The sequence below is a fragment of the Profundicola chukchiensis genome (assembly GCF_029664245.1).
Classification (GTDB): domain Bacteria; phylum Bacteroidota; class Bacteroidia; order Flavobacteriales; family Weeksellaceae; genus Profundicola; species Profundicola chukchiensis.
On sequence record NZ_JANAIE010000003.1, the window covers coordinates 230,687 to 346,029 of the forward strand.

At 33.5% G+C, this 115,343-nt stretch carries 120 protein-coding genes (2 of these 120 running past the window's edge); 66 read left to right on the plus strand and 54 right to left on the minus strand.

All coding sequences use genetic code 11. From position 1 onward, the window contains the following. From NLM59_RS05425 to aat, 3 genes are all read left to right on the plus strand, one after another. On the plus strand, positions 1–2,123 hold the 3' portion of the coding sequence (locus NLM59_RS05425; protein ID WP_304416734.1) for an outer membrane beta-barrel protein. Its footprint begins 190 nt before the window's first position; 2,123 of the gene's 2,313 nt are visible here — the last part of the coding sequence; its start codon lies beyond the left edge, outside the window; it ends in the stop codon at positions 2,121–2,123. A 16-nt stretch (positions 2,124–2,139) separates the two neighbouring features. Continuing rightward, a complete protein-coding gene (locus tag NLM59_RS05430) occupies positions 2,140–3,135 on the plus strand; it encodes an OmpA family protein (protein ID WP_304416735.1) in 996 nt (331 codons plus the stop codon). A gap of 141 nt (positions 3,136–3,276) precedes the next feature. Next, the gene (gene aat, locus NLM59_RS05435; protein WP_304416736.1) at positions 3,277–3,921 is read left to right on the plus strand and encodes a leucyl/phenylalanyl-tRNA--protein transferase; all 645 of its coding nucleotides are present in this window, start codon (positions 3,277–3,279) and stop codon (positions 3,919–3,921) included. Here aat and NLM59_RS05440 read toward each other — a convergent pair. From NLM59_RS05440 to NLM59_RS05480, 10 genes are all read right to left on the minus strand, one after another. Next, positions 3,918–4,574 (minus strand): hypothetical protein, encoded by a 657-nt coding sequence (locus NLM59_RS05440; RefSeq protein WP_304416737.1) that lies wholly within the window; start codon positions 4,572–4,574, stop codon positions 3,918–3,920. The two genes, aat and NLM59_RS05440, sit on opposite strands and share 4 nt — an antisense overlap. Positions 4,575–4,673: 99 nt before the next feature. Next, complete coding sequence (locus NLM59_RS05445) at positions 4,674–7,109, minus strand: TonB-dependent siderophore receptor (protein WP_304416738.1); 2,436 nt, start codon at positions 7,107–7,109, stop codon at positions 4,674–4,676. Positions 7,110–7,457: 348 nt separating this feature from the next. Continuing rightward, positions 7,458–8,027, minus strand: coding sequence for a phosphoribosylglycinamide formyltransferase (gene purN, locus NLM59_RS05450; RefSeq protein WP_304416739.1), 570 nt, complete (start codon positions 8,025–8,027; stop codon positions 7,458–7,460). Positions 8,028–8,088: 61 nt separating this feature from the next. Further along, positions 8,089–8,346, minus strand: a complete 258-nt coding sequence (locus NLM59_RS11865) for a DUF4870 domain-containing protein (RefSeq protein ID WP_369426771.1) — start codon at positions 8,344–8,346, stop codon at positions 8,089–8,091. Beyond that, positions 8,343–8,642 carry a helix-turn-helix domain-containing protein gene (locus tag NLM59_RS05455; protein ID WP_304416740.1) on the minus strand — a complete coding sequence of 100 codons (300 nt, stop codon included), beginning with the start codon at positions 8,640–8,642 and terminating at the stop codon, positions 8,343–8,345. The genes NLM59_RS11865 and NLM59_RS05455 overlap by 4 nt, the downstream gene beginning before the upstream one ends. Positions 8,643–8,941: 299 nt before the next feature. Then, complete coding sequence (gene leuS / locus NLM59_RS05460) at positions 8,942–11,782, minus strand: leucine--tRNA ligase (RefSeq protein WP_304416741.1); 2,841 nt, start codon at positions 11,780–11,782, stop codon at positions 8,942–8,944. 99 nt (positions 11,783–11,881) lie between these two features. Beyond that, a complete protein-coding gene (locus tag NLM59_RS05465) occupies positions 11,882–12,346 on the minus strand; it encodes a hypothetical protein (RefSeq protein ID WP_304416742.1) in 465 nt (154 codons plus the stop codon). A gap of 125 nt (positions 12,347–12,471) precedes the next feature. Next, positions 12,472–13,128, minus strand: a complete 657-nt coding sequence (locus NLM59_RS05470; RefSeq protein ID WP_304416743.1) for an alpha/beta hydrolase — start codon at positions 13,126–13,128, stop codon at positions 12,472–12,474. A gap of 81 nt (positions 13,129–13,209) precedes the next feature. Then, the gene (locus tag NLM59_RS05475) at positions 13,210–15,336 is read right to left on the minus strand and encodes a prolyl oligopeptidase family serine peptidase (RefSeq protein ID WP_304416744.1); all 2,127 of its coding nucleotides are present in this window, start codon (positions 15,334–15,336) and stop codon (positions 13,210–13,212) included. Between the two features lie 195 nt (positions 15,337–15,531). Continuing rightward, positions 15,532–16,140: a superoxide dismutase gene (locus tag NLM59_RS05480; RefSeq protein ID WP_304416745.1), complete on the minus strand. Its 609-nt coding sequence runs from the start codon at positions 16,138–16,140 to the stop codon at positions 15,532–15,534. Positions 16,141–16,381: 241 nt separating this feature from the next. Here NLM59_RS05480 and NLM59_RS05485 point away from each other — a divergent pair, with 241 nt between their 5' ends. From NLM59_RS05485 to NLM59_RS05500, 4 genes are all read left to right on the plus strand, one after another. Continuing rightward, on the plus strand, positions 16,382–17,098 hold the full coding sequence (locus NLM59_RS05485) for a 3'-5' exonuclease (protein ID WP_304416746.1): 717 nt from the start codon (positions 16,382–16,384) through the stop codon (positions 17,096–17,098). Then, positions 17,088–17,576 carry a YkgJ family cysteine cluster protein gene (locus tag NLM59_RS05490; protein ID WP_304416747.1) on the plus strand — a complete coding sequence of 163 codons (489 nt, stop codon included), beginning with the start codon at positions 17,088–17,090 and terminating at the stop codon, positions 17,574–17,576. The genes NLM59_RS05485 and NLM59_RS05490 overlap by 11 nt, the downstream gene beginning before the upstream one ends. A gap of 236 nt (positions 17,577–17,812) precedes the next feature. Further along, positions 17,813–18,211 (plus strand): Gmad2 immunoglobulin-like domain-containing protein, encoded by a 399-nt coding sequence (locus tag NLM59_RS05495; RefSeq protein ID WP_304416748.1) that lies wholly within the window; start codon positions 17,813–17,815, stop codon positions 18,209–18,211. Then, positions 18,211–18,885, plus strand: a complete 675-nt coding sequence (locus NLM59_RS05500) for a VOC family protein (protein WP_304416749.1) — start codon at positions 18,211–18,213, stop codon at positions 18,883–18,885. Before NLM59_RS05495 ends, NLM59_RS05500 begins: the two co-directional genes overlap by 1 nt. On the opposite strand, the gene rsmI is transcribed toward NLM59_RS05500, so the two are convergent. The 4 genes from rsmI to NLM59_RS05520 form a co-directional block, all read right to left on the minus strand. Beyond that, positions 18,882–19,559 (minus strand): 16S rRNA (cytidine(1402)-2'-O)-methyltransferase, encoded by a 678-nt coding sequence (rsmI, locus tag NLM59_RS05505; RefSeq protein WP_304416750.1) that lies wholly within the window; start codon positions 19,557–19,559, stop codon positions 18,882–18,884. The genes NLM59_RS05500 and rsmI overlap by 4 nt on opposite strands. Before the next feature lie 3 nt (positions 19,560–19,562). After that, the gene (locus tag NLM59_RS05510; RefSeq protein WP_304416751.1) at positions 19,563–20,405 is read right to left on the minus strand and encodes a hypothetical protein; all 843 of its coding nucleotides are present in this window, start codon (positions 20,403–20,405) and stop codon (positions 19,563–19,565) included. A 141-nt stretch (positions 20,406–20,546) separates the two neighbouring features. Next, positions 20,547–21,071 (minus strand): DUF4136 domain-containing protein, encoded by a 525-nt coding sequence (locus NLM59_RS05515; RefSeq protein ID WP_304416752.1) that lies wholly within the window; start codon positions 21,069–21,071, stop codon positions 20,547–20,549. A 117-nt stretch (positions 21,072–21,188) separates the two neighbouring features. Next, a complete protein-coding gene (locus NLM59_RS05520; RefSeq protein ID WP_304416753.1) occupies positions 21,189–21,356 on the minus strand; it encodes a DUF5522 domain-containing protein in 168 nt (55 codons plus the stop codon). 89 nt (positions 21,357–21,445) lie between these two features. On the opposite strand from NLM59_RS05520, the gene NLM59_RS05525 reads away from it, so the two are divergent. Next, the gene (locus NLM59_RS05525; RefSeq protein WP_304416754.1) at positions 21,446–21,769 is read left to right on the plus strand and encodes a hypothetical protein; all 324 of its coding nucleotides are present in this window, start codon (positions 21,446–21,448) and stop codon (positions 21,767–21,769) included. A 488-nt stretch (positions 21,770–22,257) separates the two neighbouring features. Here NLM59_RS05525 and recA read toward each other — a convergent pair whose 3' ends face one another. The 12 genes from recA to NLM59_RS05585 all read right to left on the minus strand — a co-directional run bounded on the left by recA (position 22,258) and on the right by NLM59_RS05585 (position 32,714). After that, a complete protein-coding gene (gene recA, locus NLM59_RS05530; protein ID WP_304416755.1) occupies positions 22,258–23,265 on the minus strand; it encodes a recombinase RecA in 1,008 nt (335 codons plus the stop codon). A 12-nt stretch (positions 23,266–23,277) separates the two neighbouring features. Further along, the gene (bcp, locus tag NLM59_RS05535) at positions 23,278–23,733 is read right to left on the minus strand and encodes a thioredoxin-dependent thiol peroxidase (RefSeq protein WP_304416934.1); all 456 of its coding nucleotides are present in this window, start codon (positions 23,731–23,733) and stop codon (positions 23,278–23,280) included. Positions 23,734–23,781: 48 nt separating this feature from the next. Beyond that, complete coding sequence (aroA, locus tag NLM59_RS05540; protein ID WP_304416756.1) at positions 23,782–25,032, minus strand: 3-phosphoshikimate 1-carboxyvinyltransferase; 1,251 nt, start codon at positions 25,030–25,032, stop codon at positions 23,782–23,784. Between the two features lie 81 nt (positions 25,033–25,113). Continuing rightward, complete coding sequence (locus tag NLM59_RS05545) at positions 25,114–25,440, minus strand: nucleotide pyrophosphohydrolase (protein WP_304416757.1); 327 nt, start codon at positions 25,438–25,440, stop codon at positions 25,114–25,116. A gap of 144 nt (positions 25,441–25,584) precedes the next feature. Beyond that, a complete protein-coding gene (locus tag NLM59_RS05550) occupies positions 25,585–26,187 on the minus strand; it encodes a DUF4254 domain-containing protein (RefSeq protein WP_304416758.1) in 603 nt (200 codons plus the stop codon). Beyond that, positions 26,184–27,341: a DUF4837 family protein gene (locus NLM59_RS05555; RefSeq protein ID WP_304416759.1), complete on the minus strand. Its 1,158-nt coding sequence runs from the start codon at positions 27,339–27,341 to the stop codon at positions 26,184–26,186. Before NLM59_RS05555 ends, NLM59_RS05550 begins: the two co-directional genes overlap by 4 nt. Before the next feature lie 22 nt (positions 27,342–27,363). Next, entirely contained in the window at positions 27,364–27,555 is a 192-nt protein-coding gene (gene tatA, locus NLM59_RS05560; RefSeq protein WP_304416760.1) for a twin-arginine translocase TatA/TatE family subunit, read from the minus strand. Between the two features lie 33 nt (positions 27,556–27,588). Beyond that, entirely contained in the window at positions 27,589–28,995 is a 1,407-nt protein-coding gene (locus tag NLM59_RS05565) for a murein hydrolase activator EnvC family protein (protein WP_304416761.1), read from the minus strand. 10 nt (positions 28,996–29,005) lie between these two features. Next, positions 29,006–29,785, minus strand: a complete 780-nt coding sequence (locus tag NLM59_RS05570) for a DUF4292 domain-containing protein (protein ID WP_304416762.1) — start codon at positions 29,783–29,785, stop codon at positions 29,006–29,008. Positions 29,786–29,802: 17 nt separating this feature from the next. Beyond that, positions 29,803–30,822: a sugar phosphate nucleotidyltransferase gene (locus NLM59_RS05575; RefSeq protein WP_304416763.1), complete on the minus strand. Its 1,020-nt coding sequence runs from the start codon at positions 30,820–30,822 to the stop codon at positions 29,803–29,805. Positions 30,823–30,865: 43 nt separating this feature from the next. Then, positions 30,866–31,303: a dUTP diphosphatase gene (gene dut / locus NLM59_RS05580; protein ID WP_304416764.1), complete on the minus strand. Its 438-nt coding sequence runs from the start codon at positions 31,301–31,303 to the stop codon at positions 30,866–30,868. Beyond that, a complete protein-coding gene (locus tag NLM59_RS05585) occupies positions 31,293–32,714 on the minus strand; it encodes a lipopolysaccharide biosynthesis protein (protein WP_304416765.1) in 1,422 nt (473 codons plus the stop codon). Before NLM59_RS05585 ends, dut begins: the two co-directional genes overlap by 11 nt. A 196-nt stretch (positions 32,715–32,910) precedes the next feature. Between NLM59_RS05585 and NLM59_RS05590 the strand changes: the two genes are divergently transcribed. From NLM59_RS05590 to deoC, 13 genes are all read left to right on the plus strand, one after another. Then, positions 32,911–33,936 carry an NAD(P)H-dependent glycerol-3-phosphate dehydrogenase gene (locus NLM59_RS05590; protein WP_304416766.1) on the plus strand — a complete coding sequence of 342 codons (1,026 nt, stop codon included), beginning with the start codon at positions 32,911–32,913 and terminating at the stop codon, positions 33,934–33,936. A 106-nt stretch (positions 33,937–34,042) separates the two neighbouring features. Beyond that, a complete protein-coding gene (locus NLM59_RS05595) occupies positions 34,043–34,651 on the plus strand; it encodes a LemA family protein (protein ID WP_304416767.1) in 609 nt (202 codons plus the stop codon). 2 nt (positions 34,652–34,653) lie between these two features. Next, entirely contained in the window at positions 34,654–35,094 is a 441-nt protein-coding gene (locus NLM59_RS05600; RefSeq protein WP_304416768.1) for a TPM domain-containing protein, read from the plus strand. Continuing rightward, positions 35,087–35,941 carry a TPM domain-containing protein gene (locus tag NLM59_RS05605; RefSeq protein ID WP_304416769.1) on the plus strand — a complete coding sequence of 285 codons (855 nt, stop codon included), beginning with the start codon at positions 35,087–35,089 and terminating at the stop codon, positions 35,939–35,941. The genes NLM59_RS05600 and NLM59_RS05605 overlap by 8 nt, the downstream gene beginning before the upstream one ends. Before the next feature lie 82 nt (positions 35,942–36,023). Beyond that, positions 36,024–36,884, plus strand: coding sequence for a hypothetical protein (locus tag NLM59_RS05610; protein ID WP_304416770.1), 861 nt, complete (start codon positions 36,024–36,026; stop codon positions 36,882–36,884). A 63-nt stretch (positions 36,885–36,947) separates the two neighbouring features. Beyond that, complete coding sequence (locus tag NLM59_RS05615) at positions 36,948–37,763, plus strand: DUF4349 domain-containing protein (protein ID WP_304416771.1); 816 nt, start codon at positions 36,948–36,950, stop codon at positions 37,761–37,763. 61 nt (positions 37,764–37,824) lie between these two features. Continuing rightward, positions 37,825–38,487: a hypothetical protein gene (locus NLM59_RS05620; RefSeq protein ID WP_304416772.1), complete on the plus strand. Its 663-nt coding sequence runs from the start codon at positions 37,825–37,827 to the stop codon at positions 38,485–38,487. Beyond that, positions 38,487–38,873: a diacylglycerol kinase family protein gene (locus tag NLM59_RS05625; protein ID WP_304416773.1), complete on the plus strand. Its 387-nt coding sequence runs from the start codon at positions 38,487–38,489 to the stop codon at positions 38,871–38,873. Before NLM59_RS05620 ends, NLM59_RS05625 begins: the two co-directional genes overlap by 1 nt. Before the next feature lie 91 nt (positions 38,874–38,964). After that, complete coding sequence (locus NLM59_RS05630) at positions 38,965–39,189, plus strand: hypothetical protein (protein WP_304416774.1); 225 nt, start codon at positions 38,965–38,967, stop codon at positions 39,187–39,189. Between the two features lie 77 nt (positions 39,190–39,266). Continuing rightward, positions 39,267–39,740 (plus strand): acyl-CoA thioesterase, encoded by a 474-nt coding sequence (locus tag NLM59_RS05635; RefSeq protein WP_304416775.1) that lies wholly within the window; start codon positions 39,267–39,269, stop codon positions 39,738–39,740. Positions 39,741–39,767: 27 nt separating this feature from the next. Beyond that, positions 39,768–41,048: a replication-associated recombination protein A gene (locus NLM59_RS05640; protein ID WP_304416776.1), complete on the plus strand. Its 1,281-nt coding sequence runs from the start codon at positions 39,768–39,770 to the stop codon at positions 41,046–41,048. A 21-nt stretch (positions 41,049–41,069) separates the two neighbouring features. Then, positions 41,070–42,029, plus strand: a complete 960-nt coding sequence (locus NLM59_RS05645; protein WP_304416777.1) for an endonuclease/exonuclease/phosphatase family protein — start codon at positions 41,070–41,072, stop codon at positions 42,027–42,029. 3 nt (positions 42,030–42,032) lie between these two features. After that, a complete protein-coding gene (deoC, locus tag NLM59_RS05650) occupies positions 42,033–42,773 on the plus strand; it encodes a deoxyribose-phosphate aldolase (protein WP_304416778.1) in 741 nt (246 codons plus the stop codon). A gap of 72 nt (positions 42,774–42,845) precedes the next feature. Here the strand turns inward: deoC and NLM59_RS05655 are convergent, their stop codons facing one another. From NLM59_RS05655 to fumC, 6 genes are all read right to left on the minus strand, one after another. Continuing rightward, positions 42,846–44,399, minus strand: a complete 1,554-nt coding sequence (locus tag NLM59_RS05655) for an SGNH/GDSL hydrolase family protein (RefSeq protein WP_304416779.1) — start codon at positions 44,397–44,399, stop codon at positions 42,846–42,848. A 12-nt stretch (positions 44,400–44,411) separates the two neighbouring features. Further along, the gene (locus NLM59_RS05660; RefSeq protein WP_304416780.1) at positions 44,412–45,638 is read right to left on the minus strand and encodes an OmpP1/FadL family transporter; all 1,227 of its coding nucleotides are present in this window, start codon (positions 45,636–45,638) and stop codon (positions 44,412–44,414) included. 107 nt (positions 45,639–45,745) lie between these two features. Then, positions 45,746–46,945, minus strand: a complete 1,200-nt coding sequence (locus NLM59_RS05665) for a BaiN/RdsA family NAD(P)/FAD-dependent oxidoreductase (protein WP_304416781.1) — start codon at positions 46,943–46,945, stop codon at positions 45,746–45,748. A gap of 17 nt (positions 46,946–46,962) precedes the next feature. Further along, positions 46,963–47,400, minus strand: coding sequence for a DUF6646 family protein (locus tag NLM59_RS05670; RefSeq protein ID WP_304416782.1), 438 nt, complete (start codon positions 47,398–47,400; stop codon positions 46,963–46,965). Between the two features lie 18 nt (positions 47,401–47,418). Then, positions 47,419–48,489, minus strand: coding sequence for a biotin synthase BioB (bioB, locus tag NLM59_RS05675; RefSeq protein WP_304416783.1), 1,071 nt, complete (start codon positions 48,487–48,489; stop codon positions 47,419–47,421). 121 nt (positions 48,490–48,610) lie between these two features. After that, on the minus strand, positions 48,611–49,996 hold the full coding sequence (gene fumC / locus NLM59_RS05680; protein ID WP_304416784.1) for a class II fumarate hydratase: 1,386 nt from the start codon (positions 49,994–49,996) through the stop codon (positions 48,611–48,613). Positions 49,997–50,224: 228 nt separating this feature from the next. Here fumC and rseP point away from each other — a divergent pair, with 228 nt between their 5' ends. The 3 genes from rseP (at position 50,225) to NLM59_RS05695 (ending at position 52,846) form a co-directional block, all read left to right on the plus strand. Beyond that, positions 50,225–51,535, plus strand: a complete 1,311-nt coding sequence (rseP, locus tag NLM59_RS05685; protein ID WP_304416785.1) for an RIP metalloprotease RseP — start codon at positions 50,225–50,227, stop codon at positions 51,533–51,535. Positions 51,536–51,673: 138 nt separating this feature from the next. Next, positions 51,674–52,273, plus strand: a complete 600-nt coding sequence (gene pncA / locus NLM59_RS05690; protein ID WP_304416786.1) for a bifunctional nicotinamidase/pyrazinamidase — start codon at positions 51,674–51,676, stop codon at positions 52,271–52,273. A 54-nt stretch (positions 52,274–52,327) separates the two neighbouring features. After that, positions 52,328–52,846 carry a DUF4199 domain-containing protein gene (locus tag NLM59_RS05695; RefSeq protein ID WP_304416787.1) on the plus strand — a complete coding sequence of 173 codons (519 nt, stop codon included), beginning with the start codon at positions 52,328–52,330 and terminating at the stop codon, positions 52,844–52,846. Here the strand turns inward: NLM59_RS05695 and dtd are convergent, their stop codons facing one another. The 3 genes from dtd to NLM59_RS05710 are packed head-to-tail and all read right to left on the minus strand — an operon-like array spanning position 52,847 to position 55,276. Further along, entirely contained in the window at positions 52,847–53,302 is a 456-nt protein-coding gene (gene dtd / locus NLM59_RS05700) for a D-aminoacyl-tRNA deacylase (RefSeq protein WP_304416788.1), read from the minus strand. It lies immediately after the preceding gene. Next, positions 53,277–54,206: a ribosome small subunit-dependent GTPase A gene (rsgA, locus tag NLM59_RS05705; protein ID WP_304416789.1), complete on the minus strand. Its 930-nt coding sequence runs from the start codon at positions 54,204–54,206 to the stop codon at positions 53,277–53,279. The genes dtd and rsgA overlap by 26 nt, the downstream gene beginning before the upstream one ends. Then, positions 54,203–55,276: a chorismate mutase gene (locus NLM59_RS05710; RefSeq protein WP_304416790.1), complete on the minus strand. Its 1,074-nt coding sequence runs from the start codon at positions 55,274–55,276 to the stop codon at positions 54,203–54,205. Before NLM59_RS05710 ends, rsgA begins: the two co-directional genes overlap by 4 nt. A 169-nt stretch (positions 55,277–55,445) precedes the next feature. Here NLM59_RS05710 and NLM59_RS05715 point away from each other — a divergent pair, with 169 nt between their 5' ends. From NLM59_RS05715 to murI, 3 genes are read left to right on the plus strand one after another with little or no spacing between them, the layout of a single operon-like run. Then, a complete protein-coding gene (locus tag NLM59_RS05715; protein ID WP_304416791.1) occupies positions 55,446–56,093 on the plus strand; it encodes an endonuclease III domain-containing protein in 648 nt (215 codons plus the stop codon). After that, entirely contained in the window at positions 56,093–57,214 is a 1,122-nt protein-coding gene (gene hemW, locus NLM59_RS05720; RefSeq protein WP_369426772.1) for a radical SAM family heme chaperone HemW, read from the plus strand. Before NLM59_RS05715 ends, hemW begins: the two co-directional genes overlap by 1 nt. A 9-nt stretch (positions 57,215–57,223) precedes the next feature. Next, a complete protein-coding gene (gene murI, locus NLM59_RS05725; RefSeq protein ID WP_304416792.1) occupies positions 57,224–58,027 on the plus strand; it encodes a glutamate racemase in 804 nt (267 codons plus the stop codon). 18 nt (positions 58,028–58,045) lie between these two features. Here murI and NLM59_RS05730 read toward each other — a convergent pair whose 3' ends face one another. Both NLM59_RS05730 and NLM59_RS05735 read right to left on the minus strand, forming a co-directional pair. Continuing rightward, the gene (locus NLM59_RS05730; protein ID WP_304416793.1) at positions 58,046–58,867 is read right to left on the minus strand and encodes a 3'(2'),5'-bisphosphate nucleotidase CysQ family protein; all 822 of its coding nucleotides are present in this window, start codon (positions 58,865–58,867) and stop codon (positions 58,046–58,048) included. A 52-nt stretch (positions 58,868–58,919) separates the two neighbouring features. Further along, complete coding sequence (locus NLM59_RS05735; protein ID WP_304416794.1) at positions 58,920–59,432, minus strand: DUF456 domain-containing protein; 513 nt, start codon at positions 59,430–59,432, stop codon at positions 58,920–58,922. A 65-nt stretch (positions 59,433–59,497) separates the two neighbouring features. Here NLM59_RS05735 and NLM59_RS05740 point away from each other — a divergent pair, with 65 nt between their 5' ends. The 5 genes from NLM59_RS05740 to ruvC all read left to right on the plus strand — a co-directional run bounded on the left by NLM59_RS05740 (position 59,498) and on the right by ruvC (position 63,568). Beyond that, complete coding sequence (locus tag NLM59_RS05740; RefSeq protein WP_304416795.1) at positions 59,498–60,757, plus strand: mechanosensitive ion channel family protein; 1,260 nt, start codon at positions 59,498–59,500, stop codon at positions 60,755–60,757. Between the two features lie 15 nt (positions 60,758–60,772). Next, positions 60,773–61,498, plus strand: a complete 726-nt coding sequence (locus tag NLM59_RS05745) for a pyridoxine 5'-phosphate synthase (protein WP_304416796.1) — start codon at positions 60,773–60,775, stop codon at positions 61,496–61,498. Between the two features lie 33 nt (positions 61,499–61,531). After that, complete coding sequence (locus NLM59_RS05750; protein WP_304416797.1) at positions 61,532–62,302, plus strand: alpha/beta fold hydrolase; 771 nt, start codon at positions 61,532–61,534, stop codon at positions 62,300–62,302. A 75-nt stretch (positions 62,303–62,377) separates the two neighbouring features. After that, positions 62,378–62,944 carry a DUF2892 domain-containing protein gene (locus NLM59_RS05755; RefSeq protein ID WP_304416798.1) on the plus strand — a complete coding sequence of 189 codons (567 nt, stop codon included), beginning with the start codon at positions 62,378–62,380 and terminating at the stop codon, positions 62,942–62,944. Between the two features lie 60 nt (positions 62,945–63,004). Next, positions 63,005–63,568, plus strand: coding sequence for a crossover junction endodeoxyribonuclease RuvC (gene ruvC / locus NLM59_RS05760; protein ID WP_304416799.1), 564 nt, complete (start codon positions 63,005–63,007; stop codon positions 63,566–63,568). A gap of 20 nt (positions 63,569–63,588) precedes the next feature. Here the strand turns inward: ruvC and purF are convergent, their stop codons facing one another. Further along, on the minus strand, positions 63,589–65,037 hold the full coding sequence (purF, locus tag NLM59_RS05765) for an amidophosphoribosyltransferase (protein WP_304419992.1): 1,449 nt from the start codon (positions 65,035–65,037) through the stop codon (positions 63,589–63,591). Between the two features lie 268 nt (positions 65,038–65,305). Between purF and NLM59_RS05770 the strand changes: the two genes are divergently transcribed. From NLM59_RS05770 to NLM59_RS05790, 5 genes are all read left to right on the plus strand, one after another. Beyond that, positions 65,306–66,856: a bifunctional metallophosphatase/5'-nucleotidase gene (locus NLM59_RS05770; protein ID WP_304416800.1), complete on the plus strand. Its 1,551-nt coding sequence runs from the start codon at positions 65,306–65,308 to the stop codon at positions 66,854–66,856. 101 nt (positions 66,857–66,957) lie between these two features. Then, the gene (locus NLM59_RS05775) at positions 66,958–67,233 is read left to right on the plus strand and encodes a hypothetical protein (protein WP_304416801.1); all 276 of its coding nucleotides are present in this window, start codon (positions 66,958–66,960) and stop codon (positions 67,231–67,233) included. 68 nt (positions 67,234–67,301) lie between these two features. Continuing rightward, on the plus strand, positions 67,302–68,414 hold the full coding sequence (gene prfB, locus NLM59_RS05780) for a peptide chain release factor 2 (RefSeq protein ID WP_304416802.1): 1,113 nt from the start codon (positions 67,302–67,304) through the stop codon (positions 68,412–68,414). A 120-nt stretch (positions 68,415–68,534) separates the two neighbouring features. Further along, positions 68,535–69,896, plus strand: a complete 1,362-nt coding sequence (gene trkA / locus NLM59_RS05785) for a Trk system potassium transporter TrkA (protein ID WP_304416803.1) — start codon at positions 68,535–68,537, stop codon at positions 69,894–69,896. A gap of 3 nt (positions 69,897–69,899) precedes the next feature. Further along, entirely contained in the window at positions 69,900–71,477 is a 1,578-nt protein-coding gene (locus tag NLM59_RS05790; RefSeq protein WP_304416804.1) for a TrkH family potassium uptake protein, read from the plus strand. Between the two features lie 20 nt (positions 71,478–71,497). Here the strand turns inward: NLM59_RS05790 and NLM59_RS05795 are convergent, their stop codons facing one another. Then, entirely contained in the window at positions 71,498–71,935 is a 438-nt protein-coding gene (locus tag NLM59_RS05795) for a type II 3-dehydroquinate dehydratase (protein ID WP_304416805.1), read from the minus strand. Positions 71,936–72,045: 110 nt separating this feature from the next. On the opposite strand from NLM59_RS05795, the gene fbp reads away from it, so the two are divergent. Beyond that, the gene (gene fbp / locus NLM59_RS05800; protein ID WP_304416806.1) at positions 72,046–73,110 is read left to right on the plus strand and encodes a class 1 fructose-bisphosphatase; all 1,065 of its coding nucleotides are present in this window, start codon (positions 72,046–72,048) and stop codon (positions 73,108–73,110) included. Between the two features lie 70 nt (positions 73,111–73,180). Here fbp and aroC read toward each other — a convergent pair whose 3' ends face one another. Continuing rightward, positions 73,181–74,239, minus strand: coding sequence for a chorismate synthase (aroC, locus tag NLM59_RS05805; protein WP_304416807.1), 1,059 nt, complete (start codon positions 74,237–74,239; stop codon positions 73,181–73,183). A gap of 90 nt (positions 74,240–74,329) precedes the next feature. On the opposite strand from aroC, the gene NLM59_RS05810 reads away from it, so the two are divergent. From NLM59_RS05810 to purM, 3 genes are all read left to right on the plus strand, one after another. Beyond that, positions 74,330–75,148, plus strand: coding sequence for a hypothetical protein (locus tag NLM59_RS05810; protein ID WP_304416808.1), 819 nt, complete (start codon positions 74,330–74,332; stop codon positions 75,146–75,148). A 55-nt stretch (positions 75,149–75,203) separates the two neighbouring features. Then, positions 75,204–77,408 (plus strand): FUSC family protein, encoded by a 2,205-nt coding sequence (locus NLM59_RS05815; RefSeq protein WP_304416809.1) that lies wholly within the window; start codon positions 75,204–75,206, stop codon positions 77,406–77,408. A gap of 111 nt (positions 77,409–77,519) precedes the next feature. Beyond that, the gene (purM, locus tag NLM59_RS05820) at positions 77,520–78,515 is read left to right on the plus strand and encodes a phosphoribosylformylglycinamidine cyclo-ligase (protein ID WP_304416810.1); all 996 of its coding nucleotides are present in this window, start codon (positions 77,520–77,522) and stop codon (positions 78,513–78,515) included. Between the two features lie 76 nt (positions 78,516–78,591). Here the strand turns inward: purM and NLM59_RS05825 are convergent, their stop codons facing one another. After that, positions 78,592–78,987 carry a DUF6146 family protein gene (locus tag NLM59_RS05825; protein ID WP_304416811.1) on the minus strand — a complete coding sequence of 132 codons (396 nt, stop codon included), beginning with the start codon at positions 78,985–78,987 and terminating at the stop codon, positions 78,592–78,594. Between the two features lie 58 nt (positions 78,988–79,045). After that, positions 79,046–79,255: a hypothetical protein gene (locus NLM59_RS05830; RefSeq protein ID WP_304416812.1), complete on the minus strand. Its 210-nt coding sequence runs from the start codon at positions 79,253–79,255 to the stop codon at positions 79,046–79,048. A gap of 135 nt (positions 79,256–79,390) precedes the next feature. On the opposite strand from NLM59_RS05830, the gene rimK reads away from it, so the two are divergent. Both rimK and NLM59_RS05840 read left to right on the plus strand, forming a co-directional pair. Beyond that, on the plus strand, positions 79,391–80,308 hold the full coding sequence (gene rimK / locus NLM59_RS05835) for a 30S ribosomal protein S6--L-glutamate ligase (protein WP_304416813.1): 918 nt from the start codon (positions 79,391–79,393) through the stop codon (positions 80,306–80,308). Positions 80,309–80,310: 2 nt separating this feature from the next. Beyond that, positions 80,311–81,276, plus strand: a complete 966-nt coding sequence (locus tag NLM59_RS05840) for a succinylglutamate desuccinylase/aspartoacylase family protein (protein ID WP_304416814.1) — start codon at positions 80,311–80,313, stop codon at positions 81,274–81,276. Positions 81,277–81,305: 29 nt separating this feature from the next. Here NLM59_RS05840 and recJ read toward each other — a convergent pair whose 3' ends face one another. After that, complete coding sequence (recJ, locus tag NLM59_RS05845) at positions 81,306–83,012, minus strand: single-stranded-DNA-specific exonuclease RecJ (protein WP_304416815.1); 1,707 nt, start codon at positions 83,010–83,012, stop codon at positions 81,306–81,308. A gap of 238 nt (positions 83,013–83,250) precedes the next feature. On the opposite strand from recJ, the gene NLM59_RS05850 reads away from it, so the two are divergent. Together NLM59_RS05850 and NLM59_RS05855 are read left to right on the plus strand one after the other, a co-directional pair. Next, positions 83,251–84,186 (plus strand): alpha/beta hydrolase, encoded by a 936-nt coding sequence (locus tag NLM59_RS05850; protein ID WP_304416816.1) that lies wholly within the window; start codon positions 83,251–83,253, stop codon positions 84,184–84,186. 104 nt (positions 84,187–84,290) lie between these two features. Continuing rightward, positions 84,291–85,628, plus strand: coding sequence for a PQQ-dependent sugar dehydrogenase (locus NLM59_RS05855; protein ID WP_304416817.1), 1,338 nt, complete (start codon positions 84,291–84,293; stop codon positions 85,626–85,628). Between the two features lie 89 nt (positions 85,629–85,717). On the opposite strand, the gene NLM59_RS05860 is transcribed toward NLM59_RS05855, so the two are convergent. The 10 genes from NLM59_RS05860 to rpiB all read right to left on the minus strand — a co-directional run bounded on the left by NLM59_RS05860 (position 85,718) and on the right by rpiB (position 93,956). Further along, on the minus strand, positions 85,718–86,647 hold the full coding sequence (locus NLM59_RS05860) for a UDP-3-O-(3-hydroxymyristoyl)glucosamine N-acyltransferase (RefSeq protein WP_304416818.1): 930 nt from the start codon (positions 86,645–86,647) through the stop codon (positions 85,718–85,720). Positions 86,648–86,693: 46 nt separating this feature from the next. Continuing rightward, positions 86,694–87,884, minus strand: a complete 1,191-nt coding sequence (locus tag NLM59_RS05865) for a hypothetical protein (protein WP_304416819.1) — start codon at positions 87,882–87,884, stop codon at positions 86,694–86,696. Continuing rightward, on the minus strand, positions 87,868–88,323 hold the full coding sequence (locus NLM59_RS05870; RefSeq protein WP_304416820.1) for a hemerythrin domain-containing protein: 456 nt from the start codon (positions 88,321–88,323) through the stop codon (positions 87,868–87,870). Before NLM59_RS05870 ends, NLM59_RS05865 begins: the two co-directional genes overlap by 17 nt. 54 nt (positions 88,324–88,377) lie before the next feature. Continuing rightward, positions 88,378–89,106: an iron-sulfur cluster repair di-iron protein gene (gene ric, locus NLM59_RS05875; RefSeq protein ID WP_304416821.1), complete on the minus strand. Its 729-nt coding sequence runs from the start codon at positions 89,104–89,106 to the stop codon at positions 88,378–88,380. Positions 89,107–89,178: 72 nt separating this feature from the next. Further along, the gene (locus tag NLM59_RS05880; protein WP_304416822.1) at positions 89,179–89,523 is read right to left on the minus strand and encodes a cupin domain-containing protein; all 345 of its coding nucleotides are present in this window, start codon (positions 89,521–89,523) and stop codon (positions 89,179–89,181) included. A gap of 18 nt (positions 89,524–89,541) precedes the next feature. Next, on the minus strand, positions 89,542–89,919 hold the full coding sequence (locus tag NLM59_RS05885; RefSeq protein WP_304416823.1) for a group III truncated hemoglobin: 378 nt from the start codon (positions 89,917–89,919) through the stop codon (positions 89,542–89,544). A 57-nt stretch (positions 89,920–89,976) separates the two neighbouring features. Beyond that, entirely contained in the window at positions 89,977–90,417 is a 441-nt protein-coding gene (locus NLM59_RS05890) for an RrF2 family transcriptional regulator (protein ID WP_304416824.1), read from the minus strand. A gap of 176 nt (positions 90,418–90,593) precedes the next feature. Then, positions 90,594–90,851 carry a superinfection immunity protein gene (locus tag NLM59_RS05895; protein ID WP_304416825.1) on the minus strand — a complete coding sequence of 86 codons (258 nt, stop codon included), beginning with the start codon at positions 90,849–90,851 and terminating at the stop codon, positions 90,594–90,596. Positions 90,852–90,999: 148 nt separating this feature from the next. After that, positions 91,000–93,150 (minus strand): ribonuclease R, encoded by a 2,151-nt coding sequence (rnr, locus tag NLM59_RS05900; protein WP_304416826.1) that lies wholly within the window; start codon positions 93,148–93,150, stop codon positions 91,000–91,002. 374 nt (positions 93,151–93,524) lie between these two features. Beyond that, positions 93,525–93,956 (minus strand): ribose 5-phosphate isomerase B, encoded by a 432-nt coding sequence (gene rpiB, locus NLM59_RS05905; protein ID WP_304416827.1) that lies wholly within the window; start codon positions 93,954–93,956, stop codon positions 93,525–93,527. 527 nt (positions 93,957–94,483) lie between these two features. Between rpiB and NLM59_RS05910 the strand changes: the two genes are divergently transcribed. Next, entirely contained in the window at positions 94,484–95,677 is a 1,194-nt protein-coding gene (locus tag NLM59_RS05910) for a phosphoglycerate kinase (protein WP_304416828.1), read from the plus strand. 156 nt (positions 95,678–95,833) lie between these two features. On the opposite strand, the gene NLM59_RS05915 is transcribed toward NLM59_RS05910, so the two are convergent. Next, complete coding sequence (locus tag NLM59_RS05915) at positions 95,834–96,082, minus strand: hypothetical protein (protein WP_304416829.1); 249 nt, start codon at positions 96,080–96,082, stop codon at positions 95,834–95,836. 195 nt (positions 96,083–96,277) lie between these two features. On the opposite strand from NLM59_RS05915, the gene NLM59_RS05920 reads away from it, so the two are divergent. The 20 genes from NLM59_RS05920 to NLM59_RS06015 form a co-directional block, all read left to right on the plus strand. Next, a complete protein-coding gene (locus NLM59_RS05920) occupies positions 96,278–97,708 on the plus strand; it encodes a T9SS type A sorting domain-containing protein (RefSeq protein ID WP_304416830.1) in 1,431 nt (476 codons plus the stop codon). Between the two features lie 394 nt (positions 97,709–98,102). Next, positions 98,103–98,348: a hypothetical protein gene (locus NLM59_RS05925; RefSeq protein WP_304416831.1), complete on the plus strand. Its 246-nt coding sequence runs from the start codon at positions 98,103–98,105 to the stop codon at positions 98,346–98,348. Between the two features lie 37 nt (positions 98,349–98,385). Further along, on the plus strand, positions 98,386–99,171 hold the full coding sequence (locus NLM59_RS05930) for a GLPGLI family protein (protein ID WP_304416832.1): 786 nt from the start codon (positions 98,386–98,388) through the stop codon (positions 99,169–99,171). A gap of 332 nt (positions 99,172–99,503) precedes the next feature. Next, positions 99,504–99,761 carry a hypothetical protein gene (locus NLM59_RS05935; RefSeq protein WP_304416833.1) on the plus strand — a complete coding sequence of 86 codons (258 nt, stop codon included), beginning with the start codon at positions 99,504–99,506 and terminating at the stop codon, positions 99,759–99,761. Between the two features lie 60 nt (positions 99,762–99,821). Further along, the gene (locus tag NLM59_RS05940) at positions 99,822–100,496 is read left to right on the plus strand and encodes a GLPGLI family protein (protein WP_304416834.1); all 675 of its coding nucleotides are present in this window, start codon (positions 99,822–99,824) and stop codon (positions 100,494–100,496) included. Then, the gene (locus NLM59_RS05945) at positions 100,484–101,353 is read left to right on the plus strand and encodes a GLPGLI family protein (RefSeq protein WP_304416835.1); all 870 of its coding nucleotides are present in this window, start codon (positions 100,484–100,486) and stop codon (positions 101,351–101,353) included. The genes NLM59_RS05940 and NLM59_RS05945 overlap by 13 nt, the downstream gene beginning before the upstream one ends. Before the next feature lie 441 nt (positions 101,354–101,794). Next, positions 101,795–102,064, plus strand: a complete 270-nt coding sequence (locus NLM59_RS05950) for a hypothetical protein (protein ID WP_304416836.1) — start codon at positions 101,795–101,797, stop codon at positions 102,062–102,064. 64 nt (positions 102,065–102,128) lie between these two features. After that, complete coding sequence (locus tag NLM59_RS05955; RefSeq protein WP_304416837.1) at positions 102,129–102,863, plus strand: GLPGLI family protein; 735 nt, start codon at positions 102,129–102,131, stop codon at positions 102,861–102,863. Positions 102,864–102,911: 48 nt separating this feature from the next. Further along, entirely contained in the window at positions 102,912–103,778 is an 867-nt protein-coding gene (locus NLM59_RS05960) for a GLPGLI family protein (RefSeq protein ID WP_304416838.1), read from the plus strand. A gap of 426 nt (positions 103,779–104,204) precedes the next feature. After that, the gene (locus NLM59_RS05965) at positions 104,205–104,630 is read left to right on the plus strand and encodes a hypothetical protein (protein ID WP_304416839.1); all 426 of its coding nucleotides are present in this window, start codon (positions 104,205–104,207) and stop codon (positions 104,628–104,630) included. A 53-nt stretch (positions 104,631–104,683) separates the two neighbouring features. Further along, a complete protein-coding gene (locus NLM59_RS05970) occupies positions 104,684–105,271 on the plus strand; it encodes an ATP-binding cassette domain-containing protein (protein ID WP_304416840.1) in 588 nt (195 codons plus the stop codon). A gap of 99 nt (positions 105,272–105,370) precedes the next feature. After that, positions 105,371–105,931, plus strand: coding sequence for a hypothetical protein (locus tag NLM59_RS05975; RefSeq protein ID WP_304416841.1), 561 nt, complete (start codon positions 105,371–105,373; stop codon positions 105,929–105,931). Next, positions 105,921–106,712: a GLPGLI family protein gene (locus tag NLM59_RS05980; protein WP_304416842.1), complete on the plus strand. Its 792-nt coding sequence runs from the start codon at positions 105,921–105,923 to the stop codon at positions 106,710–106,712. Before NLM59_RS05975 ends, NLM59_RS05980 begins: the two co-directional genes overlap by 11 nt. Before the next feature lie 218 nt (positions 106,713–106,930). After that, positions 106,931–109,564 (plus strand): peptidase associated/transthyretin-like domain-containing protein, encoded by a 2,634-nt coding sequence (locus NLM59_RS05985; protein WP_304416843.1) that lies wholly within the window; start codon positions 106,931–106,933, stop codon positions 109,562–109,564. Between the two features lie 442 nt (positions 109,565–110,006). Next, positions 110,007–110,684, plus strand: coding sequence for a GLPGLI family protein (locus NLM59_RS05990; RefSeq protein ID WP_304416844.1), 678 nt, complete (start codon positions 110,007–110,009; stop codon positions 110,682–110,684). Between the two features lie 421 nt (positions 110,685–111,105). Then, positions 111,106–111,882 (plus strand): GLPGLI family protein, encoded by a 777-nt coding sequence (locus tag NLM59_RS05995; protein ID WP_304416845.1) that lies wholly within the window; start codon positions 111,106–111,108, stop codon positions 111,880–111,882. 215 nt (positions 111,883–112,097) lie between these two features. Then, a complete protein-coding gene (locus NLM59_RS06000; protein WP_304416846.1) occupies positions 112,098–113,096 on the plus strand; it encodes an AAA family ATPase in 999 nt (332 codons plus the stop codon). Between the two features lie 239 nt (positions 113,097–113,335). Continuing rightward, entirely contained in the window at positions 113,336–113,686 is a 351-nt protein-coding gene (locus tag NLM59_RS06005) for a four helix bundle protein (protein ID WP_304416847.1), read from the plus strand. Between the two features lie 57 nt (positions 113,687–113,743). Then, on the plus strand, positions 113,744–114,610 hold the full coding sequence (locus tag NLM59_RS06010) for a DUF58 domain-containing protein (protein ID WP_304416848.1): 867 nt from the start codon (positions 113,744–113,746) through the stop codon (positions 114,608–114,610). Then, positions 114,607–115,343 carry the 5' portion of a hypothetical protein gene (locus tag NLM59_RS06015; protein WP_304416849.1) on the plus strand. Its footprint extends 295 nt past the window's final position, so only the first 737 of its 1,032 coding nucleotides appear in the window; its start codon is at positions 114,607–114,609; the stop codon falls past the right edge of the window. Before NLM59_RS06010 ends, NLM59_RS06015 begins: the two co-directional genes overlap by 4 nt.

Sequence of the window (115,343 nt, forward strand, 5' to 3'; positions counted from 1 at the left end):
GTGCTTTGTACGAGAAATCGGTAGATTTAAAGAACACAGCTGAAGGCCTAGATTGGGCAAGTGATAGTTTTGTCGACAACTTCAATAGCAGAGATGTAGATGTTGAAAGAATCGGTGGAGAATTTAAAGCAAATATCCCAACAAGGGGTGCATTTGTTCCTTATTTAACTTTAGGAGCAGGAGTACAAAAATTAAAAGTAAATGTTGCGGAAGAAGGTCTTCCAGAGGTGGAAAGAAAATCTGAGCAAATTTATGCTAACTTAGGTTTAGGTACTCAATTAAAGTTATCTGACAGAATCTTCTTGAATTTAGAAGCAAAGAATACTGTATTTAACATGGATCCTGCTGATGTTTTATTCCAAGAGGGTAACCAATCAGAAATTGAGGATTTATTAGGTGACGATAGAGATGATAGAATGTACAACTGGTCTGTATTGGCTGGATTGCAGTTTTATTTAGGAGGTCGTGAGCCAGGTTCTATGACTGATTTAGACAGAGCATACTACAGAAAATTCTCTGGAGGATTAGGCGGATTAAAATTAATCCTTGAGCCAGGTGGATCTTACATTAACTTTAATGATGGTTCAAACTTGAGAAATACCTATTTAATGGGTGGTAAAGTTGGATTTGATTTAAACCAATTTATTGGCTTAAGAGGTTTCTACTACCAAGCTACACAAGACGAGGAAATTTCTACAAAATGGGATGATTTAGCTATCTATGGTGGTGATATTATCGCAAAGTTAAACGTTGCTAGAGGTATCGTACCTTACTTAGAGTTAGGTGGTGGTTACTTAAACGTATATGATGGATACCAAGGTGAAAATGCCTTATTACCAGTTCAAGCTTCTGGATACTTCGCTAAAGGTGGTGCAGGTATTACTGTTCCAGTTTCTAAAAACTTAGAGTTATTTGGATCTGCTTCTTTAATGTATACTTCTCAAAGAGAAGCTGATGATTTACAAAATACTATCAGCCCTAATGAGTTGACACAACACAATATGTATAACGCTGGTATCAGATTCCAAATTGGAAAAACTGCTGATACAGATGATGTTTTAACAAGCAGAATTGATGCAAGAGTTAAAGAAAGAACTGACGTTTACGAAGATAGAATTAAGCAATTAGAGAAAGAATTACAAAGAGCTTATGACGAAAATGATACGGCTAAAGCTGTAGAAATTATCGAAGAGAAAAAATCTATCGAAGACAGAAAAGAGAAAATTGTTGCTGAAGAAACAGCTAAAGAAAACAAAAAAGCTGAAACTGTAGAGAAAACTATGGAACCTAGCGAGTCTAGAGTAAAACTTACTCCTGCTGAACTAGAAAACTTAGTTGAGAAAGTTATTCAAGGTGTTGATGAAGAATCAAATAGACCTCAAACTACAGAAGATAGAATTGATAGATTAGAGAGACTTTTATTAGAAGTTAATACAGGTGCTAGAAGTGGAAACATTACTCCAGTTCAATCTGAAATCGCTTCTGAGAGAATTATCAATAAATTAGATCAATTAAACTCTAAAATTGATAATAACACGAATAACATCAACCGTTTAGCTCAGTACCAAAATCAAGGTCAAGATAGAACTGTTGTAGTTACACAAGGTGGTGGAACACAACCACAAGTTGCTACTCCTTTAGCTCCTACAGTTGCTCCTAACAATGTTGTTACAACAACTGACGAGAAAGGAAATGTTAAGAAGAAAAATGAAGGTGTTGCAACTGGATTTTTCGTGAATGAAGGTATGTCTTTATTTGGAGGTTATGCTTTTGGTGAGGATGATGGTGCTGGTTTAATTGGTATTAGAGGTCACTACTCTATCACAAACTCTCCAATTAAATTTATGCCAGACTTATATGTTGCTCCAGGGAGCAGCACTGGTTTTGGTGTAAACGCTAATGCTTTATTATCATTTGATGATATTTCTAACAATGTAGTTGTTGCTCCTTATATCGGTTTAGGTTTAGGATACAACAGCATTGAGAATTTCGATAAATTCGGAACTAACTTAATCATTGGTACATCATTTAATGTATTAGGAGGAAATATCTACGCAGATTATACAGCTAGAAACTTCATCGATATCCACCAATTTTCTGTTGGATATAAATTCGGATTTTAATCCAAAAATTTAAAACATGAACAAATTAAAACTCATCGGTTTAACTTTTGTTATGCTATTCTCTACGACTGCTTTGGCACAAGAGAAGAGTGAGATTGTTATGACCCAATCTGAGTTAGAATCATTTTTAAATAAAGTTGCAGACGCTAGACGTGCGCAATTGAAAGCTAGAAATGAAGCCAAGAACAAAAGAGAATTGGCCGAACTTAGATATCAATACAACAATCAAACAGATGGACGTAGTGTAACGAGAGAAATCTCGAATTACGAAATTCTGAGAGAGATAGATCGATTAAATGCAAGACTAGATTATGTAACTGGACGCAGTAATGACGGATTCACTTCGGGAAGACAAGGTAGCAACTCTACCATCGTAGTACCAGGTGGTTCTAACACTACTGGATATGTTCCAACACAAGGTCAGACGCAATATGTACCAGCAGATACATCTAATAAGCAAGACTTAGAAACAGCTAAGGCTATTTGGGAATTAGAAAGAAGATTGGATTCTTTGAAAGCAGTTCAAGCTCAATCTAATTTAGTTCCACAAGATAAGCCAGTGAACCAACAACAGACTCCAAGTCAAGAGTTGGCAGATTTGAAAAGTCAATTTCAAACATTAGAGCAAAGATTAGAAAATGCAGAAACTCCAGTAGAGAGAAGATCTCTATTAGAGGAGCTTTTAGCGAAGTTTAAAAACTTCAAAAAGCAAGTATTTTTCGCTAATGACTCTGAAGAGTTGAGTCCTAATGACTATGCTTATATTCAAGATGTAACCGAAGTCCTTAAACAATACCCAGAATTATCTGTTGTATTAGAAGGATGGGCTAGTACAAGAGGTAACGCTAACTACAACAAACAACTTTCTATGCGTAGAGCAGAAAGCGTAGAGCGTGCCTTGTTAAGCAATGGCATTTCTCCAGCGAGAATTGTTTCATCTTTCAGAGGGGAAGATAAAACCTCATCTGAAGCTATGGCTAGACGTGTTGACATGTCGATCATATTGAAATAAGTAATTTATTTTAAATACTATAACTGCCTTGTTCTGCAAGGCAGTTTTTTTTGTTTTAAACTTTTGGGCTTAAATTTATTAGCATCATTAAACCCATTGATAATTAGCAGATTTAAATATTCATTTTAACTTTGTACTCATATGATATTTCTACAGGATCATCAAGCATTTCCACCGGTTGACCAAGCCAATAAAGAAGGTATATTGGCTGTAAGCATGAATTTATCTATTGTGCGCTTACTTGAGGCTTACCACAAGGGGATTTTTCCGTGGTATAACGCAGACGAGCCTGTTCTGTGGTGGACACCCGACCCAAGAATGGTTTTGTTTCCAGAGGAGCTTAAAATTAGCAAGTCTATGCGCAAAGTTTTACGCGATGAAATATTTAAGGTAACCTACAACCAGGATTTTAAAGCTGTCATCGAAAGTTGTAGGGATATTCCACGTGCAGGACAAGACGGAACATGGATTTCAGATGAGATAATAGCTTATTATACGCACCTATTTAATTTAGGATGGGTGCAATCTATAGAAGTATGGAATCAAGAAGATGATTTAGTTGGCGGACTATATGGTGTTTTGGTCGATCGTGTTTTTTGTGGAGAAAGCATGTTTGCTAAAGAAAGTAATGCTTCTAAAGCTGGATTTATATCATTCATTCAAGAATTTAAAAATGAATTGGATTTAATCGACTGTCAAATATATACCAAGCATTTAGCCTCTTTAGGCGCTAGATTAATTCCTAGAAAAGAATACTTAACCTACCTTCCTAAATTTGAGATTTAAGATCCAAAGAACTCTATCATTTTGTCTCGTATTGTAGATTCAGTATACTCTTCATAATTTATATAATATTCTCCCGATGGCTTCATTAAAATAAAGCAACCATAGGGAACATCAACAATAGAAAATATATTTCTTAGGTTACCATCCTTATCTTCTATCCAATGAATTTCTGCGTTTGATGTAGTGATGTTTGGATTAAAATTCGGAGCATTTACACTAAATTGAGAAATGCTTGGTGCTTGTTTAATACTTGAAATAAAAGGTTCGCTTAACAAGCGCCAATCATCGTTTAGAAGGTATATTTTATATCTTTGGCTAGCCTTTTGATTTTTAAATAATGATAAATAGTTTATCACCAAATATTGATCAGAAGACACCATTCTACCTTGCATTTTACTCAAACTAGCATATACAGTTTTTACCTGTTGAGGAGAAATATTTGACTTATAATTTAGTGGTAAGAGTTGCTGAATAGTTCCTGAATCTGTCTTATGTTTATTTACAATAAGTCTTTGGCATGAATTTAATTTTTCCTGAAATGTATTAAAGCTAATTCTCTCTTTGTTCTTACCATATACGTAATAATCCGCTTTATATTTATTGGAGCTGCATCCTAAAATTAAAACAATTGCGAAGGCATAAATAATCTTCATAAAAAGTAAATTTCTTTAAAAATACTAAATAATTAAATTAAAAAAGCGCCTAATTAAAATTTAACTAGACGCTTATATTAATACATGAGGAGTATGTTCTTAAAACTTATACATTAGTTTAACAGCAAAATTTCTAGGATCAATTCTATTGATATACTTGTTTCTATAAGCATTATAACCAATCTCATCGAAGATATTGTTAACTAGAAATTGAATTCCATAATTGTTTTTATAATATGCAATCTGTGCATTTACAGTTGTATAAGCATCATTATCCCATGGTTCTAAATCAGGTGTGATCCCATGGAATGCTGTAAACACATGGTCGTTGTAGGGTCTTGCTCCTAAATAATAAACTCCTGCTCCTAATGATAGCCCATTTAAAGCTCCTTTTTCTATCATATAGTTAGTCCAAAAATTCGCCACATATTCTGGTGTATTGTTAGGCTTACTTCCATCTACAAATCGTGTACTATTATTGTATTCAGCATCTAAGTAAGAAAAACCAGCCATCACTTCCCAATTCTTTTGAATTCTACCTATTGCTTCTACTTCAATCCCTTGACGAACATCGTTTCCGCCTTTAAAATAATATGGCAAGAACTCTAACACCCCATCTTCATTCGTAGTGATATCTTGCATAATCATGTTATTATTCTCCACACGATAGAATGTTGCATTTAAGCGCAAACGACGTTGGAATAATTCAGATTTTACTCCAAGTTCAAATTGATTAGATGTCTCTAAGCCTAATTCATTTCCATTTTTATCAAGTTTATTTGAACTTCTTGGGTTGGAATTCGTTGTGTAGGATGCAAATAATGCAAGTGGTTTAATTGGGTAAATCATTACACCTACTAAAGGATTCCATGTATTTCCGGAATTTTCAGATCTTGTAATATTATATGCTTGCTGGTCGTTGTCCCAAACTGCATTGTCAATTTCTGTATTAAAATTAGAATATCTAATCGCACCAAAGAATCGAACCAAGTCTTTATATTCAACCACATATTGACCTAGCACACCAAATTCATTTGATTTATCATCGTTAAACCCTGTCATAGTAAAATCAACAGGCGAGTTCAACGTATTCGAAATCTCATCAAAAATGTCAATTTGGTCAATACTTACAGATTTAAAATTAGTACCGTGAACTTTACTTTGTCTAATGTCCGTACCAACTTGCACTAAATGGCTAAAATTGCCTGTCTTCAATTCTTTTGCTACCAAGTCAATTTGTAAAACTTGATTATCATCTTCGCGAGTGTTTGATTTAGCAATTCCTCTCTTTAAAATATTAGGTTGCTCAATAACTCCATCGTCATTTTGAATTTGGCTTAAGGAAGTCATTTCAGCATCCGTATCCAATTTTGAAGCATAATACCCAGCACGTAAGTATAATTTGTCACTGAAATCATATTTAGCTGTCAGGGCATAAGACAAGTTTTTAAAATCATTGTAATCAGATTCAAAACCTAAGAATTTATGCTTAGGTAAATCATAGATTTCGTTTTCGGTGTTATCGCGTGAAAAGTTGACAGTTCCCGGATCTGGCGTTCTGCTATCATCTAAGTAATCCATTTCAGCGGTGAATGAAAATTTATCTGAAGGCTGCCATTTTACTGATGGGTTAATATAAGTACGGTTCATTTTATTACCATCGCGCCAACCTTCTCCATATTCATAAGCACCATTAATACGAACAGCAATGGTTTGATTTTTATCCAATACATGATTAATATCTAAGGTTGGACGATATTGGTTCCAGCTGCCTGCTCTAAATGTAGCATGTCCAAAATTCTCGAATTTAGGAGTCTTTGTTACTAGATTTACTACTCCACCCGGAGAGCCTAAGTCATTTCCAAAACCCTGAGTTATGGTAGCTGCACCTTTTAAAACTTGAACAGATTCAACACCCTGCATATCCATTAAAAACCCACTTCCTCTGAAATCAGAATGTACACGAACTCCATTTTTTAAGATAGGAATTCCTCTAAACCCTCTCGACCCCAAACTTTCTCTAGTGTTGCCATAGGTGGCGTAGGTATATAAACCAGGAGCATTTCGAGTAGCGTCCGAAATAGTTAATATCCCTTGTCGCTCAATTACCTTTTCCGATATCGTAGTAATAGTTTGAATATTCTCATTAGGCTTAAGAGGCAGACGTGTAATCTGATCTAATTTTTCTGGCTGCTTATTTACGCTACCAAAAAGCTGAATACTAGATAATTGAACAATATCTTCTAGTAGAAAATCTTGTGTGATTTTTTCATCAGCTCCTACTTGAATATGTGCTGTTTGCAAAATCAATCCATTATTCCCCACAAATAAATCATACTCACCAGGACTTAGTTCTAAACTATACTTCCCATCGGATTCCGTGATTACTGTTTCAGAAATAGGTTCCGTCCAAATATTATATAATTTAGGAGTTTCACTTTCTAAGTTTGCTACTGTTCCTGTAACCGTACCTTCTTGTGCAAAAGAAGGAATTGAGGCTAAAATTAAAATTCCTACTAAAATTATCTGCTTCATTATTTTAATTTATTCTAAATAAAAAGCAAATGTAAGTTTATGAATTAAAATATTAAATAAATTGGGCGGTTTATTTAGAACTTTTCTAATTAAAGAAGTTAAAAAGTTGATTTAGAGAAATTTAAGCGTTTATGATTTTAATCATAAAGCTAAAAACCTTTAATTCAAATATTACTTAATGCTGAACTCAAATCGCCTGTATTATTATGGTAACCAATGCTTAAGATAAATAAAAAGATATGGTAAAGGATGTTAATTGGGCTAATTAATTGATTAAAACTTAAAATGTTTTAAATAAAAAAAGTCCTAAATTTCTTTAGGACTCTAGTTTATAAAGTGATATTATGTTCAGATACTGTTATCAGCCAATTTCTGAATAGCCTTTAATAATAAAGGTTTTTCAACCTCTGATATTTTTTGTTGAAGCCAATCTAAATCTGCTTCTGCAGGAATTTCAAATGATTCTTGTAAGATGATTTCCCCTTCGTCAACTCCACTAGATACATAGTGTACTGTTGCACCAGATTCCTTTTCATTGTTTGCTAGAACAGCTTTATGCACCTTTGCGCCATACATTCCCATTCCGCCGTATTTTGGTAAAAGAGATGGATGTAAATTAATGATTTTCTTGTCCCATTTAGTGCAAAATTCTTCATTTAAAATGGATAAAAAGCCTGCGAGAACGATTAAATCAACCTTTTCATTCTCACATATTTCATCAATTTCAGAAGATAAAGTTTCGCTTCTTTCCACAAACCAAGTTGGCAACTCAGCATCAAGTGCTCTTTCTAATCCGTAACAGTTTCTATCTGCAATGACAGCAACTATTTCCACATGCTTTAAATCCTTAGCAGCAACAGCATCAATGATTGCTTGTAGATTCGATCCAGAACCTGAAATTAATACAGCTATTCTCATATTTTTGAATTGAACCGCAAATTACGAAATCATCCAAAACTTAATCTAGAAGATTTAAATTTTATCTAAAGAATGGATATCTAAGATAGCGCCCCTTATTGGCTTTAAGGCCTGCATAAAAAGCATATATATAATTCAAGCCAACCAATAAAAAGAATAATATAAACCCATAAGTATTGTGTTCTGGATACATATGGTTTATTTTAAAAAACGCTGTCATATACAATATTGAGAAAGCTACTATGGAAATAATTATTTGATTATAAACTAAGTGTTTACCAATTTTATCAGCATCTTTAATATTAGACTTATTCGTCACCAGAAAATTAATGGCACAATAATGTTTCCCAAAGGAAGAGCTAAGCCCGAAATGATAGAGAAATACATCCAGCTCAATATTCTTGTATCCTCTGATTGATTAAACTCCAAAACATCTTCCGCTTGAACGCCTAAAGCCTCACAAATAAGTTGTAACGTTTTACCATGTGGTGTGTTTTCGTGTTTCTCTATCCGTTGAATCGTACGAACACTTACATTAGATTTTGTTGCCAATTCATCTTGAGAAAAACCTTTTGAAATTCTAATTTCTTTAATGCGATTACCTACTTGTTCCATATTGATTGATTTTTCTCAAATCTAAAATAAGCACCTATTTTTAAAGAATTTATCAGCTGACAGCTTTACGACACTTCTACGACAAGTTTGTTAAGATGCTTATTTACAGCATCTTCAGTTTAGTTCACAAAATAGCATAAATGAAAAACGATAACACCTCTATTCCATCCCTTTCCATGACAGTTTACAAAATCATATGAAATTGATTCCAAAATGTCTATAATATCAACAGTAATCTGCACCTTAAAATCAAAAGTGCAGACCACCTTGGAGACCTATTTTCTATTTATATCTAAATATTAGCCTACCAAATTCACAATTTTCCCAGGAACTACAATCACCTTTTTAGGCGTTCTTCCATCTAATTGTTTAATGGTACGCTCATCGGCCATAACAGCTTTCTCGATTTCTTCCTTACTCATATCTAATGGCAATTCCATCGTAAAACGCATTTTACCATTAAATGAAATAGGATATGCTTTGCTATCTTCTACTAAATATTTCTCTTCAAACTTAGGGAATTCAGCAAAAGAAATGCTTTCAGTATGTCCTAATCTAGACCATAATTCCTCTGCAATATGTGGCGCGAATGGCGATACCAAAATAGCCAATGGCTCTAAGATTGCCTTTTTATTTGATTTTAATTTTTGAAGATCGTTTACCGCAATCATAAAGGCAGAAATACTCGTATTAAACGAGAATCCTTCGATATCATCCGTAACTTTCTTAATCAAGGTGTGTAATACTTTGTATTCCTCTTTGGTTGCCTCTTCTTCAGAAACAGCAAAACCATCATTATCAAAGTATAATTTCCAAAGTTTTTTCAAGAAACCAAACACACCACTTAATCCATTAGTATTCCAAGGTTTATATTGTTCAATAGGACCTAAGAACATTTCATACATGCGTAATGTATCCGCTCCGTATTCCTCGCAAATATCATCTGGGTTTACAACATTGAATTTAGATTTAGACATTTTTTCTACTTCACGAGAAACATAAAATTCCCCATTAGCTTCTGTCTTAAATTCAGCATTTTTATACTCTGGTCTCCAATTTTTAAAGTTTTCTATATCCAGCGTATTTTTAGACTCATCTATAAAAGCAATATCTGCATGTAGCGCTTGGTAATTATCTACCTCAGCTTTATCTACTAAATTGTGAGAAACAAATTCGTTGGTTTCTTTATTTCTATAAACGAAGGCTGATTCTCCCAAAATCATCCCTTGGTTAATCAGCTTTTTGAATGGTTCGTCTACTTGAATTAAACCTACATCCTTCAAGAATTTAGTCCAGAAACGAGAATATAATAAGTGACCTGTCGCATGTTCACTTCCACCGATGTATAAATCTACATTTTCCCAATAATCTAAGGCTTCTTTCGATGCAAATTCACTCTCATTATTCGCATCCATGTAACGGAATAAATACCATGAACTACCTGCCCAACCTGGCATGGTGTTTAACTCTAATGGGAAAACGGTTTTATGATCTATAAACTCATTTTTAACCACTTCTTGCTTAAACTCACTCCAAGCCCAATCTGTTGCTCTACCTAGTGGCGGCTCACCCGTTTCAGTTGGTAAATACTCATCTACTTCTGGTAATTGAATAGGTAAACATTCTGTAGGAATTGGCGTAGGAATTCCATTTTTAAAATACATAGGAACTGGCTCACCCCAATAACGTTGACGACTAAAAACGGCATCGCGTAGGCGATAATTAACCTGACCTAATCCTAATTTTTTCTCTTCTAAAGCTTCAATGGATTTAGCTAAAGCTTCTTTTACCGTTAATCCATCTAAAAAATCAGAGTTCTGAAGAACTACATCGCCTTCTTTGTCGGTATAAGCGTTTTCAAAAACATCTGTATCCTTAAAAATATCTATAATTTCCAATCCAAAATGCGAAGCAAAAGCATGATCTCGTTCGTCACCTGCTGGAACGGCCATTACAGCACCGGTCCCGTAACTTGCTAAAACATAATCACCAATCCAAATCGGGATTTGCTTTCCTGTAAACGGATGAAGCGCATAAGCTCCGGTAAACTCTCCCGAAATACTCTTAACGTCAGCCATTCTTTCTCGCTCACTACGCTTAGCTGTTTTTTGGATATAAGCATCAACTGCATCTTTTTTATCAGCTGTAGTAATTTCCTGAACTAATGGATGCTCTGGAGCCAAAGTCATATAAGAAACTCCAAAAATCGTATCAGGACGCGTAGTAAATACTTTAATCGTATCTTCTGAATTAGCAACTTTAAACTCAACTAAAGCTCCTTTACTTTTTCCAATCCAGTTTTTCTGACTTTCTTTTAATGCGTCAGCCCAATCCAATGCTTTTTCATTGTAGGTGATTCCATTTAATAAACGCTCGGCATAAGCCGTAATACGCATCATCCATTGCGTCATTTTTTTGCGTTCAACAGGATGTCCACCTCTTTCAGAAACACCATTAACTACCTCATCATTCGCCAAAACAGTTCCTAATGCAGGACACCAATTCACTTCAGCTTCAGCTAAATAAGTCAATCGGTAATTTAATAAAATATCTGATTTTTCTTTTTCTGTAAAATTATTCCACTCATCGAACCCAAAAGTTGTTTCTTGAGAAGTTTCGGCTTCAATATTAACGTTTCCTTCCATTTCAAAAACCTCAACCAACTCGTCGATTGGACGCGCTTGATTAGATTTTTTGCAATAGTATGAGTTAAATAATTGAATAAAAATCCATTGAGTCCATTTGTAGTAATCTGGATTAGAAGTCCTTACTTCTCTACTCCAATCAAATGAAAACCCAATTTTATCTAACTGTTCGCGGTAACGTTCAATGTTTTCTTGGGTAGTAAGCGCAGGATGTTGTCCTGTTTGAATGGCATATTGTTCAGCTGGCAAACCAAATGAATCATACCCCATTGGGTGCAATACGTTAAATCCTTGATGTCTTTTGTAACGCGCATAAATATCAGACGCAATATAGCCTAATGGATGTCCAACATGCAATCCCGCTCCAGATGGATAAGGGAACATGTCTAAAACATAATATTTAGGTTTGTCTGATTTGTTTTCGGCTTTGAAAGTTTGATTTTCAGCCCAAAACTTTTGCCATTTTGACTCTATTTCGGATGGATGATATTGCATTGCTTAATTTTAAAGAATTGCAAATTTAAGCAATTATATGGCGCTGTGAAAACGATAATTTTTCACAATTAAGCTTCAATTGAAATTAAAGTTTTAATATTATAAAGCCACTATGCTTTTAATGTGAATCCCAACAAAACAATCATCTGCACAGCCATTTCTAACATAACCGCAAGTTGAAAGTAAACCGCGATAATCTACCTGGAAATAAGTTGTGACATTACTGGATTCCACGAGCCACTCGTTTTCTGCTTTATGATAAACCTCATCCATAGTAATCGCTGGCGCAGCTACATAAGACTCATGTGTATTAATTTCTCCTTCGTTTTCAGTCCACTCTAATTCATCTTCTGGTAGACCTTCTATGTCGCCTTCATAAATAAAATGTCTTTGCACGATTTCGCCCTCTTGTACGGTAATCGTAGTTTCCCAAGAAAGATTAGACATCCCTGTTCCACCACTTACAACATATTTATACGAATTATTAGAATTGGCTTTAAAGCTTAACCAAGCCTCTTTACTATTTTGAAAATCATTTTGATAGCTAAAGACATCATCTGACATGCAAGAAAAGTTAATTCCTAAAATTAGAATTAGCAAAACTGAATAAAGTTTCATTTTATATTATTTAAGATTTATATAATGGACGCAGTCTTATATCTTGGGTTGCGCCTAAGCGAGTTGAAAAATTACATTTTCTCTTTAATCCAAGCTAAAATATCGTAGAAGTTTTGAGGAACAACACCGTGTCCGCTTCTATATTCTTTGTAAACGTGTGGAATATTAAGATGTTTTAATAACTTCTCACCGTTTCTAGCCCAATCTACCGGAATCACTCCATCCTCAGTTCCGTGAGAAACAAAAAACTCTAAGTCATTAAAATTACTTTGCACTTTATCACCCATAATATCTGGCGCTGGATAACCACTCATACAAATTACACGATGGATATTTTGCTGATCATGAAGCGTTAAAGCATAGCTTAAAATTGAACCTTGACTAAATCCACACAACCAAACCTCATCAGCATTCAAATCATGTTTTTCAATAACTTCTTGAATAAAAGTTCTAATGGTTTTCATAGATTCATTTGCTTGATCTACATTATTGAACTTTTGCGCATCCATAAAGTTGATATCATACCAACCATATCCACCATACTGAATTTGACGTGGTGCACGAACCGACGCAATAAAGAATTCTTCTGGTAACTCTGGAGCAAAAGAAAATAAATCCGCCTCATTACTTCCGTAACCATGTAGCAAAAGCAAAAGTGTTGGTTTTTCGCCTTCTTGTTGTTTTGCGAGTCTATATAAGTAGCTTAAAGATAAATCTGTTTGTAACATAAGTTGGTAAATTTAATTGAAAAAATACAGAGTGTCGATAGGCTCAACACTCTGTAATTAAAGTTTAAATAAAAGTGATTTTTATTTTAAGTCTCTAATGCCCATTTCATAAAGAGCAAAAGCTAACTTATCTGTGTTTTCCTCGATAATAAGCTCAGTTGGCTTACCTGCTCCGTGTCCTGCTTTAGTTTCAATTCTGATTAAGGTAGGATTAGAACAAGCTTGTTTATCTTGTAATTCAGCAGCAAATTTATAACTGTGCGCTGGAACAACTCTATCATCGTGGTCACCTGTCGTCACCATAGTCGATGGATAACAAGTTCCTGCTTTAACATTATGTACTGGAGAATAAGATTTAATGTATTCGAACATTTCTTTGCTATCCTCTGCAGTTCCATAGTCATAAGCCCAACCTGCACCAGCTGTAAATGTGTGATATCTCAACATATCTAAAACTCCTACAGCTGGCAATGCAACTTTGAATAAGTCTGGTCTCATAGTTTGAACCGCTCCTACTAATAAACCACCGTTAGATCCACCCGAGATAGCAGTATACTGAGGAGAAGTATATCCTTTTGACTGTAAATATTCAGCAGCTGCGATAAAGTCATTGAATACATTTTTCTTGTTCAATTGTCTTCCGCCATCATGCCATTTCTTACCATATTCACCACCACCGCGTAAGTTAGCTACAGCATAAACTCCACCGTTTTCAATCCAAGTTGCTGTAACAACACTGAATCCTGGTGTTAAACTGATATTAAACCCACCATAAGCATATAAAATCGTAGGATTCTTACCATTTAACTCAAGTCCTTTTTTATAAACAATCGTCATTGGAACTTTAGTTCCGTCTTTAGAAGTATAGAAAACTTGTTTGCTTTCGTAGTTTTCTGGAGTAAAATTGATTTGTGGCTTTTGATAAAGCTTAGAATCTCCTGAAATAACATCATATTTAAAAATAGTTGAAGGATAAATGTAGTTTGAGAAACTATAGTATAATTCCTTCTCTTCCTTTTTACCACCAAATCCACCTACTGAACCTAAACCTGGTAATGAAATCTCACGAACTAAAGATCCATCATATTCATATTGTAAAACTTGATCGTTTACGTCTTTCATGTATTTAGCGAACAAGAATCCACCTGCAGTTCCTACTGATAAAACTTTATCTGTCTCAGGAATTACATCAACCCAATTTTCTGGTGTTGGATTTTGAATTGTAGTTCTAACTAAACGATTATTTGGCGCGTTCAAGTTGGTTAATAGATAAATATTATCACCATCTGTGTCAACTACGTTAGTCGTAGTATCGAAATTATCTAAGATTACAGTGAAATCTTTTTGATTGTTCTTAAGATCTCTAATGTATAACTCACTTCCGGTTGTAGATTCAGCAGCCGAAACAATTAAATATCTTCCATCCTCAGAAACTCCTCCACCAACATATCTTCTTGGAGTTTTTTCACCTCCAAAAATTAATTGATCTGAAGATTGTGGCGTACCAAGTTTGTGATAATATAATTTATGTTGTGAAGTTTTAGCTGAAAGTTCACTAGCTCCTTTTGGTTTGTCATAAGAAGAATAGAAAAACCCTTCATTTCCTTTCCAAGAAATTCCGCTGAATTTAACATCTACCAAAGTATCTTCTACTTGTCTTTTGGTTTTAGTATCGATAATTATGATTTTTCTCCAGTCGGAACCACCTTCTGAGATAGAATAACCCGCTAGACTTCCGTCTTTTGTGAAACTTAAACCTGCTAAAGAAGTTGTTCCGTCTTTAGAGAATTTATTAGGATCTAAGAAAACCTCTGGCTCTCCGTTTTCCTTTTTTCTATACAAAACAGAATGCTGCTGTAGACCGTCGTTTTTATAAAAATAAGTCCAATCTCCTTCTTTAAAAGGTGAACCTATTTTCTCATAATTCCATAAGTCGGTCATTTCTTTCTTAATCTTATCTCTAAATGGAATTTGTGCTAAATAAGCATTGGTAACTTCATTTTGAGATTTAACCCAAGCTTTGGTATCTTCAGCTAAATCGTCTTCTAACCAACGATAAGGATCTTGTACTGTTGTTCCAAAGTGAGTATAGGCTACGTTTCCTTTTTTAGTTTCTGGATATTTCAAACTCGTGTCTTTTTGAGTAGTTTGTTGGGTAGAGCATGCCATAAATGTGAATGCTAAACCAGCAATTACTGTTTTTTTCATGTATTAAAAATTAGAAATGTGAAGATACAAAATACTTGTTGTATTTAGCTTTAGAAGCCTCTACAAGCATCTTATAATTTTGTTAAAGGGTATTTTATCTTAAGTAAAAAGATTTAACCCCATTCAACTTAACAAAAAAACCTGATAGTGAATTTCTCCACTATCAGGTCTTAAAATTTAGAAACTAAATTCTAATTATTTTTTATTGTCTGCAAAGTTTTTAGCTACTTGCTCCCAATTAACTACGTTCCAGAATGCCTCAACATAGTCAGGTCTTCTGTTTTGGTAGTTTAAGTAGTAAGCGTGCTCCCAAACGTCTAATCCTAAGATTGGAGTTCCTCCGCAACCTACACCTGGCATAAGAGAGTTATCTTGGTTTGGAGTTCCACAAACCTCTAAAGATCCGTCTTCTTTAACGCATAACCAAGCCCATCCTGAACCGAATTGAGTCTTAGCTGCAGCTGAAAACTTCTCTTTGAATGCGTCAAAAGAACCGAAAGCTTTATCAATTGCTTCTGCTAATTCACCTGAAGGTTTTCCTCCACCATTTGGACTTAAAATTTTCCAAAATAATGAGTGATTGTAGAATCCTCCACCGTTGTTACGTACTGCTTTGTTATCAAAACCCTTAACTAAGATTTCTTCGATAGAAAGACCTTCTAAGTCAGTTCCTTCGATAGCAGCGTTTAAGTTGTTCGTGTAACCTGCGTGGTGCTTGCTATGGTGAATTTCCATAGTTTTAGCGTCAATATGTGGTTCTAATGCATCGTATGCATAAGGTAATTCTGGTAATGTAAATGCCATAATAATTTTGTTTTAAATTGTTAATCGTAAATATAAGTCATAAATCAACATCAGTCAATTATTTGAAATTAATAAAAACAATGCCTTTATAACTTATGTATATAGCTGCAAAATTTCTGCCAAGAAAGCCGTTCTGAGCGATTTAGCAATACTTTAACCCTATGCGCACATTGGCATTATCAATAGCCTGTTTTCAAAAATTTCTTATCTTTAATTTAATTAATATCAAAGCTCAATTCCTATGCTACATTCCGTAAATCCATACAAGGTTTTATTCTTAGATATTGAAACCGTTCCAGCGGCCGAGAAATGGGAAGATATTTCGCCTGAATTACAAGATTTATGGTCGCATAAAACAGAATACAGACGAGATAAGGATCAAATTAGTGCAAGTGAGTTTTATGAAACCAATGCTGGAATTTGGGCTGAGTTTGGAAAAGTAGTTTGTATTTCTGTGGGTTATATCACAAAGCATGATAAAATTAGAATTAAATCTTTTTATGGCCACAACGAAAGAAAAATTTTAGAAGACTTTGTGGCTTTATTAAACAATCATTTCTACTCGTCGCAATCTTTATTATGTGCACACAATGGAAAAGAATTTGATTTTCCATTTTTAGCCAGAAGAATGTTAGTTTTACAAATTGAATTACCTAATCTGCTAAATTTATTTGGTAAGAAACCATGGGAAGTTCCTCATTTGGACACCATGGAATTATGGAAGTTTGGAGATTATAAACATTTTACTTCTTTGGCTTTGCTCGCGAACATTCTAGGAATTGAAACGCCAAAAGATGATATCGACGGCAGCAAGGTGGCAGAAGTATATTACAAGGAAAGAAATTTAGAGCGAATTAAAGATTATTGTGAGAAAGATGTCCTCACTGTAGCACAGATTTTTAGAAAAATGCGTTACGAATCTTTATTACAACAAGATACATACACGGATGAATATTGAAAAACATCACGAACTAGCACAAGCTAAACAATCACAACACAGACAATTTTTGGCGTGGTTGAAAAAGAAAAAACCAAAAGACTTAGATGTTGTGGCTAGAGATACGCACGATGAGGTTTTTGAAGAGATCGATTGTTTGACTTGCGCTAACTGCTGTAAAACTACTGGTCCTTTATTTACAGAAAGAGATATTGAACGTATTGCCTCTCATTTAAAATTATCTCCAGGGAAATTTATTGAACAATATTTACACAGAGACGAAGATGGGGACTGGGTTTTGCAATCTGTGCCTTGCACATTTTTAGGACACGATAATTATTGTATGATTTATGATGTACGACCTAAAGCGTGTGCTGAGTTTCCACATACCGACAGACGAAAACTTTATCAAATAAATAATCTTACGATCAAAAATACATTGATTTGCCCTGCTGCTTATGAAGTCGTAGAAAGGATGAAAGAATTGTATAATAAATAGTTAAACAACATTTCTTTCTAAAATCCTTTCATAATTATAGTTTATTTTCCATCAAAAATGCTTGGAAATTATAGTAGCAAATTTGGCTGGGGCGCTGGTCTCGACATTAGATTCTAATCCAATAATCAAGTTCAATATTTTAAAGCCGCTTATAAGAATATATGCGGCTTTAATAATTTGTTAAATTATTGATTATTAACATATAAATAACTAAATTCGTTAATAAACCAAAATCTATGAAAAATTTTATTATTGCACTGACATTGGTGTTTGTGGCTTGCGGAACTCCTCCTAAGGATACCAAGCTTAAAAACGTATCTGACTTTATTGTGGTTCATACGCCACAACCTTTTGAAAAGGTTACCGGCACAATTGTTATTAAGGGAGAAGCTAGAGGAAACTATTTCTTTGAAGCAGATTTTCCTGTTGAAGTTGTTTTAGAGAATGGAGAGGTAATCAATCATTACGCCATGGCTGATGATGAGTGGATGACAGAGGAATTTGTGCCTTTTACATCAACGATTGATATTTCTGGCTTGGAGCCACAGGATGTTATTATAAAACTACACCGTAACAATCCATCTGACAATAGAGAAAATGATATGGTGATGGAGTTACCTGTTACAATAGATTAATGATTATAAAACATCTCACTTTACACGCTCAAAACTTAGCACAGCAAAAGAACTTCTTTGTAGATGTGTTGGGTTTTGAGCTTATTCATGAGAGTGAAAAAAGTTTTGAAATTCGAGCGGGTTTAAGCATTCTTAAATTTGAATATCATCCTGGATACAAAGCTTACCATTTTGCTTTCGGTATCCCCTTTTCAATGTACAAGGCTGCATTTTCTTGGCTTAACGAACGTGTTGAAATCATAAAAGATGGAGAAAACGAAATCGTTGACTTTCCTGCTTGGGATGCTAAAGCGATTTATTTCTATGATCAAGATCAAAATATTTGTGAGTTTATCGCGCGAAAAAGCATTCCTGAAAACATAGATGAGAGTTTTAGTTTAAATCACATTTTCAATGTGGCAGAAATTGGACTTGTAACTTCTAACATCAAAAACACTTTTGATAAGATTCACCAGAAAACAAGTGTAAAAATGTATGATGGCAGTTTAGATAGGTTTCTCGCCGTTGGTGATAACGACGGTTTATTTATATGTATAGACCCAAACAAAAAAGATTGGTTTCCAACCAATGACAAAGCAGAAATTGCTGACTTCGTAGCTGAAGTGGAGATTTTAGATAAAAATTATTCCATTCAATATCTAAATGGGGAATTAGAAATCTCAAGCTTAAACTAAACAGTTTTCCCCTCCACAACAAGTACCATTTCGCCTTTTAGATTTCTTTCTTTTGTAATCTCCAAAAGTTCAGAAAGACTATAGCGTAAAGTTTCTTCAAATTTCTTGGTTAATTCCCTAGACAAAGAAGCCTTCCTATCGCCTCCAAAATACTCAACTAAATCCTTAAGTGTTTTTCCAATTTTATGTGGAGATTCATAGAAAACCATAGTTCTATCTTCCTCTGCCAACTTTTTTAGTTGTGTTTGCCTACCTTTTTTAACCGGCAAGAAGCCAACAAAAAGAAACTCATGATTTGGTAAGGCTGATAAAATTAAAGCAGGTACAAAAGCCGTAGCTCCCGGCAAGACTTCTACATCTAATTTATTCTCAACACACGCACGAAGCAGTAAAAATCCTGGATCTGAAATTCCAGGTGTTCCAGCATCTGTAATCAAACCAAAGGTTTTTCCTTGTGCTATTTCATTTACAATCTTATCCGTGGTTGTATGTTCGTTGTGTGCATGATGCGCATGCATAGGAGTCGTAATGTCATAGTGCTGAAGTAATTTAGCACTATTTCTAGTATCCTCTGCTAAAATTACATCCACATTCTTCAAAACCTCAACAGAGCGATAAGTTATATCACCAAGATTTCCTATGGGCGTTGGAATTAAATAAAGTCTTCCTGCCATAGCTTAATCAAATCTATTTTTAACTAATTCTTTCAATCGATCAATATACTCTTCTTTATCGGTCCAGTCCATTTCTCGCACTAAATCCTTCAGGTAATCTTTAGAATCTGCATGGGTTTCTAAATGATTTAAAGTATTAATTACTAAATCCATGGCTTCGGAATCTCCATCAAATAACTGATGTAAAAAAGCTATTCTATCATTAAAATCAACTTGTAGTTTAGGTAAGTTCGAACTTTTTGGTAAGTATCTTTCATAATCCTCACCATACGTATTAACCTCGTCTTCAAAAGTACCCACGTGCTTGAAGCTTTCTTCTTCTAATACTTCTTCCTCAACTTCTAATTTCGATTCATCTTCTTGCGTGACTTCTGGCTCGAATTCTTTAAAGCTATCATCTTCAACTTCAGCCGTTGTAGATTTAAAATCTTCGCTTTCTATACCAGCATCAATCTCGGCAATTCTATCCTTTGAAAAGTCAGTTACATTTTCTGTAAAATCACTAGATACATGGTTTTCTTCAGCTTTAAATTCAACCTCTTCTTTATCGAAATTGTATTCTTTTGGCTTTTCATCCTCAAAAACCTCATCACCGAAAAACTCATCTGAACTAGAATCCTCCTCATCATCGCTAAAATCTTGGACTGGAATAGGTTGATCGAAAACATCTAATCCTATATTCTTACGTTCTAAAAATTTAAGATTAATAAATTTTTCGTGTAGAGTTTTGAACTTAATTTCTTGAGAAATCAAGCCAACAAATGAATTTGATTTAGCAATTTCTGCAGCTAATTCTTTTATATCGCGAACCAACTCATTTTTAAGTTGATCTAATTGATTTTCCATGATCTAAAATTAAGTTATAAAGGTACTAACTTTGGTGATTAAATTAATATTAAAAAATAATTCTACACAAGTTAAACTTATGTAGAATTATTAATTTTTGTTACTCACTTAAACAGGGGTAACAAAAGTCAAAAGAAAGGATTATTTTCTTTTGGGTGGATATTTTGCTAAAATTTCTTCTACAGCTAAAGGAATTTTGGTTGCTTTTCTCTCAATGTCAGAAACGTTTAATCCCTCTCCGACACCTTGCCAAACTAGCGTATTTTGTCTTCTATCGATAAAATCTAAAATAATTGATCCCTCTTTATACTGATGCACTCTTTGAGAGGCTCCCCAATAAGGACCACCCCACCATGGATCGTAGTATGGATCTACATTTACTCGAGTTTTGCTCTTAGCAGACAAGTTAATTACTAAATCAGCATTTGTTTCAGCTGTTGCAGCAGTCATTCCTTTAGAAGATAAAGTTTGACCAATAGCTTCAACGATTCTTCTTTTATCTAAATCGTTCATTTTAAGATCGGCTAAACCTTTTTGATGAAATGCGAAGGTTTTATACTGACTAAAATCTGCGTTTCTGTCGTAATCACTCGAAACACGTACGGTGTTACAGGAAGTAAATGCTAAAAGCATTAAAATTCCGAATATTGTATATAAGTTTCTCATATTAAGTATTTTTCTTAATAATAATCAAAAAGTATTCCACTAGATGTTAAAATTTTAGACACATTGTTTAAAAGTTTCTAAGTCTAAATTTCATTCATCAAAATTTATAGATTGAGACTATTTTTTCTTAAAAGAGTCTGTTTTCTTATCATATCCATAGGGACAATGACGACATCCGCTCTTGCAGCAATATCCTCTTTTTAGCAAGTATTGCGCTGTAAATACTTTATAGCCTTCTGGGGTTAAGTAGTAATCTCCCTCTTCTATTGGAACACGTTTTTTCACTCTAACAAAGTTAATTATAAATTTGAAATAAAATTTAGGCGTACTTTTTGGATTTAATTTAGTACAATTTTTATTTCGAATCTTTAAATATGATTTTAGTAACACGTAAAATCTTCAGAAAAAGCTTTATTGCTATGGCCATTTTCCCTTTTATACTCTTAAGGGATAAAGATTTACGTTTAAACCAAAGATTAATTAACCACGAAAGGATTCACTTACGCCAACAATTAGAATTGCTGATTTTACCCTTTTACATTTGGTATTTTATAGAATACTTGATCCGTTTAATTCAATATAAAAATGCACATCAAGCCTATTTAAATATTTCATTTGAACGCGAGGCTTATTGTAATGATGAAGATTTAGAATTTTTACAAAATCGCAAATTATTTAATTTTCTTAGATTTTTATAAAAAGTTGTATGATATAGATAATAAATTTAAGCTATCTATTAAAATTGGAAATGGGAATAATGTAAAAAATTAAATGCAAATTTTATTATAAAACCGAAATATCTTAAACACTTGAAATTTGGCATTCAAATAATCCATTTATACTTTAATATAATGAATAGTTAAAATTTGTTAATATTATTGTAGGATTATTATAAAATTTATAATTATGAATTATAGAATAATTCTATTTGTGTTTTTAATAATTTTAATATTCACCATTATTCGTGGTCTTCTTTTTAAATATTTTTTAGATGATACCTATTTAAACCAAGGAATAGTTTTATTTTTTGAATTAATAATAATTATAATATTAGGTTTATTATTACGTAAGCGTAAAAATTTCTAAGCTTCTAACTTTACCAAATTGAAGCATATTAGATTTAATAAAAAAAAGCCTTCTTGAATTACTCCAAGAAGGTTGATAAAATATGAATTAAAAACTGAACTTAAGCTTTTTCTGCTAATTCTGCTTTAATTTTAGCTTCAATTTCTTCCATTAATTCTGGATTATCTTTCAGCACATCTTTCACAGAGTCACGACCCTGGCCTAGTCTAGCATCATCGTAAGAGTACCATGAACCAGATTTTTTAACGATTCCCATATCTACTCCTATATCCAAAACTTCACCTACTTTAGAAACGCCTTCTCCATACATAATGTCGAATTCGGCCAATCTAAATGGTGGGGCAACTTTATTTTTAACAACTTTCACACGCGTTCTGTTACCACTTGCATCATTGTTTCCATCTTTAATTTGGGTAGATCTTCTAATATCTAAACGAATTGAAGAGTAGAATTTTAAGGCATTACCACCAGTTGTAGTTTCTGGGTTACCGAACATAACACCAATTTTCTCACGTAATTGGTTAATGAAGATAATCGTACATTTAGTTTTATTAACGGTTGCAGTAAGCTTACGTAATGCTTGAGACATCAATCGGGCTTGTAATCCCATCTTAGAATCTCCCATTTCACCTTCAATCTCTGCTTTAGGCGTTAGAGCTGCTACCGAGTCAATAACCAGAATATCAATGGCACCCGAACGGATTAAGTTATCGGCGATTTCTAAAGCTTGCTCACCATTATCTGGTTGAGAAATAATTAGATTTTCGATATCAATCCCTAAGTTTTGTGCGTAATATCGATCAAAAGCGTGCTCAGCATCAATAAATGCTGCTGTACCACCTTGTTTTTGAGCCTCGGCAATAGCATGTAATGCTAAAGTTGTTTTACCAGAAGATTCTGGTCCATAAATTTCAATGATTCTACCTCTAGGGTAACCTCCTACTCCTAAAGCCAAGTCTAAACCTAAAGATCCCGAAGGAATAACTGGAATATCTTCTTCTATAGCACTATCTCCCATGCGCATAACGGCACCTTTACCGTATGCTTTATCCATCTTGTCTAAAACAAGTTGAAGGGCTTTCTTTTTTGCGTCTGTATTATCTGCCATTTGACTATTTTTTTAATTCTCTAAAATTTGATTGGTGTGATCCTTTGTCTTCACCTTTTTAATGACTCTTTCTATAATTCCATTTTCGTCGATTAGAAAAGTAGTTCTGTGAATTCCTTCATATTCCTTTCCCATAAATTTCTTAGGCCCCCAAACTCCAAAAGCTTCAATCATTTCCTTATTTTCATCTGAAATCAAAGGAAATTTAAATCCATATTTCTCGGAAAAATTCTTTTGTCTTCTTACAGTGTCGGCACTTGCACCTACTACTTTATATCCTTTTGCTGCTAGAGCGTCTAGATTATCATTTAAATTACAAGCCTCAGCCGTACATCCTGGTGTGCTCGCTTTTGGATAAAAGAAAACCACCAATTTTTCACCTTTGAAATCCTCGTAAGAAATTGGATTCCCATCTTGATCTAATCCTTTGAAATTAGGCACTTTATCGCCTTCTTTTAGCATATTCATCATTTTGTAAATATAACGAATATTTAGGGATTTTGAAGCTTCTAAATCTTAAACTATTGCAAAGCCTACAGACCTTAAATCTTGCCAAAAAGTAGGATAAGATTTATCAACAACTGCTTCATCATTGATTTTCAATGGCATTTTTAAAGCAAGCGGAGCGAAAGCCATCGCCATCCTATGGTCTTGATAAGTTTCTATCGTTGGAATATCGTTGACATTATTAAATGCCACTAGTTCGATACTATTCTCGGTAATTACCGTATCAACACCCAATTTCTTAAGCTCATTTTTCATAGCCTCTAAACGATCGGTTTCTTTTAGTTTTAGTGTATGCAGTCCTGTGAGTTTTGCTTTAATTTTTAAACCCGCACAAGTAAGTGCAATCGTTTGAGCAATATCCGGTGTATTGTTTAAGTTTAATTCTATAGACTCAGGGAATTTAAAATCGGTAATCTTTTTTAATTTTAAGACATCGTCTTCAATTTCTGATTGAATACCAAAATATTGAGCATAAATCTGCTTTAACGAAGCATCACCTTGTAAACTTTGATTTTTGTAGGAAGAAAGTTCTATTTCTGATGATTCAGAAAGAGCAAGCATACTAAACCAATAGGAAGCAGAGCTCCAATCTGATTCTACCAATACATTTTGTTCAGAAATATTCTTTATAGGACTGACTTGCAAACCTTTATCTAACCACTTAACATCAATACCTATTGAATCTAGCTGTTGCTTTGTCATTTCGATATAAGGACGCGAAGTTAACTCCCCTAAAAAATGAATCTTCAGTCCATTTGGCAATATAGGTGCAACCAAAAGCAAAGCTGTGATGTACTGACTACTAATATCGGCACGAATTTCTAATTCATCGTTTAAACTAGATTTAGCTCTGATTCTAAGTGGGGGAAAGCCTTCTTTTTTAATGTATGAAATATTACATCCTAAGCTATTTAGACCTGTTACTAGTGGTTCAATAGGGCGTTGTTGCATTCGTTCAGAACCGGTTAATATTATCTCCACATCCGTTTGAATGGCAAAAAATGCTGTAAGAAAACGCATGGCTGTTCCTGTATGCCCAATATTAATTTCTGAGGCTTTATTTTGAATATTCGACCTAGAATTAAAAAGATTTAATGCTTCTAATAGAACCTTCGTATCCTCTGAATTACTCAGATTCTCTATGCGATGAATGTTTGGAAATAGTTGCTGAAGAATCAACCAACGATTGCTTTCGCTTTTGGAACCCGTTATTTGGATTTTACCATTTATTTCTGAAGTTGGATGAGAAAGTTGGAGCATCGTTTTTAAAACTAAAAAATAAAGCTAACTCAGTTTTAATTTAAAACCAAGTTAGCTCGAAATTATTCTTAAACTTTAAATTTATTTTAATTTAGGATTGTTATGATGACGATCGTGATCGCGCTTAGTTTTGCTATCCATTTTCTTCTGAAAAGCTGCCTCTAAATCAACACCTGTTTGGTTAGCTAGACACACCGCCACAAAAATTACATCAGCTAATTCTTCGCCTAAATCCTTATTCTTATCTGATTCCTTTTCACTTTGCTCTCCATACCTTCTAGCAATTATACGCGCAACCTCCCCTACTTCTTCGGTAAGTTGAGCCATGTTGGTAAGCTCATTAAAATAACGAACCCCGTGGCTTTTGATCCACTCGTCTACTTGTTCTTGAATTGGTTTTAGTGACATTTTAATTGATTTTTTAGCATATGCTCAAAGTTATTGAACTTATCATTTATAAGACAAGTATATAAAAACAAAAGTTTGGGCAAATGATTACCCAAACTTAAGAATATGGTTATTATTTTAATCTAAATTAAATTATTGACTTGTTTATTTTTTATATAACACAGGGTTAAAATCCTCGTCGTTATACATTTTCATTTGCTTGTAGACTTTCATCTTCTTGTTCCCTGATTCTAGATCAGCGATTAACTCTTCAATCGCAGTACCCAAATCAACTTTTTGTTCTTCTAGTACGGCTAATTTCTCTTGAGATTTCTTTTGATGTTCCGCAGATGCATCTGAACGTCCAGCTTCTTCTTTCATGTGATACACTTTCAAAGAAAGAATGGAAAATCTATCTATAGCCCAAGCCGGACTTTCTGTGTTGATTTTAGCATCAACAGCAGGTGTAACCTCTTTGTATTGGTTTAAGAACCAGCTATCAATATATTCTACTGTATCTGTTCTCTCTTGGTTAGATCTATCAATCCACCTTTTAATACTTAAAGCCTCCGTAGGGTCGATTTCTGGATCCCTAATAATGTCTTCTAAGTGCCACTGAACTGTGTCTATCCAGTTTTTTCTATATAGTAAGTGATCTAAACTATCAGCTGGATATGGATTATTTAATGAAGCATTTACATCATCTTTTACATGATAATCATTAATACTTTCATTGAATATTTTCCAAGCTTTATCGGTTAAACTCATGGTTTTATTTTAAATGTTGTAAATAAACTTTCCATAGCAAGAATGTAATCGCGTTTTTTGCTCACTCCTTGATTAAGAGGCGCGAACATAACGGCATCGGCTACATAAAGTTGTTTATTCTTTTTATCAATTATAAATTTCGCTGTAAAAGGTCCACCAAGTTGAGATAAAGTCATAGACCACCAACCTTGTGTCTCATAAACATTCTGATTTTCGTTCTCCTCTAATTGTTTAAAATCGTAATAATCGCTCAACATTGGATTAGGCTCCACTTGAATGTGATCTGAAACAGAGGTTTTGATCGAATCTTGACCGTTGTTGGTTGGTACATAAACATCTCTTGGCTCTCTTGACCCTTTGGTGTACACTTTCGTGATTGAATCAAGAATATAATGCGCCTTTTCCATGGTGATATCAGGTTGAGCATATGGAATTTTAAAAACCAATATATTTAAAATATCTTGTGAAGAATCGGTTACTATACCTTGATCTCGCTCATCTACGTTTTGGATGGTATTAAAAACATCTTTTCTAAACCAAACAAAGTTGTTTTCATCTTTAACGACCTGATAATCATGCGGCACTACCAAATCTACATTGAGCTTTTCTAACATTGAATTGTCTGGACGTGCCTTAGACTTTAAGCCATCTAATACAAATTCATGATCTGCCCAACGATAAGAATCTAATATAGCAGTTTGATTTTCTCTTAAAAGAGATAATATCTCCTCTGCTGAATTACCCGTAACTTTAATGTAAGCTTGTGGTCTAGAAAATTTATTTTTTTCGATTTCAAAAGAAGGTTCGCCCTCTTGAACGTCCAATACCAGGCGAGTTGTTTTAAAACGATTCAATAAATCTGACTCGAAATGTCTCGTCGCAAACATTACCTCAGGTGGATAATATAGCCCTGGAAATATCTTACCGAACACTAAACTATCTTGCAATCCAGCTTCGAGCTGTTTATACATGTCTTCACTAGAAAAAACTGAAACTAAGCTGATAGGCCCAGAAGAATCTTCGCGATAGGTGCTTTCTCCCTCGCTTTTACAAGCACTCAGAGATATTAAAAATAAGAGAAAAATCGAGAAATAGGCATATCCTTTTTGCATGAAATAGTTTTTATCTAGCTCATCAAAAAATATACCTAACATACTATTATACTTGATGATAGGATTACTTAGTGTTAATTTCCTCTTTTGTCTCTTTGGTTTCGTCATCCTTAGATGCATCTTTAAATTCTTTTATACCAGAACCTAATCCACGCATCAACTCAGGAATCTTTTTACCTCCAAATAGAAGCAAAACTAATAATACGATGACAGCAATTTGCCATCCACTCATCATTAAAAATATTGTTGAAATCATTTTCCTTTATTTTAAAGCAAAGTTACGGAAATATTACATTCCTGATACCCAATTTGCAGGATCTTGTTTAGAAGTTCCTTTCCACACCTGAAAATCTAAGATAGTATTTCCATCACTATCGGTGTAGATTTTCCCTAATTCCTGACGGTTTGAGATTTTATCTCCTTTTGATACATAAACAGTTGCAAGGTTATTATACACAGTAAAGTATGTTCCATGCGACACCATCACCGCCTTGTTACCACCTTTAATTGGCATAATCGCTTGTACTGTTCCTTCATAGACTGCTCGTGCATTTCCACCTCTAGAAGTGGCAATTAAAACACCCGCATGATTCTCATAGATACCTGGAAGAACTGCATGCGGAACACGCCCAAATCTACCGACTATATCCCCTTGAACCACTGGCCACGGTAATCTACCTTGACTAGCTGCGAAACTAGATCCTAAAGCTTCAGATGGAGACCTTTCTTCAAAAGCTGGCTCTGGCTTAACTTCTCGTTCTGGCTCAGGCTCAGGAATTGGTTCTGGTTTGGGAGCAGGTTTACCTGCAGCCAATGCTTCTTCTTTAGCTTTCTTGTTAGCCGCTTCGATGGCTTCTCTTTCACGTTTTTCTTTAGCTAATCGCTCAGCTTCTAGTTTAGCCAAACGCTCACGCTCTTTTCTAGCAGCTTCTTCTCTAGCTTTTCTTTCAGCTTCAGCCTTTTCTCGAGCAATTCGAATTTCTTCTTCAATAATTCGTTGAATCTCTGCATCTAAACGCTTACTTTCAACTTGTTTAGCAGCAATTTCTTTTCGAATTTCACCTTCATTCTTACGATATTCTGCTAAAATTGTACTCTGTTCTTTCTTCTCTTGCTCTAGCTTTTCTCTTAATACACGTTGTTTTGCTAAAACATTCTCTTTCTCTTGAATAGCATTTTCTCGGTCGCTTATCGTTCGCTCAATAGCAGCTGTTTTTTCTTTAATATCATCCGCTTTTTCACCTTGGAATCCAGAGTATTTTTCTAAATATTTAATTCTCCTAAAGGCTTCTGTAAAGGATTTAGATGATAAAATAAATAAGACTTTATTCTGCATACTTTTATTCTTGTATGCATTAATAAGCACATCTTTATACTCCTTTTTCAACTCCCCTAACTCGCGTTTAAGTTTATTAATTTTAAGTTGAGACAAATAAATTTCATCTTCTAGGACTTTACGTTCTTTGGTAGCAATACTCACTAACTCTGTTTGCGCTTGAATCTTTTTGTCTAAATTTTTAATATAAACAATAGATTTAGACGACACCGAACGGTTCTCACTTAGAGTTTTGTTCAGTTTCGCAATTTGGTTAGTTAATGCCTTACTTTTCTTTCTAAGCTCTTCCTTATCATAAGGCTGTTGAGCTAGAAGTGTTCCAAGGGAAACCAATAAAAATAACGCAAATATCCTTTTCATGTAATCAAATTTAATTTATCTCTCTTGGAGTATAACCATTAGGTATTTTAAATGGAGGGTTGGTTTCAGAAAAATCAAAATTATTATATTCTAACTCAATTTTGTCATTGTCCTTTGCCTTTACCAAAATTTTAACGCGACTTGGGAATTCTTTTCCTTCTACCTCAACCCAATTTTCGTAAGTAACAAGAATACTAGTGTCTGAATTAGGGTCTAAAATATCAACTTTGGACAGCCTATAATTGCTATCTAAATAGAAAGTATGGATGTACTTACCTTCTTTAGGTTTTTTTAATAAATCCGCATTAGATTTATAACTCAACTCATATAAATTTTCGACAGTGGTTTGTAATTCGTAGGCATTCCACTCATCAATTAGAAATAATTGACCTAAAAGCAAGCTTTTTAATCTTTCGAAGTTGATAAAATTTACTTTTAGTTTCTCATTAAAGAAAGAGAAATCAGTGTCTATGTAAGTTTTATCCAAAACCTCATAAGCTTGAACCTTACCAGGGGTGATATTCGCTCTAGCTCCAGTAATACCTAGTATAGAAGCATTGGCCCATATTCGCTCATCTTTATCAAAATAAAATCTAAGCGTTGCAGAGTTTGATTTACCGTTTAAGTTAGCATCAATTTTAGATCTAACTTGTAAATAATCAAAACTCGGCAAAGAGTTCTCATAAGCATCCTTGAAAACCCTAAGTGTTTGATCTTTCACCTCTCCAGTTGAGGGTGAAGTTTTCTTTAGGGTTCCACAAGATTGTAGTACCCATAAAGAAAAAATCATAAATATTATATTTCTAATCATTTAGAATTGAAGTCTAGTATAGAATAATCTCCTAAGCTAATATTTCTTGAAACACCATAATACTCTGCGTAATTACCTATCATTGAATTAGTTAAATTACCGTGGTCAATGGTTGTATTTTCTTGAATAAGAGAATTATCAATGTTAGAATTTCTAATTTCAGTTCCATCACCAATGGATACATTAGGTCCAACCTTTGAGTTTTCGATGATTACATTTTCACCAATAAAGCAAGGTTCAATAATTAAAGATTTTTCAACTCTAGATGAAGCTGGAACTTCTTTAAATGATTCTTTCTCAAAGCCTAGAATCTTGGTATTAGTTTCTACAGTAACTTTTTTATTACCACAATCCATCCATTCATCTACCTTACCCGTAGTGAATTTAAGACCATCAGTCTTAAGTGTTTCTAAAACTGTAGTAAGCTGGAATTCACCACCTTCTTTATTATCATCAGAACTTAATAAGTCCTTAATTTCATTTTTTAACCTAGTTCCATCCTTAAAGTAATAAATACCGATAATTGCTAAATCCGAAATAAATTCTTTTGGCTTTTCATGGAATCTATTAATAACACCCTTATCATCTAACTCAACTACACCAAATGCTGATGGATCTTCTACAGATTTAACCCAAACTACACCATCTGAATTTGTGTCTAATTTAAAGTCTGCTCTAAATAAAGTATCCGCAAATGCAACAATTACAGGGCCATCAATTGAATCTGCAGCTTGATATATGGCGTGCGCCGTACCTAAAGGTTGATCCTGATGATAAACACTTCCTTTAGCTCCTAATTTTTCTGCTATTTCAATTAATTTATCCTCCACATCTTTCCCAAAATCACCTGTGATAAAAGCAATTTCATCAATTTTTTCATCAGATAAACGAGTGATATCCTCTGCCAATCTATGAACAATTGGTTTCCCTGCAATTGGAATCAATGGTTTTGGAACCGTTAAAGTGTGTGGTCTTAGCCTGGAACCACGCCCAGCCATAGGAATAATTATTTTCATGTATTTAAGTATTAATTAGTTATTAGTTAACGTATGAGAGGTTTTAATTATTGCGTCCTGTGCTTCCAAAGCCACCAGCTCCTCTCTCTGAATCAGATAATTCAGAAACGAGCTCCCATTCAACAGTTTCGTGTTTTGCAATCACCAATTGAGCAATTCTATCTCCATTTTTAATTTCAAAGGGTTCATTAGATAAGTTAGCTAAAATTACCCCAACTTCACCACGATAATCAGCATCAATCGTACCAGGTGCATTTAAACATGTAACACCTTTCTTTAACGCTAATCCACTACGAGGACGAACTTGAGCTTCATATCCTTTGGGTATCTCTAAGTATAATCCTGTTGGAACTAAAGTTCTTTCTAATGAATTTAAAACTATAGTTTTCTCAATATTGGCAACCAAATCCATCCCAGCAGCATCCGCTGTTTTATACTCTGGCAATGCATGTTCAGACTTGTTTATAATTTTAATTTTCATTTTGTTGTAAACTTTTTCGTTCGATAAAATATATGATTCCTACAAAAATCAGCAATAGTAAATTTCCGACCCAATAATTAGCGTCAAATATAACATAAGAAATTACACTAAAGAGAATGGTTAAAGATAAGTAAAATATAATTTTCCTCGTTTTATATGGGATTGGATAATATTTCTGACCTAAATAATAAGACACCAACATCATGGCAAAATAGGCTGCTAAGGTAGCCCATGCAGAAACCATAAAACCATAGATCGGTAATAAAATTATATTTAATAACAAGGTAATGATAGCGCCAATCCAGGATATATAAGTTCCAACTCTAGTTCTATCCGTCACTTTATACCAGGTTGATAGATTATAATAAACTCCAAAAAACAAGTTTGCGATTACTACAATCGGTACAATATCAACTGCAACCCAATAATCCTCTTTTCTAATAAAAAGGGATTTTAACCAATCTACATTTCCTATAATTCCTAAAGCGATAATACTTGCAACAATTACAAAATACTCGGTCACTCTAGCGTAAGTTAATTGTGCGTTTTTATCCTGCATTTGTTTAAAGAAGAATGGTTCAATTCCCATTCGATAGGCCGTAACAAACAAGGTCATTAAAACTGCTAGTTTATAGCTACCTCCATAGGCACCTGCATCGCTTTCGGGAATTAAATATCGCTGTATAGCCTTGTCTAAATTTTCATTAATCATAAAGGCAAATCCTGCCAACATAATTGGCCACGAATATTTAATCATCCGCTTGAATAAGCTTACATCAAACTCAAACTTGACTTTTAACGCAATGGGAAGCAATAAAAGAAAACCAATTATACTCCCGATAACATTACTAAAAAACGGAAACGACACCTTCTCTGTCAGTCCCATAGTAGCCGAAATCGACTTTGGAATCCACAAGAACAACGCAAGTATTAATCCGGTCTGAAGTAAAGATTGGGTAACACGAACCGCTGAATATTTAATAGGTTTATTATTAAATCTCAACCAAGCAAAAGGAATTACACAAATCGTATCGAAAAAGGCAATCCAAGCAAACCAAGTTATATACTCTGGGTTGTTAGCATATTCTAGAGCGTTCGCAATAGGCTGGTTAAAACTCAACACCAATAACAAAAACGCCAAAGCATTTAAACCTAAAAATATATAAGCCGTATTAAATGTTTTGGTAATATTTTCTTTTTCAGCAGAAAACCGGAAAAATGCCGTTTCAAACCCGAAAGTCAATAAAATATTCACAAAGGAAATCAAGGCATAGAGGTTCACAAACTTGGCAAACTCCTCGGTTCCATCAAAATATTCTGTATAAAATGGATTCAACAGGAAAATGATAACGCGTGGTAATATTGCGCCAATCCCATATATAACAGTTTCGCTCAGTAATTTTTTATACAAAATATTCAAATATTCATGCAAAATTCACCTTAAAAAATGAAAATGCAAAGCTTTTAGATTAAAATCATTATAAAACTTTAAAAACCCCTTGACACATGGCCGAATTAATCCTGGCGTTTTTAAATTTTTAATCACTACTCAATTTAACAAAAGGAATATTATTTGTAACTTTCATTTTTCTAAAACACTAAAATTTATGGCAGATAATTCTAACAAAGGAGAGGATTCTAAATCTCTTCCAAGAGTAGGTGTAGTAGGTAGTGGTAGCTTTGGAACAGCAATTACCAAGATTTTATGTGAAAACATGAAAAGCGTAAATTGGTGGGTTAGAAGTCCCTATGTTAAAGGTTATTTACAAAAAGAACAACGCAACCCGAATTACCTGAGCTCTGTTGAATTTGATATTAATATTCTTAATACAACCAACGACATCAATGAGCTTGTAGAAAATTCTGATATCATTATTTTTGTAACACCTTCCATCTACTTATTAGATTCACTTTCAGAATTAAAAGTTCCTTTAAAAGGAAAAACTGTTGTAACTGCTATTAAAGGTTTAATACCACAAGAGTCTAAAATTATTGGGGAATACTTTCATGATACACATGCTATTCCATATGAAGATATTGGGGTAATTGCGGGACCTTGTCATGCTGAAGAAATCGCCTTAGAGAGGCTTTCTTATTTAACAGTGGCTTTTCAAAATGAAGAAAAAGCTGAGATTTTGGCCAACCTGCTACGTTGTGATTTTGTAAACGTGACTTTGTCTAACGATATCATCGGTACTGAGCATGCAGCTGTGTTGAAGAATGTTTATGCTATATCTGCGGGAATGGCACATGGACTAGGTTATGGAGATAATTTTATCGCCTTACTACTTTCAAATGCCATTCGCGAAATGGAAAAATATCTAAAAATCGTAAGTCCTATTGAGCGAGATATTAATGACTCGGTTTATTTAGGTGATTTATTAGTAACTGGTTATTCTTATTTTTCAAGAAACAGAATGTTCGGAAACATGATAGGGAAAGGATATACTGTAAAATCAGCCTTAATGGAAATGAATCAAGTTCCTGAAGGTTATTACGCAACGAATGGGATTTTCAAGATTGCTTCTGAATATGACATTGATTTACCGATCTTAAAAATGGTACATAAAATTATCTATAAAGAGAAAAGTGCTCCTAAATCATTCAAAAAATTAACCAAGAAGTTAAGTTAATTAAACCTTCTTTTTTATTTATTTTATCAATTAATGCAGCTTAAATTAACACTTATTTAAGTTTTGCATCATATTTGATATATTTGAAACTATTAAAATTAAAATTATGAATAAAGGTTGTTTAGGTATAGGTGCTGTTGTACTTGTTATAGGTGTTGCTCTTGCTATGTGGGCAGGTGGTATCTATAATGGATTTGTTACACAAGATGAATCAGTAAAGAACGCTTGGGGTAATGTAGAAACCGATTACCAAAGAAGAAATGATTTAATTGGTAACTTGGTAGCTACTGTACAAGAAGCAGCTGAATTCGAGAGAGGAACATTAACCGATGTTATCGAGGCTCGAGCTAAAGCTACATCTATTAATTTATCTGCTGATGATTTAACAGCTGAAAATATGGCTAAGTTTCAACAAGCTCAAGATGAATTGAATAAAGCCTTTTTAGGCCGTATGAATTTCTTACAAGAGAATTATCCACAATTAACAGCAACTGAGCAATTTAGAGATTTATCTGCACAAATTGAAGGTACTGAGAATAGAATTAATGTTTCTCGAAATAGATACAACGAGGCTGTTAGAGAATACAATAACGAGGTAAGAAAAGTTCCAAATAATATTCTTGCTGGTATTTTCAATTTTGATGTTAAAGAACCATTCTCTTCAGTTGAAGGCGCAGATGTTGCTCCAGATGTAAGAGGAGAATTCAACAAATAATAATGTCAGAAAATATAGCATCATATTTTAACAAAGCAGAAGAGAATCGCATAATTGATGCGATTCAAGCTGCTGAAGCCCAAACTTCGGGAGAATTGAGAGTTCATGTGAGTCACAAAAAAGATGCAGACGCACTTAAGACAACACAAGAATTATTCAATGAACTTAGAATGTTCAACACTAGACATAGAAATGGTGTATTAATTCACATTTCTATTGCGTCTAAGGCTTTTGCTATATATGGTGATAAGGGTATCAATAAAGTGGTTCCAAACAATTTTTGGGAAACTACCCGAAATATAATTCAGGAGCATTTTGTCAATGGTAATATGGTGGAAGGTATTTGCGCTGGCATTGAATCTGTTGGAGAGCAGCTAAAAGAGCATTTTCCATGGCAAACCGATGATATTAATGAGCTCCCAGATGAAATAACTTATGATTAAGCAAAAACCAACATTTCAATTTCCATCACAACTTTATTTTATTATTAGTTGGATTTTCATTTTTGGTTTTTCGGTTATGTCCTATGGGCAATACGTTATTCCAGCTAAACCTAAATCTGACGCAAGTTTAGTATTTAATTATTCTCAACAACAGGTTTTAACAGCCCAACAACAACAAGCTTTAAATCAAAAATTAATTGATTATGAAGCTAAAACTTCCACACAAATTGCATTAATCATTGTTGAAACTTTAAAAGGTGAAGATCCTAATTTCTTAGGAGCCAAATGGCTAGCTGAATGGGGTATTGGCCAAAAAGACGAAGACAATGGAATGGTAATTTTAATGAGTTCTAGTGACCGTAAAATTGCAATTCAAAATGGATATGGTTTAGAAGAATACATGACCGATGCTAAAAGTCGTCAGGTTATTGATAATTTTATTATTCCTTATTTCAAACAAGAAGAATATTATCAAGGATTTGACAATGGTTTAAATGCTATTTTCAAGGTTTTAGACGGAAAGTTTATTGAAGATGGCTCTGGTTTCGAACAAGGACAAGATGATTTATCTAATAATGACCTATTACAATTCTTTTTTGCTTTATTCGGAATGTTCCTGTTAATCTGGATACTTAGTCGATTTGGCGGCGGTGGCGGAAAAGGTGGTTCTGGTGGTAGAAGAAGCCCATTTGGCGATGTCATATTCACCGATTTCGGAAGAAGTACTTGGTCTGGCCGAGGTGGTGGATTTGGTGGTGGATTCGGAAGTGGCGGCTTTGGCGGCGGCGGATTTGGAGGATTCGGCGGCGGAATGGGCGGCGGTGGCGGTGCCAGCGGTAGTTGGTAAGATTTAACCAAGCCACTTAGGCTCTATACCATTTTGAATACTTGGACTAGTATTTGATTTAATCTCCCCATAAATATATCTCATGAAACATTTATTTTTTTCTGTTTTCGTTTTAATATTTAGCCTTTCTTTTGCGCAAAAAGACACAAGGTCGTTCGAACAAATCAATGATTCTATTTTGCGCGAGGCAAGAACTATTTATACCTATGATAAGGCATTTACTATGTCTATGCAGGCTATCGAAGCACATAGAAAACTTCGAAAATCGGCAGGAGAGGTTTTAGTTATGCCAAAAAACGACACCGTTTATGCATTGGTTTTTTCTAAGGATAAACCAGAAATGCTTGTTGGTGAAATGAAATTTGGTACGGACATTAGAGACTCAGCAGCTATGGCCGTTACAAGCAGAGCTGCAACTCAAGAGGAATTAGATTATTATGATTTGAAACATCGAATCATGCAAAATGTTCAATCTAAATATGATTTAGTTTATGGAGATAAAGAAACCTATCTAAATCCTATTTTCTTTCCTTTTAAAGAGAAAATCCGTGGAAAAGAAGTTCTACTTTATAAATTATATTTGACTACAGAATCGAACGCTTCTAATACCTTACCTTTTGGTCAAGATTATATGTTTATCGCCACTCCCGAAGGAAAAGTGATTTATAATTTACAATTCAATCCTTATATGCCATTGCCCATCTCCAATGAAATGTTAGAAACTACCATGGCATCCATAGAATATCCAGAGCGTGAACCTTATATTACACCCACGGACATATATTTATTTAATAAATATGGCGCCGCTAAAGGTTTAAACATTTTGCAAGTAACATCTACAGCCTTTGGTATTATTTTCCAATATGATTGGGATCGAGAAGAATTAAATGTAATGATGCCTGAACCTGAGGAAGAGGAAGAAGAAACATTGGTAGAGGAGTAATCTTCTTCATCAAATAACCATAAAACCTACTCGAAAGAAATTCTTTCACCTAAAACCACGCTTATGAAATTAGCACTAATATTTATGTTGTTCCTTGCAGTTGGTTGTGGTGGAGACAGCGCCGACGGATCAGTTCATAGTATTGCTGAACCTCAACCCCAATTAGCTAAATATAGCGATGAAAACCAGGAGCAAAATCAGACACAAGATATTGCATCCATAGAACAAATGTTGATTAAAACAGGTTTTATCACTTTTCAAGTGGGAGATGTTGAGGCCAAACATCAAGAGATCTTAAATTCTCTGAAGGAATTTGATGCCTATGTTGTAACAGATCAAAACTATAGTCAATCCAATAGAATTACTTACTCGACTCAAATTCGAGTTCCTAAACAAAATTTTGATGGATTTCTGGACGAAGTTTTAAAAGGAGCTCAGCGCATAGATCATAAAACTATTTCTGTTGAAGATGTTACCGAAGAGTTCGTTGATGTTAAAGCTAGATTAAAAACAAAGCGTGAACTTGAAGCAAGATATTTAGAACTCCTAAAAAAGGCCAATACAGTTAGTGAAATGCTTGAAATAGAAAAGCAGATCGGCGAGCTACAATCTGAACTAGAGTCTTATGAGGGAAGGATTAAGTATTTACAATCTCAAGTACAATATTCCACATTGAATCTAGAATATTATGAAAGCTTAAGTGTTGGAAATCAATTTGGACAAGAAATTAAAAACGGTGTTAAAAATGGTTGGAATAACCTTATTTGGTTCTTTATAGGATTGATTAATATTTGGCCGTTTGTTTTAATCATAAGCATATTAATTTACCTATTTATCCGTTATAGAAGAAGGAGAAGAAACCGCAAGATAAAAGAGTAGAAAGCTTTTATAGTGGTGAATTTTTGATTAATTACTTACATTAGTACTAAATTATATTGATATGAAGCTTAATAAAATAGCGATTTTGTTTTTGTTAACTGGACTTGTTTGGAGTTGCGACACCAAAAAAGAAGAAAGTATCGACGATGTTAAACTTCCTGAAGAAATGATTGAAGTTGAGACTGAGAAACCAAGTCGAGCTTATACGCTTGAAAAGCAAAATAATTGGGTGGATTATTATTCACAAAACGTAAAAGGCTTTAGTCTAAATAATTTTGTGAAAGACGAATCATTTAAGATTGTTAGAAATGAAAGTAATATTACTCCTATTTGGAGCAAAGATTTCAAGCCTGTTTACAAGCAATTTTTAGCATTCAATGCAGATTCCACTAAATACATCGATATCGACAGTTACAAATGGGGATTTGATGATCAAGGTGAATTAATTGTTGGACCAGATCAAGAGATTGTTTTAGTAGATGTGGCTAACAAAAAAACAGAGCGAATTTTATTTTATGGACCTTCTTTTTGGGTAGAAGAAGCTTATTTCAAAAATGATTCTATTGTTGTTTTACTAGAAAATTCAACAGATAATAAGCCTGCTTATCAAGAAATCAATATAAATCAAAACAAATCTGACTATTATATTTATAAAGACGAACTAGAATTTCAATCTGAATACCTAAAAGACAGAGTTACAGAAATTTACAATAGTCGTATGTAATGGAAAAACCAAAATTGTCTGACAACTTTTTCCTTAATCGCTGGCAAAGTATGGGTTATGCTTTCAAGGGTTTCTTTTATTTGATTAGAAATGAAAAGGCGATTCAGGTTCACTTTTCCATGAGTTTAATCTTTATCGTATTAGGCTTTGTATTTCAACTGTCCTTTTATGAGTGGCTCTTTCAAATTTTAGCATTAGGTTTAATACTTTCCATCGAAGGTTTAAATACGGCTATTGAAGAAATATGTGACTTTATCCATCCTGACTTTCACGATAAGATTGGTAAAATAAAAGATATTTCAGCGGGAGCTGTGACTTTTGCGGCACTGACTGGCTACATCAGTCTAATACTAATATATTCCTCAAAAATCATCGAGTTAAGCTAATAGGTTGTTAACTTAATTTGCTTTATTTTTTCATATTTTTAATTTTGGTATATTTTTTATGCTATATTAGTATAATATTAAAAATACAATTATGAAAAATCAGGTTTTAACTAAGGTAAATTATTTATTTATAGGTTTGATGTTGTTTCTAGCTTCGCCTTTAGCTTTTGCTCAAGAAAAAGATATAAATATTAATGTTAATAATGGTGAAGAATCAATACCAGAAGATTGGATGAGCAATCCTCTATATTGGGTAATTGGTGGTTTAGTTTTATTACTAATTATCGCCATTATTGCTCGCGGGAGTAGAAAGTAAAATTTTTTAAATGTAAGCATACCAAAGCCTGATTCACGTCAGGCTTTTTTTGGTAAGGCTTTTGTACCTTTACAATTATGGAAAATGGCAAAGTAACTTTTCAATTTTTAAGCGAACCAACCGACATTAACTACGGTGGTAAAGTGCACGGTGGAGCTGTTATGAAATGGATTGACCAGGTTGGATATTCCTGTGCAAGTCTTTGGTCTGAATCCTATTGCGTTACTGTTTATGTAGGTGGAATCCGTTTTTACAAGCCAATCCTAATTGGAGATATCGTTAAAATTAAAGCTGAAATTATCTACACTGGAAATTCGAGTATGCACATCGCCATTGATGTATTTTCCAAAAAAGTTACAGAAAGTAAATTTGAGCATAAAACTCATTGTATCGTCGTGTTTGTTGCTATAGATGAAAACGGAAAATCTGTAAAAGTTCCTAAATGGGAACCTACTACAGAAGCTGAAATAGAAAAAGAAAAGTATGCTATTAAATTGATGAATCTGAGAAGAAACATCGAGGATGAAATGAGTCCTTTTTTACAACAATAATCCTAAATTACTAAAGATATCTTTTGTATGAATAAGCCATTGGCAGAGCGAATGCGTCCGACTAATTTAGAAAATTACATCAACCAAACACACTTGGTAGGAGAAGGCGCGCCTATTAAATCTATGTTAGATGCCAAAAGGCTGTTGTCTATGATTCTTTGGGGACCTCCTGGCACGGGAAAGACTACCTTAGCACAATTAATTGCTGAGCTTTCAGGAAGAAAATTCTATACACTTTCAGCAATTTCAAGCGGAGTTAAAGATGTTAGAGAAGTAATAGATAAAGCTAAAAACCAAACTTTATTTTCAGGAGATGGACAACCTATTTTATTTATTGATGAGATTCATCGTTTCAATAAATCCCAACAAGACTCTTTGTTAGGTGCTGTTGAAAAAGGTTTTATTACACTCATTGGTGCCACTACAGAGAACCCAAGCTTTGAAGTCGTCCCTGCTCTATTAAGTCGTTGTCAGGTATATGTTTTAAAAGAACTATCTAAAGTTGATTTAGAATCATTGCTTCATAATGCCATTGAAAAGGATGAAATTTTAAGCCAAAAGAAGATTGAACTAAGAGAAACTAATGCCCTATTGCGCTATTCAGGTGGTGATGCGCGTAAAGTTTTAAATGGATTAGAACTGGTGGTAAGTAGTTTTGGTTTAAAGGAGGAAATAATCATTACAGATGAGGTTGTATTAGAAAAAATTCAACAAAATATGGTTCGCTATGATAAGACTGGCGAACAGCATTATGATATTATTTCTGCATTTATTAAATCCATCAGAGGAAGCGACCCGAATGCAGCTGTTTATTGGCTTGCACGAATGTTAGAAGGTGGAGAGGATTTAAAATTTATAGCTAGAAGACTTTTAATTTTAGCCTCAGAAGACATTGGAAATGCAAATCCAACGGCCTTAATTTTAGCTAACAACACTTTCCAAGCTGTTTCTACGATTGGTTACCCAGAAGCTAGGATTGTTTTATCACAATGCGCAGTATATTTAGCCAATTCTCCAAAAAGCAACTCTACTTACGAGGCCATCAATATCGCTCAACAGCAAGTGAGAGCAACCGGAGATTTATCGGTTCCTTTGCATTTACGGAATGCACCGACCAAATTAATGAAAGATTTAGATTACGGGAAAGATTATAAATATGCTCACGCACATCGAGATAATTTTGCTGAGCAAGAGTTTTTACCAAAAGAGATTGCTGGCACCAAGTTCTATGAACCAGGTAAAAACGCCAGGGAAGAACACGATCGAAATTTCTTGAAATCTAGATGGAAGGATAAGTATAATTATTAATTAAAAAATTTAGTTTTATATATGTCGTCACTCTACACTATAGCTTTTTACAACACAGAAAACCTATTTGATACTTCTAATGATAAGAAGCTTCTAGACGATGATTTTTCGCCTAAGGGAAGAAGAAAATGGACTCAAAAGAGATATGACAACAAAATCATGAAGCTCTCTACTGCCATTTCTAAAATAGGCCTAGATGAAACCTCTCATCCACCAAGCATTGTTGGCTTAGCAGAAATTGAGAACTCCGATGTGATTGAGGACTTAATCGATAATCAATACCTCGGAAAAGACACATATGGCTATGTACACTACGATTCCACCGATGAGAGAGGAATGGATGTAGGTTTGATTTATAATAAAAATGTATTTTCTGTAGAGCACTCAGAAGTTTTAAATCCTCCCATGATTTATAATGGTGATGGAAGAGATAGAACTAGAGATGTGCTTTATGTAAAAGGTAAATTGGCGGATCAATTGATTCATGTTTTTGTGGTTCATATGCCTTCTAGGCGAGAAGAAAATGTTAACAGCCCCAAACGACATGTAATTGCTGAGAAATTGAGCCTTCATGTAAAAGAAATTCAGGATAGAGAAGAAAATCCTCATATTGTAATTTTAGGTGACTTCAATGCTGATCCAACTGCGGATTCAATAAAGAAATTCTTTCATACAGAACCCCATAGAAACCTACAAGATAAATATAGCTTCCATAATCCTATGGAGGATTTAGAAAATAAAGGTCATTTTACTAACTTACATCAGAAAGATAAGTTATTGTTTGATCAAATGTTATTTTCGTTCGGGTTTTTCACAGATAATACAAAGATTAATTTAGTTGAAACCCATGTTTTTAATCCATTTTTTCTACAAGAATGGGATAAAAAATACGAAGGACAACCCTTTAGAACTTATGTGGGAAGTAAGTATTTAGGTGGATACAGTGATCATTTCCCTATTTATTCAATTTTAAAAATATAACTCATGAACATAAAGGATTATTTAGACTCAACCTACCTCAAAACCCCTGAACAATCTGGTTTAACTAAGAAAGAAACTTGGGAACAGGTTAAGAAATTAACCGAAGAGGCCATAGAGAATGGACTTTACGCCGTAATGATTCGTCCTGAATTTGTAAAAAAAACACGCAAATTAATTGATGACAAAAAGAGCAAAGTCGTATTAGGGACAGTAATTTCATTCCATCAAGGTACTTTAGATACAGAATCAAAAATAGCAGAAGCGAAACAAGCCATTGCAGATGGTGCCGATGAATTAGATTTTGTAATTAATTATAAATCTTATAAAAGTGGAAATCTAAATGGAGTTGCAGAAGAAGTTAAGCTTTGTAATGAGTTTGTATTAGGAAAAAACAAAGTTATTAAGTGGATTATTGAAGCTGCTGCGCTTAACGATGAGCAAATCATTGGTCTTACAAAACTCATTAAATCCGTAACCAAAGAATACAATCCAGGACAAGAAGACAAAGTTTTTATTAAGTCATCTACTGGCTTTTATAAAACAAGTGATGGGAAGCCAAACGGAGCCACCCCACACAATATAAAATTAATGCTAGACAATGCTGGGGATTTACCGGTAAAGGCTGCTGGTGGCGTTAGAAACTATCAAGAAGCTAAAGCTATGGTAGATCTTGGTGTGAAAAGAATCGGAACTTCATCTGCTTTAGCTATTGCTAATGGAGAAGAAAGCTCCGGAGATTATTAGGAATTAAAAATTATAGAAATAAAAAAAGGGCTAATCGATCGATTAGCCCTTTTATATTTAATACGCTTTTAATTAAGGAAATTGAATTCCTGGGTAATTATTAGCGTTTACTTGTCTTAAAGTAGAACCATACTTAGCATTAATTGCATCGATGAAATAGTTTGAAATCATCGCATAACCTCTTGAGTTAAGGTGAACACCATCTAAAGAGAATGCACCACCTGTAATGAAAGAAGCATTGTAATCAACACCGTTGAACTGAATTCCTCCTTGTAGAGTAGTCATTTTTCTGTTCATATCCACCAAAGCTAATTGATAGTTAGATGCTAATTGTGCAATAATGTTATTAATTGCATTAGTAGTTGCTGTCGCTTGAGCTACCTCATCTTGACTTAATACCCATGCATCAGCAGGATAAGTTAAACCAACAACAGATAATTGACCTGCCATTTCTTGAGATAATCCCATTTGCATTAATTGCGCAACTCTCTGAGTATCCACTGTACCAATTTTTGAACTCATTGTTAAAGGAATTAAATCCCCCTCTTTAGACTGTCTTGCTTGTCCAAAGATAGATCCTAACAATTGTGCTTGTTGAGCTGGAACACCAACTTGTGTTAAAACAGCAGCCATTTGAGCTGATAAATCTGGTAAACTATCATCTACGAATACAATTCCTGAAGCACCAGCAGCATCAAAAGAAATTTGTCTTTCTGGTACACCTAAAGCAGCAAATACTTGGTTTAATTGTCCATAAAATTCATTTAACATTGGAATCTGTGCTGCATAACTAGCATTTGTAGGCGCTAATGGTTTTGCAGGAACCGTTGTTAAGAAAGGAATTGAAGTTACATCAGGAATATTTGCAATAGCTCCTTTTGCACCACCAGTTAATACTAAATTCTCTAAAATTGAATTTAAAACTCCTCCAACCATTTGTGGATCAGATAAATCATTTCCACCATAAGTAGAAGGATCTAAGTTACCTTGTTGATTAACACCAACACCACCACTAGAAGCAAAGCTCAAAACGTCATTGTTTCCAATCCAAAGTGTAAAGAATGTAGGCTGTTGTGCCATTACATCCGCCATAACACTTGTGTTTGGAGATGAAGCGAATCTAGCAAAATATGGATTAGCCAAACCTTGAGAAACACCTGCTGGGTTACCATATCCTGGAGCTACTAAGTGATAAGATTTTGCACCTGGAACACCCATGTTATTAAACTGACCTTGTACAAAAGTACTTTGGAAAGTTCCACCTGGAGCAGAAGGTACAGGAGTCGGAGCACCGTTCACAATTTGTAAAGTTAATTTTCCTGGTAATCCTAAATCAGAAAAACCTCCCATGTCATCTTCTGGCATAAGTGGTTGTAAAAATTCACCACCACCTGCAGCTGACATTTGCCCTGCGATGATTGCTGGGAAAGAGTTCTCTTGTCCACTTCTGTATAATGCATTATCTGCATATCCAGAAGTTAGTGAGTTACCAATTGCAACGTATTTGCTAAAGTTAGCGTCTCCACTTGTGATTTGAATTTCATCAACTGTAGTTTCAAAATCATCATTACACCCAAATGCGATTAACATTGAGGCAACGAAGACTGATTTATATATAAATTTCATATTTCTAAATTATTATTGAATGTTATACGATAGACCTAAACCAAATACAAATCCTGTTGATAAAAGATCTCCTGCAAATCCACTTTCGATATTGTTAAAGCTTCTCTCCTCTCCTTGGATGTATTCACCCATTAAGTCTACATTAAAGCTACCTAAGTGAGCTCCTAAACCTGCAGTAAACGCATGATAGTTTGTAGTTGGAGTTTGTGGGTTGAAGTGCTCACCTGGTGAAGGAGAAGCATCATATTTATAACCAACTCTTACGTCTACTACGTCAGAAGCCGCATACTCAGCTCCTAAACTATAGTTAAATGTATGGTTATATCCTTGTGTAGAAAGAGCGTCATAGCTATCAGATCCATTTACGAATTCAATATCTAATTTTCTGTATTCTTCCCAACCTACTGATCCAATCTCTCCTAATACCAATAATTTAGGTGTTACTTGGTAAGAAAGTCCAAATAAAGCCTCGTATGGTAAAGGTAATTCAGCATTGAAATTAGTTGCAGCAAATGGCATAGCACCTTGTACTAAACTTGGAGTATTTGTCCATAGAACATCTCCATTTTCAACTTCCATTTTCACTTTTGAACGGTATGAAATACCCACAGTTACTTTTGGATCTGGTTTAATGAAAACACCAATGTTATATCCTGTACCTGAACCTTCTTTGGTATCAATTTCTAAACTTGCATCTGTACCTCCAACAGCTACTTGACGTTGAATGTTAACAGCTCCTTTTGCCATAATATATCCAACACCTACACCAAACCAGTCGTTGAATTTATAAGCCACAGTTGGTTGAAAGAAGTAAGATTTCAACTCAATTCTGTCAATTACATATTTACCAGCCCATTGGTCACCCCATTCGATGGTACTACCAAAAGGTGTCGTAAAGCTTACTCCTAAAGCTAAGTTTTCAGTTGGTTTATAACTAGCAGCAGCATAAATAGGCGTTCCCAGAGGATTGTCTGTTTCATGTTTCTCTAGTGTATTTGGGTTTTGATATTTAGAAGTTAATCCTACTCCAAAACCACCAACAGCAATACTCACTTTACTATCCACAAAAGCCAAAGCTGCTGGGTTAAAGAATGCCACACTCGCATCATGAGACAAAACTGCTCCCTGTGCTCCTAAGGCCGCTTGGCGAACTCCCTGTAGCGAAACACGGTAACCACCGGCATAAATCGCTGAAGGAAAGACTAATAGCACCAATAGCCATAATAAATTTCTTTTCATATTCCTCGTTAAATGTTAAAAATTAATAGTCAAATATAATTAAAGTTATGCGCACATAACAATTTTCTCAAAAATTTTTGATTTCAGATAGATATTTCACAATTTATTTACTGCAAAGTTTTTAATGTCTCTGCAATAATAAAGCTTTCGCTCCAACATGCTTGAAAGTTAAAGCCTCCTGTTACAGCATCTATATTCAATACCTCACCTGCAAAATAAATCCCAGGAACAATCTTGCTTTCCATGGTTTTAAAGTTAATTTCTTTTAACTCCACACCACCTGCAGTTACGAACTCATCTTTGTAAGTACTCTTACCATTGATCTCGTAAATTCCTTGGGTTAATTCAAACGACAATTTACGTAATTTTTTATCAGGGATGTCACTCCAGTTTAAATTCTTATCTACTTTAACATTTTCAAGCATACTCATCCAAAAACGCTTGGTAAGCCCAAATGGCGCAAATTTGCTCATTTTCTGACGTGCATTCTCCTGCTTATGCTGAAAAAGAGTTTCCAAAGCATCCTCTACATGATAACCAATAAAATTGATTTGAACACTGAACTTATACTTCTTTTCGTATAACTCTCTTGCTCCTATTGCAGATAAAACCAAAACTGCTGGACCACTAAAACCCCAATGAGTGATCAACAAATCACCATGATTCTCTAAATTGGAATCTAATATTTTAATATCAACATTCTGAAATGAAGTTCCTTGTAATCCATTAATTCTACTATCCTTACAATTAAAAGTAAATAAAGAAGGCACAGGCGGCACAATAGAATGTCCCAATTTTTCAATCATTTGCCAAACTTGTTTGCTACTACCAGGCGCAAAAACTACTTTGTCAAATTCATACTCTCCTTTACTTGTTTTCAGAATAAAGGTATCACCATTGGGTATAACCTCTTTTACAGCTTCACCTAAATGAATTTTATTTTTATTGTTTTGATTTTCCTTAATTAAGCATCCCACAATATCCTGTGAGTTATCTGAAACAGGAAATACGCGCATATCCTCTTGAATCTTAAGTGGCACTCCTCTTTCCTCAAACCAGCCCATCGTATCCCCTGGCTGAAATCTTCCGAAAACACTTTTCAATTCTTTATTCCCTCTTGGATAAAAATCCACCAAAATATTCGGGTCAAAACAAGCATGTGTTACGTTGCATCGCCCACCACCAGAGATTTTCACCTTTTGAAGTGGTGTCATCGCTTTTTCAAAAATTTCTACAAAAAAAGGTGGTGCTAGTTGTGCTCCCAAAAAGAACCCAGCTGCACCACCTCCAATAATTGCTACTTTCAAATTATTTTTTCGGCAAGTTACAGATTAAAACTTAAACCAATACTTCCTCTAGATCCAACTTCGATGTAAACACCCAAATTGTTTTGGAAGAAATATCTATAACCTAAGTGACCTCCAAAACCGAAATCGTCACCTAAAATACCTACATCAATACCTGGATATAAATCCATGTTTGATGGCATATTTAATAAACTTCCTAAGTGAGCATCAGCTCTACCGAAGATGTAGAAATCTCCATCGTTGTTATCACTGAAATAGAACTCCCCTCCTGCTCCTAATGAGAAATATTCGTGAATTCCATAATCAAATGTACCTGTAATACCAGTACCATTACCATAAGGCGAGAAACCAACTTGTAATTTCTTGTCTCCTTGTCCTTGATAGGCTTGAGCACTCATAAATGATGCACCAAAAATTAATGCAGTTAAGACGGTTAATAATCTCAAATTTTTCATATCTAACTATTTATTATATTAATTTCTTCTCTGTCTCGCTAACTCGTTTCTTTCAATTTTATGGCCTGGTCTGGTCCATCTAGGATTTTCACCCAACGCAGGTGTCAACTCCTCTTTTGGTTCTCTCTTTGCGTGTTTTTCGAAAGGAGCTTGCGTTTTAATGTTCAACTCTTGAAATAACTCCATGTCCTTGTTAATATCAGGATTCGGAGTAGTCAATAATTTATCTCCTGCAAAAATAGAATTCGCTCCCGCAAAGAAACACATAGCTTGACCTTCTTCGCTCATTTGCGTTCTACCTGCCGACAAACGCACTTGAGTTTGAGGCAAAACAATACGCGTCGTCGCTACCATTCTCACCATTTCAAAAATAGAAACAGGCTGTTGATCTTCTAAAGGAGTTCCCTCAACAGCAACTAAGGCATTGATAGGAACACTCTCTGGTTGAGGATACATATTCGCCAAAACTTTCAACATTCCGGCTCTGTCCTCCACCGTTTCACCCATTCCAATAATTCCTCCAGAACAAAGCGTTATAGAAGTTTTACGAACGTTTCCAATCGTTTCTAAGCGATCTTCAAATGCACGTGTTGAAATAACTTCTTTATAATATTCCTCAGAGGAATCAATATTATGATTATAAGCATATAAGCCTGCTTCTTCAAGGCGTTTTGCTTGATTTTCGGTCAACATACCGAGCGTACAACAAACCTCCATATCGAGTTTTGTAAGCTCTCGAACCATGCAGAGAACATTGTCAAATTCTTTGCCATCTTTTACATTTCTCCATGCTGCACCCAAGCAAACTCTTGAGGATCCATTAGATTTAGCTCTGAGCGCCTGCGCTTTTACCTGATCCACAGTTAGTAGGTTATTTCCTTCTACTTTAGTATGATATCTAGCAGCTTGTGGGCAATAACCACAATCTTCTGCACAACCTCCGGTTTTGATTGAAATTAATGAACTAACCTGAACCTTATTTGGGTCGTGATTTTCTCTGTGAACTGTAGCTGCTCGATAAAGAAGCTCCATAAGTGGCTGATGATATATCTCTAATATTTCATCTGTTTCCCATGTCTTTCTTTTCATAAATTCGAATTTAAGCTAGCGAATATAAGATTTTTGCAAAATTTAAAGGTCTTAAAATCAATAAAACCTCTAGCTTTTTTTATCAAACTAGAGGTTTTAAAGATTTATTTTTTGATAAATATTATACCATATCTTCTGGTCTCACCCATTTATCAAAATCTTCTTCAGATACATAACCTAAACGAACTGCTTCTTCTCTAAGACTTGTTCCGTTAGCGTGAGCAGTTTGTGCAATTTCTGCTGCTTTGTAGTATCCAATTTTAGTATTTAAAGCAGTCACCAACATCAACGAGTTGTCTAATAACTCTTGAATTTTCTTGTGGTTTGGCTCGATACCATCAACACAATTTTCAGTGAAAGAAACACATGCATCTCCAATTAATTGTGCAGATTGTAATGCGTTATAAGCCATCATTGGTTTGAATACGTTTAATTCATAGTGACCTTGAGTTCCACCAATAGTAACAGCTACATCGTTACCCATAACTTGTGCACAGACCATAGTCAATGCCTCTGCTTGTGTAGGATTTACTTTACCTGGCATAATAGAAGAACCTGGCTCATTAGAAGGAATAATGATTTCTCCAATTCCTGAACGAGGACCACTTGCCAACATTCTAATATCGTTTCCAATTTTGTTTAATGAAACTGCTAATTGTTTTAATGCTCCGTGGCTCTCCACAATAGCATCGTGTGCAGCTAATGCTTCAAATTTATTTTCGGCTGTAATAAATGGCAAACCTGTGAACTCAGCGATATATTTTGCCACCAACACATCATAACCTTTTGGCGTGTTAAGACCAGTTCCAACCGCTGTACCTCCTAATGCTAATTCAGATAAGTGTGGTAAAGTATTTTTTAAAGCTTTTAAACCGTGGTTTAATTGAGAAACATAACCAGAGAACTCTTGTCCAAGTGTAACTGGTGTAGCATCCATTAAGTGAGTTCTACCAATTTTAACTACATCTTTGAATTCCTCTGATTTTTTCTGAAGAGCATCTCTCATTTGCTCTACACCAGGAATCGTAACATCGATTAGTTTTTTATAAACCGCGATATGCATTCCGGTTGGGAAAGTATCATTAGAAGATTGAGATTTATTAACATCGTCATTAGGCTGTAATGTTTTTTCTCCTTCTCCAATCGTATTTCCTGCAATTTCATGTGCACGATTAGCAATCACTTCATTCACGTTCATGTTAGATTGCGTTCCAGAACCTGTTTGCCAAATCACTAATGGGAATTGATCATCTAACTTACCTGCAAGAATTTCATCACACACCTCAGCGATTTTATCTCTTTTATCTTCTGGTAAAACACTTAATTCGCAATTAGCGTAAGCCGCAGCTTTCTTAAGATAAGCGAAACCTTCTATAATTTCATGTGGCATAGATGATTCTGGACCAATTTTGAAATTATTTCTTGAACGTTCTGTTTGTGCTCCCCACTTTTTGTCGGCAGGCACTTTAACTTCTCCTAGCGTATCTTTTTCGATTCTGTATTGCATGAAATTTATTTTTTAAATTTTGAAGGTTTAAAGATAAGGTTTTTAGAAATGTATAGAAAATGATATAAATTAGATATTGTCACCTAAAAATCAATCGGATTGAATTTTTAAAAACTTCATTTAAATCAAGTTAAAACTAGAAAACTAGAAACTACAAGCACCTAAGTTATTAACTACTATACATAATTTCCCTACTTTTGCACCCAATTAATTAAAATTTAATCCGAAATGGAGATATTAATAAAAGCAGCTCAAATGATTTTGATTTTGTCAATCATCGTGGTTTTACACGAGGGAGGACACTATGCAGCTGCAAAATTCTTTAAAACTAAGGTAGAGCGTTTCTTCTTATTTTTTGATGTGAAATTCGCTTTATTTAAGAAGCAAATTGGAGAAACTGTTTATGGTATTGGTTGGTTACCGCTTGGTGGTTATGTAAAAATCGCTGGTATGATCGACGAAAGTATGGATACCGAGCAAATGAAACAACCTGCTCAACCTTGGGAGTTCCGTTCTAAACCAGCTTGGCAAAGGTTAATTATAATGTTAGCAGGTATTATTGTTAACTTACTTTTGGCCATGATTATTTTTGGTGTAATGAGCTACACCAATGGTGAACAATACGTGAATGTAAACAAATTAAACAACGGAATTGTTGTTGATTCTGCTCAGGCAGCTATGGGATTAAAACCAGGCGATGTACCTGTAGGAGTGAATGGTGTTAACTATATTAAGCTAAACGAAATTAGCAAACGTGCCTTGATAGATGGTGGAGAGTTAAACGTTAAGCGTAATGGCGAAACTATTAATTTACCTATCAACGAAGATGCTTTGGTAAGTTTGCTAGAGCATAAAGGTGGATTTTTTGCACCAAATGTGGCAATTAAAGTTGATACTGTATTTAGTGTTGCAGCTGAAGCAGGGTTAGAAAAAGGTGATAAAATTTTAGCTTTAAATAACGAGCCGATTAATGGTTGGAAAAAAATAACTGAAACGATTGGAGCTAGCGCTAACTCTGATATTACTTTTAAGGTAGAAAGAAATGGAGAAGCCAAAGAAATTGTAGTTCACGTTCCAGAGGAAGCTAAAATTGGTATCGGACCAAGCTTTGACTTATCAGAAGTGGTTGATGTAGAGGAATTTGGTTTAGGTGAATCTATTGCAAGAGGTGTTAAATTAACTTTCTCAACCATTACAGATCAAGTTCAATCATTTAGTGTTCTTTGGAAATTAAAAGGAAAAGCAACTAAATACGTTTCTGGACCTATCGGTATCGCAGAGCAATTACCACCTGTTTGGGATTGGGGATTCTTCTGGTCATTTACAGCCTTATTATCAGCTTGGTTAGCGTTTGTTAACTTACTTCCTATCCCAGGATTAGACGGTGGACATGCTATGTTTACGCTTTATGAAATGGTAACTGGACACAAGCCTGGCGATAAGTTTATGGAAGTAATGCAAGTAATTGGTTTTGTATTCTTAATGGCCTTGATGGTGTTTATTTTTGGAAATGATATTGTAAACTTGATTTACAATTAAACATAATATTTAATTCACTTTATAAAATGACTTTGACTAAGTATCAACTTGGTTAAAGTCATTTTTTTTGATTCAAATACGGAATATTGGTTTTAACTTCGATAATGAATACCTTTGATAGTCAGCAAAAACTTAATTATGAAGAAAACAGCACTACTTGTAATCGATGTTCAAAATGATTTTTTACCTGGTGGAAGCCTAGCTGTGGCTGATGGTGATAAAGTAATCCCTATTATCAACAAGCTTATTCCACAATATGATTTGGTAGTAGCCACACAAGATTGGCATCCTGCTAACCATAAGAGTTTTGCTTCTCAACACGAAGGAAAAAAGCTTTTTGAGGAAATTGACTTAAACGGGATGAATCAAAGATTATGGCCAGACCATTGTGTGCAAGGTACTTTTGGAGGTGAATTCCATAAGGATTTAGAAATGAACACGGTAGAAGCTGTTTTCAGAAAAGGTATGGACCCTGAAATTGATAGTTATAGTGGTTTTTATGACAACGGACATTTGAAATCTACAGGATTAGCGGGCTACCTTAAAGAAAAAGGAATAGAAGAAGTACATTTTTGTGGGATTGCTGCAGATTATTGCGTTTACTTCTCAATCAAAGATGCAATGTCAGAAGGCTTTAAAACTGTATTAATAGAAGAAGCCACCAAACCTATTGACGCTGAGAACTTTGAAAAGCAGAAAATAGAACTAAACAAACTAGATGACTTTAAATTGATCTAGATTTTTATTTGAAATGTTAAAAAAGATAGTAATTTTAACATTTTATAAGGAGATATGAAGAAATACTTTACGAAGTACGAGTTTCGATGGGCTTTTATAATCTTATTGCTTTCCCTCTTGTGGACAGCTTTTGAATATGAGATGGGTTGGCATGACCAAGATTATAAAATGCATCGATATTTGACTTTTCTATTCATAATTCCTTTAACCTTAGGTTATATATTATTCATATTAGACAAAAGAGCACATAGGTATAAGAAGCGATTTAAGTTTAAACATGCTTTTAACTCAGCCATGGGGTTGACAATTCTAATTGCATTGTTTACCATTCCTATACAATTTTTAATTCATTATTATATTTCTCCAGATTATTTAGAAACAGCCAAAAGCTACTCTATCACACAAGGAGAAATGACGGAAACACAAGCTCGTGATATCTATACTATCAAGAATTACGTGATACTTTTCCCTCTCTTGTATTTATTTTTCGGGATTTTCTTGTCAATTGTTTTAGGTCTTACCCTCAACAGAGATAGTAGAAAAACGAGAGCGAAATCGAGATCTAGACGTTAATTATAAATCTCTGATTTTAGAATCCAGAACAATGGTTACTGGACCATCATTTAAGAGTGATACCTTCATATCCGCTCCAAACTCACCTTTTTGAACTTTTTTACCTAAGGCAACTTCTGTTTCTTTGAGGAACTTCTCATAATATGGAATGGCAACATCGGGCTTAGCTGCACGTATATAAGAAGGGCGATTTCCTTTTTTGCAATTGGCGTGAAGCGTAAATTGACTAACGATTAACATTTCGCCATCAATATCTTTTACAGACTTATTCATCACATCATTTTCATCATTAAAAATGCGTAATTGAGTGATTTTTTTAATCATCCAATCAAAGTCATCCTGTTCTTCTTGCTCTTCAAATCCAACTAAAACGAGTAAACCTTGATTGATTTGTCCAATAATTTCCCCGTCAACTTTTACCTCAGCGTTTTTAACTCTTTGAATAATCGTCCTCATTGATTTCTTCTAAAAATGTTAGATAACTTTCATATCGACTTCCGGCTATTTCGCCTTCTTCTACAGCTTTTCTTACAGCACATTTTGGTTCCAGTAAATGATTGCAATTATGGAATCTACAATCGCCTCTTAAAGCGAAAATTTCAGGAAAATAATCCTGCATTTCGTCCTTATCTATCTCTACTAGGCCAAACTCTTTAATTCCAGGCGTATCAATTACATATCCACCAAATGGCCATTCATACATCTGTGCAAAAGTGGTAGTGTGCTTTCCTTTGTTATTAAAACCAGAAACAACTTTAGTTTTTAAATCTAAACCTGGTGAGAGTGCATTTACCAAAGTAGACTTTCCAACCCCTGAATGTCCAGCGACTAAACTAATTTTTCCTTTTAATTTAGCCTTTAATTCATCTAATCCATCACCCCTCAAAGCCGAAACCGTCATCGTATCATAACCTATATCTTCATAAGTGAATTTCATATCCTCATGAATCTCGATTTCTTCTTCTCGCCATTCATCAACTTTGTTAAATACCATCATCACAGGAATTTGATAAGCTTCGCAAGTCACCAAAAATCTATCAATAAAACCTGTAGAAGTTCGTGGGTTTGCAATGGTAATTATTAAGAAAGCTAAATCGATGTTTGAAGCGATGATATGCGTTCTTTTAGACAAATTCACCGAACGACGAATGATGTAATTATTTCTAGGATAAATATTCGTAATTACGGCTAAATCATCACTATCTAAATCAAAATCTACATGATCACCCACTGCCAAAGGATTGGTGTGAGAAATTTGATCTAACCTGAATTTCCCACGAATACGCGCTTCGTAGTCCTTTCCATCTTCACTTCTAACGACATACCAACTGCCTGTTGATTTGGTGACTAGACCTTTCATATGCTTGTGTTTTCTGCCATAATAGTGTTTTGAATTTTAATCGACTCTTGGTGAATAGCTGTCATAAAATCATGAACAAACTGTTCTGAAAGTCCTTGCTCAAGTGCTAATTCAATCATACACTCGCGCAAATTATTCCATCTTTTCGGTTGATAAACTGTAATATTATGTTCTTTCTTTAATTCGCCAATCTCCTTAGCTACTTTCATTCTTTCGGAAAGTAATTCTAGAACAGCTCTGTCTTTATCATCAATTTGATTTCTCAATCTTTCTAAAGTCAAATGATAATCAACATTTTCCTGATCTAGAGAGCGGATTTTTAAATTCTTTATAATACTCTTTAATTTCTCAGGCGTCACTTGTTGCGCAGCATCGCTCCAAGCTTCATCAGGTGTGTGATGTGTTTCAACCATTAATCCATCAAACCCAAAGTTGAAGGATTTTTGAGCAACTTCTTCTACTAAATTTCTATCACCTGCAATATGCGAAGGGTCGCAAAGCAATGGAATCTCTGGATATTTATTTTTAAAATCTAAGGCAATTTGCCACTGTGGCTGATTTCGGTATCTATCTTTTTTATAGGTAGAAAACCCACGATGAATAGCACCCAACTTAGTAATTCCCTGACCATTTAATCTTTCTAAAGCTCCAATCCAAAGATCAAGATCTGGGTTGACAGGATTTTTAACCAAAACGATTTTATCCGTTCCTTTTAGAGCTTCTGCAATTTCTTGAACCTGAAACGGGTTTACTGTAGTTCTTGCACCAATCCACAAGATATCTACATCGTATTCCAAGGCTAATTTAGCATGATTGGCGTTCGCTATTTCAGTAGTGATTTTAAAACCATAATCGTCTTTCACTTTTTTAAGCCAATTCAAACCTATAGCTCCAACACCTTCAAATGAATTAGGCTTAGTTCTAGGCTTCCAAATTCCGGCTCTAAAAATCTTAACCTGCGGAGGTAATTCAGATGCAATTCTAAGCATTTGCTCCTCACTCTCTGCACTACATGGCCCTGCTATGAACAAGGGTTCCTTAAAATCGTCTATCCAATTTGTTATGTTCATTTTGTAAATTTAAACATTATTCGTTATAATTTTTAAAACCAGCTTGTTTTCAATAAAATCATATCTACTTCTACTAGCTATTTTAATGCGTTATTGCTTCTCGTTTATTTCCGTTAATTTTGCCAATATTGATAGCATTTAATTCCTATTGCATTAAAACTAATCATTCATGACAAAAGCCGAAAAAGTTCAATTTATCATCGACTCACTTCAAGAGTTATACCCAAATCCAAAACCTGCATTAGATCATAAAGACCCTTACACCTTGTTGGTAGCGGTGGCTTTATCTGCACAAACAACGGATAAAAAGGTAAATGAAGTAACACCGGGATTATTTGCTGTGGCTGATTCGCCTTCCAAAATGGCAAAATTAAGTATTGACCATATCAAGGAGTTGATTACAGGCATTGGACTTAATAATTCTAAATCTAAAAATTTACATTTAATGGCCAATCAACTGATGGATAGACATCAAGGAATTGTACCTGATAATTTTGAAGATTTAGAAGCCTTAGCAGGTGTGGGACATAAAACGGCATCTGTTGTCATGGCTCAAGCTTTTGGAATTCCTGCTTTTCCGGTTGATACGCATATTCACAGGTTGATGTGGCGTTGGAATTTGAGCAACGGAAAAAATGTAGAACAAACCGAAAAAGATGCTAAAAGATTGTTCCCTAGAGAAATTTGGAACGATTTACACTTACAAATCATTTACTACGGAAGAGAATACTCTCCGGCGCGTGGTTTAGATATTCAAAAAGACTTTATCACTAGAAAAATCGGACGAAAAAGCTTTTTAAAAACCTTGATTAAATAATGCATTTATACCTACACATTCCTTTCTGTAAACAAAAATGCAGTTATTGTAATTTTCATTTTTCAACTTCATTTAAGCAAAAAGCCGATATGGTGGATGCGATTTGTAAAGAATTGAAATTGCGTCAACATGAAATCACAAAACCCCTAGAAACCATATATTTAGGCGGTGGAACTCCTTCTGTTTTAGATGCTAGTGAATTTTATCAAATATTTCATCAGATTGAAACATTATTTGAAATTGCACCTAATGCTGAAATCACATTAGAGGCAAATCCTGATGACTTAAATGCCAGTAAAGTCAAGGAAATTAGACAATCTCCAATCAATCGTTTGAGTATGGGAGTTCAGTCTTTTTTTGATGAAGATTTAAAATTAATGAATCGCGCTCACACAGCTCAAGAAGCCGATGCTAGCATTAAAAGATCTCAAGACGCTGGTATTGAAAACATTTCAATTGACTTGATTTATGGTTCTCCCACAACAACTAACGAAATGTGGAAGCAAAACCTGAAAAAAGCCATAGATTTAAAAGTGCCACATGTATCATCTTACGCGTTAACTATTGAACCAAAAACTATTATTCAACATCAAATAAACAAAGGAATATTAGCCGATGTTGACGATGAAAAACAACAGCATCAATTTCAAATGATGGTGGAAACTTTGACTTCTCATGGTTTTGATCATTATGAGATTTCAAACTTTGGAAAACCCGACTTTTACTCCAAGCACAATACTTCTTATTGGTTAGGGAAATTATACACTGGTGTTGGTCCTTCTGCGCATGGTTACAACGGCCGCGAACGTTATTGGAACATTGCAAACAACAGCAAATACATTCAGTCGATTCAGCAGAATAAATTAAACCAAGAAAGAGAAATCTTGAGTCCCAATGACATTCTTAATGAATTGACTATGATTGGTCTTAGGACGGTTTATGGCATTGATTTAAAACATTTAAAAGATCAAGTTCCCGAAGATTTATTTGCGGAATGGCAAGAAAATACGAAGCAATTTATTGAAGAAGGAAAGCTTGTTTTAAAGGAAAACAAACTCTATTTAAATCCAGAGTTTAGATTTTTTGCTGATGGTATCGCGTCTGATTTGTTTATTGTTTAGCTTTGCATAATGAGTGACGAGAGACCCATTGGAGTTTTTGATTCGGGTGTTGGTGGATTGACGATAGCTAAAGCTATTAAGAAGGTTTTACCACAGGAGAGTATTATCTATTTCGGTGATGCTAAGCATTTGCCTTATGGAAATAAATCTCCAGAAACTATTCAGACTTTTTCTAAAAATATTACCCAATTTTTAATAGAGCAGAATTGTAAGGTTATTGTCGTGGCTTGTAATACAGCTTCTTCAAACGCCTTGGCAGAAATAAAATCTATTGCTGACCCTAAGGGAATTCCTGTCATTGATGTAATTACACCTGTAGCTGAAAAAGTTGCTTATAGTTTTTATCAAAAAATTGGTGTGATTGCTACCAAAGCAACCGTAGATTCTGGCGTTTATAAAAAAGCCATCAGAAAATTCAACAAACACATTAAAGTACAAGAGTTTGCAACGCCATTATTTGTTCCAGTAATTGAAGAAGGCTTGGCTAATTCAAAGATTTCTAAGGCGGCTGTAGATAACTATATGTCGAACAAAAAATTAAAAGATATAGATTCTATTATTTTGGGTTGTACACATTATCCTTTAATCCAAAAAGAAATCGCGGAATATTTTGATGGACGTGTACAAGTTGTTGACTCTCCTTTCATTGTAGCTCATTCGCTTAAAGATATTTTATTTAAAAACGAGAGTTTAAGTCAAGAAAAAGAAGCTAGCTATAAATTCTATGTTTCTGATTTCACCAAAAACTTCCAACGTTTAGCTAGAAGGTTTTTCGGAAGAAATATTCAACTGGAGTTAAAGCAGTTACATTAAAAAATTTAATTTTTAAAATTACCATTTCATGGCATAACCTTCGATGCGCATGTCTTCTCGCTCGTAATTAATTTCTAGATCTGTATTTGGTTGAAGTAGCTTTAAGCCGGCATATTTACAAATCGCGTGACCACCGGCAACATCCCAAAAATTAAATCTAGTAAATCTTAAATATTCATTGGCCTTACGTTCTGCCATTAAACCTAATTTAATCGCCGAACCCATAGTCACCAATTCCAAATCTGGGTATTTCTCTTTTAATTTATTGATATGCGCCTCTATCTTTGGATGACGATGATAGCGACTCGCCATAAACATCTGTTTTTCTTGTAGAGGATGATTCGGTAAAGATTCAGAATTAGAAATTAAATAATTTAAAAAGTCATCGCTTTCAAGGTTTTTCTCCAAATCATCAAAGCTTGAATTAAATTTAAATGAACCAACACCTTCTGCTGCAAAGTAAAATAAATCCAAGGCTGGAGCATATAAAACACCAAGTTTAGAAGTATTTTCATCAACCAATCCCACCGAAACACAAAACTCATCTGTTCTATCTACAAAATCATGCGTTCCGTCTATAGGGTCAATGCACCAATAAGCATTATTTTGACGAAACTCATGGGTGTAATGTCCACTTTCCTCGCTAATCACCGTAATTTTTGTCGGCTGAAGATGTTTCATTAAAATATCATTAGCCGCTAAATCTGCAGAAGTCACAGGTGAACCATCTTGTTTTATTTCAGTTTCGTATTCTGATTTATACTGTCTGAATATTTCTTTTCCTGCTAAGAAAGTTGCTTTGGTAGCAATATCGAGTAATTGCTTAAATTCATGCTTCATAATCTATCCTTAAAATTTATGAAAGACAATGTAAGCCTTTCTAATTAAAATATTAAATCCAGTTCCAACCAGCATTTGTGGATAATTGCCACATCACATATACTAAGAATATCAGCGATAAAAGCATTCCAATTCCGGTGCTAATCATAAAGCCAACAAAAGTCCCGAATGCTGCTTTGAAAGAAGCTTTGGTGTTACTTTTATTCAGAAGAAATTCCCCAATAAAGGCTCCTAAAAATGGGGCGATAATAATTGAAACCAAACCAAATGGAGCGAAAATTATACCCACTAACAAGCCTATTGATGCTCCAATAACACCATATCTAGATCCGCCAAATTTCTTGGAACTATAAGCTGGAAGTACATAATTGACTGCCTGAAAAGCTAAAACTATGATTCCCAAAACAATCAAGGTGGGCCAACCATAATCAGCGAAGCTGGTATATTTAAAAATAACCAATCCCAACCAAGATAAAAGCGTCCCTGGCAACACGGGTAAAAATGACCCAAAAAAGCCTATAACCAAGCACAATAGTGAAATTATAGTTAATGTATTTTCCTCCATACTTCAAAGGTACATTTTTTGCATAAATCAAGCATTCAATCAAGAATATGTTAACTTTGCTCTTTATGAGTTGGTACACTAAACAAGAATTAAAACCCTTTAGAAATGAATGGGTGGAACAATTTCAGACTTATATTTCTGAATTTGTAGGTCCGCAGTATGAGACTATATCACTCATTGTGGTAGGTGTGACACTTTTGATAGGTTTATTCATAATTTTAGATTTTATAATTAAGAATATCCTACTCTATTTCACTAAAAAGTTAGTCAACCTTACCAACTTTGAATGGGATAATCATTTTTATGATCACAAGGTTTTCAATTCCTTGTTTCACTTGATTCCTTTGGCGCTCACCAGAATATTAGCTCCCTATGTACTCTACCCGACTCCCAATGTCTTGGATGGAATGGGAAAACTTTTCGATATTGGGTTTGTGCTCATTATTCTGCAGTTGTTTCTAAGAGGAGCTGATGCTGTATTGTCTATTGCCACCGACGAGAATAATTACCGTACAGTTGCTGTTCGTACTTTTAGTCAATTGATGAAGATTATCACCATATTTTTTGTGGTTTTAATTGTCATTTCCATTTTATTTAATGTTCAATGGGGAAGCATTATAGCAGGACTTGGTGCGGCAACGGCGATTTTATTATTAATTTTTAAAGACACCATTCTAGGTTTTGTTTCGGGAATTCAAATTGCCTCTAACAAGATGGTTAAAGTGGGCGATTGGATTGCTATTCCTAAATATAATGTTGAAGGAACTGTGAAGGAAATCAACTTAGTTTCTTGTAAAATCGAGAACTTTGACAAGACTATTTCTTCGGTTCCAACTTATGATTTAATTACCACTGAGGTAAAGAATTATGAGGCGATGAAACACACCAATACGCGTCGTATTATGCGTTCGATTGTATTTAATGTGAAGTCCTTTAAATTCTGCTCAGATGAAATGCTTGAGAAATATCAAACCATAGATTTAATCAAGAATTATATTACGCGTAGAAGACTCGAACTGGCTAAAGCCAACGTTCATTCTGCTGATCCAAATCAATTAGCTAATGGAAGAAGACTAACGAATATTGGAGTTTTTAGAAAATATGCTCAAAGTTACTTACAAGAAAATCCAAATATTTCTAACTCAGACACGCTAATTGTTCGACAGTTAGAAATCACACCACAAGGGATGCCTTTACAAATTTATTGTTTCTCAAAAACCTCGGATTGGGTTGAATATGAAACAGTTCAATCAGATTTATTTGATCATCTAGTGACAGCAAGTAGAGAATTTGATCTAGAAGTTATGCAAACCTTGACTGGTTAAAATCATTTTTAAATTATGACAAAATTAAGTGTAAATATTAATAAAATTGCCACTATTCGAAATGCAAGAGGTGGTAATGAACCTAACGTAGTTACGGCTGCTATAAAATGTCAAGAATTTGGTGCACAAGGAATTACAGTTCACCCAAGACCAGATGAAAGACATATTACCTATCAGGATATTGCAGATTTAAGACCGATTGTTTCTACTGAGTTTAATATCGAGGGAAACCCGATTGAGTCCTTTATGAAGTTGGTTTTGGACAACAAACCAGAACAAGTGACTTTAGTACCAGACAGTGTGGATGCGATTACTTCGAATGCTGGTTGGGACACCATCAAGCATCAAGATTTCTTAAAAGAAGTAATTCAAGAGTTTAAACAAAATGGAATAAGAACCTCTATTTTCTTAGACCCCAATCCAAAATTAGTTGAAGCAGCTGCTAGCTCTGGAGCTGACCGAATTGAGTTATATACCGAAGAGTTCGCAGTCGAGTATGCAAAAGGCAACAAAAAAGCCATTGATATTTATAAAGAAACTGCTTTATTGGCTAAAGAACATGGACTTGGATTGAATGCTGGACACGATTTAAGTTTAGATAATATTGAGTTTTTGATTCGTGAAATTCCTCAAATCGATGAAGTTTCAATTGGACATGCATTGATTTCTGAAGCGCTATATTTAGGTTTAGAAAACACAATTCAACTGTATTTACGCAAAATTGAATTAGCTCAACAATAATTAACTTTTTAATTCCTCTCAAAAATAAATTAGATGGAGATTCTACATAATAAAATCATAGGAGATAAACCCAATCATTTAATCATTGTTCATGGTCTATTTGGGCAATTAGACAACTGGAACACTTTAGGAAAAAAATACGCCGAGCATTATACGACTCACTTAGTAGATTTACGAAACCACGGTAGAAGTTTTCATGATGCTGACACGTCACACAAATCCATGGCACTGGATTTAATCGACTATATGGAGCATTATAATATAGAGAAAGCTTGTTTTATGGGGCACTCTATGGGCGGAAAAGTAGTTATGTCATTAGCTTTAGATTTTCCAGATAAAGTTGACAAATTGATTGTCGCGGATATGGCTCCTAAAACTTATGAACCTCATCATAATGAGATTTTAAAAGGTCTTAAAAATGTTGATTTTGATCAAGTAAAAGTTAGATCAGATGTTGATGAGTTTTTAAAACCATACATTAAATCATACTCAATTCGTCAGTTTTTAATGAAAAGTGTATACCGCAAAAAAGACGAAACCTATGGATTTAGATTTAATTTAAACGCATTGTACGACACTTATGGTAGCATCATTGCTAACAATTTACCTGATAAACAATTCTTTAACCCAACTTTATTTTTAGGAGGTGCCAATTCAGATTATATTTTACCTGAGGATAAAGATTTAATTTTAGGTTATTTCCCGAATGCAGAAATTGATTATGTGAGTAATGCGACGCATTGGTTACATGCAGAAAACCCTGCAGAATTTCTAAAAAAATCTATGGATTTCTTAGAAAAATAAGTCCATAAACTCATTTCAATTCTATTTTTTGGGTTTCTATCAAAGAAGTATCTTTGCACAATCAAAAACATTCACATGAATAAATATCTAAAGCTTGTCCTTGCCTTTTTATTAGTTGCAGGATCAATATATATGTTTAGCACAAGAGAAATTGCTTGGGGTATCATTTTATTACTTCTAACAATTTTTCCAATCTTACTGTATTTCAGAAATGAATTTATCCTATTATCATTCTGGAAAATGCGTAGTGGAGATTTAGAGGGCGCTAAAAAGTGGTTATCTTATATCAAAAATCCAGAATCTCAGTTAATCAAAAAGCAATTTGGTTATTATCATTATATGATGGGGTTAACTGAAGGACAAAATAACATCAATCTTTCTGAGAAATACATGCGTAAAGCTTTAGACTACGGACTATCTTTTGCTCATGACCGTGCGATGGCTAAAATGAATCTTGCTGCAGGCGCAATGTCTAGAGGACGCAAACAAGAAGCTCAAAAATGGCTTTCTGAGGCTAAATCAGAGGATAAACAGAACATGCTTACCGAACAGATTAAAATGTTTGAAGAGCAGTTAAAAAGAATGAATGTTGGGCGTAATATGCAGAATCCTAACATGCGAAGAAGAGGTAAGTTTTTCTAAACTTCTTCTTTTTATTAGTTCTATTTTTAATAGCTTATATTCTGCTAAAATATTTTCCCTATGAAAGCATCTAAAGTGACTGAGAAAATTATTTTAGGCATCGATCCTGGTACCACTGTGATGGGTTTTGGGATCATTAAGGTCGTCAACAACAAAATGACACTCGTTATGTTAGATGAACTTTTATTGCATAAGCTACCCAATCACAACATGAAACTTAAGCGAATTTTTGAAAAAACCTTAGGTCTCATTGATAATTTCCATCCAGACGAAGTGGCCATTGAAGCTCCGTTTTTTGGTAAAAATGTTCAGTCTATGTTAAAGCTAGGTCGTGCGCAGGGTGTTGCCATGGCCGCAAGTTTATACCGCGAAGTGCCCACCACAGAATATTCGCCAAAGAAAATTAAAATGGCGATTACAGGTAACGGTAATGCAAGTAAAGAACAAGTTGCTGGAATGCTTCAAAACTTGCTTAAAATCAAAGAATTACCGGTTCGGCTTGACTCTACTGATGGCTTAGCAGCAGCTGTTTGCCACCATTTTAATGCAGGCCGTATTGACACAGGAAAAAGCTATTCGGGATGGTCTGCTTTTGTTAAACAGAATCCCGATAGAGCTAAATAACCTTAAGTTTTACTGTTGAATTAATCCGCAATTTCGACCGCAGCAATTTTCTCTGCTGTCAATCTTTCTACTGGATATTTCTCTGTAAAACAGCCAAAACAATGATTTTTTGAACCTAATAGATCTTGTAAACTTGGCACTGATAAGAAATCAATACTGTCTACGTCTAAGTATTCTCTCAGCTCTTCTTTGGTTTTATTCGCCGAAATCAAATCATCCTTAGTTGGCATATCAATTCCTAAGAAACAAGGTGCAATAATCGGTGGTGAAGCACTTCTAAAGTGAATTTCCTTAGCTCCCGCCTCCTTTAAGATTTTAACTAATAATTTACTGGTGGTTCCTCTAACGATAGAATCATCTAAAATCACCAATCTCTTACCTCTAATTTGAGGAATGATTGGATTTAATTTTAAATTCACAATACGTTCTCTCATTTCCTGTGTAGGAACAATAAACGAACGACTCATGTATCTATTTTTAACTAAAATAGGCTGAAAAGGGATACCACTTGCTTCTGAATAACCAATGGCAGATGGAATTCCAGAATCTGGTACACCAATAACAACATCGGCATCTACAGGTGATTGCTCAAATAATTTCTTACCACTTTCTACGCGTAAGTCATAAACATCCTTATCGGCAAAATGTGAATCAGGTCGAGCAAAATAAATGTATTCAAAAGAACACATTCTATCTTTTGTTTCATCAACAAACTTATACGACTTCATACCTTCTGGCGAACAAACCACGATTTCTCCTGGCTCTAAATCTCTAACGAAAGTTGCTCCAATCGCATCAAAAGCACAACTCTCTGATGAGAAAACCCAAGTATCCTCGTCTAATTTACCCATACACAATGGACGAATTCCGTTAGGATCACGAAATGCAGCTAATTTGTCTTTAACCAATAATAAAACTGAATAAGCTCCTTTCAAATTTCTAGCAGCCTTACGAACTGCTATTTCCACAGGATCATCCGCATGGTACTGAATCGCACGTAGCATAACTTCAGTATCTGAAGTCGCAATAAAAGGCAATCCTTTTTTCTTTAAATACTCACGTAGATTATCAGTTTCAATTAAATTTCCGTTGTGTGCAATAGAAAAATGAGGCTTTCCATATTGATTTACAGCATATAACGGCTGAAAGTTTTTGGTACTTCCATCACCCGCCGTAGAATATCGGGTGTGCCCTATCGCTGCATTTCCCATAAAGTCTTCTGGATTCTCAATATGCTTGAAAGCATCTAGAACCAATCCTTCTTCTTTGAAGGTTCTTAAATCTCCATCCTTCAAAACGGTAAGGCCACAAGCCTCTTGACCGCGATGTTGCAAAGCAAACATACCAAATTGTTGGATTGAAAATGTATCTATGTTTCTGTGTGAATAAACTCCGAAGACACCGCATTCTTCTCGCATTGACTTAGGATTGAAGGTCGCGTTTGTGCAAATATTTTCTTTGGGGAACATGAGGTTTAATTAAGCTGCAATTTACAAATCATTCAGTCAATTCTCCAAGAAGTTTTTGAATCGATTTAATAAAAATTTAAACAAGCCATAAACAATCAAAACTTATTATTTTTTACTTTTAAGCGATGTATTAAGTTTTCTATCTTTTAAGGTATTATTGAGTTAAACAAAGAGGAAACTTTACCAAATTCTTAGCTTTAGGGATTAGAAAAAAAATTATTTGTATATTTATTACTCTCAATTTTTATAAAACCAAAAACTCATTATCATGAAAAGAATATCCTTACTCACATTTTTAAGCTTTTTAATCTTCAGTGCTTGTTCTACACAACAAGTTGTACAAAACCAAACAAGCTCTTCCACCGACGATGGAATTTTTGAGCTAACCTTAGTGCAAATCAACGATGTATATGAAATTACTGCCTTAAATAACGGAAAAGAAGGTGGATTGGCACGTGTTGCAACCATTAAAGACCGCGAAAAAGCTAAGAACCCTAATACGTTTATGTTGATGGCAGGAGACTTTTTGAGTCCTTCTGTCTTTAATAGTTTAAAACATAATGACCAACGAATTCGTGGAGCGCAGATGATTGATGCTCTAAATGCTGCTGGACTTGATTTCGCAGGTTTAGGAAATCACGAATTCGATATTAAAGAATCTGAATTTCAGGATCGATTAAATGAATCCAACTTTACATGGATTTCGTCGAATACTTTCCATTATAAGGATCATACTTTTTCACCTTTCCACAAAGTTCTATCAGACGGAAATAAAGAATATATTCCTGAGGAAGTGATTTTAGATTTAAAAGACGAAGACGGTACAGAAGTTAAAATTGGTATTTTCAGTATTCTTTTACCTTTTAATAAAGCAGATTATGTTGCCTATAAAGATGTGTTTAAAACAGCACAAGAGAAGTATGATATGCTATCGCAAACTTGTGACGCTGTAATTGCCTTAACGCACCTCAACATGGATGATGACATTAAATTGGCTGAGCAGATTCCTGGCTTAGCTTTAATAATTGGTGGACATGAGCATGATAGTAGATTTAAAGTAGTTGGAGAAGTACCTATTACTAAGGCCCACGCCAATGCTAGAACGGTTTATATAAACAAACTTAAGATTGATAAAAACAATAATACTCGTCAGGCTACATTGGATTTAGTGAAAATGGATGAAAGCATTCCATTACAAGCAAAAACAAAAGCCGTGGTTGATAAATGGATGAAAATCGCTGCAGATAGCTATGCCACCATCGGTTTTGATGCCATGAAAATCGTTTTAGAGGAAGCAGAACCTTTTGATGTTCTAGAAGCTTCTATTCGTCATCATCCAACCAACTTTTCTAAAGCAGTGGTAAAGGCGATGGAAAAAGCAGCACCTAAAGCACAAGCAGTTGTTATCAACTCTGGTTCTATGCGATTAGATGATATGATGTATCCACCAGTTTCTGAGTATGATATTCTACGTGCTATGCCATATGGTGGTAAAATTGTGGAAGCTGATGTTACAGGAAATTTATTAACTCAAGTACTAGACGCAGGTATGTCAAATATTACCGAAGGTGGATTTTTACAATTCTCTGAACATATTACCAAAGATGGAAATCAGTGGAAGATGAATGGGAAAAAGATCGAAGATAATCAGGTTTATCGTGTAGGTTTTGCTGATTTTTTAATGTTAGGATTAGAAGCTAATTTAGGATTCTTAAATAAAAATAATCCAAAAGTTAAAAAAGTATATCCTGACGAAAGTGATGCGTTACACCCTAAAAACGATTTACGTCGTGCATTGATTCAGTATTTGAGAAAATAAAAACCTCTCGTATTGAATAGGTTAGATGTTTTTGAATGATTCAATTCATTCATTAGAAGAGGATGTTTGACGCTTATTATTAATTATTTAAAATAGAAATTATGTCGCGTTCTCGTCAACACATCCTTCTTAAAGCTCTAGCTTATACTGTAATAAGCATTCTAGCCATCAATGTTTTGATTTTGTTGGTTAATTTATTGATACATCCTCCTGGAGAAAGTTTTTCTTTAAGTTTTAATAATGGTCAATTTACATTAAATGAAAAGGCCTTAGGCTACAATTTATTGGATGTGCGTTATTGGCTTGCATTTTCTGTATTAGGTATGATATTCTTCTTCTATTTTAGAGGTAAAGGACTAGATCAACAAAGGGATTAATTTAGCTTTAATTAGTTTTTAATAAAGACTATATACGCAGAAACTACCTATTCCGTATCTTTGCAACTATGATTCAGAGTGAACAACTAAAAGATATGTTAGATCGTGTAAACAGTTTACACGAATATTTGGAGATTGACCGAAAATTAATCGAGATTGCCAATGACGAGGAAAAGGCGGCTTCGCCTGAGTTTTGGGATGATTCTAAAGCGGCTCAACTCCATTTAAAACAACTTAATACAAAGAAATCTTGGGTAGAAGATTACGAGGAAGTAAAGCGCGCTGCCAATGATTTAGATGTTCTCTATGAGTTTTACAAAGAAATGGGCGAAGGCTCTGAAGAAGAAATCGAAAAGCAATATAATCGCGCACTGAAATTACTCGAGAAAATTGAGTTCAGAAATATGCTTTCCGAAGAAGGAGATGAGTTTAGTGCCGTTTTACAGATTACAGCTGGTGCAGGTGGTACCGAAAGTTGTGACTGGGCAAGCATTCTTATGCGTATGTACCTAATGTGGGCCGAAAAGAATGGTTATAAAGTTAAAGAATTAAACTACCAAGCAGGTGATGTAGCGGGTGTTAAAACCGTAACCTTAGAAATTGAAGGCGAGTATGCTTTTGGTTATCTTAAAGGAGAAAATGGTGTTCACCGTTTAGTTAGAATTTCACCTTTTGACTCTAATGCTAAGCGCCATACAAGCTTTGTTTCGGTGTATGTTTATCCATTAGTGGATGATTCTATTGAGATCGATATTAATCCAAACGATATTGAATTACAAACCTCTCGTTCGGGTGGAGCTGGTGGTCAGCACGTTAACAAGGTTGAAACCAAAGTTCAGTTAACACACACGCCAACCGGAATTGTAGTAGTTTGTCAGGCAGGGCGTTCGCAGTTGGCAAACCGGGAATTGGCAATGCAAATGTTGAGGTCAGAGCTTTATAAAATTGAGCTAGAGAAACGAATGGCTGCTCGAAATGAAATTGAGGCCAATAAAAAAGCAATTGAGTGGGGAAGTCAGATTCGTAACTATGTTTTACATCCATATCAAATGGTGAAAGATGTAAGAACAGGCGAGGAAACTTCTGATGTATCTTCTGTTTTAGATGGTGAAATTGATGATTTCTTAAAAGCTTTCTTGATGTGGGATAGCCAAACCGAAGAGCGAGATACGTTTTTATAGGGAATTAACTTTTAGCTAGTTATTATACTTTTTTGAAATTAATGTTAGTAGTTTCTAATAATATTCTGCAATAGAATTAATGATTTTTCTACCTTGCATTATAAATAGTCTAATTTATCCATGAAAATTATAATAGCAGGAGCAGGTGAAGTAGGTTTTCATTTAGCGAAATTATTATCTAATGAGTCGCTCAATATTGTTGTTGTAGACTTAGATAAAGATAAATTAGAAAAAATTGAATCACAGATTGATGTTTTAACGCATCGAGGTGATTGTACTTCTTTCAAAACTTTGAAAGAAGTTGGGATTAGTGATTCAGATATTTTTATTGCGGTTACTCAACTACAGAATACCAATTTGATGTCGGCATTAATTGCCAAAAAATCAGGATGCAAGAAAGTAATCGCTAGGGTAACGAATCCAGAATATTTAGAAAGATCGAATATGCTGGCGATGCAACGCGCAGGAATCGATATGTTGATTTCTCCGGAACAATTGGCGGCCAATGAGATTTTAAACTTGATAGAAGAGTCTGTTTTTAATGAGATTCATTCCTTCGAAAATGGAGCTTTAAACCTATTAGGTATTATTTTAGAGCACAATTCAAGTGTAATAAATAAAACTGTAAAAGAAGTTGCTGAAGCATATGGGGATGACATTAATTTTCTTCCCATATTTATCATTCGCTCCGATGGTGGTACCTATGAAACCATAATTCCTAGAGGCGATACAGTTTATAAAATGGATGATCATGTCTATTTCATTGCCTTGCAGTCAGCCAAAGAAATAATTCACAAAATATCAGGAAAATCCCATCATCGACTAGCAGATGTAATGGTTTTAGGAGGCGGTAGAATTGGTACTAAAACAGCTCGTTTACTTAAGAAAAGTAATCATGATGTAAAGATTATTGAGCGAGATAGGGATCGTGCTTATGACTTGGCCGATGAATTTCACGATATTTTAATTTTAAACGGAGATGGGAGAGATTCAGATTTATTAGAAGAAGAGGGAATCTCAGAAATTGATGCTTTTATAGCAGTTACTGGTCGATCCGAAACCAATATCATGGCTTGTCTTTTGGCCAAATCCAAAGGCGTTAAAAAAACCATTGCACTTGTTGAAAACACAGATTACATTCACTTGAGTCAAGTGATTGGAATTAATGGATTTATCAACAAAAAATTAATGACTGCCAATGCCATTTTTAAACATATTAGAAAAGGAAAAGTATTGGATGTTACCAACTTATATGATTTACAAGCTGAGGTTTTGGAGTTTAGGGTAGACGAAGGTGCCAAGATTTGTAATAAGAAAATTGGTTCGCTCAAATTCCCAAAACAGGCGATAGTTGGAGGAATTGTTAGGAATAATAAAGGATATATTCCAACCAAAGATTTTGTTATTCTACCCTTTGATAAGGTGGTTGTATTTTCTCAGCCAGATAGTATCAACAAGGTAGAAGAATATTTTGAAACTTAATTTATGCCAGTTTTAAAGAAAACTAATTATCCCATCATTCTTAATTTATTAGGAACACTTCTACTACTGAACTCATTCTTTATGTTTTTATGTGTTCCGGTTAGTTTATACTATGACGAACCGGCTTATAAAGGACTTGCTATTGCAGGTCTTATTACATTTATAACTGGATTAAGCATGTTCATAACCACCCGAAATGCTAAAAAAAATGTTGCTAAAAGGGAAGGTTATTTAATTGTTGGAGTGGGTTGGATTGGGATGGCCTTGTTTGGAACTTTACCATATATTCTTACGATTCCACAGTTATCTGAGGCCGCTCAGCAAGCAAATCAAATGGACTTGACCAATGCCCTGTTTGAAACCATGTCTGGATATACCACAACAGGTGCATCTATATTAAACGATATTGAAATCATGCCCAAGGGTCTGCTGTTCTGGCGAAGTTTAACGCATTGGATTGGCGGAATGGGAATTATCGTTTTAACGATTGCTATTCTTCCTCTCTTAGGAATTGGTGGAATGCAGCTTTTCGTGGCCGAAGCTCCTGGAGTTACAGCTGATAAATTGCATCCTAGGATAACCGATACCGCTAAAAAACTTTGGGTAATTTACTTACTCCTAACCTTTGCACAAGCGATTCTGTTAAAGGTTTTTGGTATGAATTGGTTTGACGCTATCAATCATGCAATGAGCACGCTTTCCACAGGTGGATTCTCCACCAAAAATGCGAGTATGGCCTATTGGAACGACACTCCCATATTGCAATATATCGTCATCCTATTTATGTTCATTGCGGGAACTAGTTTTGTTTTGAACTATTATATTTTTAAAGGACTTTTCAAAAAAGTGCTCAAAAACCAAGAATATATATTCTATCTCAGTTTGGTGGTAGTTATTACGATAATTTCAACCTTAGTAGTTCATTTTTATGGTCAACCTTCGCACACGACCATTACACATCCTGGAGTGAGTATAACACCATTTGGAGAACAATATTTCGAATTAGAATCAGCTTTTAGACATTCCTTGTTTAGCGTAGTTTCTGTAATTACAACTACCGGATTTGTTTCAGCCGATTTCACTCAATGGACACCATTTCTAACCGTTATATTCTTTGCTTTGTTATTTTCTGGAGGAATGGCAGGATCGACATCGGGTGGGGTTAAAATCATTCGACATTTAATCTTAATTAAAAATAGTTATAGTGAATTTAAAAGATTAATTCACCCAAGTGCCATTATACCAGTTCGTTATAATGAAAAAGCTGTACCGCTTAAGATTGTATTTAATGTACTTGCCTTTTTTATGATTTATATGCTAATTTTTATTTTTGGCTCTATCATCATGGCTTTATTAGACACCAATATTAATCCCGATTATGATCAAGTAATTTCATCTTTAAGTGTAACTGCTTCATCATTAGGAAATGTAGGACCAGCATTTGGAAAATATAGTCCAGTAAATAATTTTGCGGATATGGCCGATGCAGCCAAGTGGTTTACTTCCTTTTTAATGCTACTAGGGCGATTAGAATTATTCACTATTTTAATCTTATTAACACCCGTTTTTTGGAGAAAGTAATTCGATTTTAATTTGGCTAATTAGTGCTGATTAATTCTTTTTAAAAGTACATCAACCGCCATACGATAGCCATCTAAGCCTTTACCTGTAATCATATCAATACAATGCTCTTTAGTGACAGAAATTTTTCTAAAATCCTCTCTCGAATTGATATCAGAAATATGCACCTCTACCACTGGTGTTGAAATGGCTCTCAAAGTATCGGCAATAGCATAAGAATAATGTGTAAATGCACCAGCATTCAAAATTATTCCGTCGTATCTGAATCCCACATCTTGTAATTTGTCGATAATACTTCCTTCGTGGTTAGATTGAAAATAATTTAAAATGAGATTTGGATACAGTTCAACTAGCTCCTGATAATAATCATCAAAGTTTTTGTTGCCGTAGATATCAGGCTCTCTTTTTCCAAGCAAATTCAAATTGGGGCCGTTTATAATCTGTATCTTGTTATTCATACACTAAGTGAAATAAAGTTATATTGAAGTGAAAATAGTTTAAAGACATCTGCCAAAACTATTATTACATCAAAAATAATCATAAATTTGGGATAACTAATCAGAGTATTATGGCAAATGCGTATCAAACCCTAGGGGAGTTTATTATTGACAATCAAGAAGATTTTAAATATTCGACCGGTGAGCTTTCTAGATTGCTGAGTTCCATTAGGTTGGCTACTAAGGTTGTTAATCAACAAGTTAACAAGAATGGTTTGGTTGAGGACATCTTAGGTGATGTCGGGGAAGATAATGTGCAAGGCGAAGCACAAAAGAAATTAGATGTTTTCGCAAATGATACATTTATTAAGGCGTTAACGCAAAGAGAAGTTGTTTGTGGAATCGCATCAGAAGAAAATGAATTCTTTATTCCAGTTGAATCTAAAGCTAACAGTCATTTAAGTAAATACGTTGTATTAATCGATCCACTAGATGGGTCTTCTAATGCCGACGTAAACGTAACAGTAGGAACTATTTTCTCAATTTATAGAAGAGTTACACCCGATGGAACTCCTGTTACAATAGAGGATTTCTTACAACCAGGAAATAAGCAAGTAGCTGCGGGTTATGTAGTTTATGGTTTATCTACTATGTTGGTTTATACTACAGGAAATGGTGTGAATGGATTTACTTTGGATCCATCTTTAGGTATTTTCTACCTTTCTCACCCAAATATGACTTTCCCTAAGGATGGTAATATTTATTCTATCAACGAAGGAAACTATGTTCATTTCCCACAAGGAGTGAAGGATTATTTAAAATATTGTCAAAAATCAGAAGGAGATCGACCTTATACTTCTAGATATATTGGTTCTTTAGTATCTGATTTCCATAGAAATATGTTAAAAGGAGGAATTTACATCTATCCTTCTGGAACAAATCATAAGTATGGTAAATTACGTTTATTGTATGAGTGTAACCCAATGGCTTATATCTGTGAACAAGCAGGTGGAAAAGCTACAGACGGATACCAAAGAATTATGGATATAGATCCATGTGAATTACATCAACGTGTTCCTTTCTTCTGTGGTTCAGAAAATATGGTAAACAAAGTCGAAGAAATGATGGCAGAATATCCAGATGATAAAATTGACTATGTTGATCTAAAAGAAAAAGTAATGAATCAAGCTAAATAAGATATTATTTAACTGTAAAAAATTTCAAAGTCCTTAATGAGAGTTAAGGACTTTTTTATTGATTTATATTTTAAGAATGAGTTTTATTTAACAAACTAAAATCAGCTAAAACCATAGCAGCCAAAGCTTCAACAATAGGTACAGCACGCGGAACAACACAGGCGTCATGCCTTCCTTTCCCTTGCATTTCTACCACATTGCCGTCCTTGTCTATCGTTGGTTGAGTTTGCATTAAAGTCGCAACAGGTTTAAAGGCAACTCTGAAATAAATATCCATTCCATTAGAAATTCCTCCTTGAATTCCACCCGATAAATTACTTTTTGTACTACCATCTTCATTAAAAAGATCATTATGCTCTGATCCATTCATTTTGGCACCACAAAAACCACTGCCATACTCAAATCCCTTTACAGCATTAATACTCATCATAGCAAACGCCAGGCGTGCGTGTAGTTTATCAAAAATAGGCTCACCCAAGCCAACCGGAACATTCTTAACAACACAAGTAATCGTACCACCAATCGTGTCACCTTGTTTTCTAGTATCCTTAATTTTTTGAATCATTTGTTCGGCTACCTCATCGTCTGGACACCGAACTACATTTTCATCTGTTTTACTAAAATCTAATGCTTGATAAGGTTTCTCTAAAAATAAATCTCCTACAGAAGACACATAAGCGTTAATTTCAATTTCAGGTATTATTTGCTTGGCGATAGCACCAGCTACAACCCAATTGGCTGTTTCACGAGCAGAAGTTCTTCCTCCGCCTCTATAATCCCTATGGCCATACTTTTTATCATAAGTAAAATCAGCATGAGATGGACGGTAAACATCTTTGATATGTGAATAATCTTTTGATTTCTGATTTTGGTTTTCAATCTGAAATCCGATCGGCATTCCAGTCGTTTTACCCTCGAAAATTCCACTTAAAAACTCAACCTCATCGTCTTCTTTTCGTTGGGTTACAATATTGGATTGACCTGGTTTTCTACGATCTAATTCATGTTGAATTTTATCAAAATCCAAGGCAATTCCGGCTGGGCAACCTGTTATAATTCCGCCGATGGCCTTACCATGGCTTTCTCCAAAACTTGTAAGCTGAAATAACTTTCCGATTGTATTCGACATAAAACAAATGTAATCAAACTTTGATAATTATATCTCTCTAAAACACATTAACAAGGTTACATTCAATATCTTTACACAAAATATATTACTATGAAAACTACATTAGCACTCTTACTAGGTTTTATTCTAACATTTGGTCAGGCGCAAGAAGTTTCAGACTATAAATACATTAGCATTCCATCTAACTTTAGTGGATTTAGTGCCAACCAATATCAATTGAATAATTATTTACGCCTATTGCTTACACAAAAGGATTATAAGATTTTATCAGATGCCAAAAAGTTCTGGCCAGAAGAAGCTAAATTAAATCCATGTTTGGTTTTAGCGGCAGATTTAGACCAAGTTTCATCTACTTTCAGTAATAAAGTTTTATTAAGTTTTACCGATTGTAACGATACTGTTTTATACAAATTCGAAGGTGAATCGAAAGTAAAAGAGTTTGAAGAAGGTTATAAAGATGCATTAAACAATGCTGTAGCAAGTATAAAAAAACAACAAGCTCAAATTCCAACTTATCGCGAAGAGGAAACTAAAGAAGTTGTGATTAAAACTGAAACAAAAACAGAGCATCCTGGTACTGAGCTATTTAAAAAATATTCTAACAAATTAGACGCTAATGATTTAGAAATCAACAATATGCCTGTAAATGGGGTTTACATCCTCGAAGGGAAAACCTATTTTAAATCTAATTTACAAAACGGTGAATTTGTTTTATTGAATGAAGATAAAAAACACATGGTAGCTCATTTTTACCCAAGTTCTAAAAAGGGTGTTTACCATGTTTATTTAGGAAATTCAATGAAAAATTCAGGAAACAGTCTCATCGGTTATTTTGATGGAAATAAGCTTTCTTATGAATATTTATCGGCTGATAAATCTCCGATTGTAATTGAGTTTACACAAAAATAATTGCCATTAATAAAAATAAAAACTTTATAATTATAAGTTTTAAGTTTAAAATTAAATGAAAAGCTATTTACTAAGTTATGACTTTAGTCGCGGTGTTCTAATGGCGTTCACCGTATTAGTTTTTGGCTTAATTACTTATTTTTCTGGGAATGTTGATGCTATTCCAGCAGTTACGATCGGAGTTTTATTAACCTCGTTTTGTGACTTACAAGGTGATATTCGAAAGCGAGTTTTCACCATGGGATTGAGTATTCTTATGAATTCACTCAGTTTTCTTCTTATCAGTTTTATTATTGGTAACACACTATTGTTATTTATTGGAATTGCCGTTTTGGTATTTTTCATCTCCTACTTAGGTGTATTTGGTCACAGAGCCAATATGCTTGCTTTTTCAGGTTTAATGGGTGTTGTGCTTAGTATGGTTCAACGTTACGATGGACCAGGAACCTTGGAGCACGTGCTTCTTATGTGCATTGGTGGTGTGGGGTATATCATCATGAGTACGCTTTTTCATTTTCTAACTAAAAAGCGCCAGGTGAATGAAAAATTAGCCGAATTAATTGCTTTAAATGCCAATTTCATTCATCTGCAGTGGGAAAGAAATCAACTAAATCAAAAAGTAGATGAATCTAAGCGTTTAGATCTGCATCAACAGATAACAGAAAAGCAAGAAAGTTTAAGAGAATTATTATTTACTAACGAGCTTTTAGGTGGTGCTTCTAAGACCCGAAATAGACAGATGCTGATGTTGGTGGAGCTAATAGATATTGCTGAATTAACAATGGCAAATCCTATTGATGTTTATTCTCTAAGACAACATCCCAATTGGAATGAAGAACTTTTCAAGGAGTTTCAGGATGAATTGCACCAACAATATGTTTGGCTTAAAAAAATGGAGCTTTTCCTGAGAACAGATAAACCCATTAATTTCACCAGAGAAAATTCTCCAACTAGAGAGGATTTTAGTCAAAAAATTCAAGAATTTGCCGAGTCTCATGACATTATAAAAGTGAGAGCAATTTCTTTAGCACTTTTAAATTATAAAGATTACTTAGAAAGACAGACCGCTAAAATTGCCAATGTTCAGCACTTACTACAAAGTAGAAAGAATAAGGAACTACAACCGATTTTAGAGGTTTATCGCGAAAAGTTTGTAAGCTCAGAAGAGTATACGCTTCAAGGATTTAAGGAGAGTTTTCAGCTTTCTTCGCCTATTTTACGTCATAGTATTCGACTGACCGTTTCTATGGTAGGTGGTTACTTTTTGGGCTTATTACTAAATGTTGAAAATCCTTATTGGATTATGCTTACAGTAGTTGTAATCATGCGTCCTAGTTATGGTTTAACCAAGCAAAGATCGATTCAACGAGTTCTAGGAACCATTGTTGGAGTATTGATTTCAATAGGAATTGTTCTGATTACCAACAATTTTTATGTCTATCTAAGCATCGCCTTAACCAGTATGATATTTGGTTTCTCACTTATCAACCGAAGTTATTTTTGGGCTGCAACAGCGATAACACTTAATGTAATTTTCGCATTCTTCTTAATTCTACCCGATCAGTGGGGCGTGATTCAATTTAGATTAATCGACACCTTTATTGGAGCTGTGGTTAGTACGGTGGTAGCTTATACCATTTTACCTTATTGGGAGTTTAAAACCTTAAGATCTACAATGATTGACACGCTACAGGCAAATCAAAAATACATGGAAGAGATTACACATTTCTATTGTAATCCGGATTCGGATATCAATTATAGATTGAGCCGTAAGAAGTCATTTGCCGCTTCAGGTGAGCTAAATGCAGCCTTTCAAAGGTTTACTCAAGATCCAAAATCCAAACAAAATAACGCCAAGATTTATTATGATTGGTTAGTTTTAAACCAAAACTTTTTATCGGGCTTAGCAAGTTTGGGAAGTTATATTCAAAATCATCATAGTGCTCAAATTAAAAATGAATTTAAGCAGTCTATGGAGGTAATTTCTGATAAACTAGACATTATTCAAAGAAGTTTAAATCATGATACTTCTATAAACCCAGAAGCTCAAGTTGCACAAGATTTTCAAATTGCAGAATATTGGAAAGAAATTGAGAAAAGAAGAGATCAAGAACTAGCCGAAGGAAATTTAAAAATTACGGAGCAATTTCGATTAGAAATGCAAGAAGTAAAGCACATAAAAGAGGATTTAAACTGGCTTTACGATCTTTCTAGAAAACTGGTAGAAGTCACTAATAAATTGAATTTTAATGCTTCTTAAGCCTGTTTATAACAAAATGATTGTGTTGATTAAAATAAATTAGATTAGTTTTTTTCAGCACAACTTAATTGATTAATTTTATGCACTATGAATTCTGATAAAAAACACTCCATGAAATATAGCGATGCTGGCGTTAACAAAGAAGAGGGTTACGAAACTGTTAGCAAAATTAAAGATGTAGTTGCAGCTACTCATTCTCCCAATGTATTAAACGGAATTGGAAGTTTTGGTGCATTCTACGAACTTGGAAAATATAATAATCCAGTCCTAGTTAGCGGTACCGATGGTGTTGGAACAAAGCTAAGAATTGCCTTAGACGTTAAGAAATATGATACTGTTGGTATTGATTGTTTTGCCATGTGTGCCAATGATATTCTATGTCACGGAGCAAAACCTCTTTTCTTTTTAGACTATTTAGCTTGCGGTAAATTAGACAGTGATGTTGCTGCAGAAATCGTAGGTGGAATTGCAAAAGCTTGTAAAGAAACAGGGACTTCATTGATTGGTGGCGAAACTGCAGAAATGCCAGGAATGTACCAAATCGGTGACTACGATGTAGCTGGTTTTTGTGTAGGAATTGTTGAAAAAGATGAAATTATAGATGGTAGCAAAATCAAAGAAGGTGATGCTATTATTGCGATTCCATCAAGTGGTTTCCATAGTAATGGTTTCTCTTTAATTAGAAAGGTATTTACAGATTTCCACGAAACTTGGAATGATAAACCAATGTACGAAACACTTCTAGAGCCAACTAAATTATATGGTAAAACCATTCTTGGTTTAATTGAAGAAGTTGAATTACATGGAATTGCACATATCACAGGAGGTGGATTAATTGAAAATGTTCCGAGAATCTTACCAAAAGGTCTAGGAGCAAATATCAAGAAATCAGAAATTCGTGTTCCTGAAATCATGCAAGAACTACAAAAAAGAGCTAATATTTCTCAGGATGAAATGTTCGGTACTTTCAATATGGGTGTAGGAATGGTTGTAGTGGTTCCACAGGAAAAAGTTGATACTACCTTAGCAAAACTAATAGATTTAGGAGAGGAAGCTTATGAAATCGGTAGTATTGTCAAGAGTGATAAAGAGATTGAATTAGTTTAATAACTTATTCATTCGATATAAAAGAAAGAGAGAATTTCATGTGAAATTCTCTCTTTTTATTTTGTTACTTTTTAGCTTATCTATCTAGTTTGACCTTATATTTCCATTCAATAAACTTGAAGAAATTATAGAGTTTATACTCGAATTCATGCCCATATTCAGTTTGTTGACGATAATCTATATTTACTTCATACAGATTCGGGTCATAACGCATAGGCTGAGAATGACGAGAGTTCCACTCGTTGACATAAATAATATTCTTGGCTTTAAGATAGCTTTCTGAGTAGTAATTTATAGGCTTAGCAATCGCATTAAGATAATATTCATACTGATTGTCGAAGACTATAATATCATAATCTCCCTCTTCGTTTTCTTCAAAACTTAATTCTTGCTTATCAACAGAAGAGGTTTTTTGGGTCGCACAGGATCCTAAGAATCCCATTACGAATAGACATAAAAAAAGAATTCTCATAACTTATATTTTCTACAAGTTACGAGAATTCAATTAATTACACTAAATCGTGTAAATATTATTTTTGATAAAGTACTTCTACTCCTTCTTGTTCGTATAGTTTTTTAGACCTTACAGTCTCTGGATCAACATCCGCATTGATTTTACCTCTAGTTTCTGCTAATCCTGGTCCTAACCAATAAGGAATAATTCCAATAAGGAATGTTAGACACCAAAAACCACTAACTGCCATAGTTAAGAAAAATACAAATCCTAAAAACTGATCCATAATGCTTGAATTAAGGTTCAAAAATACAAATTTATTTGAACGCGAAGTAATTATTTAGAAAAAAAGTTCAAATTCTGATATAACTTATTATTTTCAAGTTTATATCATACCTTTAACTTCTTATTTAAAGTATCTATGAAGATAGCGATTTTATCTCGTTCTAGTTATATCTATTCTACCTCTAGATTGATAGAGGAAGCCAAAAACAGAGGTCACAAAGTAGTTGTTGTCGACCCACTTAAGTGCAATTTGGTCATGGAAAAAAACGAACCCAATATTCATGTTGTTAAACATAAATTGGAGCGTGTAGATGCTATAATTCCTAGAATTGGATCATCTATTACACATTATGGCTCAGCTGTTATTCGTCAATTTGAGATGATGAATGTTTTTACAGCTTTAAATTCAAACGCACTTTTACGTTCCCGCGATAAACTTCGCTCAATGCAGCTATTATCACGTGAATCCATTGATTTTCCAAAGACTTTTTATACCAATATGAACTCTTCGTTAGAAGCCGAAGAAATTCTTGAATTTGTAGGAGGTGCTCCGATTGTGGTAAAAGTTTTAGAAGGGACACAGGGTGTAGGCGTGATGTTGCTAGAAACCAAAATGGCTGCTATTTCTGTGATTCAAGCGATGCATTCTTTACACGCAAAAATCATGGTACAGGAATACATAAAAGAAGCTGGCGGAAAAGATTTACGCGTTCTTATTGTCAACAATAAAGTTGTTGGAGCAATGGTAAGAGAAGGAAAAGACGGCGATTTCAGGTCTAATCTTCATCGTGGAGGTACAGCTACCCAAGCCAAACTTTCTAAGGAAGAAAGATTTGTTGCTTTACAAGCATGTAAAGCTATGGGGCTTCAAGTGGCAGGTGTAGATTTAATCCGATCTGATAGAGGTCCATTGGTGTTAGAGGTCAATTCATCACCAGGATTAGAAGGAATAGAAGCGGCTACTGGAGTAAATATTGCCGAATCGATCATTAAATTTGTGGAACACGGAGCTAAAAATCAATCCAAAACCAAAATCAATAGAATTAACGGATAAACATGGAGGAAATTAGAATATTAGATACACCTATTTTACCAGGAAAGGAAACGATCATATACTTGAATGTCGCACACTTACCCACACGAACGGTTATCGATATTCCCCTATATGTTTACAGAGCTGAAGAACCAGGCCCAAGTATTTTGTTTTCAGCGGGAATGCACGGAGATGAGATTAATGGGGTAGAAATTGTAAGAAGAATCCTTGATTCAGACTTAAACCATGTATCTAGAGGAATGGTTTTATGCGTTCCGATTATCAATGTGTATGGATTTATTCATTTCTCTCGTTATGTTCCCGATGGAAAAGATGTAAATCGCTCATTCCCAGGTTATGAAAACGGCTCATTGGCTTCTAAAGTTGCCTATACAGTAATGCAACATATCGTCCCATACATCGATTATGGTATTGATTTTCATACTGGAGGTTCACAAAGAACCAATTATCCTCAAATTCGTGGAGATTTTTCTGATCCAGAGATTAGAAAATTGTCCGAAAGTACACATGCACCTTTTATCATTGAATCGGGCATGATTCCAGGAACTTTTAGAATGGCAGCTTATGAAAAAGGTAAGAAGATTTTGGTTTATGAAGGTGGCGAAAGCCTTAGATTTGATCGATATGCCGTAAACGAAGGGGTAAATTGTGCTCATCGATTTTTACACAATTTTGGTATGTCTCAAAAAATACCAGAACCATGTTTATCGAGCGTGTTTATTACCGATAAAACTTGGTATCGCTGTCCAGATTCTGGAATGTGGATACATGCGGTTCAAAATGGATCATTTGTAGAAGAAAATCAGCTTTTAGGATATATTACAAGTCCTTATGGCGATTTTAGATCTGAAATTCGTGCTGAAAAAGCAGGATATGTGGTAGCTATAAATAATCAAGCTGTTGTAAACAAAGGAGATGCTTTACTACATTTAGGTTTTGTAGATAGCTTAATAGGTTGTAATAAATAGATCTTAAGTTTTAAAAACTAAATTCAAACTCAGTCTTTAAACCTGATATCTTTAATATTCAATTGAAGATGAGATTTTCCTTGCCAAATATTTTCTTCAATAGTAAAAACCATATCAAATGGTTCGTTTTTAACTCTTTTAAATAAGTCACCAAAACCAAAGCCTATCGCTGTAAATACCTGTCTAACTCCAGGTTGGAATACATTAAGTTTTAAATGTTCTTTTTCGCGTCCCATTTGTCGTTCATGACCTCCTGATTTAACATCGCGCGTAATAAATTGTGGTGTCATATTACCTGGTCCAAAAGGCTGAAATTGCTTTAAAATTCTAACAAATTTTGGTGTAATTTCTGAGAAACTCAGTTCTGTATCAATTTCAACGGTTGGCGTACGCTGTGTTTGTAAAATATTTCGTTTTACAATTTGCTCAAATTTTCTTTTAAAATTAGGAAGATTCACCTCGTTCATGGTTAAACCTGCTGCATACATATGCCCACCAAAACGATCTAATAAATCTGAACACTCAGACAAAGCTTCATGTACGTCAAATTCTCGAACAGAACGTGCAGAAGCAACCAAATAACCATCTTCTCCCTTGGTAAAAACAACTGTTGGACGATAATAAACTTCAGTTAAACGAGAAGCCACAATTCCAATTACTCCTTTGTGCCAATTTGGATTATAAACCACCGTAGAGTATTTATCCTCTTCATTGTTTTCAATAATCTGATTTAAGGCTGAATCTGTAATTTCTGCATCTAAATCTTTTCTTTGGGTATTGAGAGAATTGATTTCACTCATATAAGCTCTTGCAGTTAGTTCGTTTTCTGCCATTAAAAGCTTAACCGCATCTGTAGCATGTTTAATTCTACCAGCTGCATTAATTTTAGGAGCCACTGAGAAAACAATCCTAGAAATATTGATATAACCAGCAATTTCATTAGGTATAAGCATCTTTAAACCCAATCTAGGCTTAGTATTTATGATTTCTAAACCATAATGAGCCAAAATTCTATTTTCTCCGTTAATAGGAACAATATCCGCTGCAATACTCACAGCAACCAAATCTAAATAAGTAAATAATTCTTGGTCTGAAATATCGAATTCCTTGGCTAAAGCCTGAATTAATTTAAAACCAACCCCACAACCACTCAATCCTTTATACGGATACTCGCAGTCCTTTCTTTTTGGATCTAAAACTGCCACAGCTTTAGGTAATGTATCTCCTGGTAAATGGTGATCACAAATAACGAAATCTACATTGAGTTCATTAGCATAATCTACTTTTTCAACCGCTTTTACACCACAGTCTAAAGCAACAATCAAATTAATCCCATTGTCTGCAGCGTAATCTATTCCTGTTTTACTAATTCCATAACCTTCTAAATATCTATCTGGAATATAATAAGTTACGTTAGAATAAATAGATTTAATGAAACCATACATTAACGCCACAGAAGTCGTACCATCTACATCATAGTCACCATAAACCATGATATTCTCTTGATTTTCGATAGCAGTTTTAATACGCTGAACAGCTTTGTCCATATCTTTCATGAGATACGGATCGTGTAATTCAGAAAGTTGAGGTCTGAAGAATTTCTTAGCACTCTCGAAATCAGTAATGTCGCGTTGCACAAGAATTTGAGCCAATGCCTTTGGGGCATTGATTTCATCCTGAAGTTTTTTTACAATATCTTCATCAGGCACAGGTTTTATTAACCAACGACTCGACATTTTTTAGCTAGATTTAGTTTTGATTGAGTTTGTGAAATTACAAAATTATCTTCATTATTGAGGAGTACTACAGTTTTAATTTTAACATAGCTCATCCGTGGATAGCCCTAATTTTCTATAATCTGAGTTTATATCGAAAATCCTATCTTTGTTAGGATGATATTTTCTAAAGGATTTTATCAATTAAAGTCCGATTATTTATCATAAAACTTTCTTCTATTTATCTTTTATAAACAACATGGATATCCTCGAAAATTATACAAGTACCCAAATTCAATTAGAACCGGATTATGAAGGTGAAGTTGTTGCTACTCTGATTAGTTCTGATTTAAATCAAGACAACAGAAAGGCGGTACTCTATATCCATGGCTACGTTGATTATTTTTTTCAAGCTCATTTGGGAAAAGCATTTAATGAGCAAGATTATGACTTTTATGCGCTAGATTTAAGAAAATATGGAAGATCTCTTTTAGAACATCAACACCCGAATTACTGCAAAAGTTTAAGTGAATATTACGAGGAAATAAGTCTCGCTCTTCGTCAGATTTATGAGAAAAGTAATCACGATGTATATCTGATGGGACATTCTACGGGTGGTTTGATAACGAGTAATTATATGATCGAAGGCGAAGAAAAAGGTTTAGTGAAAGGACTTATTCTTAATTCACCTTTTTTTGACTTTAATTATGGCGATTTTCAAAAATCATTGATTGTTTTCGCAGCAAAAGTAATGGCTGCTCCATTTGATTATGCAAAAGTAAGTGGTGCTCTTTCTCCAGCTTATGCCGAGAGTATCCACAAAGATTATTATGGCGAATGGGACTTTAGCCTAGATTGGAAGCCTATTGAAGGTTTTCCTACTTATTTTGCTTGGATATTGGCTATAAACGAAGCACAACAAAAGCTCTTGGAAGCTAGCATAGATATTCCTGTTTTGGTGATGTATTCTAATGGTTCGGCTAAATATTCTAAATACACCGAAGAGGCAAAAAACAAGGATACTGTTTTGAATGTAGAAGATATTAAAAGAGTAGGTGCAGAGCTTGGTCCACATGTCAGTTTAATGGAAATAGAAAATGCAGTGCATGATATATTTCTATCTAGCAAGAAAGTAAGAGAAAGTGCCTTAAAACAAATGTTTGACTGGCTAAATACTACTTTCAAAAACACTTAAATTTAGCTTTTAAGTTTTATTTATAATATAATTTTTATTGATTTTATTTAATTAAAACATATAATTATGCTTTAAAAAATCGTAATTTGGTTGAAAAGACCAACATGAAGAGCATTTTATATATTTTTATTTTATTATTCTGTAGTATTTCCTGTTCCCAAGAGGTAGAGCTCGAGCTTTTAGCTTCTGGGCTATCTTTTCCTGTTAATATAACTCATGCGGGTGATGAGAGATTATTTATATGCGAACAAGCGGGGAAGATTAAGATTTATAATGCTGATGGTCAGATGGAAAGTCAAGTGTTTTTAGATATTAGTTCGCTAACTCAAGCCCAAGGTGAACGTGGTTTATTAGGTCTTGCTTTTTCTCCGAATTATAACGAAAATGGTCAATTTTATGTGAATTATACCAATTTACAAGGAAATACGACCATAGCTCGCTATACGGTGAGTGATAATCCAAATATGGCCAACCCAACTGGGGAGGTTATTTTAAACATCGATCAGCCTTATTCTAATCATAATGGAGGGAATATGCATTTTAGTCCAGATGGTTATCTATACATAGCAACAGGTGATGGCGGAAGTGGTGGAGATCCACAGAATAATGCTCAAAATAAAAACTCTTTATTAGGAAAAATACTAAGAATAGATGTGAATGCAGCTATTTATACTATCCCAGAGGATAATCCATTTGTAGGTGAGGAAGGTCTTGATGAAATTTGGGCTTATGGCGTGAGAAATCCTTGGAAATTCTCTTTTGACAGCACAACTAACGAAATATGGATTGCAGATGTAGGACAATATGAAATTGAAGAAATCAACCGTCAAGCTTCGGATGCTGCAGGGTTAAATTACGGATGGAGATGCTATGAAGGAAACAATGTTTATAACTCATCTCAGTGTGCTTCGGCCGATAGCATGATATTTCCTGTGGCGACCTATTCTCATTCTAATGGAAGATGCTCTATTACGGGCGGCCACGTTTATAGAGGCGAAGATTATCCTGCTTTGCAAGGGAAATATTTCTTTGCTGATTATTGTTCGCAGGAGATTGGGGTGATAAATCAAGACAACACTTTAGAATGGCTTACTGGAACGGCTTCAGCTAATTTTACAGCATTTGGTGAAGATGCTAACAAAGAATTATATGCCGTAGGAAGTGGTAAATTATATAGAATTAAAGGAAGTAATTTAAACATTTTTGAACCTAAACAGAAAAACCTAAAAATCACACCAAATCCGGCTTCCGATTTTGTTCAAATAGATGGATTTGAGCATATTAAGAAAGTATCCATTTATGATGCTCAAGGACGATTTCTAAAATCTATCCAGCGCTTTAACGATAATAAAATCAATATAAAAGACTTATTAACAGGTGTTTATTTAATTCAAATTGAAGCTGATAAATTGTCTTATTCCTTTAAGATGATTAAAAAATAAGATGCTCAAAATTATGAAGTAAACACGCCTGCCTGGTATAATAAGTTTTAAACCAGCCCCAACACTTCGTCCTAGAATATTAAAAGAATTTAGCTTCCTTTCTTAAATAATTCTGGTAAGCGATTTAATAAAACATATTTCTTATAAGCTGCTTTACCTTCTTCGGCAGGAGATCCCATATATAGTTTTCCGCCTTCTAATGATTTAGAAACACCCGATTTAGCGCTAATTACAGCCTTTTTACCGATAGTTACACCACTAGTGACACCTACTTGTCCCCAAAGCGTTACTTCGTCTTCTATGATGCAACAACCAGCTACACCCACTTGAGAAGCGATTAAACACATTTTACCAATGATAGTGTCGTGTCCAATTTGAATTTGGTTGTCCATTTTGGTTCCTTCGCCAATGATAGTAGAAGCAGTAACACCTCTGTCAATCGTACAGTTTGCGCCTATTTCAACATTATCTTCAATGATAATATCTCCAACAGATTTTAACTTATCAAAACCAGTTTCGCGTTTTTTGTAATAAAATGCATCACCACCCAATACGGTTCCCGAGTGAATAATTACATTATTTCCAATTTGCGTTCTTTCGCCAATCACCACATTGGGGTGAATGTAGCAATTATCACCAATCACAACCTCAGCACCGATATTTACATTAGGTGAAATATGGGTTCCTTCGCCAATTTTAGCATCAGCAGCAACTAATTCTGTAGTTGGTGTGGATGGCATAAAATGCTGACCAATTTTCACGAAATCTCTAAATGGATCGTCACTTATCAACAATGCTTTATTTTCTGGACAAGGCACATCTTTATTAATTAAAACAATAGTTGCAGCACTCTCCAAAGCTTTGTCATAATATTTTGGATGGTCAACAAAGACAATATCACCGGCTTCAACACGATGAATTTCGTTGATTCCCAAAACAGGAAAATCTTCATTTCCAATATAATCCGCTTGGATTAAGTCCGCGATTTGTTTTAATGTTTGTGGTCGAGAAAAACGCATATTTGATAAAATTAATGGGCGCTAAAGATACAAGTTTTTGAAATATCTATTTGTAACCTAAGTTTTTTCTTGAAAGTAAAATAAAGGATCCTAGCATCACCAAAATACCCAAAAGCATAATTGCAGAAAACAGCCATAAAATAGAAGAAGTTGCATTTAAACCTGCAATTCTAAATCCTTGTAATACTAAAATGATTTCTGTGATATAAAATCCTGTTGCAAAAGTGATTATTCCAACCTTAAATAACTTATCTAATTTCCAGCTAAATAAACTTAGAGCATTCCAAATTAAACCTAAACTCACCACTCCAATCAAGATTAAATGCATATAAGCGATAACTAATTCGCGGTTAAATCTTAATGCTTCTGTAAAATCATAATTTAAATTAATAAGATGACCTATTAATTTTCCTACTAGACCAAGCATGATGCAAGATAAAATCCAAGCATTTTTAGGCTTAGAATTCTTTACAAATTTTCTAATACTTTGAATAACAGGAATAAAACCAATAAATAAACATATAATACTTATTAGGTTGATAAGATAGAAAAAAAGGTTGTTTGAAACCCAAAATGCAATAAGTGCCGTACCTAATAAGAGTCCTGTATCTAAGAAATGTGTTGCCCAATCTTTGGGATGATATTCTTTAGGAATTTGTTTGAAAATTAAACCTAAAGCAGCATATAACAAGAATCCATTGATTTGAAAATGAAGAAAAAATTGAATTCCCGCATCATAAAGCCAGTGTGATTTTCCTAATATGGCTGAGGTGGGACCTAAAAGCCAAATTCCGACCGTGGAGAAGTAAAAATAAATGATTCCACGTCTTAAAAACGTATTATCAAAGCCTTCTTTAGGAATTTCATTCAATAATTTCTTTAATAAAATATAGGCTAATAATACAAACATGGTTGAAAATGTGATACTTATCGCTCCATAAGATTGGTAAAGAAAGGATATGAACATGCCTATGATAGAAATACTAAAAGCAATTTTTATAGCTTTCAAAGCTTTCCATTTTAATGGAAAATAATTTAGAATTCCTGTTATTACCATCACAAATGCCCAGCCTAATAGAGCTGTGTGAGAATGTGCATGTAAAATGTTTTTGAATGGAAGTGGCAGCATTATCCATTCGGAGCTTCGCATTAATAAACCTAAAATTCCAACAAGAAATAAGTAAAAAAACGCTGAAGAAAAGCCAAAAAATAAATCTTTTTTATTTCCAGAATTCATCCTCTGATCTTTCACAAAATTCTTCCTCTTTATGATGCTCTTGAATGAGTTTTAATTCCTCGTCGGTAGCTAATTTCTGAACCTCTTGGAACAATTCCCTCTCCTCAAATCGCACATGCTCTTTTAATTCATCAGAAAATATTTGTAAATCATGGTGATCACTTGCATTTAACGACAAATCCATTAATCTTTTATGTTCTTGTAAAGCGCGCTTTATCATAACATGATTCTCTCCTAGAACCGGGAAAATCCATTTTTCTTCAATTTCAAAGTGTGGTTTTAGATGTTCCTCTCTAAACCAATGCACATATTTTTGAATACGCTCTGGATCTACATCTTTTTTAATTCCTTGATTTATTTTCCAAGAAAGTAACAAGGCGTGATGATGTTCTCTACTCACGCCTTGTAATTCTTCAAATCTTTTGATTGGTTTTGCCATAGGATAAAGATATAAACTCAGGTTTGAATTAAAAATTCCTACTCAATTTTGAGTTTAATTCTTAGCTAACACTTTTTCTAATTCAATAGATTTTGGAAACAAAATATTGTTTTCTAAATGAATGTGCTTATGCAAATCTTGCTCGAACTCGTCTAGCATGGCAAAAGTAACGCGATAGGTATTACAAGCATCTGCTGGCGGTTGATATTCATTGGCCAATTCAGCTAATCTGCGCAATTTATCGCCCTCTTCTGTATGTTCGTGCTCCATCATGTCGATAGGATTTTCTACCGATCCAAAATGCGCTTGTGGAAGCTTTTCATTACTCATTTGAGCTTTCACCATTTTTCTAATGAACGGGAACAAAATCAATTCTTCTTTTTTCATGTGAGCCGCTAAGCCTTGAGCCACAGAATTAAAAATCTGATGGATTTCGAATAATTCCGGATGATTTCCTCCATGCACCTTAACCAATTTGGATAAAAACTGTTGAATAATAACAGATTTTTCTTCCACGTATCTATGGTGCGTCTTTTCAACATAATCCGCTAACAAATCCAATGGCCAAGTGTTGAAATCTATAGAATTATTGGTATTCGATTGAATAGATGCTTCTAATTCTTTAGAAATCAATTCATAATCAATTCCTTCTTTTTCACAAACTTCTTCTAACGAACGATTTCCTCTACAGCAAAAGTCAATTTTATTCTTTTTGAAAACCGCGGCTGTTCTAAAATCTTCAGCCACATATTCACCGATGGTTTTTTTATTTAATGTTTCCATAATAGGTAATTTTTATTTAAGACAATTTTATCTTATTTATATTTAAATTTTTTTTTTTCTTCTTTTTAAGTTTTAATCTTCTGTCACTTTCTCAACTCGAGTCAATTGATCATTCTTACATAATGTTAATCGAACGATACTATCCTCAGTTGCCTTTAAATCATGAGGAACTTTTGCTCCCAATGTTATTAAATCACCTTTTTTAAGTTTTAAAACTTCGCCTTCAACACCGAAATCAATATTACCTTCAAAGATTTCAACCACAATAGGCAAAGGTGCGGTATGTTCTTTCATGATGTGATCTTTCTTGAAAGCTATTCTAATCTCTTTTGTGAATTCTGTGTCCAAAAGTAACTTAATCGTCGGCTTATCTTCCTTATATTCTAGGCTATCAACCAGTGATGCAATGATACTCATATATTTAATTTTAAATTTTTAAAAAAGATTATTCTCGCGGATATAATTAATCTTGTAATTGAACATATTAGCCATTTTTTCTGCTCTCCAATAAGCTTCCTCAGCTTTTTCGCCTGTAAAATGTTCGTCTAGATTTTTCATAAATAGCTCTAGCCAACGTTCAAAATGCTCTTTATCAACAGGCAATTTAGCATGTGGTGGAAATGGACTTCCAAAATAGGTGTGTTTTCTTAATAACACAGTTTCCCAAAATGTGTACATTTTTTCTAAATGCTCTGGCCAACGATCTTGGATTTTCTCGTCGAAAATAGGCCCGATTAAATCGTCTTGTCGAACTTTTGCGTAGAAAGAATCTACCATCAACTTAATATCTTCTATGTTTTGAATCTCTCTCATTTAAGACAAATTTATCTTTTTATATTTTAATATTAAAATTAAACCATAAGATATATATCATTTAAAGGTTTTAAGATAGGCTGATCCGTCTTCAACTTGTTCTGCTAAACGAGCTAAACTGGTTTCGCTCAACATCTTACCTAAACCATTTCTAATTTTAGCAAATTTATTATGAATCGGACAAGGCTTTTCGGCATTACATTTTTTAAGACCTAATCCACAACCTGTAAATATTTGATTTCCATCTATGGCTACCACAATATCTTTTAGTTTAATGCTTTCTAATTTACCTGGATCAATTTCGAAACCACCTTTGGGTCCTTTAATAGAATTAACAATACCACATCGTGCCAAATCTTGCATTATTTTGGCCGTAAATGCTTCTGGTGTTTCTATTTCTTGAGCAACATCGCGCAAACGAACTCTCTCTGAATTCATTGATTTGGTCGCAATAAATATACTTGCGCGTATTCCGTATTCACAGGCTTTTGAAAACATGTTGCAAAGATAATTTAAATAAAGATAATTCTATCTTAAATAGACTGATTTTTGTTGGATTTTGTACATATGAGTCCTTAAAGGTAGAATATCTATAAATTAAATCTGTATCTCTGAACTATACTTAGTGTATTTAAATAAAGCTTTAGCTACATTTTCAGCCTTAAGCTTGTAATTTATTTTGTAGTTGAATCTGGGGGATAGTTTATATAAATATTTTGAGGTTTTACGTCACTAGACAGAGCCCATACTAAAGAAATAATCCAACCTACGACAGACCAACCTACCAAGGTGTTTAAAGCAAAAATAGCCAACTTATTATGCTTATTTTTATAAAAACCAATGATAGCCGGTAGGAAATACATAAAAATGGCAATTCCAATAAGTAAGAAGGCTAACATCAATGAAAAAACATTTGAATCTATAAGCTCCATGATTATAAGGTTTTGAATTCCATTACAATATATTAAATTATCTTAAATATTGAAGTTAAATTTTTAGAGTCAAGCTATAATAAATGGATTAAAACAAAAAAAGCGCTCAACATGGTTGAACGCTTATAAATTTTATAATTTTCTAATATTAACCGATTAATTCAAAATCTAACTGTTTTTTCATTAAATCAGCATTTACTAACTTAACCTTAACAGCATCTCCTAATCGATATTCTTTCTTGGTTCTTTGCCCAACAATAGAGTAATTAGTATGATCAAAGACGTAATGATCGTCTCTAATATTTCTTAATTTCACCAAACCTTCTGCTCTAGAATCTGGCAACTCTATGTAGATTCCCCACTCGGTTACACCAGAAATCAAACCATGGAATTCTTCGCCAACTTGATCTTCTAGATATTTTACCTGCATAAATTTGATGCTATCTCGTTCTGCATCTGCCGCCAAACGCTCACGTTGTGAACTATATTCACAATCTTCTTCGTACGGCTCTGGATTCGGTGATTTCCCGCCATCTAGATAATGCTGAAGTAATCTGTGTGCCATAATATCAGGATAACGACGAATAGGCGACGTAAAGTGACTATAGTAATCGAAAGCAAGTCCATAATGCCCAATATTCTCTGTTGAATAAATCGCTTTAGACATGGTTCTCATCGCAAGCGTTTCTACCATGTTTTCTTCGCCTTTACCTTTTACTTCTTTCAACAAGTTGTTAATAGAATCAGTGGTTTCCTTTCTATCACCTAGATTTAATCCATAACCAAACTGCTTAATAAATTGTTTAAGACTTAATAATTTATCTGGATTTGGATCATCGTGAATCCTATATATAAAGGTTCGATCTGTTTCTTTTCCTTTTTTGTTTAAACTTACAAATTCAGAAACCTTCTTATTGGCTAGTAACATGAATTCCTCAATCAAATGATTGGCTTCCTTACTTTCTTTAAAGTAAACTCCTAAAGGATTTCCTTTATCATCTAATTTGAATTTCACCTCAACTTTATCAAAGCTAATAGCACCATTCTCTAATCTGCACTGACGTAAAATTTTGGCTAATCTATTTAAGGTTAAAACCTCATCTTTCATGTCGCCGTCCTTACCTTCTATAATGTCTTGCGCATCTTCGTAGGCCATTCTCTTATCTGAATACGTAACTGTGCGACCAAACCAGTTATTAACAATATTAGCATTATCATCCATTTCAAAAACAGCTGAGAATGTGTATTTCTCTTCGTTAGGTCTTAATGAACAAGCTTCATTACTCAAAATTTCTGGTAACATCGGAACCACTCTATCTACTAAATAAACAGAGGTTGCGCGCTCATGCGCTTCTTGGTCGATTAATGAACCTGGCTGAACATAATGTGCCACATCGGCAATATGAACACCAATTTCCCAATTTCCATTTTCTAATTTTTGTATAGAAAGTGCATCATCAAAATCCTTTGCATCTGCAGGATCAATGGTTAGTGTAGGAACATCGCGCATATCACGACGACGTTTAATTTCTTCTGGTTTAATGCTGGTATCTAGTTGTGCTGCTTCTGCTTCCACTTCCTCTGGGAATTTAGAAGGCAAACCATATTCGGCTAGAATCGCATGAATCTCTACTTCGTGATCTCCTGGCGTACCCAAAACATCGATAATCTTTCCAAAAGGTGAATCTGCATCTTCTGGCCAATCGATTACTTCGGCTACTACTTTGTCGCCATTTTGCGCTCCCGCAAGATTTTTAGAACTTACATAGATATCAACATGCAATGAGGTCTGATCTACATTAACAAAACCATAATGTCCATCTTTAGATAATTCTAAAATACCTACATATTGAGTTCTATTGCGCTGAATTACCTCTAGAATGCTTCCTTCTTTCTTTTTTCCCGAATTATCGTGAATAATTAACTGAACTAAATCATTCTGAAGTGCATTTTTTGACTGACCTTTAGGTATGTAAATATCTTGATCGAATCCTTCTACATTCACGTAGGCTGCGCCCGAGGTGGTAAAATCGATTACACCCACTACAGAGTTTTTTTCAACATTTAATTTAAATTTACCTGGACTTACCTCAATCAACTGATTTTTAGAGGCTAGTTTTGATAAAACTTTGATTAAATGATCTTTCTGTTTAGAATTTCTGAATTGTAAACCAGAAGCCAATTGCTTATGATTTAATTGTTTGCTAGGATACTTAAGCATATAACGCAAAATTTTGTGCGCTGTTTGTTTATATCCTTGCTCGTTTGGAGTTTTTATAAACTTTTTCTTCTTTGACATGTGTATTATTTCTCTGTGGTTTAGCAGTAAAAGTTAATAACTTCTTAGTTTTAAAATATTGAATTTAAGTAAATTACGTACTTATTAACAATATTAATAACAAATTCTATTCGATGAAAGAATTCCTGACAACCTTGTATTTTTTATATTATATAATACAGTTTTTAACCACTGTATTGTATTAATTTTCTCTTCCAAAAGGCATATTTTTAATACCTATATATAGGATAGCAGAAAATTATTCCTTTAATAGCCTTTAAAACCATACCAATTTTAACATTTATGCAGATGATTTTAATATTAGACTATAATTTAAACTCAATTTAGCTAACACCAAATATGTTCAAAGAGAAATTTTTAAATAAAATAGCTCGTTATGAACAAGCTATTTTATCTACTCTTCTTTGGTGTCTACCACCTTCAAATTCTGTATTTAAATAGGCTTCAACGATATTTAAACCTAATTCTTCTGAAATAAATCGCGCCGGAAGCACCAAAATATTAGCATTGTTATGTTGGCGAGCCAATTCTGCTAATTCTGTAGTCCAGCAAATAGCTGCACGAATGTTTTGATGTTTATTTGCCGCCATAGCAATTCCATTTCCGCTTCCGCATAATAAAATACCAAGGTCAGCATCTTTGTTTTCAACAGCATTTGCCGTTGGATGTGCGTAATCTGGATAATCAACACTCTCTGTTGAATGTGTCCCAAAATCCTTAACCTCAATACTTTTTGATGTTAATAACTGTTTAATTTTCTCTTTTAATTCAAATCCTGCGTGATCTGCTCCAATTGCTATTTTCATGTTTTTTATAGTTTTCAACAAGCTTAAATGCTAAATTTATGTATTCATCTGAACATCAAGGGAATTCTTATGTAAACAAATTGTTAATAGAAATTGAATAAGTGTTCATAGCTTTTAAAAGCTTTTCCTTGATTAATCCAGAAATAATATTAATGTCAAAATTAAGTAATTCAAAGCAAATTTTCTTATTGATTTCTATTGGGAAGATATCAACGACTTTTACAGAGAAATTCAGAATTTACTTATTCAGCTTTCAACAAAATTCACCGTTTTGTTAATTTCTTAATAACTTTGTAAATGTATGATTTATAAAGAACTATTTTTTGATAAACTGTGGATAAAGTTGCAACAAAATTAAAAGCCATTTAGTTTTCAACATATTCACAAAGCATTATCATTATCATTAGTTTTTTTAAATCTTTTTTTAAACTTAAAATATAATATATAAATATGAAGAGCTAATAGTTGAAACTTCTCTTCGACTTAATTTGATGCTTTGTGTATATTTGTAATCTCAAGCGAAAACTATGAAACATTTAGACAGTTTTAATTTCAAGAATAAAAAAGTATTGATTCGTGTAGATTTTAATGTTCCTCTAGACAAGGAGATGAACATAACCGATAAAACGAGAATACTTGCAGCTAAGCCAACTATTTTAAAGGTATTAAAAGATGGTGGAGCTGTTATTCTAATGACGCACTTAGGTAGACCTAAAGGAGAAAAAGTGGATAGCTTATCTTTAGAGCGTATTGCTGGACCTCTTTCGGATGCTTTGGGTATTGTAGTACAATGTTCTACCGATGTGGTTGGAGAAGACGCGCAAACTAAGGCTAAAAATTTAGCTATGGGGAATGTGCTTATGCTTCAAAATCTAAGATTTAGAGAAGAAGAGGAAAAAGGAGATGTAGATTTTGCTGAGCAATTAGCTTCTTTAGGTGATTTTTATATCAATGATGCTTTTGGAACAGCACACAGAAACCATGCTTCTACTGCTGTAATTGCTCAATTCTTTGATAAAGACCACAAAGCTTTTGGATATTTAATGGATAAAGAGTTAAAAGCGATTGATACTGTGTTAAATACTGGAGAAAAACCTGTTTTAGCCATTTTAGGTGGATCTAAGGTTTCTTCTAAAATTACGATTATTGATAATATCTTACCGGCTATTGATAAATTGATTATTGGTGGAGGTATGATGTTTACTTTTATTAAAGCTCAAGGTGGACAAATCGGTGGATCTATTGTAGAAGATGATAAACTAGATTTGGCTTTAGAGATTTTAGAACAAGCTAAAAAACATAATGTTGAGGTTCATTTACCAGTAGATGTATTAGCAGCAGATGATTTCAACAATGGTGCTAAAACTCAGATAGTTGATGTTGATAAGATTCCTGACGGTTGGCAAGGACTTGATATTGGACCTGAAAGTATCGAGAAATTTAAAGAAGTAATTCTTTCGTCTAAAACTATTTTATGGAACGGACCTGTAGGTGTGTTTGAGTTTGAGAATTTTGCCAAAGGAACCAAAGAATTAGGCGTTGCCATAGACGAGGCTACAAGAGCTGGAGCTTTCTCTTTAGTGGGAGGAGGTGATTCTGTAGCAGCCGTTAAACAGTTCGGTTTTGAACATAAAATGAGTTATGTTTCTACGGGAGGTGGTGCTATGTTAGAAAGTTTAGAAGGCGTTAAACTACCAGGAGTTGCGGCTATGGAAGCATAATCAGTTTTGAAAATAAAATATAAAAAAAGTGTCATATTTCTATGACACTTTTTTGTTTTTGATACTAAATGTTAGAAGTTATAAAAAAGTAAAAAGAGTAAACTTACTTTAAAACCTAAGATTCTAATTACTAAATACAATCTACCAACTACTACATTACATACACTCAGCAAAGAAATTTTCAACTTCTTGTTCGCTCATGTTTCTAATAGCTTCTTCGGCTTCTTCCATAGAACTATAATTTTCCATAGCCTTTTTTAGGCCGCATTCACAGATTTCCTTTTGATCTTCAGAAAATTGCATACAATCATTCATATACATTTCCTGATCTGCTACAGACCATTCTTTTGAACAAGAAATTAACCCAAATAATATAAATGAATATATAAAGATTGACTTTTTCATATAGATTTTATTTAAAACAAAACTATGAAAATTATAAGATACATAATCAACATGATTTCTGATTTGAAAGATTAAAAAATAATCTTTCCGTTGCCTTATTTATATAGAATCAAGTTTATGGTTATTAATGATTCTTTTGCTAAAATATACTTAAAGAATTAACTTGCAGACTCACAAAAAACAAATAATTTAAAAATGAAAAAGCTTTTACTTATGCTTTTATTTCCTGTGCTATCTTTAGCGCAAGAAAATCAAAAAGTTCCTAACTTTTTTCCACAACAAACTTCTTATCATTCAACTCCAGAAAATCTAGACATGCCTACTACGCAATGGTCTGATTTGGCAGATGTAAGTTGGTATAATGATACTGATCTTAATTTTGAGATTAGTACTGCCGAAGAATTTGCTGGTTTAGCACAACTGGTAATTGGTGGAGAAAGTTTTGCAGACAAAACCTTAAACTTAACGGCTAACTTAGATTTAGCGGGTCATTTATGGACGCCTATCGGAACGGGTGTTGACACGCCATTCTCTGGAACATTTGATGGAAATAATTATACCATTTCTAATTTGAGTATTAATCTACCAGATGATTCGTTCGTAGGTATGTTTGGTCATGTAGTGAGTGGATCAATTAGAAATATCAATTTAGAAACGGCTGAAGTTTATGGTTTAGATGCAGTAGGTTCTATTGTAGCTAATGTATTCTCTAGTACAGCTTATAACTTACATGCCAACAATGTAACTGTAGTTGGTACAGATTTTAATATTGGAGGATTGAGTGGTGCAATTTTAACAGGAAGTACTATGGAAAACTGTTCAGCTACCAACGTAAATGTTTCTGGTGAAAGCCAAATCGGAGGTTTACTTGGATCTGTGTGGGATAGATCTCACTTAAAAAATAGTTATAGTACAGGTGTAGCAAGCGGTAACTATTTAATCGGTGGATTAGTAGGGTTTACAACATTTGCCTTTACACCAGATATCAATTCAGTTTCTTATTGCTATAGTAGAGTAAATGTTACAGGTAATTTAGGAAGAGTTGGTGGGTTATATGGAGGTGCTCAAGGTGCTCTTTTAATTGAAAACTCATATGCTACCGGCACAGCTACGGCTAATGAGTTCGCAGGAGGTTTTATTGGAGCTGCTGGAAACATTCAAGTTATCAACAGTTATTTTGATTATGAAACTTCTGAACATCTAGATGGTATTGGTGGATGGGAAGGTCCAGTTTTAGAGGTTGGTTTAGAAGCTAGAACTAGTGAATCTATGAAAACCGAAGCATTTGTGGCTGAATTAAATCAAAATGCAGAAGAAGGTGCGATTTGGTTCATGGGTGATGAAACAAATGACTTCTACCCTATTTTTAACGAAACTTTATCTGTGGATAATGTGGTAGTTAACAAAGCTTTGGTTCAATTATATCCAAATCCAGTAGTGAATGAATTACATGTGAAGTTAAATCAGGATATTCAATCTATTGAGCTTTACAATGCCAATGGACAAATGTTGAAAACATTGAAATCAGTTAACAAAATTTCTGTTTCAGATTTTCCAAAAGGTGTTTATTTCTTGAAAATTAGAACCAATGAAACAACACAATTCGAAAAGTTCATAAAGAAGTAATCTTCATTAGATTTAATTAGAATTAATTACAAAGACCCATTTCTTCATTGAGATGGGTCTTTTTTCGATGTAGTTCAAAAGTGATTTAATAAACGTTTAAAGTTGTTTAACCAAAAAAGTTCAACTCGAAACGTCATTACGCACTTGATGCGGAATCTGTCGCATTGAAGGTGGTTTAAAAGTGGCTTTAAAATAGTTCAAAAGTAGTTTAATGGTAGTTTAAAAAGGCTTTATTAATACTTTTAAACATATTGTAAATTTATAATTTTGAATTGCTTTAGTTGATGATTCAAGTGAAAATGAGAGTAGTTGTTAATAACTTTACTTGTTCTTATCAAAATAAATTTGGTTTTAGATTTTTGTTGTATTAATAACAATTTAAAATTTTATTTTTATGAAAAATCTTTTATTTGGAGCAGCAATGCTCATGGGAACATTTGCTTTTGGCAATTATGAATTTATTGAATCTAAATTAATTGACTTAGAAGAAGATTTTATTTTAAAGGGATGTCCACTTGTTAGAATAGACTATACTTGTTGTTATGAATATGTAGAAATGTGTGGCGAACATCCATCTGGAGAATTACTAATGTTTATGGAAGAAATATATTGTGGTGACGATGCCAGTAATAATAACTAAATAATAATCTACTATCATTCTTTACTAATCTTATAATATGCAATGTAAAAAGACAGCAATAACATACTTATTATTAATAGTTTCATCAATAATGTTTTCACAAACATTTACCTATGAATATACATATAAATTGGATTCTACAGATTTGAATCGTATTAGTCAAGATGTGTTAAATTTAGAAATAAATAACTCATATTCTTTATTTTATAGCATAAATAGATTAAAAAGAAATAATTATGCAAAAGCTTTAGAAACCGAAATAGAAAATAACACACTTAACTTAAAGAGTGCTCCAAATCCTGGAGTTCATTGGAGTATTAAAAATGACTCTTCTCGGGAATCAATAATGGTATATGAGGATTATTCTATCTATAAGTATAAATATTCCGATCATATTAATTTGGATTGGAAACTTCAAGATTCTACTAAATTTTATGATCATTTAAAACTTCATAAAGCTACTACCAGTTTCAGAGGTAGAGATTATATTGCGTGGTATACATTAGAAATTCCTTTGTCCTATGGCCCTTATAAGTTTTATGGCTTGCCTGGTTTGATAGTTGAAATTTATGATGAGAATAAAAACCATCATTTCAAAATGGTTGAAACATCAAAAATAAAATTAGATGAAAATTATTTTTCAGAATTCAAATTAATTTCTAAAGATGATTTCAAAGAATTTTTTGACAAATATGAGTTAAATCCTATGTCATTAATTCCAGAAACAGAGGGTATTAGAATCCCAGAAAATCAAAAGAAAATTCATAAGGAAAGAATGGAAGCTAGAAAAGCTAGAAGAAATAATTTTATAGAGTTAAGGTAATTTGTATTTAATGGTTTAATAATAGTTTAAAGTTGTTTAACCAAAAAAGTTCAATTCGAAGTGTCATTCCGCACTTGATGCGGAATCTAATTTATCAAGTGGCTTAAAAATAGTTTAAAGATGGTTTAATGGTAGTTTAAACAGACTTTATTAATACTTTTAATCATATTATAAATTCATAATTTTACATTGCTTTAGTTGATAATTCAAGTGAAAATAAGCAGAATTGTTAATAACTTTTCTTGTTTTAAAGAAAATAAATTTGGTTTTAGATTTTAGATTTTAGATTTTAGATTTTTGTTTTCATAATAACAATTTAAAATTTTATTTTTATGAAAAATCTTTTATTTGGAGCTTTATGTATGCTCTTGGGGACTTTTGCTTTTGCTAATACTAATGAGGTAAAAGAAATTAATACCATTCAGACTAATCTTAAATTTGAAACTGTTCAAGAATATAATGGCTGGTGTGAAATTAGGATTTATCGTGGAAATGAACTTATTTATTATTCGTATGCACCAGCAGAAAGTGAAGCAGCTTGTGAATTAAGGTACAAATTGAAGTATTTTGAATATGCATATGGAGGTTAAAAAATGTTTTTTTAAACATAAGGCTTAAAAGCCTTATGTTTAAATCTAAAATTAATACTTATGAAATTAAAAATTATTCTTTTAAGTTTTGTCTTGTTTTTGGTAAGTAATGAACTACATGCTCAACTAACATTTCATGCTTATTATAAATTCACAGAAGTAATACCAAATGCAAATGAACCAAGACAATACAATGCTTCTATTCTAAAAAATAAGGAATATGTACTCTATACGCATAAGGTTGCGCCAAGCCAGATGGAAAAAGAAAACTTATCAAATTCAAAAAGGTTGGTTGATGATTCTGACTTCGAGTATAAAATATTCATGACCCAAGACAAGGTCCATATACATGATTTGCTTCAGGGCAAAGACTATTACTTTGAAGAAGAAGCTCCTGAAATTACCTATGAATTCATAGACGAAACCAAAGAATTTTGGAATAAAACTGCTCATAAAGCAACTACACATTTCCGTGGAAGAGATTATGTGATATGGTACGAGAAAAACGATGTGCACATAAGTCCATGGAAATTTCAGGGAATACCTGGAGTTGTGCTAGAAGCTTATTCAACGGATAATATTTTTCGCTGGAGTTTAGAAAGAATAGATACGGAAATGAAAAAAATAAAATCTCCATTTGCTGAAAATCTAGAATTTTTATCTTGTAAGGAATATTCTCGTCTAACAGCAAAAGATAAAAATCAACTAGAAATTAATTTTGAATGCAAAGATTAATTATGAGGAGATTAAGTTGTATTTTTATTTTCTTACTGTTTTTCACCAATTTGAAAGCACAACAATATGAGGTGATTTATGAGCTTTATATTCAGGCGAGTACAGAGAAAGATAGTTTGATTACTGAAGAAACAAGTTTAGTGATTTTTCCTGAACAACAAATTTCGTTTTTCTCGAATCTTGGCGAACAAAAGAGAAAAGATTTTTTTAAACAAATTAGAGAAGAAGCTAAAATTAATCCTGATATCAGTCATGTTGATTATAGTGCAGTTCCTGAATATGTTTTCGCCTACAGTGTTTTAAAGAATTTAAAAACAAATGAACATAGCTTTTATGAAGAGGTTTTGGGCGATACATATAATTATGGGTTTGATCTCAACTTAAATTGGAATATTACGGGCGATAAAAAACAAATCCTAGATTATGCCTGTCAAAAGGCGACTCTGCATTTCGGTGGAAGACAATGGACAGCTTACTTTACGCAAGAAATTCCATTTTCTGATGGACCTTATAAATTTCATGGATTGCCAGGTTTAATTTTGGAAATTTATTCAGAAGACGGAGATTATTCATTTTCGGCAAAAGGAATTCAGACCTTAAAAACAGAGTTTATAGCGCCTAAATCCTTAAAAATGCGAAAAGCTAGTTTAGATAAGTACAAAGAAAAATTAGCTGAAAAACCTTCGATTGCCTTTGTAAATAAGATGCAAAGCTCTGGTTTGACTGGTAGTGTTAGTTATAACGGAAAACCAATAAGTAACAGTCAAGTTGCTAACACCTATGATAAAGAAGTAAAGGAATGGATGAAAAATCATAATAATCCTATCGAAAAAGATATGATTTGGTTGGATAAGTGATTATGAAGCAGCTTATCGGTTGTTTAAAGGTAGTTTAAATAAAATATTGGGCACGAAGCGTCATTCCGCACTCGATGCGGAATCTAATTTATGAAGTGGTTTAATGGAAGTTTAAAGTAGTTTAAAAGTAGTTCAAAAGTGGTTTAAACGAAAATACTGGGCCCGAAGCGTCATTCCGCACTGGATGCGGAATCTAGCGCATTGAAGGTGGCTTAAAAATAGTTTAAAGATGGTTTAATGGTAATTTAAACAGACTTTATTAATACTTTTAATCATATTATAAATTCATGATTTTGGATTACTTTAGTTGATTATTCAAACAAAAATAAGCAGAATTGTTAATAACTTTTCTTGTTTTAAAGAAAATAAATTTGGTTTTAGATTTTAGATTTTAGATTTTAGATTTTTGTTGACATAATAACAATTTAAAATTTTATTTTTATGAAAAATCTTTTATTTGGAGCTGTAATGCTCTTGGGAACATTTGCTTTTGCTTCAACTATTGAAACACATGGCGACGATATGAACACGCAAAATTACGAATTTCAATTTATGGAGGACATAGTTGTAGGCGGTTGGTGCGAAATATTTATTTACAACTCGAACGGTGAAGTTGTCGATTATTCATATACTTGGGAAATTTCAGAATATGCTTGTAAAAAACGAGCAAAGGATATGCTTGATGATTTTGTTATAGCACCCGTAGATTAATTGAACTTTAAAAGAATTTATCTAAAATATTAATTTAGATAAATTCTTTATTATTACTATTATTATGTATAAATTATTATATTCTATTTTCTTTGGTTGTTTTTTGTTGACCGTAGGTCTTACACAAGAAGCCATAGTTGCAAATTATAAATTCTATGACAAATTACCCATTTTTAATGAACCCAAAATTTATGATGCACAACTCATTGTAATAAATGATGATGAGTCATATTATACCACAATCTTGAATACGACGGATAATTTGAATGCGAATTTTAATGATCAGATTGTTTTTGAAAATCAGGATTTTGTGTATCAACTTTTAAAACAAAATAAAAAATTTTATACACATGATTTATTGCAAAGGAAAAAATACTTTTTTGAGGAAAACATACCAGAAATAGTATATAAGTATATGGATGATACAAAACTATTAAATAATATTATCCTTCATAAAGCCTTTACTACATTTAGAGGTAGAGAATACATTTTGTGGTTTGAAAAAGGAGATATCAATATAAGCCCTTGGAAGTTTTCTGGAATTAACGGTATTGTGCATGAGGCTTACTCCACGGATGGTAAAGCCAGATGGGAATTAGTAGATATAGCACAAACTAAAGAAAAATTTAAAAATCCTTTCCCAAAAGAAGCATTGTTTTTGCCTTATGAACTTTATCCTGAAAAAGCTTATGCAATACCAGAAGCATTGAAAAGAAAATTAGCTAAGAATCCTAATAATAGGTTAACTGAACAAGAAAGAAATCAATTGGAAATTGAATTTGATTTTGAGAAAAAATAGTTATTATAGCAACCTTAAACCAATAAATTGGTCTATTAATAAATTTAAATGATAAAATTCATTCTTACAAAATATATTTTTGTTCTAAATACATTGATTCTATCTTCAGTTTTATCTGCGCAGACTTACGAGGTAGTTTATGATCTAAAGTATCAACCGAATATTGATGAAGATAGTTTAGTGGTGGAAGAAATGAGTTTGTTATTCAATGTTGCTCAGCAAAAATCTATATTTGAGAATTTAGGTAAACAGAAAATTAAAGAATTTTATAACAATCTTCGACAGAGTGCACAATTAGGCAATAGTATTCATTATGACAATTCTTTGATGCCGACTTATAATTTTGCCTTTAGTGTTTCAAAAGATTTTGAAAAACAAAAATATACCTTTTACGAGCCTGTGTTGGGTGAAACCTATACTTATGATTTTAAAGAACCCATTCATTGGGAGGTTTTAAAATCAACTAAAGAGGTGATGGGTTACCAATGTCAAGAAGCACAACTTAATTTTGGAGGAAGAACATGGCTTGCCTATTTCTCTCATGAAATTCCATTTTCTGATGGACCTTATAAATTTTATGGATTACCAGGATTAATACTTGAAATTCAATCCACAGATGGTGATTATTCTTTTGAAGCAACCTCAATTTATACGTTAAATAAAGATATTATTCAACCTGATGCTATTGGGTTCAAAAAGGATAAATTAGATCAATATAAAGAGAGATTAGCAGAAAAACCATCTATTGCGCTAAAAAATAAATTAGAAAGCAATAACATTTCGGTAAGCGTTAAATTTGACGGTAAAGATGTTAGTGGAAAATCTTTTGAAGACACGTATGATAAAGAAGTAAAGGAATGGATGAAAAATCATAATAATCCTATCGAAAAAGATATGATTTGGTTGGATAAGTGATTATGAAGCGGCTTATCGGTTGTTTAAAGGTAGTTTAAATGTGGTTTAATGGTAGTTTAAAATTGTTTAAATAAAATATTGGGCACGAAGCGTCATTCCGCACTCGATGCGGAATCTAATTTATGAAGTAGCTTAAAAGTAGTTTAGTTATAGTTAAAATTTGTTTAACCAAAAATGTTCATCTCGAAACGTCATTACGCACTTGATGCGGAAGCTAGCGTATTAGAGTTGTTTTAAAGGATGTTTAAAAAGTCTTTATTAATACGATCATAAGGCTTATAAATTCATAATTTTGCATTATTTTAGTTGATGATTCAAACGAAAATAGATGTGATTGTTAATAACTTTTATTGTTTTAATCAAAATAAATTTGGTTTTAGATTTTAGATTTTTGTTGACATAATAACAATTTAAAATTTTATTTTTATGAAAAATTTATTATTTGGAGTATTAGTATTGCTCATGGGAACTTTTGCATTTGCAAACAGTATGGAAACTATCAATTTAATTAACAAAGAACCTTTAGTTGAAATATATTCAACAGGATCCGAAACAATTTTTTATCATGAATCAAAACTGGAAGTTTTTGATAAGGATGTAACTTTTATCGTTGGCTTTGATATCAATGACATGGTTTCATCATTAAGTATATCGGATGAGCTTTCTAAAGATGAGCTATCCCAAGTAACAAATATCTTACTTACATCTAACTGTCTAACTACATGTACAAGAGCAAATGGATGTTCAGATAAAAGCACAAGTGTTGGTAGTTTAATTTGTGTTGGTGAATGCGTAGTTGATTGCACACAAGCATTATTGGAAGAAATGACGGAAGATACGAATCCACAATAATGTAAAAATTTTAAAACCTAAAAGCGTGTCTTTAGATACGCTTAATTTTTTTTATGGATTCATTAGTAGTTATTAAGAAGTTTGGATATGAAAGTGCTTTATTTGAAAATTTAGAGTTATCCTTCGATAATAGTAGTAAAATTGGTATTGTAGGGAATAATGGCGTGGGCAAAACCACATTGTTAAAATTAATAAGCCAGCAAATAACAGCAAGTGGCGTGAGCGTAGTTGCAAATCCTGATATAGGATATTTTGATATTAATTATACATTAAATAAAGAATATTCTTTCCATGATAACTGTAAATTATATTCAAGGTATTTACAAAAGGATTTGATAGAAGAATATGTTCAGAAATTTGCATTTAATAAACATAAGAATCTTAAAATCAATAAACTATCAAAAGGAAATTTAGTTAAAGCTCACTTAATATTTTTACTGTCTCTAGAAAAATCTTTTTACTTTTGGGATGAGCCTTTTAGTAATTTAGATGAAAAATCAAAAACTGTTTTTAAACTAATTCTACAGGAAGCAAGTTTTGGTTTTTTATTAATTTCACATGATTTTCAAATGATTACATCATGTTGTAATAAAATATATGAAATAAAAAATAAAACCCTTATCCCAGTAAATAATTTTTAGATGACAACAGAGTTCACTTTATTTCTAAAAAGCAAATACAACCTATTCACTATAATTATAGTGCAAATTTTGATGCTAAGTGTCTATTATAGCTACTTTATGATGATGGAAGTTCCAGAAACTACTAATTTATTTGATTCTGGTATTGTAATATTTTTTTCATTTCTTTTCTATCTATTGATTTATAGGAAAATATTTATTCAACAACACATAAAATTTATTTCATTAAATATAGACCGATACAAGTCTATACTCCTGAAGAAAATAGGGGTTTCCATAATTTATTTTGTTATTAGTTCAATTCTTGTATTGATAGCACTTAGTTTTATTTTTGAAAAACCATCTTGGTTGTCTGGTCTATTTCAAATCAAATATATTTTATTTTTTTTGTTATTGAATCTCATGTGTTCCTTAATTTCTTTTGCTATTACCTCTTTTAATACATCAATTTGGATGGTTTTAATTATTTTAAGCTTGGTTTTATTTGAAGATAATATTCGTCTTATGATAGAAAATGCAACGATTACGAATTTATTTTTTAAAACTAATTACAAAAATCTTTTTAGCGAAGCTTCTATTTATGCTGTAATAACTACAGTTATCTATATATTAATTCCATTTTTTATTATCTTGAAGAAAAACTATAAACATGAAAACTAAAATCACAATATGTATTCTACTATTTGGTGTATTTGTGAATGCCCAAATTCGAGTACAATATGAATTAAATTATATAATGGATTCTACAACTAACTACGTAGAACAAGAAGTATTTAACCTTGATATAGAACAAAACAAATCCTTATTTTATCCTACAGCTTTGGCGAGCATGGACTCTTTAGTAAACGCCGATAATTATTTATATAACAATAATGTAGTAGAACCAAAACTTGATTATATGATCGAAAAAAACAATGATGAATTGTTTTTTGACGAAGCAATAGCTTTAAATATATTTCATATTAAAGAACCAAGAATATTAAAATGGGAAATTATTCCTAATTCCATCGATAGCATCGAACAGTTTAAAGTTCAAAAAGCAGAAACTCGATTCGGAGGTAGGAAATGGATTGCTTATTATACCAGCGAAATTCCCTATTCAGAGGGTCCTTATAAATTTAAAGGCCTACCAGGTTTAATTCTAAAAGTGCATGACCAAAATAAAGATTATATATTCGATCTTATTGCAATTAAACAAATTAAAGAAATCTTTGAATTTACCTTCCACGAAAAAATTGGTGTAAGAAAAGTCGATATGGATTTTTTGGAGTATAAAAAATTTCTCTCTGAAATTGAAACCAACCCAAAAGTTATAGCTTATCTAATGACAGGAAACTATAATGTAGAACTCCCAACTGAACTTAGCCAACAATTTGTAGAACGATATAAAAAAGAGAAAATAAAAAAAAATAACCCTATTGAGTTAAGTCTCGATGAATAAATAGCAGTTTTTCTTTCCTTTTCTTATTCCTAGTATCGAAATCTAAAAATAGCGATACATTTCAACAAATGAAGACAAACTATAATGCATCAATGATTGAGAGACTAGAGTAAATGAGAATATATTGGATGATGAAAAAAAAAATCAAAAATTAGAAGAAGACAGAATCAAAATCCATCGAATAATCCCATAGAGTTATTACATATTTAATTTTTTAAATGAAAAACCATCTTTGCTTTTTATTCATTGTTCTTTTTTCAGCAGTACCAGCTCAAAGCCTTATTCAAGGAAAGCTTTTAAATTCTGAACAACAACCTATTTCTGGCGTAAGTGTTAGCCTATCTCCAGAAGACTCGGATGATATTTTAGCCTATGCCATTTCTGATAAGAATGGAGGTTTTAGTATAGAAGTTAATTCAGAAATTTCGACCTTAAAAATCAGCATTAGATCCATGGATTATGCCATGGTTTCTGAGGTTATTGAAAATAAAAATCAAACCTTAAACTTCTATTTAACCGAACAAGCTATCGAACTTAAAGATGTGGTCGTAAAGGCGAGTCCTATTCGACAACGTGGAGATACCTTAAACTACTCTGTAAACACTTTTGCCAAGGAACACGATAGAAGTATTGCCGACGTTATTGCGCGTATGCCGGGAATAGAAATTCAGAGCAATGGACAAATTCTCTATCAAGGCAAACCTATCAACAAATACTATATCGACAATCTAGACATGTTAGAAGGTAGGTATAATCTTGCTAACAAGAATCTAGCACATAAGGAAGTGGCAAGTGTTCAGGTATATGAAAACCATCAGCCGATCAAAATATTAGACAGTTTGGTTTATTCAGATCGAGCGGCTTTGAATATTCAACTTAAAAATAGTTTTACTTTTACAGGACAAGCAGAACTAGGTTTGGGCGCTTCTCCTCTACTTTGGGATGCAAATATTACACCTATGCTATTTGCAAGAAATAAGCAGATGCTCACCACCTACCAAACCAATAATACAGGAAATAATGTAGCAGAACAGTTTACTAATTTTAGCTTATCTTCTTTGTTAAATCCAGTGCGAATCAATTTAGAAAAAAAAGATTGGGTTGGTATTCAAAGTTTGTCAACACCCAATTTTCCAGACAAACGTTGGTTAGATAATAATATCCATGCAACTTCTACCAATTTCCTATATAAATTGAAGAAGGATTATGAAGTAAAATTTAATATTTCTTATCTCAATGATTATCAAAAATTAAAAGGGGCAACAACCACACGATTTTATACTGCCAACGATACCATTCAACTCAACGAAACTCAATTCAACCAATTGTATTTTAATTCGTTAGATGCCAATCTTATTCTACATAAAAATACCAAAAAGAATTATTTAAAAAATACCTTAGAATTGCAAGGATTTTGGGATGGAGAGCGTGGCGGCATCTTAAATAATAACGAAAATATCGGTCAGCAAGTAGAAAATCATTACTTTAAACTAGCTAACACCTTAACCAGCATTATTCCTATAGGAAAACAGCTGATGAACCTTAATTCGTATGTAGGTATTGACAAAACGCCTCAGAATTTGCGCATTGATCCAGGACAGTTTATTAATTTACTCAACCAAAATATGACGTATGATCTAACTACCCAAAATGTAGCACATCAACAATTTGTCACCACCAACTCACTTGGATTTAATAAAGGCATAAAACATTTTACTTTTTCACCCAGCATTGGTTTTCAGTTGATGAAACAAAGCTTGAATTCTTCTATATTTGTGGATGAAACCGAACTTACAGAATCTGTATTTAATAACGATTTAGATTGGACACAGACCAAAGCTTTTGCGCAACTCCTTACAGAATATAAAAAGAAAAAATGGCGTTTGAGTTTAATGACACCTGTTATTTACTCGAACTATAACATATCAGATGATCGCAATGAACTAGGTCAAAACATTAATCAACTAAGCTTTCAGCCAAGCTTTAATGTTTATTATGAACCAAGCGCTTTCTGGAAATTTAATATCGGAAGCAATTACAGCGAAAGTTTAGGCGATATTCACCAATTGCATTATGCTTATTTGATGAATAATTATAGAAATATTCAAAAAATTTCAGCACCTCTTCCAGAAAGTCAAATCATGAGTTATAGAGTGGGTATGGACTATAAAAACCCGATTAAATCCTTATTTTGGAATATACAATACAGTCATTCCAATTTAAATAACAATCTATTGTATGCTACCCAAATTCAAGATAATGGTGCAACAGAAATAACTGCTATACAAGAAGATAATAAACAATTAAGCCATCAAGTTTCTTCTCGCATTAGTAAATATTTTGGTAGATTAGGTGCCAACCTAAGCTTAAAAGGAAGTTTAGGTTATAATTTCTCTGAACAAGTTATCAATCAAATTCTAACTGATGTTAAATCTCAAAACATGGGATTCAACGCCAAAATAGAAAAGGATATTTCGGAAGCATTAAATGTAGAAATCAACTCGAATTGGACATTTTTTAAGAATAGCTTACAAAATCAATCCAATGCGTGGATTACTCGACAAGAACATCAATTTAAATTAAATGCGTATCCAAAAGAAAATCAATTCGTTGGACTGACCACAGAATGGTCTAGAAACGATGTTTTAAAGTCAAATAAGGATTATTTTTTTGCTGACTTACTATATCGCTACACTTGGAAAAAAGCGAAGTTGGATTTTGAACTTGAGTGGAACAACATCTTCAACAGCAAAGATTATAGTATTTTGAGTATAGACACTTACTCGTATGTAGAAACCAATTTTAGATTAAGACCCTCGCAGGTTTTGTTGAAGGTGAGATTTTCGCTATAAAGTAGGTTAATGGGGTTTAATGGTGGTTTAATAGTTGCTTAATGTAGTTTAACCAAAAAAGTTCATCTCGAAGCGTCATTCCGCACTTGATGCGGAATCTAATTTATGAAGTGGTTTAAAAGTAGTTTAAAAAGGCTTTATTAATACGATTAAGCATATTATAAATTCATAATTTTATATTGTTTTAGTTGATGATTCAAGTGAAAATGAGAGTAGTTTTTAATAGCTTTACTTGTTTTTAACAAAATAAATTTGGTTTTAGATTTTAGATTTTTGTTGTATTAATAACAATTTAAAATTTTATTTTTATCAAAAATCTTTTATTTGGAGCTTTGGTATTGCTCACGGGGACTTTTGCTTTTGCAATTAATGATTCTGAAGATTATATCTTTCCAGAAGATCCTATTGAAATTTATAATCTGAATGAGAAAATAATTTTACCTTGAAGAAGTTTATATTTTTATTAATAAGTATTTGTTTTTATAATACTTATGCCCAGAATTATGAGGTCACTTACGAAAAAATTGAGTTTGCTACAGTTTCCAAAAAAGTTAAACAGCATCCAATACTCAATAAAGTGTTTGGCTCAGATATAATTTCATCTTTTGTTATAAACCTTGATCAAGATCAGTCTTATCAATATTTTGAACCAATATTATCAAATAATTATAAAGTTTTAGATAATTCAGCAAGAATTTACAAAAATATCTCTGAAAATATTGTTTATATTGAAACTCTAATTCCCAATACAATTGTAAGAGATACATTAAATAAATATGATTGGGAATTGATTGAAGATGAAGAATTAAATTTTGAAAATTATAAGTTATTAAAAGCAAAATTTACAAAAAACTTCATGGAATCGGAGTTAACAGTTTTTGCATGGTATACCAATGATATACCCATTTCTAATGGACCAGAAGAATATAATGGGCTTCCTGGGTTGATTTTACGAGTTGAAGTATATTTAGAAAATCAATTAAAAACTTCTATCAATGCGAAAAAAGTAAAACTAAAAAAAACTTCCATTGCTAATCCTTTTCTAAATGAAAAATATAAAATTGTCACCAGAGATGAGAGTGAAAAGTTATTAAGGAATAATTTTAGCGAATTTAAATAAAAAACATTATGACAGATTACATATTGATATTAACAATTTTTGGAGTTGTAATACTTAATGCAGTATTCACTTATAGAATTTTGACTAAGAAGGAAATGAATAAACCCTTAAAAAATTCATTTTTTTTATATACTTATTATCTTCCTTTCATAGGATCGATAATACTATTATTAACTTTAAATGATAAGAAGAAGGTTTAATCTTCAGAATAATTCATGATTTCAAGGCAGTAAGATTCAATTATATAGAAAAGAAGGTTATCCAATTTTGTGAAGATAATCTACAAAATAGAAATTCTAATCAGGATTTTGAAGTATTATTGGCTAAAAAATCAGCAAATTGCAATTAAAATATATAAAAAGTTGAATGTAATTGATAAACTTAAATTAAGTGATTGTGATATTTAAAATTAAATCTTAAAATGCATAGTAAATTCTGCTGGATCGGATTGTTGTTTTTGATGAGTTTTGTTTACTCACAGGATAAAACGTATCAAATAACTTATGAGAACTTTTTTGAATTATCTGAAGATGGCTTAGCTTATGAATTTGAGGATAAGGAAACAAGAGATTTTTATCGCGAATTATGGAATAGAAAGAAAGTTTATCATCTTTTAACGGATAAACAAAAAGGATATTTCAGCCAAGAACATCATTTAGAAGATCAGAAAGTTCTTAATTCATCTGACGGTAGCGTTGTTTCATATGACAATCATGCACCTGATCTTTATCTTAACTATACAGAAAAGACTTGGTCTCAACTTACGGATACTAAAAACTTAATAATACAGAACGAATTAGCAAAACCAGCATGGAATATCGACAGAAATGCGTCTAATGTTCCTCAGTTTTTTAGTTTTAAAACGATGAAAGCTGAAATTAATGATGGTAGCGGAATGATTATTACAGCCTACTATACACCAGAAATTCCCATATCTGCAGGACCAGAAAAATATTATGGTTTACCTGGTTTAATTCTTTATTTAGAAATGCGACTAGAAGAGGATGACCCAGAGTCAGCCGTTATAGCTAATATTTGGCAAGCAAAACTTGTAGAGGAAGTAAAACAAAGTATTCCATCTTTAAAAATAAAAAGAAAAACTACGTTTATGACTGAGATGGATTATCAAAATTTATTAGAAGCTAATATGCAAAAACAACAAGAATATAATTCATCTGGCGTTGAGAAGATTGATTAAAGTTATGATTGATCTTATTTAATTCACAAAATATTTTAATATCAATAAAAGTCTACTTTTTTAGAAATGTGGGCTTTTATTTTTTCTATAAAGTTGGCAAAGGCTTGGTATTATGATTAATATACATGACTTAACACCCTTTAACAGCATTAATGGAACATAATTTGTTAAATTAGAAGAATTATTCACGAAATTTGAATTCTTAATTTAAGCCTATGTCATTATCCGCAATCAACTTGCAGGAACTCAATGAAACCATTAACAACGAAAGTCAAATCATGCATCGCTTGTCCGATGAGATGAAAAAAGTCATCTTCGGTCAGGATAAGATGGTAGAAAGCCTTTTGATTGGTTTGTTAAGTAATGGTCATATTCTGTTGGAAGGTGTACCAGGACTTGCTAAAACTTTAGCCATTAAAACTTTGGCAGAAGCAGTACATGGTCATTTTTCGCGTATTCAGTTTACGCCTGATTTGTTACCCGCTGATGTGGTAGGAACCATGATTTATAACGTAAAGGAAAATGATTTTACGATTAAAAAGGGTCCTATTTTCGCCAATTTTGTGTTAGCAGATGAGATCAACCGTTCGCCAGCTAAGGTGCAGTCAGCTCTGTTAGAAGCCATGCAAGAAAAGCAAGTTACGATTGGTGACGAAACATTTTTCTTAGAAGAACCATTTTTGGTCATGGCTACGCAAAACCCCGTAGAACAAGAAGGAACTTATCCTTTGCCCGAAGCTCAGGTGGATAGGTTTATGTTGAAAACTGTGATTACTTACCCAGATTATGAATCTGAGAGACAAATTATGCGTCATAATATCAATCAAACTTTTCCTAAGATTGAACCCGTAATGCATATTCACGAAATTTTAAAAGCGAGAGAAGTTGTGAAAAAAGTCTATATGGACGAAAAAATTGAACAATATATTCTCGATATTTCTGCTGCAACAAGATATCCTCAGGATTTTCAATTACCCGATCTACAATCCTATTTGAGGTTTGGAACTTCACCACGAGGTAGCATTAATTTAGCAAAAGCAGCTCGTGTGCATGCTTTCTTAAGAAAGAGAGCCTTTGTGATACCAGAAGATATTAGAGCCATTGTACACGACGTAATGCGCCACAGAATCGGTATTACCTATGAAGCAGAAGCCGATAATGTAACCTCAGACCAAATACTGGATAGGATTGTGAATAAAATACCTGTACCTTAGAGGAGAGTGTAGAGTTTATAGTTGAGGGTGTAGAGTTTGGTTGGTTTAGAGTGTAAAGATTAGGACTAGTTTAAAGTTGAAAATTGTTTAAAAATTCTGTATTTATTCGTATAAATGTTTAAATACTAATAAAATGAAGATTAAATTAAATATAATATCAGAGAATTTAATAACATGTATGAAGTGCAAATTTATATCAATCCCTACACCCTCAACCCCACATTTTAAACTAATAACGTATGTTTAATTTTGAGAAATTAGAGGTTTGGAAATTGAGTAAAGAACTTTGTAAGGTTATTTTTAATTTCACGAAGGATTTCCCTAATAATGAAAAATATGTCTTAATAGACCAGATGAGAAGGGCTTCCCTATCAGTGCCATCTAATATAGCAGAAGGTTCTTCAAGAATGACAGTTAAGGATAAACAACATTTTTATACTATGGCATATAGTAGCCTAATGGAATTAGTAAATCACTCAATTATATCTAATGAATTAAATTATATTGATGATGAGCAGTTAAACTTCATAAAGTCAGAGTCATTAATAATTGCTAAAATGATAAGTAAATTAAGAAAAAATACTTTTTAAAATACTAAAAACCATAAACTAACAACACTACACCCTAAACCATATACCCTACACCATATGAAGGATTTGCTTAAAAAAGTGAGACAGATTGAAATCAAGACCAAACGCTTGACGAATAATCTCTTTATGGGTGAATACCAGAGTTCATTCAAGGGAAGAGGTATGGTTTTTTCTGAGGTTAGGCCTTATCAATATGGCGATGATGTTAGGAATATTGATTGGAACAAAACGGCTCATTTCTCTGAACCTTATGTAAAAGTATTTGAAGAAGAAAGAGAACTGACTTTGATGCTTTTGGTAGATGTAAGTGCTTCTCAAAACTTTGGTACACGCAAACAATTAAAGAAACAAACCGTAGCCGAAATCTGTGCTACCTTGGCATTTTCTGCTATGGCTAATAACGACAAAGTAGGGCTCCTACTCTATTCAGACCAAGTGGAATTATATCTTCCGCCAAGTAAAGGTAAATTTCAAGCTTTAAGAATTATTAGAGAATTAGTAGAATACGAACCTAAAAATGCTAAAACCGATTTAAATGCTGCGCTAGATTTTTTATTAAGTACCCAAAAAAGGAAAAGCATTTGTTTTATTTTATCTGATTTTACGGATATTAATTACGAGAAGTCTCTCAGAATTGCTGCACGTAAACATGAATTAACCGGAATTAGAGTGTATGACGAAAAAGAAGAATTTCTTCCTAATATAGGCTTAGCGAATATCATTGATAATGAAACTGGTGAAATGAGAATGATTAACACATCTTCGGCAAGCGTTCGCAGAAATTATGAACAATTCTACCGAAGAGTAAGGGATCAATTTCTAAATATTTTCTCTAAATCAGGTGCAGGAACTATAGAAATTAGAACCGATCAGGACTATATAAAAGCTCTTTTAGCGTACTTTAAAAGTAACCATGCTGCATGATGGGAAGTGAAATTTTTTCAAAGGATTTTTATAATATTTTACACTTAAAAGGCTTGAGTATAGCACAAGTATTGTTTATTTTTATTTGCTCACTCCTACCCTACTCTGTTCATTCACAGGTACAAACAGAATTAAATCCAGATATAATTTTAATTGGTGATACCGCATCGCTTAAAATTACAGTTACCTACGATGCTCGCCAAAAAGTTATATTACCACAGATTGGGGATTCACTTAATTCTTTTTTAGAAGTATCTAACGTGAAGATAGACTCCATGAAAGTTGGTAATAATGCTAATTATATACAGACCATCACTTTAACCAGTTTTGATATAGGTGATTTCTTAGTGAATTCATTACCGGTTGTAATAGATGGAGATACACTTCTTACGAGTTCTAAACGATTAGAAGTAAAAGATCTAGAAGTGGATGCAGATTTAGATAAAATGTATCCCATTAAACCTATCATTCCTCAAGAAATAACTTGGTGGGAAAAGAATAAAAAATATTTAGCCTATTGGGTTGTGGGAATCTTATTGGCAATCATAATTATAGTGTTGATTTATTTGTATTTAAAAGCAGCCAAGAAGAATAAATATGTGAGTAAACCACTTCTTCCACCTTATGAAGAAGCCTTGGAGAATCTTAAGAAACTAGATAAAGAAAACTATTTAAATCAGCAGAATTATAATCAGTTTTATACAGATTTAAGTTTTATTGTAAGAAGATATTT

Coding starts and splice junctions, on each gene's coding strand:
- NLM59_RS05715 (WP_304416791.1), top strand. CDS start 55,446: ATGACAAAAGCCGAAAAAGTTCAATTTATCATCGACTCACTTCAAGAG.
- rnr (WP_304416826.1), bottom strand. CDS start 93,150: ATGTCAAAGAAGAAAAAGTTTATAAAAACTCCAAACGAGCAAGGATAT.
- NLM59_RS05890 (WP_304416824.1), bottom strand. CDS start 90,417: ATGTTTTCAAAAGCCTGTGAATACGGAATACGCGCAAGTATATTTATT.
- NLM59_RS05475 (WP_304416744.1), bottom strand. CDS start 15,336: ATGAAAAAAACAGTAATTGCTGGTTTAGCATTCACATTTATGGCATGC.
- NLM59_RS05485 (WP_304416746.1), top strand. CDS start 16,382: ATGCTACATTCCGTAAATCCATACAAGGTTTTATTCTTAGATATTGAA.
- NLM59_RS05735 (WP_304416794.1), bottom strand. CDS start 59,432: ATGGAGGAAAATACATTAACTATAATTTCACTATTGTGCTTGGTTATA.
- NLM59_RS05445 (WP_304416738.1), bottom strand. CDS start 7,109: ATGAAGCAGATAATTTTAGTAGGAATTTTAATTTTAGCCTCAATTCCT.
- prfB (WP_304416802.1), top strand. CDS start 67,302: ATGATTCAGAGTGAACAACTAAAAGATATGTTAGATCGTGTAAACAGT.
- NLM59_RS05755 (WP_304416798.1), top strand. CDS start 62,378: ATGAATAAATATCTAAAGCTTGTCCTTGCCTTTTTATTAGTTGCAGGA.
- NLM59_RS05940 (WP_304416834.1), top strand. CDS start 99,822: ATGAAATTAAAAATTATTCTTTTAAGTTTTGTCTTGTTTTTGGTAAGT.
- NLM59_RS05965 (WP_304416839.1), top strand. CDS start 104,205: ATGAAAAATTTATTATTTGGAGTATTAGTATTGCTCATGGGAACTTTT.
- aroA (WP_304416756.1), bottom strand. CDS start 25,032: ATGCTCCAACTTTCTCATCCAACTTCAGAAATAAATGGTAAAATCCAA.
- tatA (WP_304416760.1), bottom strand. CDS start 27,555: ATGATTTCAACAATATTTTTAATGATGAGTGGATGGCAAATTGCTGTC.
- NLM59_RS05695 (WP_304416787.1), top strand. CDS start 52,328: ATGAAGAAATACTTTACGAAGTACGAGTTTCGATGGGCTTTTATAATC.
- NLM59_RS05710 (WP_304416790.1), bottom strand. CDS start 55,276: ATGAACATAACAAATTGGATAGACGATTTTAAGGAACCCTTGTTCATA.
- NLM59_RS05955 (WP_304416837.1), top strand. CDS start 102,129: ATGTATAAATTATTATATTCTATTTTCTTTGGTTGTTTTTTGTTGACC.
- NLM59_RS05630 (WP_304416774.1), top strand. CDS start 38,965: ATGAAAAATCAGGTTTTAACTAAGGTAAATTATTTATTTATAGGTTTG.
- NLM59_RS05740 (WP_304416795.1), top strand. CDS start 59,498: ATGAGTTGGTACACTAAACAAGAATTAAAACCCTTTAGAAATGAATGG.
- NLM59_RS05645 (WP_304416777.1), top strand. CDS start 41,070: ATGTCGTCACTCTACACTATAGCTTTTTACAACACAGAAAACCTATTT.
- NLM59_RS05855 (WP_304416817.1), top strand. CDS start 84,291: ATGAAGAGCATTTTATATATTTTTATTTTATTATTCTGTAGTATTTCC.
- recJ (WP_304416815.1), bottom strand. CDS start 83,012: ATGTCGAGTCGTTGGTTAATAAAACCTGTGCCTGATGAAGATATTGTA.
- NLM59_RS05545 (WP_304416757.1), bottom strand. CDS start 25,440: ATGTCACTAAAACCAATTCAAGAACAAGTAGACGAGTGGATCAAAAGC.
- NLM59_RS05495 (WP_304416748.1), top strand. CDS start 17,813: ATGAAAAATTTTATTATTGCACTGACATTGGTGTTTGTGGCTTGCGGA.
- NLM59_RS05590 (WP_304416766.1), top strand. CDS start 32,911: ATGGCAGATAATTCTAACAAAGGAGAGGATTCTAAATCTCTTCCAAGA.
- purM (WP_304416810.1), top strand. CDS start 77,520: ATGAAATATAGCGATGCTGGCGTTAACAAAGAAGAGGGTTACGAAACT.
- NLM59_RS05490 (WP_304416747.1), top strand. CDS start 17,088: ATGAATATTGAAAAACATCACGAACTAGCACAAGCTAAACAATCACAA.
- NLM59_RS05615 (WP_304416771.1), top strand. CDS start 36,948: ATGAAATTAGCACTAATATTTATGTTGTTCCTTGCAGTTGGTTGTGGT.
- murI (WP_304416792.1), top strand. CDS start 57,224: ATGAGTGACGAGAGACCCATTGGAGTTTTTGATTCGGGTGTTGGTGGA.
- NLM59_RS05945 (WP_304416835.1), top strand. CDS start 100,484: ATGCAAAGATTAATTATGAGGAGATTAAGTTGTATTTTTATTTTCTTA.
- NLM59_RS05670 (WP_304416782.1), bottom strand. CDS start 47,400: ATGAAAAATTTGAGATTATTAACCGTCTTAACTGCATTAATTTTTGGT.
- NLM59_RS05575 (WP_304416763.1), bottom strand. CDS start 30,822: ATGAAAATAATTATTCCTATGGCTGGGCGTGGTTCCAGGCTAAGACCA.
- NLM59_RS05625 (WP_304416773.1), top strand. CDS start 38,487: ATGGAAAAACCAAAATTGTCTGACAACTTTTTCCTTAATCGCTGGCAA.
- NLM59_RS05860 (WP_304416818.1), bottom strand. CDS start 86,647: ATGCGTTTTTCTCGACCACAAACATTAAAACAAATCGCGGACTTAATC.
- hemW (WP_369426772.1), top strand. CDS start 56,093: ATGCATTTATACCTACACATTCCTTTCTGTAAACAAAAATGCAGTTAT.
- NLM59_RS05470 (WP_304416743.1), bottom strand. CDS start 13,128: ATGTTACAAACAGATTTATCTTTAAGCTACTTATATAGACTCGCAAAA.
- rimK (WP_304416813.1), top strand. CDS start 79,391: ATGAAGATAGCGATTTTATCTCGTTCTAGTTATATCTATTCTACCTCT.
- NLM59_RS05745 (WP_304416796.1), top strand. CDS start 60,773: ATGACAAAATTAAGTGTAAATATTAATAAAATTGCCACTATTCGAAAT.
- recA (WP_304416755.1), bottom strand. CDS start 23,265: ATGGCAGATAATACAGACGCAAAAAAGAAAGCCCTTCAACTTGTTTTA.
- NLM59_RS05775 (WP_304416801.1), top strand. CDS start 66,958: ATGTCGCGTTCTCGTCAACACATCCTTCTTAAAGCTCTAGCTTATACT.
- NLM59_RS05910 (WP_304416828.1), top strand. CDS start 94,484: ATGAAACATTTAGACAGTTTTAATTTCAAGAATAAAAAAGTATTGATT.
- NLM59_RS05810 (WP_304416808.1), top strand. CDS start 74,330: ATGAAAACTACATTAGCACTCTTACTAGGTTTTATTCTAACATTTGGT.
- NLM59_RS05730 (WP_304416793.1), bottom strand. CDS start 58,867: ATGAAGCATGAATTTAAGCAATTACTCGATATTGCTACCAAAGCAACT.
- NLM59_RS05565 (WP_304416761.1), bottom strand. CDS start 28,995: ATGAAAAGGATATTTGCGTTATTTTTATTGGTTTCCCTTGGAACACTT.
- NLM59_RS05925 (WP_304416831.1), top strand. CDS start 98,103: ATGAAAAATCTTTTATTTGGAGCAGCAATGCTCATGGGAACATTTGCT.
- NLM59_RS05935 (WP_304416833.1), top strand. CDS start 99,504: ATGAAAAATCTTTTATTTGGAGCTTTATGTATGCTCTTGGGGACTTTT.
- NLM59_RS05975 (WP_304416841.1), top strand. CDS start 105,371: ATGATGATGGAAGTTCCAGAAACTACTAATTTATTTGATTCTGGTATT.
- NLM59_RS06005 (WP_304416847.1), top strand. CDS start 113,336: ATGTTTAATTTTGAGAAATTAGAGGTTTGGAAATTGAGTAAAGAACTT.
- NLM59_RS06000 (WP_304416846.1), top strand. CDS start 112,098: ATGTCATTATCCGCAATCAACTTGCAGGAACTCAATGAAACCATTAAC.
- NLM59_RS05640 (WP_304416776.1), top strand. CDS start 39,768: ATGAATAAGCCATTGGCAGAGCGAATGCGTCCGACTAATTTAGAAAAT.
- NLM59_RS05920 (WP_304416830.1), top strand. CDS start 96,278: ATGAAAAAGCTTTTACTTATGCTTTTATTTCCTGTGCTATCTTTAGCG.
- deoC (WP_304416778.1), top strand. CDS start 42,033: ATGAACATAAAGGATTATTTAGACTCAACCTACCTCAAAACCCCTGAA.
- NLM59_RS05635 (WP_304416775.1), top strand. CDS start 39,267: ATGGAAAATGGCAAAGTAACTTTTCAATTTTTAAGCGAACCAACCGAC.
- NLM59_RS05440 (WP_304416737.1), bottom strand. CDS start 4,574: ATGAAGATTATTTATGCCTTCGCAATTGTTTTAATTTTAGGATGCAGC.
- NLM59_RS05790 (WP_304416804.1), top strand. CDS start 69,900: ATGCCAGTTTTAAAGAAAACTAATTATCCCATCATTCTTAATTTATTA.
- NLM59_RS05555 (WP_304416759.1), bottom strand. CDS start 27,341: ATGTTAGGTATATTTTTTGATGAGCTAGATAAAAACTATTTCATGCAA.
- NLM59_RS05880 (WP_304416822.1), bottom strand. CDS start 89,523: ATGAGTATCATTGCATCACTGGTTGATAGCCTAGAATATAAGGAAGAT.
- rseP (WP_304416785.1), top strand. CDS start 50,225: ATGGAGATATTAATAAAAGCAGCTCAAATGATTTTGATTTTGTCAATC.
- NLM59_RS05510 (WP_304416751.1), bottom strand. CDS start 20,405: ATGGAAAATCAATTAGATCAACTTAAAAATGAGTTGGTTCGCGATATA.
- aroC (WP_304416807.1), bottom strand. CDS start 74,239: ATGTCGAATACAATCGGAAAGTTATTTCAGCTTACAAGTTTTGGAGAA.
- NLM59_RS05455 (WP_304416740.1), bottom strand. CDS start 8,642: ATGGAACAAGTAGGTAATCGCATTAAAGAAATTAGAATTTCAAAAGGT.
- NLM59_RS05500 (WP_304416749.1), top strand. CDS start 18,211: ATGATTATAAAACATCTCACTTTACACGCTCAAAACTTAGCACAGCAA.
- NLM59_RS05465 (WP_304416742.1), bottom strand. CDS start 12,346: ATGTCAGATGATGTCTTTAGCTATCAAAATGATTTTCAAAATAGTAAA.
- NLM59_RS05525 (WP_304416754.1), top strand. CDS start 21,446: ATGATTTTAGTAACACGTAAAATCTTCAGAAAAAGCTTTATTGCTATG.
- NLM59_RS05950 (WP_304416836.1), top strand. CDS start 101,795: ATGAAAAATCTTTTATTTGGAGCTGTAATGCTCTTGGGAACATTTGCT.
- NLM59_RS05605 (WP_304416769.1), top strand. CDS start 35,087: ATGATTAAGCAAAAACCAACATTTCAATTTCCATCACAACTTTATTTT.
- NLM59_RS05980 (WP_304416842.1), top strand. CDS start 105,921: ATGAAAACTAAAATCACAATATGTATTCTACTATTTGGTGTATTTGTG.
- rsgA (WP_304416789.1), bottom strand. CDS start 54,206: ATGAAAGGTCTAGTCACCAAATCAACAGGCAGTTGGTATGTCGTTAGA.
- NLM59_RS05620 (WP_304416772.1), top strand. CDS start 37,825: ATGAAGCTTAATAAAATAGCGATTTTGTTTTTGTTAACTGGACTTGTT.
- NLM59_RS05795 (WP_304416805.1), bottom strand. CDS start 71,935: ATGAATAACAAGATACAGATTATAAACGGCCCCAATTTGAATTTGCTT.
- pncA (WP_304416786.1), top strand. CDS start 51,674: ATGAAGAAAACAGCACTACTTGTAATCGATGTTCAAAATGATTTTTTA.
- NLM59_RS05610 (WP_304416770.1), top strand. CDS start 36,024: ATGAAACATTTATTTTTTTCTGTTTTCGTTTTAATATTTAGCCTTTCT.
- ric (WP_304416821.1), bottom strand. CDS start 89,106: ATGGAAACATTAAATAAAAAAACCATCGGTGAATATGTGGCTGAAGAT.
- NLM59_RS05430 (WP_304416735.1), top strand. CDS start 2,140: ATGAACAAATTAAAACTCATCGGTTTAACTTTTGTTATGCTATTCTCT.
- dut (WP_304416764.1), bottom strand. CDS start 31,303: ATGAAAATTAAAATTATAAACAAGTCTGAACATGCATTGCCAGAGTAT.
- NLM59_RS06010 (WP_304416848.1), top strand. CDS start 113,744: ATGAAGGATTTGCTTAAAAAAGTGAGACAGATTGAAATCAAGACCAAA.
- fumC (WP_304416784.1), bottom strand. CDS start 49,996: ATGCAATACAGAATCGAAAAAGATACGCTAGGAGAAGTTAAAGTGCCT.
- NLM59_RS05660 (WP_304416780.1), bottom strand. CDS start 45,638: ATGAAAAGAAATTTATTATGGCTATTGGTGCTATTAGTCTTTCCTTCA.
- NLM59_RS05600 (WP_304416768.1), top strand. CDS start 34,654: ATGTCAGAAAATATAGCATCATATTTTAACAAAGCAGAAGAGAATCGC.
- NLM59_RS05515 (WP_304416752.1), bottom strand. CDS start 21,071: ATGAGAAACTTATATACAATATTCGGAATTTTAATGCTTTTAGCATTT.
- NLM59_RS05930 (WP_304416832.1), top strand. CDS start 98,386: ATGCAATGTAAAAAGACAGCAATAACATACTTATTATTAATAGTTTCA.
- NLM59_RS05870 (WP_304416820.1), bottom strand. CDS start 88,323: ATGGCAAAACCAATCAAAAGATTTGAAGAATTACAAGGCGTGAGTAGA.
- NLM59_RS05970 (WP_304416840.1), top strand. CDS start 104,684: ATGGATTCATTAGTAGTTATTAAGAAGTTTGGATATGAAAGTGCTTTA.
- NLM59_RS05570 (WP_304416762.1), bottom strand. CDS start 29,785: ATGATTTTTTCTTTATGGGTACTACAATCTTGTGGAACCCTAAAGAAA.
- NLM59_RS05770 (WP_304416800.1), top strand. CDS start 65,306: ATGAAAAGAATATCCTTACTCACATTTTTAAGCTTTTTAATCTTCAGT.
- dtd (WP_304416788.1), bottom strand. CDS start 53,302: ATGAGGACGATTATTCAAAGAGTTAAAAACGCTGAGGTAAAAGTTGAC.
- NLM59_RS05750 (WP_304416797.1), top strand. CDS start 61,532: ATGGAGATTCTACATAATAAAATCATAGGAGATAAACCCAATCATTTA.
- NLM59_RS05550 (WP_304416758.1), bottom strand. CDS start 26,187: ATGAGTTTAACCGATAAAGCTTGGAAAATATTCAATGAAAGTATTAAT.
- purF (WP_304419992.1), bottom strand. CDS start 65,037: ATGTTCCCCAAAGAAAATATTTGCACAAACGCGACCTTCAATCCTAAG.
- NLM59_RS05865 (WP_304416819.1), bottom strand. CDS start 87,884: ATGAATTCTGGAAATAAAAAAGATTTATTTTTTGGCTTTTCTTCAGCG.
- bcp (WP_304416934.1), bottom strand. CDS start 23,733: ATGAATATGCTAAAAGAAGGCGATAAAGTGCCTAATTTCAAAGGATTA.
- trkA (WP_304416803.1), top strand. CDS start 68,535: ATGAAAATTATAATAGCAGGAGCAGGTGAAGTAGGTTTTCATTTAGCG.
- ruvC (WP_304416799.1), top strand. CDS start 63,005: ATGAAAGCATCTAAAGTGACTGAGAAAATTATTTTAGGCATCGATCCT.
- NLM59_RS05480 (WP_304416745.1), bottom strand. CDS start 16,140: ATGGCATTTACATTACCAGAATTACCTTATGCATACGATGCATTAGAA.
- aat (WP_304416736.1), top strand. CDS start 3,277: ATGATATTTCTACAGGATCATCAAGCATTTCCACCGGTTGACCAAGCC.
- NLM59_RS05960 (WP_304416838.1), top strand. CDS start 102,912: ATGATAAAATTCATTCTTACAAAATATATTTTTGTTCTAAATACATTG.
- NLM59_RS05815 (WP_304416809.1), top strand. CDS start 75,204: ATGAAAAGCTATTTACTAAGTTATGACTTTAGTCGCGGTGTTCTAATG.
- bioB (WP_304416783.1), bottom strand. CDS start 48,489: ATGAAAAGAAAGACATGGGAAACAGATGAAATATTAGAGATATATCAT.
- NLM59_RS05840 (WP_304416814.1), top strand. CDS start 80,311: ATGGAGGAAATTAGAATATTAGATACACCTATTTTACCAGGAAAGGAA.
- NLM59_RS05830 (WP_304416812.1), bottom strand. CDS start 79,255: ATGGATCAGTTTTTAGGATTTGTATTTTTCTTAACTATGGCAGTTAGT.
- fbp (WP_304416806.1), top strand. CDS start 72,046: ATGGCAAATGCGTATCAAACCCTAGGGGAGTTTATTATTGACAATCAA.
- NLM59_RS05895 (WP_304416825.1), bottom strand. CDS start 90,851: ATGGAGCTTATAGATTCAAATGTTTTTTCATTGATGTTAGCCTTCTTA.
- NLM59_RS05915 (WP_304416829.1), bottom strand. CDS start 96,082: ATGAAAAAGTCAATCTTTATATATTCATTTATATTATTTGGGTTAATT.
- rpiB (WP_304416827.1), bottom strand. CDS start 93,956: ATGAAAATAGCAATTGGAGCAGATCACGCAGGATTTGAATTAAAAGAG.
- NLM59_RS05825 (WP_304416811.1), bottom strand. CDS start 78,987: ATGAGAATTCTTTTTTTATGTCTATTCGTAATGGGATTCTTAGGATCC.
- rsmI (WP_304416750.1), bottom strand. CDS start 19,559: ATGGCAGGAAGACTTTATTTAATTCCAACGCCCATAGGAAATCTTGGT.
- NLM59_RS05655 (WP_304416779.1), bottom strand. CDS start 44,399: ATGAAATTTATATATAAATCAGTCTTCGTTGCCTCAATGTTAATCGCA.
- leuS (WP_304416741.1), bottom strand. CDS start 11,782: ATGCAATATCATCCATCCGAAATAGAGTCAAAATGGCAAAAGTTTTGG.
- NLM59_RS05885 (WP_304416823.1), bottom strand. CDS start 89,919: ATGAGAGAGATTCAAAACATAGAAGATATTAAGTTGATGGTAGATTCT.
- NLM59_RS05995 (WP_304416845.1), top strand. CDS start 111,106: ATGCATAGTAAATTCTGCTGGATCGGATTGTTGTTTTTGATGAGTTTT.
- NLM59_RS05595 (WP_304416767.1), top strand. CDS start 34,043: ATGAATAAAGGTTGTTTAGGTATAGGTGCTGTTGTACTTGTTATAGGT.
- NLM59_RS05985 (WP_304416843.1), top strand. CDS start 106,931: ATGAAAAACCATCTTTGCTTTTTATTCATTGTTCTTTTTTCAGCAGTA.
- purN (WP_304416739.1), bottom strand. CDS start 8,027: ATGAGAATAGCTGTATTAATTTCAGGTTCTGGATCGAATCTACAAGCA.
- NLM59_RS05850 (WP_304416816.1), top strand. CDS start 83,251: ATGGATATCCTCGAAAATTATACAAGTACCCAAATTCAATTAGAACCG.